Below are 115343 nucleotides of genomic sequence, written 5' to 3'. Positions count from 1 at the left end.
GCGCGCGGCGCCATTACTCATGTTCTAAATGCTCGACCATGTACCCCTTCAGGACCGGCAAAAAGCGGTCAGGCAAGCGGTGAAACATAATCAGAAGAAATTGGAAGCGCTTGAAGAGATGGGCTGAACACAAAGAAAATCAGGAGTCGGTACGTTTGGCACAGATTCCATCGGCGCGAAATCTGAGCATGGTCTGATGGGGACATCGTGACAGTCGATGCCCGTTCAGCGGAGGGAGTCCTCAGACTCCCCTTCCCTGACAGCCGGCTTTCAGCCCGGTTAACCATCACTTAACGCCGTGGTCAAAAACTCTACTGAACCGCACGCCCTCGGCCCTTTTGGCTGACGCCCAGTGCGGCAGGTTCGGCTCGCATCTTGCCGAACTCCTTTGCGCCACACGGGAGTCCTTTCATGAACATTCGCCCTTTGCTGCTAACCACCGCCCTCGCCTGCACCGCGTTTACCGGCCTGGCCCAGGCCAATGAGACCTCTGCCACGTCCGGAGCCGTGGCGTATCAGTACGGAATGCCACTGCAGGTGACCAGAGTGGTGTCATTGACGGAGCCGCCAACGCAATTGTGCCAGGTGGTTACGGCCGAGATGAAATACATAGACAACACCGGTAGACCTGGAGAAATCAGCTATCGGAAATTGTCTGACGCGTGCAACTTCCAGAACTGACAGAACCTTCTGATTTGCCTGTAGGCAGTAGGTTTCACGGGGGCGTCGGGTTATGCTCGGTGCCCTTCTTACTGCCGCAAGGATTGGCCATGCAGTTGTCGTTTCGTTCGTTGTCGGGCATCACCGCCACCCTTTGTTTTCTGCTCGCGTTGGTGTGGGGATTTTTCCCGCAGTTCCTGCTGGCGGTCTGGAGCATCGAATATTCCGAGGGTGCCGGGTTTGTCGCGCGACGTGGCGCTGTGCTGTTTGCTTCGTTGGGGATGATGTTTTATCTGGTGCGCAATGCGCCACCGTCGCTGGGGCGCAATGCGCTGAGCAACGGGTTCATTGTCGGATGTTTTGGTTTAGCGGTGCTGGGTTTTGCCGAATGGCTCAACGGACACGTCGGCCCCGGGATTTTGCTCGCGGTGCTGGTCGAGTTCGCGCTGGGCCTTGGTTTTGTGCAGGCCCGGCGCGTGACGGTCGAACTGGGTGAAACGGTGCGTTAAACAGCTCTGGATCGCGGACTGTAATGATGTTGCGCAGTCTGCTTGACCAGATCCGATCGCAGCCCTGCAATCAGTTCGTTTATCTCTCGGCAGCCATTGAGGTGGCTGGCGTCAATGCCGCTGACCAGTAAATCGACTTGATCAGTTTGATGATCGCCGAAGACCTTGACGGTCATCGACAAGTCCGGCGACAGCGTGCATTGGCAGCGTTTCGGCAGAAAACTGCTTTCAATGATGTTGCGTAGTTCCAAGGCAGACAGAAACATGGCGAACCCTCTCCTTACTGTGAGATTGCCAATCAAGTATTCACGCTGACCGTTGCAGCCCCTGCACGGGTGTGTCCCCGCTGTTTCCTTGAGTGCGACAAGCGGTGGTACTGCGAAATGCCCATTGGAGTGTAGGCGCCCAGACCCGGTGCGCCGCACTAAAAAGCCGCATAAAGCGTGCCTTTCATCCGCTGATTTTTACTCTTGTAAAATCAAGCACTTGGCGCCAGTGCCAGCATTTGGCTGCTTGCAAAATGCAAGAATCACCCTTTAGAGCACTGCAATTTGCAAGTCGACCTCCGTTTGCATTCATCTACCATGACAGTAAGAATGCCGCTCTTCCACCCTACACCCGCACGGAGGCTTCCATGGGTTCTTTACGCGTATACGCGACCGCCGGTCTGATCATCGCTAGCCTGTCCACTCTCGCCAACGCGGCCAGTCTCGAAGACGTCGCACCGTTTCCGAAAGCCGAAACCGGTTTTACTCGCCAGGTCATCCACCTGCCGAAGCAAGAGCAGGAGGAGAACTTCCAGGTCGAAATACTCGCCGGCAAAACACTCGAAGTGGATTGCAACCGCCAGCGTCTGGGCGGAATGCTTGATGAAAAAAATCTCGAGGGCTGGGGCTATCCGTTCTATCGCCTGGAAAAAGTCATCGGCCCGATGAGCACGATGATGGCCTGTCCACCTGACAGCCAGAAGAAACGCGCCTTCGTCCCCGTCGTCGGTGATGGCTTCATGCTGCGTTACAACAGCAAATTGCCGGTCGTGGTGTACGCCCCAGCTGACGTTGAAGTGCGTTATCGCATTTGGTCGGCCTGGGACAAAGTCGGCTCCGCACTTCAGCAATAACCCCATTACACCGGAGCGCCGCATGCTGCAGCGCGTTCGGCAACGTGGCGCAGGCTGTCAAAGTTGATATTGGCGCCCGAGTCGATGGCAACGAAGGTCTGACCGCGAGCGCCGGTTCGCGCCACGTATTGTTTGATTCCCGCAACCGCCAGAGCCCCCGAAGGCTCGGTGATCGAGCGGGTATCGTCGTAGATGTTCTTGATGGCCGCACAGAGGTCGTCGTTGCTCACTGTGATCACCTCGTCCACGCAGAATCGGCACACCTCAAACCCGAACGCGCCAATCTGCGCCACGGCCACACCATCAGCAAAGGTGCCGACATGGGGCAGCACCACGCGTTGATCGGCCTTAATGGCGGCCTTCAGGCAGGCCGAATGCTCGGATTCCACGCCAACGATCCGTACTTCGGGGCGCAGGTATTTCATGTACGCCGCGATGCCGGCGATCAAGCCACCACCGCCCACGGGAATGAAGACCGCATCCAGCGCGCCTTGATGCTGGCGCAAAATCTCCATGGCCACCGTGCCCTGCCCGGCAATCACATCCGGGTCATCGAACGGTGACACGAAGGTGCGTCCAGTCTGCTCAGCCAACTGCAGGGCATGTGCCAGGGCAAACGGAAAGCTTTCGCCATGCAACAGCGCTTCCGCGCCGCGACTTCGCACGCCAATGACTTTCAACTCGGGTGTGGTGGATGGCATGACAATCGTCGCACCGATGCCCAGTTCGCGTGCCGCCAATGCCACGCCTTGCGCGTGATTGCCAGCGGAAGCCGTAATGACCCCACGCGCCTTCTGCTCATCGCTCAGTTGGACAAGCTTGTTGTAAGCGCCGCGAATTTTGAAGGAGAACGTCGGTTGCAGGTCTTCGCGCTTGAGCAAGATCCGGTTACCCAGCGCCTCAGACAGTGCTGGTGCCGCCTGCAGCGGTGTACGCACCGCAATGTCGTACACCGGCGCAGCCAGAATCTTTTTTACATAATGCTCAAGCAGGGATTGCTGGTCGGCGCTGTACGGCATGGTCGTCTCCTGACGTTTTGTTCAGAACCCCGGAGACAGAAAGTAAAAACCCGCCTCTAGGGCGGGTTGGGTGCTGCAGTCGTGAGCTAGCCCGCCAAATGAGGAATGGCGGTAATAATGCTTGGCTGGCAGCGCAATACGGTGAAAGTCATGGGCTGGAAATTAGCCTGAGGGCGGCGGGCGAGTCAATGGTCAATTTCACACAACGTCTGTAGGCTGACGATTCTGTTCATCATTTCAAGGAATGAATACATGATGTCTATCGCCCTGCCTCTCACGGCGTTGCTCGCGTTTACCGGTTACACGGTTTCGGTGATGCTTCAGTCTGAACAATCGTTGATTGATTTCGGCATCAGCCTGATGTCGCGACCGGATACGGCACAGGTGGTCATCGACTTGTACCTGCTGGCGACGCTGGCCGGGGTGTGGATGGTCAAGGATGCGAGGTCTCGCGGGCAAACGGTTTGGTCGGTGCTGCCTTACTTGTTGCTGACGGCGATATTTGTGTCGATTGGGCCGTTGTTGTATCTGGTGGTGCGTGGGGTCCGGGAGCGGCGCAAAGTTGCGAATATGGCGCAGGTGATCTGACTGAAATTAAGCGGTGTTTACGAGATAGCTATCGCTGGCAAGCCAGCGATGGCAGCGAATGAAAAAACACCACTCATTTGGCCAACCGGCGCAGCGCGAACAACATCCCGCCTGCCGCCAGCAGCATCACCATGAGAAACAGCGGATACGATACCCACCAAGGCGTACCGGCCGTCATCATGCTGAACTCGGACATGCCGCCGATACTCGCAATCAGGTTCAACGGCAAAAACACCACGTTGATCAGCGTCAGTTTGCGCAGCAGATTGTTCATGCTGTTGTTCATCAGGTTGCCGCGCGCATCAATCAACCCGGAAAACACCGTGGAGTAGATCTCCGCCTGCTTGTAGCACTGGTTGTTTTCGATGATCAGGTCGTCGATAAGGCCAATCGTATCGCTGCCGAAATCTTGTTTGTCGGCATGGTTGCGCAGTCGCGTCAGCACCGCGCCGTTGCTGTGCAGGGCGTTGATGTAATAGATCAGGCTTTCGCTGAGGTTGAACATCTGCACCAGATGCTGGTTCTGCATCGAGGCGTTGAATTTCTGCTGCAACTCGCGGGCGACCAGTTTGATCACCTTCAAGTGCCCGAGGTAGTGATGGATGTTGTTGAACAGCAGATCGAGCAGCACATCCAGCGGCGTATTCAACGCTTGCCGCGTGCCGAGGCCGTGCAACGGCGTGTCGTCGGTGGCGATCACCAGCAATTGCCCCGGCGAAAACAGCAGCCCGCAGGAAGACACCTCAAAGGCCAGGCTGCCGCCGCCGGAATAGTTCTCCGGGCGTTTCCAGATCAGGAACAAGTGATCCGGGTGAAACTCGATCCGTGACACCTCGTCCGGGTCCAGCGCCGAGGCCAACGCGTGCTCATCGACCTTGAAATGTGTGTGGAGCAGATCGCGCTCGGCAGCGTCTGGGTTGCTGAACAGCATCACCTCGGCATCCATTCGCTCGACCCGCTGCAACGCGCCCCGCCTCAGCATGAAACTGTTGATCATCGACGCATTACCATGCCTGGCCGCGACGTTTAAGCTCCAGGCGTCGCACGAACTCGTTCAGCACCAGCACGTATAAATCGTCCTTCAAGTAAGCGTCCTCGATACCCGCGTCGAGGTTCGGATTGTCGTTGACTTCGATCACCACAACCTTGTCGCCGGCCTGCTTGAGATCGACGCCGTAGAGACCGTCACCGATCAGATTGGCGGTTTTCACTGCCAGATCCACCACCGCACGCGGGGCTTCGTGAATCGCCATCGTGCGGCACTCGCCGTTGATGTCCTGACCTTTGGCCTTGTGGTTGTAGATCTGCCAATGCCCCTTGGACATGAAGTATTGGCAGGCAAAAATCGGTTTGCGATTGAGCACGCCAATGCGCCAGTCGTATTCGGTGTAGAAGAACTCTTGAGCCAGCAACAGCACCGAGTGTTCGAACAGTTCGGCGGTCGCTTCGAGCAGCGCTTGCTGGCTTTCAACTTTGATCACGCCCCGCGAAAAACAGCCGTCGGGAATTTTCAACACCAAAGGAAAACCCAGGCGCTCGCCGACACGCTCGAAATCTTCGGGTCGCTCCTTGTAGAGAATTTCCGTCGCCGGCATGCCCAATTGATGGCTGTTGAGCAGATCGGTCAGGTAGACCTTGTTGGTGCAGCGCAGGATCGACGCCGGATCGTCCATCACCACCAACCCTTCGCTTTCGGCCTTTTTGGCGAAGCGATACGTGTGATTGTCGACGCTGGTGGTCTCGCGGATCAGCAAGCCATCGTACTCAGCCAGTCGTGCGTAATCCTTGCGTTCGATCAGCTCGACATCAATGCCCATGGTCTTGCCCACGCGCACGAAGTTGTCCAGTGCCTTGTGGTTCGAGGGCGGCAAAACTTCTTGTGGGTCATGCAATATCGCCAGGTCATAGCGGGCGACCTGCTTCGAGCGTGGCACGCGCCAGACTTTACGACTGAAACTGTCCAGCGCATGGGCGAACTGATCTTCCTGATCGTTGCGCAACTTATGCAGCGCACCGGACTTTACCCCTTCAATGTGCCAGCCATTAGTTCGGCGAAACTCAACTAACAGAATCGGACACGGAAATACCTCAAATAACTGGCGCGCCAAATCCTGCAAGGGCTCGATATGCGTCCGACCGAAATAAAGTGTCAGGGTAAAGCCTTCGGTATCACTGTAAAGATGATGACTGAGGGCCTTTTCGAGGGTTTTATCCAGGTCATCCAATGCCAAGCCATACAAGGATTTGCGGGTCAACTCGCTGATCGTTCGCACTGACGGAATCACCTTGTGGCCGCGGGCTTCGGCGAGCAGCGAGCAGTAATAGCCGTGGCCAAGATACTTGTAGCTGCGGCACAAATTGATCACCTGAACCCGCTTTCCCGACTCGTTTTCGCGGGTCTGCTCGAGGTATTCCTGCGCCGTGACGATGTCTTCACTGGGGAAATACGAGGCCCAGTCTTCCTGGCGCTCGACGATGATCAACACTTGACTTGAAACTCTGTTCGTTGAATTTAAAAAAGTTGCCGCCGGCAAACTTTGCTCGGATACTTCGCGCCAATGACCCTGTACCGCTGACATAGAGATTGATCCGTTGGAGAACAAGACCTTTTCTATTAAGCACGAAGTTTTTCGAAAGTCCCGTTTCGTTACGCAACTTTTACGGTGGTCATATGAAGGCTGTTTTTCGCTTGGCGGTAGTTGAAGATTTGCCGGCACTGCTGGCACTGGAAATTCGCTGTTTCACCACTGACCGGCTCACCAGTCGCAGCTTCCAGTGGATGATCACCCGGGCTAACGGACAGTTGCTGGTCACCGAGGTTGAGGGCGGGTTGTTGGGCTATGCACTGGTGTTGTTTCATCGCGGTACGTCGTTGGCGCGCCTCTACTCCATCGCCATTGCCGAGGAAGCACGCGGTACGGGCTTGAGCAAGCAACTGCTGCAACGGATTGAAGCCATTGCCCTGGAGCACGATTGCGCCTACCTGCGTCTTGAGGTGCGCACGGACAATGCTGCGGCTCTTGCCCTGTACGAGCGCAATGGTTATCGCCGCTTTGCATTGATTCACGATTACTACGAAGACCACACCGATGCGCTGCGACTGGAAAAACGCATTTTGCAGCACCGCGATTCGCACGCCCTCAAAGTGCCCTACTACCAGCAAACCACCGATTTCACCTGTGGCCCGGCGTGTTTGTTGATGGCCATGGGTGCGCTGCAGTCCGGGCGGTCGCTGGAGCGCCGTGAGGAGCTGCAGATCTGGCGCGAGGCGACCACGGTGTTCATGACGTCAGGTCATGGTGGCTGCAGTCCTCAAGGATTGGCTCTCGCCGCATGGCGTCGTGGTTTCAGGGTGCGTCTGTCGCTGAGCATGACGGGGCCGCTGTTTCTCGATGGCGTGCGCGATTCCCATAAAAAAGACGTCATGCGCCTGGTACACGATGCGTTCACAGAGCAATTGCAGGACACCGATGTCGAGTGTGTGGCCGGAGCATCATCCGATTTGCCGCGCTTACTGGAGGCGGGTGGGCAGCCGTTGGTGTTGATCAGCAGCTATCGACTGACCCGGTCGAAATCGCCGCACTGGGTGATCGTCACCGATTGCGATGAGGATTTTGTCTATCTGCATGACCCCGATGTCGATCACAGCCAGCATCGCCAACCGATGGACTGCCAGCACGTGCCGGTCAGCCATGGCGAGTTCGAGAAAATGTGCCGGTTTGGCCGAGGCAAATTGCGTGCGGCGGTGATTTTGTTTTCCCGCGAAACATAAACCTCCACCTGTGGGCGCAGCCTTCGGCAGCGCCTTCAGGAAGATTGAGCTCTGTTACTTCAGGCCGAGTTTGTACAGCGAACCATTCGACTCATCCGTCAGCACGTACAGATAACCATCCGGCCCCTGCCGCACATCGCGAATCCGCTGCTTGAGCTCGCCCAGCAAGCGCTCCTCGTGCACCACCTTGTCGCCATCGAACTGCAAACGGATCAGTTCCTGAGTCACCAGCGCGCCAATGAACACGTTGTGCTGCCATGGGGTGAAGCGGTCGCCGTCGTAGAAGGCCATGCCTGTGACGCCGGGCGACTTCTCCCATACATGATGCGGGGCGACCGTACCTTCGGCGGTTTTACCCTGCGCTTCGGGGATCGGTTGCATGGAGTAGTTGATGCCGTGAGTAGCCAGCGGCCAACCGTAGTTCTTGCCGCGCTCGACGATGTTCACTTCATCGCCGCCACGGGGCCCGTGTTCATTCTCCCAAACCGTGCCCGTCCACGGGTTGAGCGCCGCGCCCTGCGGGTTGCGATGACCGTAGGACCAGATTTCCGGACGCACACCGGACTGGCCGACAAAGGGATTGTCATCCGGCACCTTGCCGTCGGGGTAGATCCGCACGACTTTGCCTTGCAGTTTGTCGAGGTCCTGGGCGGTCGGCCGGTCGTTGTTTTCCCCCAGGGTGATAAACAGATAACCGTCGCGATCAAACACCAGCCGCGAACCGAAGTGATTGCCGACCGAGAGCTTCGGTTCCTGACGGAAGATCACCTTGAAATCCTTGAGCGTCTTCAAGTCATCCAACAATCGCCCTCGCCCCACCGCCGTGCCGGCCTTGTCGCCCGCACCACCCCCTTCGGCGTAGGACAGGTACACCATTCGATCCTGTTTAAAGTCCGGCGACAGCACGACATCGAGCAAACCACCCTGGCCCTTGGCCCAGACCTTCGGCACGCCGCTGATCGGTGCAGACAGCTTGCCATCAGTACCAACGACGCGAAGATTGCCCGGGCGCTCGGTGACCAGCATGCCCTGGCGGTCCGGCAGGAAGGCCAGGGCCCAGGGATGATCGAGTCCTTGGGTAATCGTGGTGACCTCAAGGGTGCCCTGTTCGCTTTGCAACTCTTTGACGGCGGCGGCAAACGCGGGCGCGCTGATCAGCACGCCTGCGCAAAAGGTGGCTAGAAGGGTTTTACGCAACATGCACGATTCCTTTTGTTCGTTTCAGAGGCTGGCAGGCACTCGGTCCTGCCGTTCAACGGGTGGTGCCACTGCTTCGCGAAGGTGGATTGGGGATGAATGTGGGCGGTGTACCTGGGACCGAGCGAATCGGTTGGCCGTTGCCGATGCCGCGGTTTTCCACAGTAGGCTGGCGGGGTGTCGGCACAGTGTTCGGGCTGCGTATCGGTGGCGAGCCGGGCTGAGTGCCCTGCATGCTGTTGGGATTGGCTCGGCGAATAGGACTGTTGTAGGGATTGTTGCTGTTGCCCGTCGGGCTTTGAGCGAGCAATGAGGCGGAAGCTGAAGCAGGCCGCGCGACGTCCGCCTGCGCCAGACCGCTACTGAGGGTCAGGATGGCAATGCCAAGCAGAAATCGGTTCATGTCACGGCCTCTCGGTAAGCAAGGGATAAAGCCTTCGAGTCCACGCTACGCTCCGGGTTCGCATTTGTTAACCCGCTTGGGTTAAACAACATGTAACCGCGCTTGACCAAGTCCCCGGAAGCCCCCGCAATCCCTGGAAACTTTCGCCCCGCGCGACAGGTCATCCGGTCATCACTCGGAGAACACGACTATGGCTCGGGCAATCTGGAAAGGCGCAATCAGTTTTGGCCTGGTGCACATCCCTGTCGCGCTGGTGTCGGCGACATCTTCCCAGGGGGTGGATTTTGACTGGCTGGACAGCCGCAGCATGGACCCCGTGGGCTATAAACGGGTAAACAAGGTCACTGGCAAGGAGGTCACCAAAGAGCACATCGTCAAAGGCGTGGCTTACGAAAAAGGTCGCTACGTGGTGCTCAGCGAGGAGGAAATCCGCTCGGCGCACCCGGTGTCGACGCAGACCATCGACATTTTTTCCTTCGTCGACGCCGATCAGATCCCGCTGCAGAATATCGACACGCCGTATTACCTGGCCCCGGACAAACGCGGCGGCAAGGTCTATGCCTTGCTGCGGGAAACGTTGAGCAAAACCAACAAGGTCGCCCTCGCCCGGGTCGTCCTTCACACGCGCCAGTATCTGGCGGCGCTGATGCCGCTGGAGTCGGCGCTGGTCCTGGTCAAGCTGCGCTGGCCACAGGAGGTGCGCGGCCTCGATGAGCTGGACCTGGGCAGCGAAGTGACCAAGCCACAACTGGCCAAGGGCGAACTCGATATGGCCAAGCGGCTGGTGCAGGACATGAGCGCGGACTGGAAGCCCGAGGATTACAAGGACGAGTTTGAAGACAAGATCATGGCGCTGGTCGAGAAGAAGGCCCATGAAGGCAAGATCGAGGATGTTGAAACCGTAGGTGGCGAGGAAGAACGCAAGTCGGCGGATGTGATTGATTTGACCGAGCTGCTTAAACGCAGTCTGGGTGGAAAAGCGGCGCCGAAGATCAAGGCGAAATCAGAGAAACCGGCGAAAGCGCCGCCGGCGAAGAAGGCCAAAAAGGCGTCCTGATGGTTCTTTGGTGGTTTTGAAGGCCGCTTCGCGAGCAAGCCCGCTCCCACAGGATTTGGATTGAATACTCAAATCGACTGTGGGAGCGGGCTTGCTCGCGAAGACGTCAGAAAAAGCGGCGCAAAAATCAGATCAGAATGAAGATCGCCAGCAACCCGCCAAAGATGGCCCACTTTTCCAGGTAGTACAGCTTGCGATTGCGCTTTTTCAGCTCTTTACCGCGCAATCGAATCTTGTAGATCCTGGTAAACAAACGGTTGATCCCACCGGTTTTATCACCCGCATCGTTGGGCGCGCCTGCCGCCGACATCACGGTACGACTGAACCAGCTATTGAATGCCGCTGCCCAGCGATATTTCATCGGGCGTTCAATGTCACAGAACAGGATGATGCGGTTCTTGTCGGTGGTGTTTTCCGCGTAATGAATGAACGTCTCGTCAAACATCACCGCTTCACCGTCGCGCCAGTGGTAGTTCTGGCCGTCAACATTGATGTAGCAACCGGCGTCGTTCGGCGTTTCCAGGCCGAGATGATAACGGTAGGAACCGGCATACGGGTCACGATGGCGTACCAGTTTCGATCCCGGCGGCAGTTCGGCAAACATCGCCGCTTTGATGGAGCCGATGCTTTGCACCAGTTCGGTGGTGCGCGGGCACAGTTTCATCGCGGACGGATGGCTGTCGCCGTACCATTTCAGGTAAAAGCGCTTCCAGCCGGTCTTGAAGAACGAGTTGAAGCCGACATCATCGTACTGATTCGAGCGTTTGATCTCGCCGGCACGCAGCAGATTCTGGCCTTCTTCGCGGATCTCCTGCCAATGTGCCTGCAACGGGCTCAAATCCGGGAATTCCGACGGATCGAGAAACGGCTTGTTGGGCTTCTTCGAGAACAGATACAGGAAGCAATTGATCGGCGCCAGGAACGACGAATGGTCACTCAGCTGCCGACCCAGTTTGTGGCGCACACGGCCACGAAGATGAACGTATGCAATCGAAATGACATAAATAGCAGCAATGATGAGTTTCACAGAAATCGTCACACGTCAGAAATGAACAAACTGCGCGCCGGGCAACTCGAGGGGCCCCGCGTCTTATGCAGCGGTCTGAATACAAATGGCACGTCCTTGAGCCCACGCCATTACAGGGCGCTGAGTGAATGGATGGCATTTTAGCCACACTTTGTAACCGATAGTGAACCTTCATCTGTGAAAAACTGTCTCGTGAGCGCGCCAATCGGCACTCGCGACGTCATCGCCCTATCGTTTAAAGAGCCAGACCAGTACAATCGCCGCCAAACTTTACGCGCCCCCTTGGTTGATGACGGGAACTCCCCGCTTCAGCGCACTTTGACTCGGGCCAAGCGCTCCAGCCGCACCCTCGCTATTCAGAATGCTTCGCAGGAAAAACTCTTGATTTCTACAGCTAACATCACGATGCAGTTCGGCGCCAAGCCGCTCTTCGAAAACGTTTCGGTCAAATTCGGCGCGGGCAATCGCTACGGTCTGATCGGCGCCAACGGTTGCGGCAAGTCGACCTTCATGAAAATCCTCGGCGGCGACCTCGATCCGTCCGGCGGTCAGGTCATGCTCGAGCCGAACGTGCGTCTGGGTAAGCTGCGCCAGGACCAGTTCGCCTACGAAGAATTCACCGTGATCGACACCGTGATCATGGGTCACGAAGAGCTGTGGAAGGTCAAGGCCGAGCGCGACCGCATCTACTCGCTGGCGGAAATGTCCGAAGAAGACGGCATGGCCGTGGCCGAGCTGGAAACCGAATTCGCCGAGATGGACGGTTACACCGCCGAATCCCGCGCCGGTGAACTGTTGCTGGGTCTGGGTATTGGCATCGAGCAGCACTTCGGCCCGATGAGCGAAGTGTCGCCAGGCTGGAAACTGCGCGTGTTGCTGGCGCAGGCGCTGTTCTCCGATCCGGAAGTGCTGTTGCTCGACGAACCGACCAACCACCTGGACATCAACACCATTCGCTGGCTGGAAAACGTGCTGACCCAGCGTAACAGCCTGATGATCATCATCTCCCACGACCGTCACTTCCTGAACAGCGTGTGCACGCACATGGCTGACCTGGATTACGGCGAGCTGCGCCTGTTCCCGGGCAACTACGACGAGTACATGACCGTGGCGACCCAGTCCCGCGAGCAACTGCTGTCGGACAACGCCAAGAAGAAAGCGCAGATTTCCGAGCTGCAATCGTTCGTCAGCCGCTTCTCGGCCAACGCTTCGAAAGCCAAGCAGGCCACCTCGCGCGCCAAGGCAATCGACAAAATTCAGCTGGCCGAGGTCAAGCCTTCGAGCCGCGTAAGCCCGTTCATCCGTTTCGAGCAGAACAAAAAGCTGCACCGCCAGGCGGTCATGGTCGAAAAAATGGCAAAAGGCTTCGACGGCAAGCCGCTGTTCAAAGACTTCAGCTTCCAGGTTGAAGCCGGCGAGCGCGTGGCAATCATCGGCCCGAACGGCATCGGCAAGACCACCCTGCTGCGCACCCTGGTCAACGAACTGACCCCGGACGCCGGTAGCGTCAAGTGGACCGACGCTGCGGAGCTGGGCTACTACGCTCAGGACCACGCGCACGACTTCGAAGACGACGTGACGCTGTTCGACTGGATGGGTCAGTGGACGCAGGGCGAGCAGATGATCCGTGGCACCCTGGGTCGCATGCTGTTCTCCAACGACGAGATCCTCAAGTCGGTCAAGGTCATCTCCGGTGGTGAGCAAGGTCGCATGCTGTTCGGCAAGCTGATCCTGCAAAAGCCCAACGTGCTGGTGATGGACGAACCGACCAACCACCTGGACATGGAATCCATCGAAGCGCTGAACCTGGCACTGGAAAACTACCCGGGCACGCTGATCTTCGTCAGCCACGACCGTGAGTTCGTATCGTCCCTGGCCACACGCATCATCGAGTTGACCCCGGATGGCGTGACCGACTTCAGCGGCACCTACGACGACTACCTGCGTAGTCAGGGCGTGGTGTTCTAAAAGCAGCTTCAAGTGTTGAGCTGCTAGCTTCAAACTAAAGCCCTGTCCTGTGTGACGGGGCTTTTTGCATCTGTTCGGCTAGAGATTCAGTGTTTCAGATACCTTCGCGAGCAGGCTCGCTCCTACAGGGGGATACATTTCAACGGTGGGAGTGAGCCTGCTCGCGAAGGGGACCTCAGCAGCAACATCAATCCTCTGGGAAAGTAGTTAGCCTGCTTCCTTTTGTCCCACGCCCAAGCCATGATGCTCGAACTCTCCCACCGCCGCCCGCGAACGAGTTCTCATGTCTGCGCAGCAACAGCCACCGCAAAGCTCCATGGCGATCACCTTGCAGATCGTCTCCATCGTTTTCTATACGTTTATTGCCTTCCTCTGCATCGGGTTGCCGATTGCAGTGTTGCCCGGGTATGTCCACGAACAGCTGGGTTTCAGCGCGATCATTGCCGGGCTGGTGATTGGCTCACAGTACCTCGCCACCCTGCTCAGCCGGCCGATGGCCGGGCGCATGTCGGATACGGTCGGAACCAAACGGGCGATCATTTACGGCTTGTGGGGAATTGTCCTCAGCGGCTTGCTGACGCTGCTCTCCACGCTGCTGCAGAGCTTCCCGCAGGTCAGCCTGATCATTTTGATCATCGGCCGTTTGCTGCTCGGCATCGCACAAGGGCTGATCGGCGTTGGCACGATCAGTTGGTGCATGGGCCAGGTCGGTGTCGAACACACCGCGAAATCGATTGGCTGGAATGGCATTGCTTCCTATGGCGCGATTGCCATTGGCGCACCATTGGGCGTGGTGATGGTCGCCGATTACGGTTTCACCAGCCTCGGTATAGCGCTGGCCGTATTGGCGGCAGGCGCACTGCTGCTGATCCGCAACAAGCCCTCGGTTCCGGTGATTCGTGGCGAGCGCCTGCCATTCCGGGCGGTGTTCGGACGGATCGCTCCGTATGGCGCGAGCCTGACCCTGGCTTCGATTGGCTACGGCACGCTGACCACGTTCATCACCCTTTATTACCTCAATCGCGGCTGGACCGGTGCGGCTTACTGCCTGACCGTGTTCGGTGTGTGCTTCATTCTGTCGCGGCTGCTGTTCATTTCGGCGATCAGCCGATTCGGTGGTTTCCGCTCGGCCATCGCTTGCATGACCCTCGAAACGGTTGGACTGGTGATGTTGTGGCTGGCGCCTTCCACAGCCTTCGCCCTGATCGGTGCTGGGCTGGCGGGGTTTGGCCTGTCGCTGGTGTACCCGGCACTTGGGGTCGAAGCGATCAAACAGGTGCCCGGTTCCAGTCGCGGTTCGGGATTGGGCGCGTATGCCGTGTTCTTCGACCTGGCACTGGCGATTGCCGGGCCGTTGATGGGGGCGGTGGCGTTGAATCTGGGGTATTCGTGGATTTTCTTCAGTGCTGCATTGTTGTCGGTGACTGGGTTGGGGCTGACGTTGCTGCTGATGCGTCGCGCAACAACCTGAAGCTCAATGCGATTAAAACTGTGGGAGCTATTGATCTGCGGTTTGCATGCCGGCACGCGTCGGGTTGCCCAGCGCGTGGGAGAAGAACCGTCCGGCCTCGGAGATCAGGTTGCGGTGGATGTCCTCGCGATCCACGCCATCGGCATCAGTGCACAGTGCAGGCATGGCGCGAATCTGCTCTTCGTTGCACGGCGCCATAAACACGAAGTGCCCTGCCCCGGCGAGTAATTTGAAGTCCGGCGCCGTCGGCAGTTTGCGCGCCAACGCCGCCGCGTTTTTATCGAAAGCCACCAGTTTGTCGCCATCGCCGCTGTAGAGCAGTACCGGCACATGCACATCGGCCAGGGTATGACGGCCGAATTTCAGACTCAGCGGCGCCATCAACAGCAAGGCGTGAACACGCGGGTCGGCAACGGGCTGCAGGTCATCGCGATCAACGATCAATTCGCCCTGGGTGTTGCACGCATCGCGGTCGTCCGGGCGCTCCTGGCAGTAACGGCGCAGGCGATCCAGATCCGGTTGCGCGCCGGACAGGATCAACGCCGTCTCCCCACCCGCCGAATAACCAATCACCCCGACCTGATTGGCATTGACGTATGGCGCGAGCATGCGGTCGCCAAGGGTCGCGGTAATCGCTTCGGAAATCTGGATCGGCCGCCCATAGAGATTGCTCAGCGTGCCGAGCCGGCTGTGATCCCTGGAGTTGTCGCCGGGGTGAATCACCGCGACCACCACGAACCCCTTGCGCGCCAGGGAGGTGGCGAGGTCATGCAGTGCCAGCGGAGTGCCGGTGTTGCCGTGGGACAGCATCAGCATCGGAAAACGTCCGATGGCGACTTTGGTGTCCTCACCGGCTTCGACTGAATAGCCCTCAAGCAGGCTCATGTGCTCGCGATCACTCGAGGGATAGAACGCGATGGCGCGCATCGGTTGCAGATCCAGCGGATCGAGAAACGTCATTTCGTGGTAGCCAACGCTCCACACCGGATGTCGCCCCGGCGCGGCATGCACTGAGTCAAGGCTGCCGAGCAGGCAAATCAGTAACGTTGCACAAAGACGCATCATCGGATGCCCCACCCTGTTGTTGCTCAATCGAATGTTCCGTTGCGTTGCGGGCCTGAAGCGCCGTGGACTCGGCATTTCGGTTCGACACTGCACGCAGACACTGACCCTGTGACTGCATAACCCGGGCCAGATTATGTAACAGTCAGAAACAAAAAACTCCGCATCAGGCCCTTGCAGAACCAGAATACAGAGTTTTTTGGGGATTGCCTGAACAGGCGCTGTTCCTGACGCAAGCCTTACGCGGCGGTGAACAATTGCTCGCTGATCTTCGCTTGGGCAGCCGTCATCGCGTTGTTGCGCACTTCGTCGCCGTAGGCCAGACCCTCGGCACGAACGATTTCGATGTCGGTGATGCCGAGGAAACCCAACACCAGCTTCAGATATTCCTCGTGAGCGATACCGCTCGCCTGGCCGGCGTGAATGCCACCAGCGGTGGACACGATCACCACTTTCTTGCCACCGCACAGGCCTTCAGGGCCGGCCTCGGTGTAGCGGAACGTCTGCCCGGCAACGGCAACGCGGTCGATCCACGCTTTGAGTTGGGTCGGTACGGTGAAGTTGTACATCGGTGCAGCGATGACAACGGCGTCAGCGGCGATGAACTCGGCCAGGGTCGAGGCGCTCAGTTCGGCTTCGTGCTGCTGCGCGGCGTTGCGCAGTTCAGCGGTGGTGCCGGCGGCAACCAGGGTAGTCGACGAGAAGTGGCTGATGGCGTCAGCGGCGAGGTCGCGGTAGGTCACCACGGCGCTTGGTTCAGCGGCTTGCCAGGCTTGTACGACCTGTCGGCTCAACTGACGGGAAGCCGAGTTGTCGCCCAGAATGCTCGAATCGATATGCAGCAGTTTCATGTGGAATCTCCTGGAATGAATCGCCGGTGGCGACGGAATGGAGACAATCCTACGCAAGAAACCAATGGATGATTAGCCGCCGACAATGCGATAGTTTGTCCCACTGATAGAACAGTCGGAACCTGACATGCAAGACCTCAACGATCTCTATTATTTCGCCAAAGTCGTCGAGGCTGGCGGCTTCGCGGCGGCCGGGCGTTTGCTGGGCATTCCCAAGTCGCGGCTGTCGCGGCGCATCGCCGAACTGGAAGAACGCCTCGGCGCACGCCTGCTGCAACGCACCACCCGGCAGCTCAATCTCACCGCCGTCGGCGAACGCTATTTGCGCCACTGCCAGGCGATGTTGCTGGAAGCCGAAATGGCCGATGAGGCCGTGGCGAGCATGTCCAGTGAACCGCGCGGGCGCTTGCGCGTGTCGTGCCCTACCGGCCTGGCGCGGGAGATGTTGCCGTGGGTCATCAGTGAATTCCTCGGCAAATTCCCACAGGTGCAACTGGAAGTGGTGCTGCTCAATCGGCGCGTCGATCTGGTCGCTGAAGGTTTCGATGTGGCCCTGCGCGTGCGCGAACACGGTGACGAAGATCCCTTGCTGGTGACCCGACGCTTGCGCCAGGCGCAGATGGTCGTGGTGGCCAGTCCGTCGTTCATTGAGGGCCGGTCGATCCATCATCCGCAGGATCTGAAGAATCTGCCGGTGCTGGGTGCGCTGGAGGCAGATCGCTTGGTTCATGTGCGCCTGCTCGACCAGCACGGCAAGAGCTTTGAACTGAGCATGGAGGCACGGCTGGGTATCGACGATTTCGTCGTGCGCAAGGCGTGCGTGCTGGCCGGTCAGGGATTTACCTTGCTGCCCATGATGTATTGCGAAGCAGAACTGGCGAACGGCACGCTGGTGCAGATGCTGCCGCAATGGTCGCTGCCCGGCGGCTGGCTGCAAGCGGTGTATCCGCATCGGCGCGGCGTGATGCCGGCGGTGCGTGCGTGGATCGATCATCTGGTCGAGTCGTTCAATGCCTGCGGAGAGCGTTTGTTATGAGCAAGGAAAAGATGAGCGAAGCCGACGTGGCCGCGTTCTGCCTGGCATTGCCCGGTGCCCGCGAAGACTATAAATGGGGTGGCGTGCGGGTGTTTTCGGTGGCCGGCAGCAAGATGTTTGCCTTGCAGGGACTGCGCGGCGATTCGCTGGCATTCAAGGTCGACAAGGATCTGTTTCTCGGCCATTGCGACCGCCCGGGCATTCACCCGGCGCCCTATCTGGCGCGTGCGCAGTGGATCATCATGCACCCGCCCTACCCGTTGGCTGCCGAGGAATTACGCGGATTGTTGCAGCGCTCGCATCAACTGGTGGTGAGCAAGTTGCCGAAGAAGACCCAAATCGGTTTGTTGCTGTAAGCCCGCTCCCACTTTGGTTTTGTGTGGTTTGTCAGAACAGCGCCAGCAGGTTCGAGCCGAGAAACAACTGGTCGATCCAGAACACCTGGTGCAACAACACAATCACCCAGAACAGAATCTGGAACGACACCTTGCGTGTCTTGTGGCGGAAAACCTGCTGGGCAATCAAAGCACCCGGCCAGCCGCCAGCCAGTTCCACGGCATGCAGGATATTCTCCGGGGTGCGCCAGGCATCAGTGCGCGCCTTGCGCTTGTCCGCCCAATACATGAAGAACGCCAGCACACTGACCAGCCCGTAAGCCGTCAGTGGCACCAGGGATATCCCCCGCAGCCACATCGACAGCGAGCCGGACAACGGCAGCGCACAAACGATCAGCAACACCAGCAGCTTGAGTTTCAGATGCTGGATATTGCCACTGGAAGGTCGTCCTTGCGGGCGGCGGGCGCGGGCATCATTCATGGTTTGGCAGCCGACCAGTCGACCCAACCGAACTGCCACGTCGCCAGAATCAACAGACCGAACACGATCCGATACCAGGCAAATGCCGCATAGCTGTGGCTGGCGATGAACTTCAGCAAACCGCGCACCGCGATCATGGCGAAGATGAACGCGGTCACGAAGCCGATGGCAAACACCGCAAAGTCCGCCGGCACAAACAGCTGACGATACTTGTAGCCCGAATACACCGCCGCGCCGACCATCGTAGGCATGGCGAGGAAGAACGAGAATTCGGTAGCGGTCTTGCGCGACAGGCCGAACAGCAGGCCACCAATGATCGTCGAACCGGAGCGCGAAGTACCCGGAATCATCGCCAGACACTGGGCAAAACCGACCTTCAATGCGTCCTTCCAGGTGATTTCGTCGACGGTTTCGGCATGCACTTCGTGCTGACGTTTTTCCGCCCACAACATGATGACGCCGCCGACAACCAGCGCTGCCGCGACCGTGACTGGATTGAACAGGTATTCATGGATCAGATCGGCAAAGATCACGCCCAGGACCACTGCCGGCAGAAAAGCGATCAGCAGGTTTGCGGTAAACCGCCGTGCGCCTGGCTGGGTCGGCAATCCAGTGACCACGTCGAAGATCTTGCGACGAAACTCCCAGACCACCGCGAGGATCGCACCGAGCTGAATGATGATGTTGAACGCCATGGCCCGTTCGCCGCCAAAATCGAGCATGTCGGCAACAATGATCTGGTGTCCGGTACTGGAAATGGGCAAAAACTCCGTCAGCCCCTCTACAACGCCTAGTATCAGTGCCTGCAAGGCCGTCCAAAGATCCATCAAACCCCCAAAGAGCGATGCGCGCCGGCATGCCCCGATAGTATTTTTTTACGTTCACTGCGATCAGCGTAGCTGTTTAATGCTGTACCGATTCCGCGCGCACAGCATCTACACGAAACAGTCAAAATTCCGTGAAAGATCAACTTCGATTCAGGTTTTCACGCGCGGGGCCGAAATCCTAACAGACAAGCCCAAATAGCGCTGCCGCGTTATACGACTTGGGTCGCGCAGGCTCGACCACGCAAACGTGGCTGGATGCTGGCGTTGATTTATTACAAGAACAAGAATCCGGAGTGACAGCGTTATGAACAGCTTGCGCAGTGTGTCGATCAGCCGACGCTTGTGGCTCATCTTGATTGTGGCGATGGTCATGTTATTGACCTTGGGCGTGTTGATGCTCAAGCAGATTCACGATGACCTGTATCACGCCAAGGCCCAGAAAACCGAGCACGTGGTGCAGACCGCCAGCGGCCTGCTCACCTATTATCACGACCTGGAAACCGCCGGCACCCTCAGCAAAGAGGCCGCGCAGAAACAGGCGCTGACCGCGATTCGCGGCTTGCGCTATGACCAGAGCGACTACTTCTGGATCAACGACCTGACGCCCGTGATGGTCATGCACCCGACCAATCCCAAGCTCGAAGGCCAGAACCTCTCGGCGATCCGCGACCCGGACGGTTTTGCGGTGTTCAACGAGATGGTCGCCATCGCTAGAGCCAAAGGTGCCGGCATGGTCAATTATCGCTGGCCGAAACCCGGCGCCAGCGAGCCTGTGGCCAAGACCTCCTACGTCAAACTGTTCGAGCCGTGGGGCTGGGTGATCGGTTCCGGCGTTTATATCGATGACGTTCAGACCGAATTCCAGGGCCAGATGATCAAGGCTTCGGTCATCGGCCTGGTGATCGCCGTGATCATGGCCCTGCTGGTGATCCTGATTGCCCGCAGCATCGTCCGTCCGTTGCAGGAAACCGTGAGCGCCATGGCCAACATTGCCAGCGGCGAAAGCGATCTGACGCGCAGCCTCGATGCCCACGGCAAGGATGAGGTCACCGAACTGGCGCATCACTTCAACGCCTTCACCGCCAAGTTGCGCCGAGTGATCAGCGACTTGCAGGTGTCGGCCAGCGCGCTCGGGCAATCCTCCAGCGAACTGGGCAACGACGCTTCGCAAGCGCAGCAACGCAGTCAGCAGCAGTCGCAGCAGATGGAACTGGTGGCCACCGCAATCAACGAGGTCACTTACGGCGTGCAGGATGTGGCAAAAAATGCCGAGCATGCGGCTGCCGAGATGCGCGATGCCGAGGCACAAGCGCAACAGGGCCAGATCAACATCGACGGCAGCTTGCAGCAGATCGACAAGTTGTCCGGCACGATTGATCAGGCAGTTGAAGTGATTCGCACACTCGCAGCCGAAAGCACGCAGATCGGCAGCGTACTGGAAGTGATTCGCTCGATTGCCGAACAGACCAACCTGCTCGCCCTCAATGCTGCCATCGAAGCGGCGCGGGCCGGTGAGCAAGGTCGCGGGTTTGCCGTGGTGGCGGATGAAGTGCGCTTGTTGGCGCAGCGCACGCAGAAGTCGACGGCGGAGATCCAGTCGATGATCGAGCGCCTGCAGAATCATTCCGAGGCTGCCGTGAAAGTCATCGGCGACAGCAGCAAGGCCTCGCAACTGACCATCGAACAGGCCGGGTTGGCTGGCGCTAGCCTGAGCGCCATCGGTCAGGCCTTGCGCAATCTCAATGGCCTGAATGCCTCGATTGCCAGCGCCACGCTGCAACAAGCGCATGTGGTCGAGGACATCAATCAGAACGTTACGCAAGCGGCAGGTCTGTCGCACAGCACGGCCATCGCGGCGGAGCAGTCGAGTGCGGCGAGCCTGAAGCTGGGCCAGTTGAGCGAACAACTGAATGGACTCTTGCGCCAGTTCCGCGTCTGACCCGTGTAACGCTGGTATGCCCACACATCACCCCCAAGAGGGGGCGGTCCGACGTTTCGGGGGGGTTAGGGTCTTTTGATCTACAGCGATCATCAGTACCTGGCCCAATGCAGTACAATCCGCCCCCTCCTCAATTTCCCCCAAGGAACCCACATGTCCGGGCTTGAACTGTTTGCTGCCGCTCTCGGCGTGATAGCCGTGTGGCTGACAGTCAAACAGAACCCGTGGTGCTGGCCGATCGGCCTGGTCATGGTGCTGCTGTACAGCTGGATCTTCTTTGAGGTGAAGCTGTATTCGGACATGTTGCTGCAGGTGATCTATGCCGCGCTGCAAGTCTACGGCTGGTGGCAATGGACACGGGCCGGGACGATGCATGACGGGCGTGAGGTGACGCGGCTCGACAAGCGTTCGATGCTGCTTGGCCTGAGCGTCGGCGCGGTCGGTAGCCTGCTGCTCGGTGCGGCGATGGCGCACTGGACTGACGCCGCGCAACCTTGGCTGGATGCTGCATTGACCGGTTTCAGCCTGGTGGCGCAACTGTGGATGGCGCAAAAACGTCTGCAATGCTGGGCGTTGTGGTTCGTGCTCGATGTGATATTCGTTGGCCTGTTCATCTATAAAGGGCTTTACCTCACCGCAGCATTGTACGGCCTGTTCACCCTGCTGGCCGTCCAGGGCTGGCGCGAGTGGCGCGCCGATCCGGCGTTGCAGCGATGAAGGTGGTCGTGCTGACCGGGCCCGAGTCCACCGGCAAGAGCTGGCTGGCGGCGGGCATTCAACAACGCTTCGGCGGTGTGCGTGTCGACGAATATGTACGTTGGTTCATGGAACAAAACCCGCGCGACACGTGCCTGGCGGATATCCCCGAGATCGCCCATGGCCAATTGCAGTGGGAAGACAAGGCACGGGCACAGCAAGCGCCGCTGCTGATTCTCGACACCCACCTGCTGAGTAACATGTTGTGGAGCCAGACCTTGTTCGGCGATTGTCCGGACTGGCTGGAAACCGAGTTGCTGGCGCGCCATTACGATCTGCAGCTTTTATTGTCCCCGGAACAGATCGACTGGACAGACGACGGGCAGCGCTGCCAGCCCGATCTGAAGCAGCGCTTGGCGTTCTTCCATGCCACCCGAGACTGGCTGGTACAACATCAACAGACCTTTCAGATCATTCGCGGCGACTGGGCCGAACGACAGGCTCAGGCCTTTGCAGCGGTCGAGTCACTCTTGGCGCAGTGACCCCTGTTTTCGGGCGTATATCCCCAGCGATTCCCCTGTTTCGGGGACAATGTGTCCGTTCCTGAAACACCTGTGCGGGTGCAAAGTGGCTGTTTCAGCGGGATTCATCCGATCGTCATCGTACTTGTTACGCCAATGAAACACTCCCCCGCAAACCCTTGTTCCAGAGCGTTGTTCAGCCAATAAACAGGTGAACAGGCGACGACGTGTTTCAACGATGAAACAGCCTATGTATCCGGCCCGAAGTGGTTTCCCCCTAACCTGTTGAAAATAATCAAAAATCAAAAAGCGGCACAGCTTTCGCTCTCTCCTTCACAACGCTGACTAGGGCCAGCCCACTGAAGAAGGAATTGCTGCCGTGGGGAATCTCAATAAAAGCATGACCTGCCTCCTGCTGATCGGATCAGCCGCCAGCGCTTTGATCAGCTTCAACGTGCAGGCAGAAGGCAACGGGGTGATCGTCCTCAATCGCGATGTTCAGCCAATCCCTATCGGTCGCAATGGCGGCAAAGACCCCTACCCGACCACCGTTAACGCCAACCCGTCGGCGCGCGTCAATCAAACCCTGAGCAGCACCGAACTCAATGACGGCGACTTTGCCAGTGTAGCCAGCGGTTCTTCGATTCGCGGCAACATCAGCACGCCCAATTCGAACCTGCCCGGCATGAACACTTTGACCACCCCCAACGGCATGCCAGGCATGAGTGCCGGCCATGGCGGTGGCTCGGGCGGCTCGATCTCAAACACAGTCAATCGTGCCATGAGCACCGGCCTTGCCCCTCTGACCCGCATGGCTGGAGGCCAATAAGATGAATCGCACGCTTCTTCTGCTCGCCCTGCTCGGTTGCTCCAGCGCCATGGCTGCCGACCCTGCCTCGATCAACAGCGCAAACATTCGGGATTCCGGTGCGCAGTACCGCGGCAACTTCAACGTCAACCAGGCTGCCGGTGACCAGATGCAACAGGCCAATACCAAGGCCATTGCCATCGGCACCGAGTCCCACGCTACCACCAGCGTCATCCAGAGAATCGATACGCCTGCGGATCGCTCGATGAACGCCAGCGCCAACATCGGTGGCAACTCTTTCAGTAATGGCAACGGGATTCTGGGCGTGAACCAGGGTGCCGGCGCCAATAACCAGATGGCCAACGTGACGCGCGTCAGCATCAGTGCTGCCCCGCAGAGCGTTGACGATAGCGCCCTTTCGCAACAGAACGTGGCGCTTTTACCAAGCTCAGGAGCAACTGGTACCTCACCCGGCAGTCGCCAGGTCACGACAAGTGATCAGGCCTTCACCGGCAGCCGCGGGGTAATCCAGGTGAACCAGAGTGCCGGGGTGGGGAACCGAATGGCTAACACCCTGAGCATCCGGGTCGCTGACTGACCCAAACAACAAAAGCAGTGCAATTAGAAAGTACCAACACTTAACCAACTAATAAGCACGTCGGAGAAACACCATGAAACCTACAATGGCTCTCAAACCACTGGTTTTCGCACTTGCAGCAGTGATGGCAATCGCAGCACAGGCAGGCGGTCGTGATAACGATCATGGTAACGGGCACGGCAATGGCCACAACCAGCCAAAAGGCCCAACCCTGGAACAGCTTCTGCAAATCACCGCCGGTGCCGGCGCAGCCGTTCTGGATGCACAGGACAGCAGCGGCAACGTGGTGAACAACCAAGGCACTGAAAACAATGCCAAGGCGCAGGACTCGCTGAACCAATCCAACGGCAACATGGGCGCCAACGTTGCAGCCGGTGACGGTAACCAACAAGACAACGCCGCCGCACTGGCCACCGCCGACGAAAGCTTCATCTTCGGCAATGCTGTTGCTGCCTCTAGCGCTACTCAGACGAACTCAAACAACTATGTGAAGAACTCGTCGACCCGCAACAACGCTACGTTGGATAACGCAGGTAACAACGGTTCCGGGAACATCGGCATCAACGTGACTTCCGGCAACTTCAACCAACAGAAAAACAACCTGGCAATTGCTGTGTCGGGTGGCCGTGTAGCCACTGCCGCTGCTGCCGCCAACCAGTCTTCGACTGGCCTGGTCGTAGAAAACAAAGGCGTGCAGACCTACAAAAAAGACACCCTTACTGGCACCTTCGCAGCCGCTGGCGCATTCGCTGCCAAAGGCACCGCAACCATCGAAGAAGATGACCACCACGGCGGTGGCGGTTATGGCAACCGTGGTGGCGGCCGCGACGATGACCAGAAAGCCAAATTCGAAGCCGTGGGTGTCTTCGGTCTGGCTGGCGTGACCACTAAACAAGTGTTGACCAAAGATGGCTGGAAAAACCCAACCATCAACAACGCCAACATGACTGGCTCGATGAACAACTTCTCCGGCAACGGTGGAGCCAACGTCTCGGCTGGTGTGGGTAACCAACAAAGCAACTCGCTGTCCATCGCCGCAGGTTGCAAAGCCTGCATGTAATCGCGATCGAAACGAAAGCCCCGGAAACGGGGCTTTTCCTCGGTTCCACAAGGCGTATTCGATCATGCGAACAACAGCCCTTCTCACTGTGCTTTGTCTGTCCGGCCTGACTCAGGCTGCCCAGATGCCAGTCGCTGCCCTGCCCGGTGGCGTGCTGGTCTACAAAGACGTGCAAAGCCTGCGTGAGCGCAAGTTTGCCGACATCGTCGAACAGAAAACCGACTTCAGTTGCGGTGCTGCCGCGCTGGCCACGGTGTTACGCCAGGCTTATTGGCTCGACGTCGATGAGGAGCACATCATCAAAGGCATGCTGGTCAACGCTGACCAGGACCTTGTTCGTACTCAGGGTTTCTCCATGCTCGACATGAAGCGCTACGTAGAAAGCATCGGTATGCGTGCCAGGGGTTACCGGATTCCGCGCGAAAAACTCGAAGCGGTGACCATTCCGGTGGTGGTTCTGATGGAGATTCGCGGCTACAAGCATTTCGTCGTGCTGCAGCGGTCTGACAAGGATTGGGTTTACATCGGAGATCCTGTCCTCGGACACAAGCGCTACACCCACGATGACTTTGTCAAAGGTTGGAACGGTATTGTTTTTGCCATCGTTGGCCCTGGGTACGACAAGGCAAACGCCTTGCGCAGCCCCCCTGTGCCATTGACAGCCAAGAACAAGCTGGACGGCTTCAACCCGGTCAAAGATGCTGAATTGATGGATTTCGGGTTCATACAGAGCGACTTCTTTTAATCGCCGATTATAAAGAGTGGGACTGGATGTCCCGGGAGCAGCAGATGAAAACCTCATACTGGCTGGCCGCCGCCTGCCTGGCAGCGAGTGCGTCAGGCTATGCCAATGCAGGATTCAAACCCATAGAAATAAAAGACCAGGAGCTCGCCGAGCTGCGTGGTCGCTATGTGATGCCGGGGCGCATTATCAGCTTCGGCATTGTCATGAGCAGCACCTGGCGCAACGCCAATGGCGATCTGATCGGGGCAGCGACCTCGATGCAACTTCAGGCAGCAACGCTAAAACCTGAATTCTATGTTCAGACGATCAAGGAGCATGGCAATGCCCTCGCCAATGCCAATGCAATCGCCAATGGCGCTAGCAGTAGCAGTGGTAGCAACGGCAGCGTCGTGCCAACGGGCACCGGCACGATTACCGGCGGTGCCGGACTCAACAGCAGCCAGGGCGTGACACAAAGCGTGCGCGCTGCCGGCGACAGCAATACCGCCTATAACAACGTCGCGATCAATGTTTCCGAAGCCAGACAGGCACCGGCGCTGATGCCTGCTCAAGGGCAGGCACTGATGGCCGGGCAAACCATCGGTGGCAGCAATGCTGCGGGTAGCGTGGCGGTTTCGGCCAGCGGTGGTGGCGTACAAATGGCCATTCAGGCATCCGGTAATCAGGGCACTGCCCTGCAACAAGTTGCCCAGGGCGGCTTGCTGCAGAACACCCGTTTGCTCGGCAATGCCAACGTGGTCAACAACATGACTCAACTCAACGTCGTACTGAACAATAACGGCATGAGTGCCGGCGCACTGGACTGCAACCTGACTCAACTCAGGGCACTACGCAATATCGGATATTGAACTACGCTGAGTCTCGATCATTGGGCTTAAAGGGACGGCTTATTCATGTATCGATCAGTATCACTGCGTGCCGCAGTGTGTTTGAGTACTCTACTCCCGGCCGCGATGCTGCAAGCGGCACCTGACGCGGATGTAGAGGCCCTGAAACAGGAACTTCTGGAACTGAAGCAACGATACGAAGTACAACAAAAAGCCCTGGCGGTACTCGAGCAGCGGGTTCGCCAAGTAGAAGAACAGCCTGCCGCCCCTGCGCCAAAACGACTGGCGAAGTCTCCATCGGACATGAAAGGCAATCGCGTTGCCACCGGCACCGGGGCCGCAGCAGCGTCCGGGGGCGCCGCCGGGGGCAGTGGCGCGTCGTATGGTCAATCGCTGGCTGACGACACCCAACCGGCTCAGAGTGTGTCCAACCTCTACGACGAAGCCAGCGGCTTCTTTGGCGGGGGCAAGTTCAGCGTCGAAACCGGCGTGACTTATTCGCGTTATGACACGCGTCAGTTGATCCTCAACGGCTTCCTGGCACTGGACTCGATCTTTCTCGGCAACATCAACCTTGACCGGATCAAGGCTGACACATGGACGTTTGATCTCACCGGCCGCTACAACTTCGATAATCGCTGGCAGTTCGACCTGAACGTACCGGTGGTGTATCGCGAATCGACTTATCAGTCGGGCGGCGGCAACCAGGGCGCGGCAGGTGTAACCACGGAAGAAACCGTCACCAAAGATCCAACCATTGGCGACGTCAACTTCGGTATCGCCTACAAGTTCCTCGACGAGTCGGTCAACACGCCGGACGCGGTCGTCACCCTGCGGGTCAAGGCGCCAACCGGCAAGGACCCGTTCGGGATCAAGCTGCGTCAGACCGATGCCAACACCAACCTGTTCGTACCTGACACCCTGCCTACCGGCAACGGCGTCTGGTCGATCACGCCCGGCATCTCGCTGGTCAAGACATTCGACCCGGCCGTCCTGTTCGGCAGCCTTTCCTACACCCACAACCTGGAGGAGTCATTCGACGACATCAGCTCGACCGTCAACCAGAAAACCCCGGGCAAGGTGCGCATAGGCGACAGCTTCCAGATCGGCGCGGGTATCGCTTTCGCGCTGAACGAGAAGATGAGCATGTCGTTCTCGGTGTCCGACCTGGTGCAACGCCGCAGCAAAATCAAACAGGATGGCGGCGACTGGGAATCGGTAGTGTCGAGCGACGCCAACGCCGGTTACTTCAACGTCGGTATGACCATTGCAGCCAGCGACAACCTGACCATCGTGCCCAACCTGTCCATCGGCATGACGGATGATGCCCCGGACTTTTCCTTCAGCCTGAAATTCCCGTACTACTTCTAAAGCAGAGAAAAGGATCGCAGCCTTCGCCCGCGCCTGGATTTGATATCTGCAGGCGCTGACGAAGGCTGCGATCTTTTGCTTTCAGCGAATCTGATGTTTGTGCAACAGGCGATAAAACGTTGGACGCGACACCCCGAGCACCTTCGCCGCGATGCTCAGGTTATCGCTGTGCCGGTTCAACACGTCGCACAGCGCCTGGCGTTCGGCGCGAGTCTTGTAGTCTTCCAGCGTGCCCATCGGCGTGGCAATCGAGTGCTGGCTGATCAGCCCCAGATCACGGGCCTCAATCTGCCGGCCTTCGGCCAACACCAAGCCGCGGCGAACCCGGTTGGCCAGCTCACGGACGTTGCCCGGCCAGTCATGTTTGCCCATCGCAATCAGCGCGTCTTCGCTGAAACTGCGTGGACGCCGACCGGTTTCGTGGCTGTAGAAATGGGAAAAGTGGTTGGCGAGCATCGACAGATCACCGTGACGCTCACGCAAGGGCGCTGTCACCACTTGCAGAACGTTGAGGCGGTAATACAAGTCTTCGCGAAAGCGCTTCTTCTCGATGGCTGCTTCAAGATCAACGTGGGTCGCCGCCAAGACGCGCACATCAACCGGGATTGGCTGACTGCCACCGACCCGCTCAATGTGTTTTTCCTGAAGAAAGCGCAGCAGGTTGGCTTGCAGTTCCAGCGGCAGATCGCCTATTTCGTCGAGAAACAGGGTTCCGCCGTTGGCCGCCTCGATGCGTCCGACCTTGCGCTGATGCGCGCCGGTGAAAGCGCCTTTTTCATGACCGAACAGCTCGGACTGAATCAAGTGTTCGGGAATCGCCCCGCAATTGATCGCCACGAACGGTTTGCTGTGGCGCTGGGACTGGCGATGCAGCGTGCGGGCCACCAGCTCTTTACCGGTGCCGCTTTCACCTCGGATCAGCACGGGCGATTCGGTGGGCGCCAGTTTGCTCAGCAGTTTGCGCAGTTCACGAATCGGTTTGCTGTCGCCGAGCAATTCGTGTTCCGGCTGGTCGACGTGAATCGTGCCCTGCCCGCGCAGGCGCGCCATGCCGAACGCGCGACCGAGAGTGACCTGCACCCGCGATACGTCGAACGGCAATGTATGAAAATCGAAAAACCATTCGCAAACGAAGTCGCCGACGTTTTGCAGACGCAGGACTTCCTGATTCAACACAGCGATCCACTCGGTGCCGCTGCGACTGATCAGTTCCTTGACCGCTTCGGGGCGTTCCAGGTGGAAAGGTTGCAGGCGCAGCAAGCCGACGTCACAACTTCGATCAGCGGCATTTTCCAAGGTACAACTGTCGACATCCCATCCGATGGCGCGCAAACCGGGTAATAAGCGGTGACAGTCGTCGCACGGATCGACCACCAATAATCGTCGTAACGCAGGCGCTTCGCTCATGACTGTTCCTTGGCGCCAAATTATTAGAAATGATTGTAAAAACAGTCATTTGGCAGACCCGACTGTAACACTAGCAAGAATTTGACGGCGCCTTGTACCGATTGCTTATAGGTGTATCAGCAAACAAGTTATAAGAAGCTCGGTTGTTAGTTAGCTATCGACTCTTTTCTCTCGCCAACCTTTCAGCGACCTTTCAAATGCGGTGCAAAAACCCTTGCGATGAAAGAAAGTTGAAATTTCTTTGTTTCGGGTGTGACCCACTCCCCGGTTGCGTGCATCAGTACAAGTAACCAGCCGAACGGTAAGCCCAACCGACGGCAGATCATTTGATTGGGCACTACAGAGAGAAGACCCCATGACCGCCCCGCTCCGTATCAACGAAGCTCTTTTGATTGCCAACCACGCGTTCAAACCTTTCCAGTGTGTGGCCTGGGCTCCACAAGACGGCAATGGCGAAGTGAGCCTGACCGTCATTGACCGCACCAACAACCATATCGGTCGCCAACAGATTCCAAACAGCGCCTACAGCGATCCGGCACAGCTTGAACAACTGCTGCAGCAAGCGCGCGCCGAACTGAGCCAGCACGGTTACGAACTGCAATCCTGGTCGATGCCGCACTAATAACCAAGGGACTTGCGGATAACAATCGGGTTATCCGCCCTCTTGTGACTAGTTGTATTTAATTTTCTTCCTTTCGTACTTTTGTACAACTTTCCGGCGTGCTTGACTTATCAAGTGCTTGGCAGGCTTGCGATTGGTTCAAAAAGACATTGTTCTGGCACAGTACGACCCTCCACCTGTTAGTTCTGCCAGTTGTACTTCGCTCAATACAGGGATTGAATGTTCCGCTCATGCAGTTACCGGCCTATTTGGGTCACGGTGGACTCGCAAGGAGATGCGTGCATGTCAATCCACAATGCTTTCGCCCTGCCGGAGCGAATAGACCAGGCCCGCCGGCTCGATACACGTTTCGCCAGTTCCGGCGTCGCCCAAGTGTATTTCGCCGGCAGCTTCGCCAGCATGACCCAAGGCGTGGCCGTTGATCGCCAGGGTCGACTCCTCGTCGCCGCCAAAGTCACGACCGCCAATGGCAGCTGTTTTGGCCTGGCGCGCCTGCTCGAAGACGGTTCTGCCGATTTGAGCTTTGGCCTTCAAGGCAGTGTCATTGGCCAATTCGCCTCGGGTCACGAAGGCATGGCCGGCAAAGTACTGGAGCTGCCTGACGGACGAATCCTGTTGGCGGGTCTGCATTACGAGAACACTCATCGCACCCTTCCCGCCCTCGCGCTCTTCGACGAACACGGTCGCGCCGATCCTTCGTTTGGCGACGACGGCTTTCAGGTCGTGCGCTTGCCCGGCGACCTTTCCATGGGCACGCGGGATTCCTGGCTGCCACCCGGTGTGCCCGGTGCCGAAGCCTGCGACATCGCGGTGCAGGACGACGGCCACATTCTGCTGATCGCCAATCACCACTTCGAGCTTGCCGACCACGCCGGCATGCTGATACGCCTCAAGCCCGATGGCCGCCTGGACAACACGTTCAATGGTCGCGGTTTTGTGATGGTTCGGCATCTGTTGCTCAATACGTGGCTGAGCAGCCTGACCCTGCAAAAGGACGGACGCATTTTGGTCGGCGGCTCCATCAACTTCCCGCAGGAAGGATTGCTCGCTCGTTATCTGGCCGATGGCCGGCTCGATGAAAGCTTCGCCATCGACGGCTTCATGGCGTTCAAAGCCCAAGGCCACAGTGTTCTGATCAGTCAGGTCATCGAAACCGACGAGCGCTTGCACTGTTTCGGCAGCAGCCGCGACCCGATCCGTTGCCTGGCCCTGACTCTGCACCACAATGGTCGCCCCGACCTGCACTGCAACGCTGGCTACCCGTCCCTGCTCGATATCGGCCACAGCGGCTGTCAGTGGAACGCTGCACGGCGCACAGCAAAGGGCGAACTGATTGCGGTGGGTTCCACCATCGGCGGTGTCGAAGCCGACTTCATTGTCGCGCGCTACCGGGCGGACGGCGAACTCGACAGCAGGTTCGGCCAGGGTGAAGGCTGGTTGCGCACACGTCTGGGTCGCAGCCTCGACATGGCCACCTGCATCGCCCTGCCACCTGACAGTGCGGTGGTGGTCGGCGGCTATTCTCTGGACGGTAATTACCGCGCGGTCGTGGCTCGCTATCTGACTGACTAAAGAGAAACTTCCCACACTTGATCTTCGACGACACATGCGGCAACTTGCGCGCTTCTTAATATAAGGAGCAGCCGATGTCCGGTTCAATGGCCCAAGCGTTCGCGCAAAATTTTCTCGGGCACTCGCCACGCTGGTACAAGGCGACAATCGTCGGTTTCCTGATCCTCAATGCCTTGGTGTTTTTCACCCTTGGCCCGGTTGCTACCAGCTGGCTGCTGGTGCTCGAATTCATTTTCACCCTGGCCATGGCGCTCAAGTGCTATCCGCTGATGCCCGGCGGCCTGTTGCTGATCGAAGCCTTGCTGCTGAAGATGACCACGCCGCAAGCGCTATACGATGAACTGGTGCACAACTTTCCGGTAATTCTGCTGCTGATGTTCATGGTCGCCGGCATCTACTTCATGAAGGATTTGCTGCTGTACCTGTTCTCGCGCCTGCTGCTGGGCGTGCGTTCGAAAGCGGTGCTGTCCCTGATGTTCTGTTTTCTGTCGGCGTTTCTCTCGGCCTTTCTCGATGCGCTGACGGTGACCGCGGTGATCATCAGCGCGGCGGTGGGATTCTATTCGGTCTATCACCGCGTCGCCTCCGGCAACGATCCGCGCAAGGACAGCGAGTTCGGCGATGACCGCCACCTGGCGACGCTGCATCACGACGATCTGGAGCAGTTCCGCGCCTTCCTGCGCAGCCTGTTGATGCACGGCGCGGTCGGCACAGCGCTGGGCGGCGTCTGCACGCTGGTGGGCGAGCCGCAAAACCTGCTGATCGGCCACGAAATGGGCTGGCACTTCGGCGAGTTCTTCCAGAAAGTCGCCCCCGTGTCGTTGCCGGTACTGGTGGCAGGTCTGGTGACCTGCGTGTTGCTGGAGAAACTGCGCTGGTTCGGCTACGGCACGCTGCTGCCAGATAATGTCCGCGCCATACTCGCCAACTATGCCGCCGAAGACAATGCCGAACGCACGGTACGCCAGCGCGCGGCGTTGCTGGTGCAAAGCGCGGCAGCGCTGATCCTGATTGGCTGTCTGGCCTTCCATGTCGCGGAAGTCGGTTTGATCGGCCTGATGGTGATTGTGTTGATCACCGCGTTTACCGGGATCACTGACGAGCATCGGCTGGGCAGCGCATTCAAGGAGGCGATGCCGTTTACCGCGCTGCTGGTGGTGTTCTTCGCGGTGGTGGCAATGATTCACGATCAACAACTGTTCGCGCCGCTGATTCAGTGGGTACTGGCGCTGCCGTTCGAGCAGCAACCGGGCATGTTGTTTATCGCCAATGGTCTGCTGTCGGCGATCAGCGACAACGTGTTTGTCGCCACGATCTACATCACCGAAGTGAAACAGGCGTTCCTCGCCGGCAATATGAGCCGCGAGCATTTCGAAACCCTGGCGATTGCGATCAACACCGGGACCAACCTGCCCAGCGTGGCGACCCCGAATGGACAGGCCGCGTTCCTGTTTTTGCTGACGTCGGCGATTGCGCCATTGGTGCGACTGTCTTACGGACGGATGGTGTGGATGGCGCTGCCGTACACTTTCGTGATGGGCCTGCTGGGCTGGTATGCGGTGAGCTACTGGCTCTGACAAGCACTGAATAAACCTGTGGGAGCGAGTCTGCTTGCGAAGAGGGAGTGTCAGACAACGGATTCGTTGAATGACACACCACTTTCGCGAGCAGGCTCGCTCCCACATTTGGTTCTGCGTGCTTTCAGTGAGGGAGGATGTATTTTTCGATTGCCTGGGCCACGCCGTCTTCAGTGTTCGGCGCGGTGATCACGTCGGCCTGACGCTTCACCGCCTCCTCCGCTTGCCCCATGGCAATCGACAAGCCGGCGCAATGAAACATCGCCGGGTCGTTGCCGCCGTCTCCAATCGCGGCAGTCTGCTCCAGCGGTACGCCGAGGTGTGCCGCCAGAGTCGCCAGCGCGGCGCCTTTGTTGGCTTCCAGCGCCGTCACATCCAGGTAAACCGGTTGCGAGCGCGACACCTGCGCCATGCCTTCGACCTTAGCCAGAAGGCGCGCCTCCAGTTCGATCAACAGCTCAGTGTTGTGACTGGTCGCGACAATCTTGTCGATGCGCTCCAGATACGGTTCGAAACTCTCAACCACCACCGGCGGATAGCCGAGGCCATGCTGTTCGCGCGGCACCATCGGCCCGTGTGGGTCCTTGAGCAACCAATCGCCGCCACTGAATACCCAGATTTCGACATCCGGCTGGTCGGCGAACATGGCCAGCGCAATCAGCGCGGTAGTTGCCGGTAGATAATGCGCCACCAGCAGACTGCCGTCAGGATTGACGATAGTACCGCCATTAAACGCTGCGGTTGGCAGATCGACGCCCAACGCTTCGATCTGCTGCAACATGGCTTTCGGCGGCCGGCCCGTCGCGAGACTGAACAACACGCCGGCTTCACGCAGCGAACGCACCGCTTCAATGGTGCGCTGGCTCAGGCTGTGATCGGGCAGCAACAGTGTGCCGTCCATATCACTGAGCAGAAAACGGACAGGTTGTTGCGGCAAGTCACTCATCCCAGGCCATGCCAGACGCGGCCATCGCGAGTCAGCAGTTCTTCGGCAGCCTGCGGGCCATCCTCACCAGCGGCGTAGCTCTGCACACTGGCATCTTGCTGCCAGGCATCGAGGAACGGTTGCACCGCGCGCCATCCGTTCTCGATGTTGTCGGCGCGCTGGAACAGCGTCTGATCGCCCGTCAGGCAGTCGTAGATCAGGGTTTCGTACCCCGTCGACGGCTGCATCTCGAAGAAATCCTTATAGGCAAAGCCCAGTTCGATGTTGGCCATGTTCAACGCCGGCCCCGGGCGCTTGGCCAACAGGTCGAACCACATGCCTTCGTTCGGCTGGATCTGGATACGCAGGTAAGTCGGCTGCAACTCGTCGACTTCGGTGTCACGGAACTGCGCATACGGCGCCGGTTTGAAGCAGATGACAATTTCGGTGTCACGCACGCTCATGCGTTTGCCGGTCCGCAGGTAGAACGGCACACCGACCCAACGCCAGTTGTCGATCATGACTTTCAGGGCGACGTAGGTTTCGGTGTTGCTGTCGGGTGCGACGTTGGCTTCCTGGCGATAGCCGTTCAACGCCTTGCCACCGACTTCACCGGCGCTGTACTGGCCGCGAACCGAGTTGGCCCGCGCCTCTTCAGTGGTCCAGGGGCGAATCGCCCCGACGACCTTGGCCTTCTCGCCGCGCACCGCGTCGGCGCCGAACGCCGCGGGTGGTTCCATCGCCACCATCGCCAGCAACTGAAACAGGTGATTGGGCACCATGTCGCGCAATGCGCCGGTGTGTTCGTAAAAACTGCCACGGGTTTCGACGCCGACGGTTTCGGCGGCGGTGATCTGCACGTGGTCGATGTAGTGATTATTCCAGAAGGCTTCGAACAGGCTGTTGGAGAACCGGCTGACCAGAATGTTCTGCACGGTTTCCTTGCCCAGATAGTGGTCGATCCGATAGATCTGCTTCTCGGACATCACTTTGAGCAAACAGGCGTTCAATGCTTCGGCGGTTTGCAGGTCGGAGCCAAACGGCTTCTCGATCACCACCCTTCGGAAAGCTTGCGGGGTTTCTTCGAGCAAACCGGCGCTGCCGAGGCGGCGCACCACTTCACTGAAGAAACGCGGCGCGGTGGCCAGGTAGAACACCGCATTGCCGGTGCCGCTGTCGGCGATTTTCGCCGCCAGTGCTGAATAGGTGCTGTCGTCCAGAAAGTCGCCCTGGACGTAGCTGATACCTTTGGCGAGCTTGGCCCACAAGGCCGGATCAAGCATCTGATCACCCTTGCCAACCTTCGCCGCCACTTCGGTACGGATGAAGTCTTCGAGTTTCTGCGCGAAGGCCTCATCGGTAATGGCGTTGTGGTCAACGCCAACGATCCGCAGGTTCTCGTCAAGCAAGCCGTCGCGACTGAGGTTGTACAGCGCCGGCATCAGCAAGCGCTTGACCAGGTCGCCGTGGGCACCGAACAAAAACAGCGTGGTCGGTGGTGCGGGTTCTGCCTTGGATTTCCTGCGGATCGTATGGGTCATTTCTTCGGTGTCTCCACGTGGCCGCCGAAGCCGAAGCGCTGGGCCGAAAGAATCTTGTCGCCAAAGGAGCCCTGACCGCGCGAGCGGTAGCGCGAGAACAGCGAGTTCGACAGCACCGGCACCGGCACCGCCTGTTCCATGGCCGCTTCGATGGTCCATTGACCTTCGCCGCTGTCGGCGACGGAACCAGAGAAGCCGTCCAGTTTCGGATCGCTGGCCAGCGCGTCGGCGGTCAGGTCGAGCAACCACGAGGAAACCACACTGCCACGACGCCAGACTTCAGCGATGTCGGCGACGTTCAGATCGAAACGCTGATCTTCCGGCAGACGCTCGCTGGACTTGGTCTTGAGGATGTCGAAGCCTTCGGCGAACGCGGCCATCATGCCGTACTCGATGCCGTTGTGAATCATCTTCACGAAGTGACCGGCACCGGCGGGACCGGCGTGGATGTAGCCGTGTTCGGCGCGGTGATCAGCGGACTTGCGGTCCTTGGTGCGCGGGATGTCGCCCAGGCCGGGTGCCAGTGCGGCGAACAGCGGGTCGAGGCGCTGCACGGTTTCGGCGTCACCGCCGATCATCATGCAATAGCCGCGCTCCAGGCCCCAGACGCCGCCGGAGGTGCCGACGTCGATGTAGTGCAGGCCTTTCTCGGCCAGGGCTTTGGCCCGGCGGATGTCATCCTTATAGTTGGTGTTGCCGCCGTCGATGATGGTATCGCCGGCTTCGAGCAGATCGCTCAAGCTGTTGATGGTGTCTTCGGTCGGCGCACCGGCCGGCAGCATGACCCAGACCGCGCGCGGTTTGGCCAAGCCTGCGACCAGTGCCGGCAGGTCGGCTACGCCGGTGGAGCCCTCGGCGACCAGGTTATCGATGAAAGCGGTATTGCGGTCGTAAACAACGGTGGTGTGACCGTTGAGCATCAGACGTCGCGCAATATTGCCGCCCATGCGGCCCAGTCCAATAATCCCGAGTTGCATGTGCTGATGCTCCTTACTGCAAATAAAAGTGTGTCATTGGTTATAGCCCAACGCGACTAATGGAGGGTTAGTCCAGAGCGTTGCGATGAAGTTTCCGGGCATTGTGCCCGATCCTGACTGATAACGCCCCGAAACGTGGCGAAGACACACCGACCATGAAAAATAAAAAAGTTCCAATCACGGGCAAAAGAAATCAAAATTGGCGCCGATAGTAAGTCAGCACCTCAGATCCGGGGGCGATTTACAGTTGATGCACGCCATTTGCGAGGTGAGCAATGGGCACAGTACACACAGCAATGCCGCCACAAACCCTGTACGTGACAATCCGTCGCGATGAACTGAGCAAGTTGAAAGACGAGCGCGACCAACTCAAGCAGGAGCTGGCGCAATTGCGCGCATTGACTCAGGGTGCCCAGCCCAAGCCTCTTCCGGTGGTTCAGCGCCATCCGCACGCCTGACCTGCCCGCGTCCTCCGGGAGCGATGTGTATCGCTCCCGACATGATTGATCATTGCGTGTAATACGCAACTGACAAAGTTTTCACATTCCCTTGGTGATACTCCCGCGCATTCTGGCCGGGCGTGCGCGTTCGGCCTCCGTTCGTCGGTTTCATGGATGCGTTCCGGCGGTGGTTTTCACGACTGAGCTGGAGTGCTGAATGGCATTGTTTAAACGCAGCAAAACGACTGCGACGGGTTTTGACTGGGCCGGTTTCCTCTGGCTGTTCGTCTTCTTCTGGTACTTTTCGGGTATCACCCAACTGCTGATTCAACTGACCGGCACATCCGGTTTCACCGGCTTCCGTCAGGCGTTCGTGATGAGCGCCATCTGGCTGGCGCCGATGCTGCTGTTCCCCAAGCGCACCAAAATGCTCGCCGCCGTGATCGGTATCGTGCTGTGGGCCTGTTCCATGGCCAGCCTGGGTTATTTCTTCATCTATCAACAGGAATTCTCCCAGAGCGTGATTTTCATCATGTTCGAATCGAACGTGTCCGAAGCCGGTGAGTACATGACCCAGTACTTCGCCTGGTGGATGGTTCCGGCGTTCCTCGCGCACACGCTGTTCGCCTATTTCCTCTGGACCCGCCTGCGCCCGGTGTACCTGCCGCGCGGTCGGGCCTTGGTGGCGGCAATGGCAATCGTGGTTGCTGTGGTCGGCTATCCGCTGATCAAGCAAACCCTGCGCACCGGCAGCTTCGCCGGCGGTTTCGAGAAATTCGAAACCCGCATCGAGCCAGCCGTGCCATGGCAGATGGCCGTGGCCTATCATCGCTACCTCGACACCCTGGCCGACATGCAGGGCATGCTGCACAGCGCGAGCAAGATCGCGCCGCTGCAAAACCTTCAGGACGCCTCGGCCAATCAGCCGTCGACCCTGGTGCTGGTCATCGGTGAATCGACCAACCGTCAGCGCATGAGTCTCTACGGTTATCCGCGCAAGACCACGCCGGAGCTGGACAAGCTCAAGGATCAACTGGCGGTATTCGACAACGTCATCACCCCGCGTCCTTACACCATCGAAGCGTTGCAGCAGGTGCTGACCTTCGCCGATGAGGAAAACCCGGACCTGTTCCTGTCGACGCCGTCGCTGGTGAGCATGATGAAACAGGCCGGCTACAAGACCTTCTGGATCACCAACCAGCAGACCATGACCAAGCGCAACACCATGCTCACGACCTTCTCCGAGCAGGCCGACGAGCAGGTGTACCTGAACAACAACCGCAACCAGAATGCCGCCCAGTACGACGGCGACGTCATCGAGCCGTTCAACAAGGCGCTGACCGACCCGGCGCAACGCAAGCTGATCGTCGTGCATCTGCTCGGTACGCACATGAGCTATCAGTACCGTTATCCGCCGAGCTTCGACAAGTTTCAGGATCGCAATGGTGTGCCGGTCGGTGTGCGTGACGACCAGGTGCCGACGTACAACAGCTACGACAAGGCCGTGCTGTACAACGACTTCGTGGTGTCGAGCCTGATCAAGGATTACGCCAAATCCGACCCGAACGGCTTTTTGCTGTACCTGTCCGACCACGGTGAAGACGTATTCGACTCGGTCGGTCACAAGACCCTCGGCCGCAACGAAAACAAACCGACCGCGCCGATGTACACCATCCCGTTCATGGCCTGGGCCTCGCCGAAGTGGAAGGAGAACCATGACTGGAATTTCGCCGGGGATCTGAGCCGGCCGTACAGCAGCTCCCAGTTCATCCACACCTGGGCGGATCTGGCCGGGTTGAGCGCTGATGAACTGGATCGCAGCCGCAGCCTGGTCAGTGCCAGCTTCAAGCCACGTCCGCTGATGATCGGCAATCCTTACGAACGCCAGCAGCGACCGTTGATTGACTTCAGTCTGATGAAGCCGAAAAAACCGGCGGCAACGAACGTCGAAGTGGTGCAGCAGTAAGACGACAGGGGCCGGAAACGGCCCCTGTCTTTTTTCGGAAACATGTTGCAAAACCTGCACTGAACGGGCGTTAACCCCGGGTTAATTCGCGACAAACAGACTCTCTTGCGAGATCTGCTTCATGGACGAACGGCTCCCACTTATCAGTAGGAGGCACCATGAAAATCACTACCGCAATTCTTGCCGGGCTATTCGCCCTGGGTTCTGCCAGCGTTTTTGCCGAGGGCGGCGCTGAGCGCATGCGTTACTACTACGACAACTTCCCGGTTCACCACGCCCAGAGCGAGCAGCAGAGCGACGCCAACGCGAAAGAAATTCGCGTTCCCGCCGATCAGACCGCGCAGGTGATCGAGTCGTATCGCCACTGAATTCAAAGAGCAACCGATGGACCTCCCATGGCTCCGCTCCGGCCTGGGAGAAGACAGTTGGGCGCCCACTTCGGGCGCCTTTTTTTATGCCTGCAGTTCCTTGATCCAGAACAGCATCCGCCCGTGATCGGGGTCGAACATGCCTGGCGCAAAGCCAAACTTGCTGTAGGCGTTCTGCGCCACCGCGTTGCCTTCGAGCACTTCGAGGGTGATCTTGCAGCAGCCGCGCTGGCGGGCGATGTCCTCGACCTTGCGCAGCATTTTCTGGCTGAGGCCGAGGCCACGGAATTTACCGGCTACCGCTACGTCGTGCACGTTGACCAAGGGTTTGCAGGCAAACGTGGAAAACCCCTCGAAACAATTCACCAGCCCTGCCGGTTCGCCACCGACGAAGGCAAGCACGCTGAACGCGTGCGGTCGACGGGCCAATTCTTCCGGCAAACGCCGAAGCAAATCGGGGTCCAGCGAATGACCGCCACCCATAGGGTCCTCGGCGTAAAGATTGAGCACGATGCCGATGGCCTCGGCGTGCACTGGATTGGTGTAGCTGGCCTGAAGTACCAGAATTTCTGCGGAATCCATTTCCATCCCCGATCAAACACAAGCCTCGGCGCGCAACGTGCGCGCTGATAGGCTGCTCGACCTTAGCGCGGTCGTGATCCGCCGGGCAACCCGCAACAGCAAAAGATCCTTTGCTTTTTCAATGTCCCCAAATCAACTCTTCAGTCCAGCCCAGCTCGGCGAAGTCTTGCGCACGCAGGTGGCTTTCACCGGCACAGAAAAACTCGTCCAGTTGTGGCGGCTTTATCGACGTTGCGCTGAGCATCGCGTGCACCTGGCCACGGTGATGGATCTGGTGTTCGAACAGGTGCGAGAGCATGCGCAAACGGCTGTCGTGCTGCGGTGTATCTCGGGCAATGGTGACGAGACGGAGCAGGTCCGCGTCGCGCAGTTGCTCGCAATAGGCGATCAGACGCCGGTCGACGTGCGCCTGTTCTTCACGCAACGGGGCAGCTTCGGTGAACGGCTCATCCTGATTGAAAAAGACGTAGCAGTCCGGGTGCGGCTCGACGCCGCGCAGTTCTCGTTCCAGTGCGTCGACGTAGAACCAGTCGCAGATCAGGATGTGATTGAGGGTCAGGCGAATGCCCGGAAAGAAACTCACCCGAGGCGCGGCCAGCTCGGCATCGCAGAGTTGCGACCAGGCCTTTGCCAAACGGTGATTGGCCCAGGCATTCTGGTAGGCCATGGTCAGCAAGTGATGGGATAGCGGTTGACTCATGGTGGCGCCCTCTTCACTCAAGCGTCGGCAAAGCGCTGCAACTGCATCTCCTGCAAACGGCTGAGGGTCCGGCGGAAGGGAAATTCCAGATAACCCTCGGTGTACAGCGCGTGCATGGGGGCTTGCGCCTCGATGTACAGCGGCACTTTGCGGTCGTAGCACTCGTCGACCAGCGCAATGAAGCGGCGCACGCCGTCGTCATGCACTGACAACTGTGGCAGTTCGCGATCCCCGGCGATCACCCGTTCAGCGCCATCTTCGGTGCCCCTGGCAATGCGCCCTTCGCGTTTCCGAGCGCTGAGATTGGGCACCTCGCTCATCAGGATAGCGCGGTATCCATCGCACAGCGCGATGAAGTCCATGGCGGCAAAGGGTTGTTCGCACAGATCAGCGTAGCGGCACCACAACACCGATTCACTGGCCTGCACCACGCTCAGAATCCGATGGCCGACCGGCACGGGTTCGCGGCTGGCGGCCTGCCCTTGTGTCAGTGCCTGAAACACCGCGTCGAGTGCGCTGGCCGAATCCGGCGTGGCCACAAAATACCGTTGCTCGATGGCCCCCGGGTGCAAGCGATGGTCCTCGGCGCCATTGACCGGGACAACTTGCATATGCGCCTTGATGGCTGCAATGGCCGGGGTGAAGCGGTCACGATTGAAGCCGTCGGCGTACAGATCGTCCGGGGGCAGGTTCGAGGTGCAGACCACCACCACACCTTCGTCGAACATCACCTGAAACAACCGGCCAAGAATGATCGCGTCGCCAATGTCATTGACGAACAGTTCATCGAAACACAGCACCCGCACTTCGGCAGCCAACTCCTTGGCCAGCGCCCGCAACGGATCGGCGATCCCGGTCAACTGGAACGAGCGCTGATGCACCCAGCCCATGAAGTGATGGAAATGCTGACGCCGTGCCGGCACACGCAGGCATTGATAGAACTGATCCATCAGCCAGGTCTTGCCGCGCCCGACCGGGCCCCACAGGTAGACGCCGGTGACCGAACGGACACCGGCGTGCAGGGCTTGGTGGCATTTGTGCAGCGCCCAGACCGCGTGTTCCTGGGCTTCATCCTGGATGAAACCCTTGTGTTGAACGGCGTGTTGCCAGGCACTTAAAGGGGAGTCGAACGTCATGCGCGGCAGTATGCCACGATGCTCACAGGGAGATAAACGCAGCCCGCTCCCACAGGCGTCATGCGTTGGTGTTCAGAGGTCGACTTTGTGCCGGGCGGCGTACAGACAGAGCATTTCCATGGCCAGGGTGGCGGCGGCCAGTGAGGTGACGTCGGCATGATCGTAGGCCGGGGCGACTTCGACGACATCCATTCCCACCAGATTGATCCCGCGCAGGCCGCCGAGTATTTCCAGCGCCTGCACCGTGCTCAGGCCGCCGCACACCGGGGTTCCCGTGCCAGGGGCGAAGGCCGGATCGAGGCAGTCGATGTCGAACGTCAGGTACACCGGGTTATCGCCGACCCGCGCGCGGATCGCTTCGACAATCGCTTCGCAGCCACGCCGATGCACTTGCCGTGCATCGAGGATCTGGAAGCCCATCGGGTCGTCATTGGTGGTGCGCAAGCCGATCTGCACCGAGCGCGCCGGGTCGACCAACCCTTCCCTGGCCGCGTGCCAGAACATGGTGCCGTGATCGACGCGCTTGCCCTCTTCGTCCGGCCAGGTGTCGCTGTGTGCGTCGAAGTGGATCAGCGACAGCGTGCCGTGTTTGCGCGCATGGGCCTTGAGCAGCGGGTAACTGATGAAGTGATCGCCGCCGAAGGTGAGCATGGCGCTGCCGGCATTGAGGATGTGCTCGGCGTGGGCTTCGATGCTTTGCGGGATCGAGTGCGGCGCGCCGTAATCGAAGGCGCAATCGCCATAATCGATCACCGCCAGATGATCGAACGGGTCGAACGCCCAAGGCCAGTGCCGCTCCCAGGCAATCCCGGTGGACGCGGCGCGAATCCCGCGTGGCCCGAACCGTGCGCCGGGGCGGTTGCTGGTGGCGGTGTCGAACGGCACGCCGCTGACCGCCACGTCGACGCCGCGCAGGTCACGGCTGTAACGGCGGCGCATGAAACTGGTGATGCCGGCGTAGGTGCTTTCGGCAGCCGTGCCATAAAGGCTGTCACGGGTCAGGGCCTGGTCATTTTGCATTGGCACGTCCATCGGTGTGCTCCTTCTTGTTTGTCGAGGGCTATTGGTGACTACGGAAAGTGGTCCACAGGCGCGTGCGCTGGCGCATGTCCTTGAGGCTCATGCTGCGGTCGGCGTAGAGCCGTTCGCGCACGTCGGCAGGCGGGTAGATGTCGGGATCGCTGCGCACCGCTTCATCCACCAGCGGCGTTGCTGCCTGATTGGCGGTGGCGAAATACAGCGTGTTGGTCAGTTCGGCGACCGAGTCAGGCCGCAGCATGAATTCAATGAACGCCCGCGCCGCTTCCGGGTGCGGCGCGTCTTTGGGGATCGCCAGGTTGTCCTGCCAGATCAGCGTGCCTTCCCGGGGAATGCGGTAAGCGACCTCGAACGCCTTGTTGGCCTTGCGCGCCTGATCGGCGGCCATGCTTGCGTCGCCGTTATAGGTCAGGGCGAGGCACACATTGCCACTGGCGAGGTCATTGATCTGCCGCCCGGTGGCGACGTACAGCGCTGACGGCTGGAGTTTCTGCAACAGCGCTTGCGCGGCCGCCAGATCATGCCTGTCGGTGCTGTAGGGATCTTTTCCCAGATAGTGCAGGGCCAGACCGATGACTTCCTGCGGCGAATCGAGAATCGCGATTCCGCAATCCTTGAGCTGGCTGGCATATTCAGGTTTGAACAGCAGATCAAGACTGTTCAGCGGCACATCCGGCAGACGTTGTTTGATCGCTTCGACATTCATCCCCAGCCCCAACGTGCCCCAGGTGTACGGCACGCCGTAGCGGTTGCCGGGATCGACAGCGGCGAGTTTTTCCAGCAGGTCGGGATCAAGGTTGGCGTAACCCTTGAGGCCGTCGTGGAGGATTTCTTTCAGCGCGCCGGCGGCCAATCCAAGGGCCAGCACGCTGGAAGACGGCACCACCACGTCATAACCGCTGCCGCCGGTAAGCAATTTGGTTTCCAGCACCTCGGACGTATCGAAGGTGTCGTAGCGCACGTGAATGCCGGTTTCCTTTTCGAAACGCTGCAGGGTTGCCGGCGGTACGTAATCAGCCCAGCTGTAAAGATTGAGGGTTTTGTCCTCGGCCTGAGCGTTGATGATCACAGACAGCAACAGCGCGGGGAAACACAGCTTGAATACGGGAGCCATGACGAACACCTGAGCGGAGGAAGTGGTAGCAGGATGCGCGCTCGGATACATTGGCAAAATATCAAGTTTGTTAACCTGACTTTATTGCGGAGTAATGTGATGCTCGGCCAGCTTCACGACGTCGATTTGCAGCTGTTGCGTATGTTTGTGCGTGTCGTCGAGTCCGGCGGTTTCAGCGCCGCGCAAGGTGATCTGGGCCTCAGCCAGTCGAGCATCAGCCAACAGATGGCCAAGCTTGAAACCCGTCTCGGCTACCGTTTATGCAGTCGTGGCAAAGGCGGATTCAGTGTCACCCCCAAGGGTGAGCAACTGCTGATCGCCGTGCGCTCGCTGTTTGAATCGATTGAAACCTTTCGCCATCAATCCAACGGCGTCGCCGGGCGCTTGATCGGTGAGGTGCGCCTGGGAATTTCCGAAGCGGTGGATCAATCGGTGCTGCAACGGGTCGCCGAGGCGATCCGGCGCTTTCGCGAGCGTGACGAGTCGGTGCGCATCGAACTGATCAGCGCCATGCCTGGGGAGATGGAACGCTTGCTGCTGCAACAGCGACTGGATCTGGCCATCGGCTATTTCTCCCAGGTGCAGAGCGCATTCGACTACCGTCAGTTGTTCAGTGAAACCCAGCATTTGTATTGCGCGCCGGGCCATCCGTTGTTCAGCGATCCGACGCCCGACGATGCAGCGCTGGCCGCCTGCGACCGGGTCGATCATCCCTATCGTTTTCTGCGCAGCGACGAACCGTTTCAGGGCAAGGTCTGTTCGGCGCGATCGGAGCAAGTCGAAGGCACCCTCGCCTTTATTCTGTCGGGCAAGCATGTCGGTTATCTGCCCGATCACTATGCGCGGGGCTGGCAGGAAAAAGGTTTGCTGCGCGCGGTACGCCAAGGCGAACTGAGTTTTGAGGTGGCGTTTCATCTGGCGCGGTACCGCGCGCAGGTGCCGGGGGATGCGCAAAAAGCCTTTGAAGAAGACCTGCTCGCAGCCTTCTCCTGATACATCTCCCTGTCGCTGCCGCAGGCTGCGAGCCTTTGATCCTGAAAGATCGCGGCCTCTTTTCACTCGATTGCTTCTCCAGCGCAGTTTGCTGATAGCGACCCGTAAAACCTGACCTTTCAGGCAATTATTGCTCGTTGCCCTCGCCGTCCTCTTCCGGCATCCTGCGCCTCCATTTTCTGACCCGGCCCCGCCTTGCGGCACGCAAACCACCATGACCGCCTCTGAAAAAGTCCCGCGCAACAACGATCTGCTTTACGGCCTCAACGACCGTCCGCACCTCACCGCCACCGTATTTGCCGCGCTGCAACACGTGTTGGCCAGCTTCGTCGGCATCATCACGCCGACCCTGATCATGGGCGGTGCCCTCGGTCTGCACAGCGAAATTCCGTACCTGATCAGCATGGCGTTGTTCGTCTCCGGCCTCGGCACCTTCGTGCAGGCCAAGCGTTTTGGCCCGGTCGGTTCGGGTTTGCTGTGCCTGCAAGGCACCAGTTTTTCCTTTATCAGCGTGATTCTCAGCGCCGGGTTCATGGTCAAGGCGCGCGGTGGCGGTACCGACGAAATTCTCTCGACGATCTTCGGCGTGTGCTTTTTCGCCGCGTTCATCGAAGTGGTGCTGAGCCAGTTCATCGGCAAACTGCGCATGCTGATCACCCCGGTGGTCACCGGCACCATCATTACGCTGATGGGCCTGTCGCTGATCAAAGTGGCAATGACCGACATCGCCGGCGGTTTCGGCGCCCCCGATCTCGGCGCGGCCAGCCATGTTTTCCTCGCTGCGCTGGTCATCGGCACCATCGTGGTGCTGAACCGCGTCGACGTGCCGTTCCTGCGCCTGGGCGCCATCGTCATCGGACTGACCCTCGGCTACGTCGTCGCCTGGCTGATGGGCAGCGTGGATTTCGCTTCGATGCCTGAAGTGCCGCTGGTCAGCGTGCCGGTGCCGTTCAAGTACGGCTTCAATTTCGATTGGGTGGCGTTCGTGCCGGTGGCGGTGATCTTCCTTGTCTCGCCGCTGGAAGCGGCGGGCGACCTGACCGCCAACTCGATGATCTCCCGGCAACCGGTCAAAGGCCCGCTGTACATCCGCCGGATCAAATCCGGTCTGCTGGCCGACGGTCTCAACTCGGCCATGGCCGCGGTGTTCAACAGCATGCCGATGGTGACCTTCGCGCAGAACAACGGCGTGATCCAGCTGACCGGCGTTGCCAGTCGCTACGTGGCGTTCTTCATTGCCGGTCTGCTGGTGTTGCTGGGGTTGTTCCCGATGATCGGCGCGGTGCTGCAACTGATGCCGAAACCGGTACTCGGCGGCGCCGAACTGGTGATGTTCGGCACCGTTGCCGTAGCCGGGATCAAGATACTCGCCGAAGCCGGCCTGCATCGGCGCAACATGCTGATCGTGGCGATTTCCCTCGGCATGGGCCTGGGCATCGCGGCGGTGCCGGAAGTGCTGCGCGAACTGCCGCAAGCGCTGCGCAACATCTTCGAATCGCCGATCACCGTCGGTGCGTTGTGCGCTATCGTGCTGAACATCTTCCTGCCAGAAGAATTCATCGAGCTGGAAGAAGACGATTTCGACCCGGAAGCCTCTATTCTTCAGGTCATGGAAAACCCCGACATGCCGGCCAAGGGTGAACCTGCCCAGCCCGGGGCTGTCGCACAGTTGAACCGTTAAACGCTGCGCTCCACACAAAAGGGCTGGCCGGTGACGGTTCAGCCCTTTTTTGTCGAGAGTCTGTTTATGCGCCGCCTCCACGCCGTCATTCTGTCGCTGTTGCTGCTGTCCCTCAGTGCCTGCGCGCTGTTTCCCAACCGTGATCCGGTGAACATCAACGTCGTCGGTCTCGAACCGTTGCCGAGCCAGGATCTGGAAGTGCGTTTTGCAATCAAGATCCGCGTACAGAACCCCAACGACACCGCTATCGATTACAACGGCATTGCCCTCGATCTGGAGGTCAATGGTCATTCACTGGCGTCCGGCGTCAGCGATCAGAGCGGCTCGATTGCGCGCTTTTCCGAAACCATCGTCAGCGTGCCGGTCAGCATTTCCGCGTTCTCGGTGCTGCGCCAGACCCTCGGCCTGAGCCAGACGCAAACCCTCGACAATCTGCCTTACGTGCTGCGCGGCAAACTCGCCGGCGGCTTGTTCGGCACTCTGCGGTTTGTCGACAGCGGCAAGCTCAGCCTGCCGAAAGCCAGTGCCGCGACCTGGTAGAAATGCGCTAGCCATTGCAATTGGCTGACGCCGAAGCGGTGCAGCGAGCATTCCCCTAAAACCCTGTGGGAGCGGGCTTGCCCGCGATGGCGGAGTGTCAGCACCCTCAAAGTCGACTGACACGGCCTCATCGCTGGCAAGCCAGCTCCCACAGATTTTGCGTCGTTCGGGGGTTATGTGTTGAAGCGCACTCCGGGTTTGGCGCGTTCATCCACACTCAACTCAAAGACATCCGGCCGCGCGTAGTGACCTACCACATCGTAGTCATAGCGCGCCTGCACCAATTCGGCGGTGTCGATTTCAGCGGTCAATAATCCGGCTTCGCCGCGCAACGGCCCCGCCAGTACCTCTCCCATCGGCCCGACGATCACGCTGCCGCCGGCAATCAACGGGCGGTCCGCCGGCCAGTTGGCTATCTGTACGCCAAGTTCCTCAGGTGACGCCTGCACCTGGCAGGCACTGACCACAAAGCAGCGCCCTTCGTGAGCGATATGGCGCATGCTGACCTGCCACATCTCGCGCTCGTCCACTGTCGGCGCGCACCAGACTTCAATGCCTTTGGCGTACATCGCCGTGCGCAGCAGCGGCATCATGTTTTCCCAGCACACCACCGCGCCGAGCTTGCCGACCTGGGTGTCGAACACCGGCAGCGTCGAGCCGTCGCCTTTGCCCCAGATCAATCGCTCAGTGCCGGTGGGCATCAATTTGCGGTGTTTGCCGATCAGCCCGGCCTGTGGATCGAAATACAACGCCGTGCAATACAGCGTGCTGCCGCCACGCTCGATCACGCCGATCACCAAATTGGCCCCGGTGCGCGCGGACATGGCTGCCAGCGCCTCGGTTTCAGCGCCTGGCACGTCAATCGCGTTGGCAAAATACCGCGCATACGCCTCGCGTCCTTGCGGCAATCGATAGCCGAGTTGGGTGCCAAACCCCTCACCTTTCGGATACCCGCCCAGCAGCGCTTCCGGCATCACCACCAATGCCGCGCCGGATTCGACGATGGCGCTTTCCCAGCTCAGAATCTGTTCCAGGGTTTCACCCTTGCCACCGGGCAAGGCGCCAATCTGCAGGGCGGCAACAATTGACTTGGGCATCGCGGTCACTCCATCAGGTTCAGAGGTTGCTGATTGTCCGGCGCCACGCGATCATGAATACAGCCCCATTCACTGCTGAATGATATGAACCAAATGAATATCGCGACGGTTGACCTCAATCTGCTCAAAGTCTTCGAAGCCCTGCACGAAGAGTCCAGCGCCAGCCGCGCGGCGCTGCGGCTGGGGGTTACGCAATCAGCGGTCAGTGCGGCATTGCGCCGACTGCGCGAGGTCTATGGTGATCAACTCTTCGTGCGCACCGGGCGTGGTCTGGCGCCGACGCTCAAGGCCAACCAATTGAAACCGGTGGTGAGCGATGCTTTGAACAAATGCCGGCAAAGTCTGGCAATGGTTGATCCGGCCGCTAATCAATATGAGGGCCGCTCGGTGACGGTCGGCCTCTCGGATGATTTCGAGATTGCCTACGGTCGACGCCTGATCGAGGAAATTGCCCGGCGTGCGCCGAAATTGCGCCTGATTTTCCGCCAGACCCACAGCCAGATCGTCGCGCGCGACTTGATGGAGCGCAGCATCGATCTGGCGATCACCGCCGGCGGTTTTGCCGAGCGGCTGCTCAGCCGTCAGGTGCTGGGTGAAGGGGGTTACGCGTGTCTGGTCGACCCGGCGAGCGTGGCGCCCGGCCAGCAGCACATCAGTCTGGAAGAGTTCGTCGCCCGTGATCACCTGCTGGTGTCGTCCGGCGGTTTTATCGGCATCACCGATGAGGGGCTGGCGGCGCTGGGCCTGAGCCGCCGGGTCTGCGCCTCGACCACACATTTTGCGGCGCTGCCCTATCTGCTCAAAGGCAGTCAGGCGGTGGCGACGATTCCGGCGCATGCCGCCGAGCGCATCGCCGCCCTGACTGGCCTGACCCTGCTGCCCTGCCCGCTCGCCTTGCCGCGTTATCCCGTCGAACTGGGTTGGCGCACCAGCACGCAGGTCGATCCGGTGGTGCTGAAGGTGCGCGAGGCAATTGCCGCCACGTTTGCCTGATGGCGTTACTTGTTGGCGGCCATCAGTCGATTGACTTCACTGCGCACCATGTTGGCGAATTCCGGCGGCGACATGCCATCCAGCTCCGCGCGTACCCATTCGGCCCATTTGCCCTTGCGCTTGGCGCGCTCGCCGAACAACCGCGCGGCCTCGCCTTTGGCTTTGCCCAGATTGTTCTGCCAGAGTTCGAACAGACGGGATTTCTCGTCTTCCAGCGCCGCGCGCTCTGCGAGGGGTTTGTCGGCCAGATTGAAACTCATGGGTAATTTTCCTGCTGTGTAAAATGACGCCATCTTACACGCTCGACGGAAATCTCCGGCGCAGGTTTTTCCTCAGGACCTAAAATCAGTGCAACTTTTTGGTAACCGTCACACTCCATTGATCACTGTCCATTCACCTGCAAGGAGTCACCCAATGGCCCGTAAATCCACCGTTCAAGCAGCCGAAGAGCAAATCAAGGATCAGGCCTTCAGCGAACTTCAGGCTCTGATCGAAGAGTCGGACAAACTGCTCAAGAGCAGCGCCTCTCTGGTCGGTGAAGAAGCGGAAACCCTGCGCGGGCAAATCGCCCTGAAGCTGCAGCAGGCACTGGACTCGGTTTCCAGCGTGCGCGACCGCACCAAACCTGCCGTCGATGCCACCGAAAGCTACATTGGCGGTCATCCATGGCAAACCGTGGCAATTTCGGCGGGCTTCGGTCTGGTGGTCGGGTTGCTGCTGGGTCGCCGCTAAGGCACCACGAACAAAGAAGGCGAGCCCTCGGGCTCGCCTTTTTCATGTCCGTCAGAAACTCATTCGCCGGCCAGCTCGCGAAGACTGGTCAGGGTTTGCGGATCGAGCGCAATGCCTTCGGCCAACGAGCGGGCGCGCTGACCCTGCCGGCGATCGCCCGGCAGGCGCTTGAGGCCGACACCGTGCATCTGCCGCACCAGTTCCTGGCTGCGCTCGGCGAAACTCTGGCCAGCGGCTTTGCCCGGATCAATGACAATCAACAGCTGACCGGTCCACGGCGTCTTCGCGCCCGGATGGTTGGACCAATCGAACTCGAAGGAAAAGTTGCCCCCGGTCAGCGCGGCCGCCAGTAATTCCACCATCATCGACAGCGCCGAGCCCTTGTGCCCGCCGAACGGCAGCAACGCGCCGCCCTCAAGAATGGCTTTCGGGTCGCAGGTCGGCTGGCCGAGGCTGTCGACGCCGATGCCCGGCGGCAGCCGCTCGCCCTTGCGCGCGGCAATCTGCACGTCACCGTGGGCGATGGCGCTGGTGGCGAGGTCGAACACAATCGGCGCGCCATCGGCCCGTGGAGCGGCGAAAGCAATGGGATTGGTGCCGAACAATGGCCGGTCGGCGCCGTGGGGTACCACGCACGTCATGCTATTGACCACGCTGAGGGCCACCAGCCCCTCGTCGGCAAAGGGTTCGACATCCGGCCACAACGCTGCAAAATGATGCGAATTACGTATCGCCAGCACGGCGATCCCGGCATGGCGGGCCTTCTCCACCAACAGTGGCCGCGCCGCCGCGAGCGCTGGCTGGGCGAAACCGTTGCCGGCGTCGACCCGCACGAAACCTGGCGCCACGTCCTCGACCTGTGGCACGGCCTGACCGTTGACCCAACCGCTGTTGAGTGTCGAAACGTAACCGGGAATGCGAAAAACCCCGTGACTGTGAGCGCCGTCGCGCTCGGCAGCGGCGCAGTTGGCGGCCAGCGTTTGGGCAACCAGCGCCGATGTCCCGTGGCGCAGGAATACCCTTTCCAGCAACTGCGTCAGCGCTTCAAGCGACAGCGCAGGTGGCACAGCAGAAGACACATGATCGTGTGGCGCAGACATCTGAAGCTCCAGACTGATGATTGGAGGGAACAACAGCGTACAAACGACTTGCCCAGCGATTAATCACGCGCGGCGCGGATACTGTCAACCGTTCAAATGAATGCATCAGGCAACACATGCCTATCCGAGCGGCCAATGTGCGGTAACTATGTACCACCTTCAACATGCAACTGACTTTTAGTCTGGCGTCTCAATCCCCTGCGCAGCCGACTGCGCCCTGATCGAGAGGCCAAGATGCCCACTGCTATTGCTCCCCTGTTGTTCTCCAGTTTCCTCGACTTGCCCGTGCTATGGGGCGAACTCGGCACTGCTCACGCCTTGTCCGACCGGGATTTCCAGTGGTTGCAGCACGTGCAATTGGCGACCCACACACTGCGCAGCGAACAAACGCCGCCCATGCTCGCCCACCGTGTATTACTCCACACCGAAGCGTCAACGACACTGACCCTGGCAGGCAGTTTCATCCTCAGCGCGACACCTGAAGAGCGCGCGGTCATGCTCTACACACCCTTTGAGGGCCTGAAGAAATTCGACTCTTTGAAAGCACTGAGCGACCACCTCGAACAGCATCTCAACCGTGCCGACGAAGATGACCGGCTACTGGCCTTCATGGCCCTCGCACAACGCAAGCACCTGGTGGAGAAGCGCGGGATCAGCGTCACCTATCAGTTCATCGAAGGCGACCTATTCGATGATCAGCGTGCCGGTTTGGAGCAGGCTCAGAACCTTAACGCCCAGGCCCTGCTCAATGAGCTGTTGCATTTGCCGGCACTCGACTCGCTGCTGGAAAACATTTTCACCGAACTGCTCGCGCCGAACATGCCGGGGCTGAATCAGACCCAGACCCGGGTCAGTTTTCACGCCAGCGCGGAATCTGCGGACACTCCCGGGCCGGGCCCTTGGCTTCACACCCTGACACTCGGTGAAGCCTTGCTGCTGTACTACCGTCACGGCGGCTGGCCGGTCGATCAGACTCGCACGTTTTCCAACCCGCAGCGCGCCGCCCGCAGCGACGACCAGCAACATTGGGAGGCCGCCGTCAAGACCGCCGCAGTCAGTCTGCCGGTACGGGTCTACAAGCAGATGGACCACTTCTGGAACAACGCCAGCGCCGATCACAATTCACGCCGCGAATTCTTCATTCAAGCCATCCGCCAGCGAGCCCTGGTCGACATCATGCTCAAGCGCGAGAGCGGAATTCTCGATGCACAAAAATCTACCGACCTGCTCGCGAGAATCGAGCCGCACGGCAAGCCTCGTCGTTATGCCGCGCTGGAAACCGTGCGGTTGTGGGAGTACCAGGCCAACTATGTCGAACTGGCCGGCTCGCTGATGATCAGCCACGCCGACGCCTGCCTGTACACCCCGTCCCATGGGCTGCAGGTGCTCAAGGATTACAAGGATCTGAAAGACACCCTGCTGAGCAAATTCAAGGCGGTCGGCCATGAAGAGGAGCTGTATGGCCTGTTGAGTCTTGAAGAGCGCCGGCTGTTTCTCGGCTTCGATAAACCGCATGTTTCCGGAGAAAGTATCGCCGGCGACGTGTTCGCGGTGCTGTTTGCCGGCATCGAAACCAAACAGCGGCAGAATATTGAATATGCGTTGCAAGTGTTCCGTTTCAGCGACGGTGCGGTGGATCTGCCTGCCCTGTTCGACAAGGCCCTCGATATCCGCTCAATGATCCATGAGCGGCTGCTGACCCTCGACACCCGTGAACGCTGGAGCACCCGTCCGGCGCTCAATGGCAGCCTGCCGTCGCGGGTACTGGCAGATACCGCGACGGCGCAAATCAAGAAGTTCGCCAGCGTACTGGATCTGATCAGCACCGAGTTCGCCAACCAGCCACTCGCGGCGCTCGACCAGCAACGCACTCATCTGGAAAAAATGCAGCCCAGACTGATGCATGCGCTGTTTGTCGGGGTGACCGGTGAAGCCTGTCTGCGCGTGCTCGCCGGCACGCTGCGGCAGGATGAGCAAGCCATCGTCGACACGGCTTTCAACCCCGACTTGCCTGATCGCGCACGGCGCAAAGGCCTCAACGGTTTCCGGCCGGACGCCTATTCAATCAGTGTACAGGTCAGCGATCAGGCCGAAGCCCTGCCCTTGGCCAGCTGCCTGTTGCTGACCGAGCGCGGTGGCCTCGATACCCGGCATTCGGGGCGTGCGGTGCTATGGACGCCCGCGTTGGGGCTGGAAGTATTTGCCTCGGTCGATATCGCCCGGCAGCGCTTGAATCAGCGGCTGCGCGACCCGCAACGACGATTGATGCTGCTTGAAAATCTGCCTGCGCTGAGCACTGACTTTCACGCCAGCTACACGCTGGGAAGCTTTGACCTGATCAATGAGAACCTGCTCCAGAACCGCACGCATTCAGCCATCAACCGGTTTCTTGAGCGCTGCCAACAGGTGCGCGACCTCAACGTGGAAAAGGCCGCCATCAATCGCGCACTCAAAGCCCTGAGCCGCGAAGTGATCGACACCAACCTGCACCGCGCCAGCGCCTTGGCCAGAGCCCTTGCCAGGCAACAATCACTGCCCGCATGGCTTGGCATGGCTACGCCCGATGACCAGCAGTTGCACCTCGAACTGCTGGAGCAATGGCGTAACAACGTCGAGGACGAGCAGGACTATCTGCACGCCCTGCCGACCTTGCGCGACTACCTCCGGCAAACCTTGCAGACCCGGTTGCACAGTCGTTTCCAATCGCAAGACCTTGACCCGGATCAGATCACCATCACGCCGGCACTCGCTCTGGCCGGCCCGCCTGTAAGCCTGACTGACTTTGCCTTGAATCTGGCGCACACCGCCCAGCATTCCGACTTCAACGTCACTTCCGGTTCGACCCAGGCCCTGCCGGCAGGACTCGACCGGAAAGCGATCAGAAGCCTGTTGCTGTCACTGGATGTCGCCTCGACGTTTGCCGACAAAATCACCACTGCACTCTCAGCCAAAGACGCCGATGCGCAACAGCGTGAGCAGCGCTACGTGCGTCAGTTGCCCTGGCAACTGCTGCAACATGCTCATCAGCTCAAGCTGCAGCACCGTCTGGGCGCGACAGCATTCGATCTGATCACCCAAGTGCTCGATGTGCCGGATGGCACCGCACGCAAGTTGCTCAACGGCGCCAATGCGATCATTCGCCCGCTGGAACTGATCAAAACCACAGGCGCGACGGCCATCAAAGCCTTGGGCATGTACCTGATTGGCCCGGCGTCCGGCACGCCCGGGCCGCAGGTGCTGTATGCGCCTTATCACGGTGAGCAGGCATTCAGCGAATTCGAGCACGAGGCCGCCGTCATCGCCGCATTCAACGTGCCCGGGGCCCTGCAGGATTTGTTGCTGCGGCGCCTGCCGGAGGCCGAACAATCGATCTTCAGGGCGCTGTTCAACAGCACTGTCGGGCAAACGAGCGAGATCACCCTCGCATCGAACCCGATCGAAGGCAACGCCTTGATGCAACTGTTCAAGGACAATCTGGCACTGCTGCCGCGCTTGCTCGGCCATCACTTGTCGGCGTCGCTGCAGGCGGATTGGGAGGTGGCGAAAAACCTCTTCAGTTCCGGCATCCAGCTGGTTCGCGGGCTTCTGCCGGGCAAACTCGCCTGCGTGCAGTTTCTCTGGAACGCGTTCAAGGATTTCCAGTCCTCCGCCGAAGCCTTGCAGGAACACCAATGGACGCGCGCCCTGGAAACCTTCATCGCCGGCGTCGCGGAGATGGTCAGCGTCGGGCGGGTGTCGCTGGGCTCGACGCTGGTGACCGAGCAAGCCGGAATTGCCCAGGAGCCCCAGGCGATAACACCTGCGACACAAGACTGGAAGCAGATCCAGCCGACGGCGAGTTCCCGCACGGCCCTGCAAACGTTCGAGGCGCCGTCGATCTCGCTGAAAGACCTGACGCCTGTTTCGCGCACCGGCACCTATGAAGATCCCGTGACGAAAATCGCCTACGCGCCCATCGCCGGCAAAATCTACCCGGTGGAGCGACCCGGCGCCGTATGGCAAATCAAGGGCACAGACCGGCAAGGCCCGGTCCTGCAACACACCGCCAACCAGCAGCTGATACTCGACCCGGATCGGCATACGGTGCATTTCGGCAAGACCTTGTCAAAAATGTACAACCGCTACGCCAACGAGCGCGAGTCGCGGATCTGGCTGAACATCGAGGCGCAGGGCATGACTGAAATCCGCGCCAGACACCCGGAGAAAGCCCGCATGCTGACGCAGGCCATTGACCTGGCGCGGTTCTACGCCTTCAACAGCCTGCACAATCTGGCCCAGCTCAGGAACCTTGCGCCCGGAACGCGACTGGACACGTTTCTCAAAGGGTTCTTCGGCGTGTCACAGGTCGATGCCGACATTCTCGCCAAGATCAAGAAAGCCGTGGTGCCGATCTGCAACGCCTTGGTTGACCCTGCCGACGACCTGATGAACACCGACCGTTTTGTCGTGGGTTCAAACAAAAATCGCGAGACCGGGCTGATTGCCTTCGTGCTGGACAACGATTTGCGCCAGACCGTGCACTTCACCGAAAGGTTCTTCAACCAGGAACTGGACTGGTACAAGGTCGGCCTCACCCAACCGTTCAATGTCGACGGTCATGCCCAGGCGGCGACATTGATTCATGAGTTTGCCCACCAGACCACCAAGGCCGTGGATATTGCCTCTCTCGAAGCGCGGCGGCCCTTCGCTGATCTGATTGCCACGGTGACACGTTATGGCGCCGACCTGAAGAAAGATCAGATGCGCTATCAGCGTGAAGCACTGTCAATCGACACCCCCTGGGAAGAACTGTTTGCCCGTTGGAGCCATGAAGAACAGGACTGGATCGATCTCGATGAATTGACCGAGACAGAACATATCGCCAAGGAAGTTCTGAAAATAACCCTTAGCCCGACACTCGAAGACGCCAAAAACCTGTTTTTGAGCAAGACCAATCCGCACCCGCGCATCGACACGATTCTGCACAATGCCGATTCGATTGCCTTCCTGATCTGTGAGATGGGCCGTCAACTCGACGCGGTCGCCAGCCCCGCTGGCGCGCTCAACTGACCGGCAAAAAAAATGCGCAGGCCCATCGGCCTGCGCATATCCGTTCAGACGGTGGCGTCAGTCTTTCTGATCACGCAATACATTGCCTGATGCGCCATCGATGCGGAACTCATAGACCGCACCATCGGCCTTGCGTCCTTCACCTTTCCAATAGCCGTCGTTGTCGGCTTCGATTTCATACACTTCGACGTAACCGGCCTTGGTTTTGACAATCTCGATGGCCTTCTCGATGGTGACCCATCCTGCGCCCGGGCGGTCGGCCATGGCCGCACCGGCACTGAGCAAGGCGGCGGTGGCAATAAGGGCTGCGAAGGTTCTTTTGATCATTTTTTCACTCCATTTGTGGATGATGTTCGTCAGACGTCCTGTTTTTGGGTGTCAACGAGGAAAATAAGTTCCAATTTGATGGGTAATTGCCATGACGGATGTTCTCGGTCTGTTGCCCGGAAGGTTAGAATGCAGCAAACCAGGATGAGTCAATGACCCAAGACACCCTCTCGGAAGCCGAATACGATGCGATCACCGACGCCGCTGCGCATTGGTGCATGCGGCTGCACGCCGTCGACTGTACGCCCGAAGAGCGCGCGGCGTTCGAGCAATGGCGCGATGCCCATCCGCTTCACGCCTTCGAATACGACGCCATGCTGGAAATCTGGGATGTCGCAGAACATTTGCCACGCCCCGAACCTGTCATTGCCCCGCCGGCGAGCAAACCGGCATCGACCTGGCGCCACTACGCCATAGCCGCCAGCGTGATTGCCCTGGCCCTGCCATTGGCGGCCTACACGGGTTGGAACATGGGTTGGCTGCCCAATAGCTATCAACACTTCGAGGCCAGCGACAATGTTCGCCAGGTGACGTTGAAGGATGGCAGCCAGGTCGAACTGAACCTGAACACCGAGTTGACCTATAGCAACTACAAGGACGAACGTCGGGTCACGTTGAAAAAGGGCGAAGCGTTTTTCACGGTCAGCCATGACCTGACGCACCCGTTCGTGGTCAAGGCCGGTGAAGGCCGGATTCGGGTGACCGGCACGCGCTTCAACGTCTGGATGTATGAAGACCAGGTTCGGGTCAATCTGGTCGAAGGCTCGGTACTGGTCGCCAGTAATGCGGCATTGCCGGGTGATGGCGTGCGCCTCGGCCCTTCAATGCAGGCCCAGTTCCGGCATGGTGATTACAGGCCGCAGATCAGTCAGACCTACGCCAACGACAACTCGCTGGCGTGGCGCAGTGGCAAACTGGTACTCGACAATCTGGCGCTGAATGAAGCGCTGCCGCTGATCAATCGTTATCTGAGCAATCCGTTGATGCTTGCCGACGCCAGCACCGGCGCGATTCGCGTGGGTGGCGTGTACAACATCAAAGAGATCGGCAGCCTCGTCAATTCATTGCCCAAAGTGTTGCCGGTCTACCTGACCCGCAACGCAGAAGGCAATCCGGTGATCAATTCGATGCCCAAACATCTGCCGAAGACGTGAGATGACATTCGCGCAGGCATGAAAAAGCCGCTGCCCTCACAGGAGGACAGCGGCTTTTTCGTTCAGGCGATACGCGTTTACTGCGTAGCGACCTTCGCAGCTTGATCCGCTTCTTCGCGGATGCTCTGCACTTGATACTGCGGATCAGCCTTGATCTGCTGTTCAGTGAAAGGCAACACGCTCCATTGCTTCTTCGAGAACGCTTCGGTCTGGTCGCGGGAGTATTTCGACTGCGGATCGCTGGACAATGAAAACGCGAGCAAACCCTGGGCCTGCGGGCCCTTGTCGTCAAATGTCACCACCTGCAGATAGCTGGTACCGCTGACCACCTCAAGTTTGCCGTCTTCACGGGGCACGCTCTGGATCGCGTTATAGATGCCCAGTGTGCCCGGCCCGCCGTGAATCGCCGTCTGCTGACCGCCGCTGCTCACGACTTGAATGTCACCCCAACGGGTGTCGGCCTTGAGGCCCATTTTCGTGGTCAATGCCAGTGAGGCAAGCATCGCCTCGCGCACAGCTTTGGCCACTGGCGGCTGTTCGATGGCGAGGCCACGCGGGGTGGTTTGCGCAGCGTGCGGATCGAACGCCACTCGCCAGACCTGCGGCGACGCTTCCAGCGCTTGCATGATGTTCTGGAAATGCACCAGGCCGGTGCCCGAATCAAGATTGGCGCGACCGTCCCACGCCTTGAGACTGGCGCAAACCGGTTGCAGTTTGCTGGCGTCCGCCCCCAGGTCGTTGGTACAGAACTTCAGCAGGTCCGGCAGCACCTGCGTGGCCAGATAGACGTTGTCTTCCATCACCATCTGTTGCAGGTCCTTCACCGCCAAGGGGCCTTTCTTGCCCAATGTGGCCAGTCGGTCCAGCGCAAAACGCGAGCGCATGCCCAGAGGCTGGCTGTCCTGACTGATCAGCGGGGAAAACCCGGTCAGCGGTTGCGCCGGGTTCGCCAGCCACGCGGAGTCGTTGGAGTGCTGGACGAAGTCCCTGCGCAGCAATTGCGGCAACTGGCTGGACGCAAAAATGCCCTTCTGCGCCGCTTGCGGATCGATGTCCCAGGCGCAAGCACTGTTGGAACCGTCCAGTACGATCATGCGCAAACCGGCACGCGGGTCGCTGCATTTGGCCAGTTTCGCCGCGCTGACGTTCGGCACCACCGAGAGGTTCATGTACAGCGTCTGGCCCTTGTCATCCACCGCCAGGGTGTTGACCCACGGGATGCCCTGAATCTTGTGTACCGCGTCTTGCAGATCCTGCAGCGTGGCCGCCTGGTTCATTGCATACCACTGTTGCAGCACGCGGTCATTGTCGAGGTTGGCATCGCGCAGACTGAACGCGTACTGATGGTCCCAATCGAGTTTGCCCGGCCACTGCACGATGGGGCCGAACTGCGAGCTATAAAGGTCACGCGAAACCGCCACGACCTGACCGTCCGGCTGTTTCACTTGCACGGTCACGGTCTGTTTGCTCAAGGGCAGCGACTGGCCGTCGAGCAGGTAGCGGGTCGGGTCTTTCGGGTCCAGTTGCAGGCGATAGAGGGTGAAATGCTTCGACGAATCGACCGTGTGTGTCCAGGCCAGATGCTGGTTGAAACCGATGTTGATCATCGGCAAGCCCGGCAGCGCGGCGCCCATGACGTCGAGCTTGCCCGGGATAGTCAGATGCATCTGATAGAAACGCATGCCGCCGACCCAAGGGAAATGCGGGTTTGCCAGCAACATGCCCCGGCCATTGAACGAACGCTCACTGCCCACTGCCACGGCGTTGCTGCCGCGATCCAAGGCGAAGCGTTGCTGGCGCGCGTCGGCCAGTTGATAGGCGTGCGCGTCGCTGCCGATCTGCGCGGCGGTGGCTTGCGGCGGCGTGGCACCGGCCAGTGCTTCGGCGAATTGCCCGACACCGCCCTCGACCAGCAGACGCCGGGTCAGTTTCACCAGGTCTTCGGTGGCGATATCGCGCACCCATTCGCCCTGGCACTGTTGCGGCAAGCCGTGCTGGCGGCGCTCGGCGAGGTTCTGGTTGTAGCCGGCGACGTAACCTTGCATCAGGTCGCGGACTTCGGATGATTGCCCCTGCCAGAACGCCTGCACCGCCTCGGGCGTATTGAGCCAGGTGAAGAACAGGTCGCTGACGCGGTTCTCGCGCTCCTCGACCGTCATCTGCTCCGGGCCGAAATAACGCGAGCGCTGGCCGTTGACCGTGACGATCTCATTGGCCAGCAGGCACAGATTGTCCTGGGCATAGGCGTAACCGATGCCGAAACCCAGGCCCCGCTCGTTCTCGGCGCGAATATGCGGGACGCCAAAACCGGTGCGACGAATATCGGCACTGGCCTGCGTGGCGGGACTGAGCGCATGGGCGGAAAAGCTCAGCCCGAGAAACATACCGGCGAGGGCCAACCCGGTTAACTGCCTGGAAATAATCACGCTCGCTCCTGATCGATAAGGCAAGGAACGGCCCGGGCATGGCACAGCAAGCAGGCGCGCGCACCGGGTCCGATCTGAATTCACACATGCGCCTGGACGCAATGCGGCTGTTCAGGAAACGAATCCGGAGAAAAAAATTTAGCTTGGCCGGCAGCAATGTTGACCAATGATTACGGGGAAAGAACGAAACCGTGACGAATTTTCTACATTTTTCCGTTCATGATTTGTCGTGCTGAAACGTCTTGTTTAGAGAGAGCAGTTCAAACCCTTTCCTGATCAGACCCTGAAAAGGAGTCATCGCATGTACAACTCGCAACTACCAACGGAAGGTAGCCCTGCGCCGCAAGGAGTTTCCATGACCTCCCACGCCAGCGATTTCGGACAAAGGATCGAGCGCCACGGCAACGACCGCATTCGTCTGCTGCTCAAGCGTTTCGGCCTGCGCACCAGCCTGATTCGCCTGAAGGTCCTCGATGCGCTGCTGAACGCTGCCCAGAGCAACCGCCGGCTAGGGGTACGTGGCGTACACAGCCAACTGCTGGACCTTGATATTCCGCTGTCATTTCTCAGCGTGCGCGAAGTGTTGAAACGCTTGTGCGCCGAGGGCGTCATCACCATCAATGCCGACAAGAGCTACAGCCTGCATCCGCAGGCTGCTGCGATTCTCGCCACCGAGTGATGCCGGCAACGACCGCCGTCAGGGCTTGACCTTGCGGCGCATCACGCCGTTGATGATCACCACGATCACCGCCACGGCAATGGCGATGTACTGGAACATCTTTTCCGTAATCGCCCCGGCGTTTTGCAGCCAGGACAGTCCAAGCATGATCGCCAGCACCGAGACGGCGATCAGAATCGAGTATTTCAAGCGTTGCGACTGGGTCATTGCAGGTTCCTGAAGCGTTGGAATGTATCCGGTTTGTATCGGCCTTCATGCCAGGCACATACCGTGTTGCGGGGATGCGCGGCGATTGCCGGAGTCTCATGTTACAGCCGCTGAAGAGTTTTGGCTTCATGGCGGCGTAACCATGAGGATTGTTCAAATGTTCCGTCGAATCGCCTGGCTGATTCCCCTGCTTGCCGTCCTGACCCTGAGCGGCTGCATCATATTCCCCCACGGCGGCTGGCACGAAGGCCACCACCGTTATTATCAGGAAGGTCCAGGGAACCCTTGGCACCGCTAGGGTTTAACCTGACACAAGTGCATCAATTTGTTTTTCAGCGACAAGCCTGAACCGGATGAAAACCGCCTGTTTCTCTGGTTTTCAAACCTTCTCCCCGCCGAAATCCGCTCATAGCGTTGCAGGACATCGCCGATTGGCAATGCCCTGCAACGTACTGATAGATATGGAAATACCTGGCTTTTATACCGTCAATGACACCGCCTGTACGCTTTGGCTTCCCAGACTCACCAGGCGCTTACAACAGACATGTCAAGTACACATCCTTCCATCAGACCGGCCCGGATCGTGGGTTTCTGTCTGGCAATCACTCTCTTCGAACTACTGACCTACATGGCCAGCGACATGATCATGCCCGCCATGTTGACGGTCGTTCATGACTTCAACGCCGACGCCCGTCATGTCCCGAACGCATTCAATCTGTACCTGATCGGCGGGGTCTGCCTGCAATGGCTGATCGGCCCGTTGTCGGATCGACTCGGCCGTCGCCCGATGCTGTTGTTCGGCTGCCTGCTGTTCGGCACGGCGTGTGCCGCAGCCTTCCTGTCCCAAACCATCGAAGCTTTCAATGCCCTGCGCCTGATCCAGGGCATGGGCCTCGGTTTCGTGATTGCCGTGAGCTACCCCGCCTTGCAGGAGGTGTTTTGCGAGGCTGACGCCGTGCGGTTGATGGCCTTGCTCGGCAATGTCGCGCTGCTGTCACCGTTGCTCGCGCCACTGATCGGCAGCCTGCTGCTGGAGTGGTTCAACTGGCGCCAGCTGTTTCTCGGCCTCGGCTTGAGCGCTGCGGTAGCCTGGCTGGGCCTGTTCTTCTGCATGCCGGAAACTCTCGCAACGAGGCGACTGGACGGCACGCGACTGGCGCTGGTGCCCTTCGCCTTCACGCACACCCTGCAGCGCTATCTCGCGCTGCTGCGCAATGGCAAGTTTGTCTGCGCAAGCCTCGCACTGGGTTTGATGAGCCTGCCGTTGATGGCGTGGATCGGCCTCGCGCCGCTATTGCTGATCGAACGCCAGGGCCTGTCGACCGTGGAATACGGTCTGTGGCAGATCCCGGTGTTTTCGGCAGTGATTGTCGGCAACCTGATGCTGGATCGGCTGTTGTCGTTGCTCACCCTGCCGCGTTTGATTCGTCTGGCGCTCTGGCCATATTGCCTGGGATTGCTCGCGGTGCTGGCGATGGCCTTCACCACTGATTCGCTGGTCGTACTGGTCGCGGCGCTGGCGCTGTATGCGGTCGGGCTTGGCATGAGCAACGCGGCGCTGTACCGCATCGCGCTGTTTTCCAGCGACGACAGCAAAGGCCTGGTGTCGGCCATGGTCGGCATGTTGTCGATTGCGGTCATGGGCGCCGGTGGCTGGCTGGTCGCAACCCTCGGCGCCGGCGCAAACCTTCAGTCTTTTGCCCTGTGGATCGCCATAAGCGGCCTTCTTTGCCTGCCGATCCTGCCTCGCGCATTGCGCGGCAACGCGAGTCCAACCTCCTCTTCGTATCACCATTAAGGACAATGGAAGATGAACCACTTCCCCCACAGCGATGCGCTTTGCGCGTTGCCCGCGCCCTATTGCGCGGACGCTATGCCGCCGGGTCTGTTCGACCTTGCCATGCTGGAAATCAGCGAATTCCACAGCGAATACACCCCTGGCTATCGCCACTGGCTGAACGCCAACGGGCTTGACGTTCAGGACCTCGCCCGCGTGAGCGACTGGTCGCTGCTGCCGCCGATCTTCGCCAGTTTCTTCAAACACCAGCTGTTACTCAGCCCCACCGGAGCCAATGCGCTGGAACTGACATCGTCAGGAACCAGCGGTCAGCAAAGCCGTATGCGCTACGACGAACGCAGCCTCAACGGCGCGCAGTCAATGGTCGAGCGAATTTTCCGGCACTATGGCTGGTTTACCCCGCAGACGCCCTGCAATTACCTGCTGTTGAGCTATGAGCCGAAAGGCCGGATCAGTCTTGGCACCGCGTTCACCGATCAGTTCCTGTGCCGTTTTGCCCCGGTCAATCGCATCGCCTATGCCTTGCGCAACAGCGCCGACGGCCATCAGTTCGATCTCTTCGGAGTGGTCGCCGCGTTGCAGTCATTTGCCGAAGAAGGCCTGCCGGTACGGATCTTTGGTTTCCCCGCGTTTCTCTGGCAAACCTTGCAGCACATGCACGCCACTGGCGTCGCCGATGTGCAATTGCCGGCCGACTCATTGGCTTTTTTCGGCGGAGGCTGGAAAACCCGAGCGTCCGAGGAAATTCCAAAAGCGAAGCTGTACGCACGCATCGAGCAGCAACTGGGCATCGACACGACCCGTTGCCGCGACGGCTACGGCGCGGTCGAGCACGCGGTGCCGTACATCGAATGCAGCCACCACCATTTCCATGTGCCGGTGTATGCCAAAGCCATCGTGCGCGACCCTGGCGATTTCAGCGTATTGCCCTATGGCCGGCGCGGACTGCTGGGTTTCGTCTCGCCGTATATCTCCTCAAGCCCGGCCCATGCGGTGGTCATGAGCGACCTCGCCACCCTGTATCCCGGTTCACGTTGTGGCTGCGGCCTGAGCGGTGACTGGTTCGAACTGCATGGCCGTGCTGGCACCAGCGCCGGTCGCAGTTGTGCAATGGCCGCCGCCGAACTGCTGGGGAGCCACTGACATGTACTTGATCAATGGACAACTGCACCCTGAGTACGACCTCGACCGCGCGCTGGAACAGCTTCACCGGCAATTGCCACAACAACTGCGCTCGCCGCTGAACAGCGCCACCGTCATCGACGCCGCCGCACGCTTCGCTGATCAACTGCGCAGCAACCACGTATCGCCCGGGGTGGATGACGAGCAACGCCAGGCGTTGATCGAGTTCTGCAACCCGCAGGCATTACGCGACAAGATTGAACGCGAACTCGGTCCCCAGCCCCACTCGCTGCGGCGTCCCGACTACCGCCATTCGCGCTTCGAAAGCTGGAGCCCGCTGGGGCTGGTGGTGCACGTCACCCCGGCCAACGCCGCACTCCTGGGCTTCTGCTCGATCCTCGAAAGTCTGCTGGCCGGCAACATCAACTGGTTGCGCCCCAGCAGCAGTGATCACGGGCTGAGCGCACGTTTGCTGCATGCCTTGGTGCAATGCGATCCGAGCGATCAACTTCGGCATCATGTGGCGGTGTTAGCCGTGGCAACCACGCAGATCGACCGGTTGTGCAAACCGGCCAACGGCGTGGTCGCCTGGGGCAGTAACGCGGCGCTGCACGCGATTCGTCAACACCTGCCTGCGGGCTGTCGCTGGATCGATTGGGGACACCGCATCAGTTTTGTCTACCTGACGCCGAGCGCGATCACCCCGGCGGCGCTGGACGCCGTCGTCGATGAAGTCTGTCGCTTCGACCAACAAGCCTGTTCGAGCCCGCAGTGGTTGCTGATCGACAGTGACGACCCCGTGCAGCTGAAGGAAACCGGCGCGGCCCTTGCCGACGCGTTCGCCCGGCGCGCAGGACGATGGCCGGCACTGACGCCCACATTGCAGGAAGCCTCGGAAATCACCACCCACGTAGCGATGACACGGCTGGGCCAGAGTTTTTCCGGGCAGACCGCCGAGGTCTGGAGCGGCGCAGGCTGGCGGGTGATCGGGTGCCATGACCAACGCCTCGCGCCCTCGCCGTTGTTTCGGACACTGCTGCTGAAGCCGATGCCTCGGGCGCAGCTCAGTGAAGCCTTGCTGAGCTGGCGCAACGTGCTGCAAAGCTGCGCGCTGATCTGTGTCGAAGAGCAATTCGCCGAGCTGTCGCGCACGCTGATCGCCGCCGGCGTGACCCGCATTGCGCCCATCGAGGCGATCCATGACGGCTACGCGGGCGAACCCCACGACGGCGTGTACGCGTTGCAACGCCTGAGCCGGCGAGTCTCACTGAGCCTGCCCGCCAGCCTGCTGCCGACACGCGCGACCCTCGATCCGCAACCTGGCGTGTTGCCCCTGAGCGGCTTGCCGATCATGGACAAACAGACCTTTATCGCCCGCTCGCCGACAGCGGCTGCGCAGCTGTATTTCCGCTCCGGCGGCAGCAGTGGCACGCCGACGTTGTCCGGGTTCAGCCACCGGGACTTCCAGCAGCAAATGCGCGCCACAGCTGACGGTCTGTTTGCCGCAGGCCTCGATCCGCGTCGCGACAAAGTCATGAATCTGTTTTTCAGCGGCGGCTTGTACGGCGGATTCTTCAGCTTCGCCAAAGCCCTGGAACTGCTCGGCGCCGTGCACCTGCCGATGGGTGCGCCTGCCGATGATGACTACAGCGAAATAGCCCGGCTGATCGTCGATCAACGCGTTACCGTGCTGATCGGCATGCCGAGCGTCCTGCATCGCTTGTTTCTCAACGAACGGCAACGCCTGCACCGCTATGGCGGCATCGACAAAGTGTTTCTCGGCGGTGAACATCTGAGCCAGACCTGCCGTGAACTCCTGCAAAGCTGCGGCGTTTCGACCATCCGTTCGGCGCTGTATGGCAGCGTGGATGCCGGCCCGCTCGGCCATGCCTGCACTGCCAGCGCCGATGGTGTGTTTCATCTGTTGAGCGACATCCAGCAATTGGAAATTGTCGCCTTCGAAGAGGACGTTGCGGTGCGCGGCAACGAGGTCGGGCGGCTGTTGTTCACCTCGAAGGCACGCGAAGGGCAACTGGTCCAGCGTTATGACGTTGGCGACAGCGGCCGCTGGCTACACGGTGCCTGTCCCTGCGGACTCGCTTCACCGCGCTTCGAACTGCTGCAGCGCCATGGCCGACGGCTGCGCATCGGTACTGATTTCGTTTGTTTGCAGACGCTGGCCGAACACCTGCAAACCGAATTCCAGGTCATTCTCGATCAGGCCCCTGACGGCATGGAACGCATGCGGGTGTGCAGCGCCCGTGAGCCAGCCGATGTGCAGCATCGACTGCGCGGCTATTCAACGCTTTCGAACCTGGTTCGCACAGGGCTGCTCACCGTGGCAGCCGAAGTCTGCGCGCCGCAGGACTTTCGCACCCACAAACACAGCGGCAAGACGCCGCAAGTGATCGATGCCCGGCGTTGCGCACCGGCTCGGGTGCGCCTAATGGATGAGACCCAAAATGACTACAGCCTTTGAACTGGAACGGTTGGTGGGCTTCGCCCGGCAGCACTCCGATTATTACGCCCGACTGTTCAGCCAGATCGGGCCAGGCGTAACCACCCTGAGCGAGCTGCCGGTGGTTGACCCGCAAGAATACTGGGCGTCGAGCCACGACCTGGATCGCTGGCCGGTGCTCACCGCCACGCTCGCCGGTGCCCGGGTGTTCAAGACCGGGGGGACCACCGGCAGCGGCAAACTGTCCGTCTTTACCCGCGAGGAATGGCAAACCCTGGTGACCGACTTTGGTCAGCAGCTCACCGCACAACTGTGTCACGGCGACCGGGTCGCCAACCTGTTTTTCGTCGGCGACCTGTACGCGAGTTTCCTCTTTATCCACGACGCCCTGGCCCATGTCGGTGTGGGCGTCAGCGAGTTCCCGTTTACCGGTAACGTCGGCCACGCAGCGCTGGCGGACTCGATCTTGCAATACCGCATCAATGTGCTGGCCGGCGTGCCGGCGCATTTATTGGCGTTTGCCGCTTGGCTGGAGGGGCAATCGCGCACCGCCGCAGGTGTCGACACCTTGCTCTACGGCGGCGAAAGCCTGTTCGCCGGGCAGGTGTCGGCATTGCGCAGGGTCTTTCCCAATGCGCGCATCGCCTCCATCGGTTATGCCAGCGTCGATGCCGGTTTTATCGGCGCCAGCAGCCGTGATTGCGCGCCCGATGAGCATCGCATGCTGGAGCAGCACAGCGTGCTGGAGATCCTTGATGAGCAAACCGGCGAAGTGATCGAAGCCTGCGGGCGCACGGGGCGACTGGTGCTCACCAACCTCACCCGCCAGCTCATGCCCGTGATTCGTTATCCCGTGGGCGACCTCGCTTGTTGGCGGGAACCCCGTGGCACAGCGAGGCGCAAATTCGCCCTGATGGGGCGCAGTGCGAGCAGCCAGCGCGTGCGGGTCGGCTCGTTGACGCTAATGATGGGCGACGTCAGCGAGATCGTGCAGCGCATTGCCGAGGCTGACGATTGGCAACTGGTCATTGCGCAGGTGGCAAACCGCGATGTCTTGAGCCTGAAATGGCAACCTGCGGCCTCGGCAGATGACCCGCAACAAACCAGTGCGGTGCTGCACCAGACACTGCTCGCCCACTATCCCTTGATCGCACAACTCGGCCAGGACGATTTGCTTGAGCTGCAAGTGATCTGTTGCGCGCCGGGCAGTTTCGCCAACCATCCGCGCTCGGGCAAGCGCCAGCGAGTACTGGATCTGCGCGTCTACTCCTGCCATCAGCCGGAACAGTGCCCATGAACGCTCCGACATTGCGCACTTGTCGCAACACCGATGGCGCTGCCATCAGTCGTTTGTTTCGTGAAGTCTACGGCGACCAATACGCACACGCTCAAGTGTACTTGCCCGGCATGATCCGCCAAAACCACAGCGATGGGCGCTGGCATTCGCTGGTGGCCGCCTGCGGAGAAGACATCGTCGGGCATGCGGCGTTGTTCAGAAACCCGCAATCGCGCACCGCTGAATTGGCCCTGGTTGTGGTGCATCCCTCGACCCGCGGCCAGAACGTCGCGACGCAATTGGGGCAAAAGCTGCTCATCCACGCACAAGCACTGGGCTGTCGTGGCGTGACGATCAAACAGGTGACCTACCACCCTTACACCCAACGGATGGCCGAAAGGCTTGGCTTTCATAGCACCGGAATATTGCCCGACCATGTCCCCTCACCGTTCGGCCAACCGTGGCCGGAATCGATCGTGACGGGTTTCATGAGCATAGATGGATACCAGCGCCCGCTGCCGGCACTGGATTGGCCTGCGAGTTGCGCTGAGTTCATGACGCATCTGTGCGCAGTGTTTGGCACGCGGAAAAAGCCGACGCCCTGGGTGGGGCCACCGCTTCAACTGGAACAACATTCGGGACGTTACGACGTGGTGCTCAAGCAACTGAACCACAGGCTGATCAGACAATTACAGGAACTGCCCGGGCACTGGCTGATTTCCATCAGGCTGAGGCTGGCCGAAGGATTTGCCTGTGCGCAGCAGCGTTTATCAAGGGCGGGGTTCGTTTTCAGCGGGATTGTTCCCGATGATCGCAGCGAGGGATGGCTGGCGTTGTTTCACCGGGGCCACATACCGCGTCTGCTGCAATTGCACTGCTCGCACATGCAGGCGTTGCAGGCTCAGGCTCAGGCTCAGGCTCAGGCTCAGGCTCAGCATCGGGAGCGCCGGGCCCGTGATGCAGAACAAGCCGGCTGAACCCCAGCCGGCAGTGTCGAAGCTGTCAGGCCTTGGCCTTGACGCCCTTGTCCGACGGTGGCAGCGGTGCGTTGCCGTCGCCGTAGGTCTTCAGGTTCTGCAGCACGTAGATCGCCTTTTTGTACTCGGGGATCAGGCTCTTGCCGTAGAAATTGCCATTCAGGCCGTTGGTCTGGATGGCGTCGAGCTGGGTTGCGAAATACTCCAGCGCGTTGAACTTGGCCTCGGGGTCGCTTGGCACGCCGAAACGGTCGAACTTGTCACCGGCATTGAGCAAGGTAAACGAGGTCACCTCGGAAATCAGTCCACGGGTACGCAGCATCGCCGTCAGATTGCCGAGCTGCTTGACCGACACATTCGAAGGGTCAAAGCCCTTGATGTTCTTGCGCAGGCCCTGCTTGTCCATTTCCGCGACGTTGATCGCGTTAGGGTCAGTGCCGACCTTGGTGAGCATTTGCTGCACCTTGACGCTCTGGGACACCTGTTTTTTCGCACCGCTGTTGCGAACCAGAACGCCAGCCTTGCTCTCCCAGGCACCGGTAATGCCGATTGTCATGAGAAGACTCCCTGTGAAGTGACCACAAAATATCCTTGTTGAACAACGTGAATGGCCGCGAGTATCGGTCGGCAAAGTGATGGCACCAAACTATTTCCGCACTTTTTTACAATTCTTGTACATTCTCGATACAAATCCACTTGAGCCCATAAACGTTGAGGCAGACCGGTTATGACAACAAGATGAAAACCGATTGCTTACTCTAAATAGCCAGCCCGTCAGTGCATTTGTAACCGTGCCGATACTGACCGGTCATCGACCTTCCATTTATTAGCACGCAAGTACCTAAAGCTTCTCACCGGCCCGACGATACGCTGGCGTTGCCCGCACTGTTTTGCCTCTGCCCCCTAATAAGAAGCACTGCTCAAGGACCGGTTTCCATGCCCGCATTTCGCACCATTCAGGCCCGCTACACATTGTTTCTGGTGCTGTTCATCCTCCTGTTGTCGGTACTGACCGTGGTTGGCATCAGCCAACTCGTCGCGCCCAAGTTGCGCCATACCGAAGAGCAAGTCGTGCTCAACCGCATTGCCGAAGTCGCCGAGCAGATTCAGGGCGAACTGAACAAGGTTCAGGCTCAGCAACGCAGCATCACCCAGACCATTGCGTTACTCGACAGCGCGGCCATCGACACGGTGTTGCCGGGTCTGGTCGATCAGTACGGCGAGTTGAAAGTGTTCGGTGGCGGGATTTGGCCGTTGCCTGGGCAACGTGAAGCCGGCCGCAACAAATTCAGTACGTTCTGGCACCGTGATGCCTCGGGCAAGCTGGCGGTCAACACGTTCTGGAACAGTGACGCGGCGCCCAACTACTACGATCAGAGCTGGTACAAGGGCGGCATGCAAACCCCGCGCGGGCAATGCGCCTGGGCTGCGGCCTATAAGGACGACGCCAGTGCCGAGCCGCGCACCAACTGCGCAATGGCTATCCAGAAGAACGGCAATGCCTGGGGCGTATCGACCATCGACGTCACCCTCGGCTTCTTCAACGACCTGGTGGCACGCAAGGAAAAAGAACTCAATGCGCAAATGCTGATCGTCGAAGCCGACGGCAAGATCATCAGCAACAGTTCGCGCACCAGCGGGCCGATCGTGCTGAAAAATATCAGCGATCTGGCCGCCAGCTCGACCTTCGCCAGTCAGGTCAAAGCGGGTCTGCAAAACCGCGAACAGGCGCAACGTGTCGAGTTCGACAACAACGGTGAAGACAGCACGTTCTTCATGCGCCCGATTGAAGGCACGCCATGGTTCCTCGCCACGGCCCTGCCGACCAAAATGCTCACCGCCCAGCGCGACGACGTACTCAGCACGTTGAGCCTGTTGCAGATTCCACTGGTGATCCTGCTGGTGCTGTTGCAGGTCTACGCGATCCGTCAATTGGTGCAACGCCTGAAAGCCCTCAAGGCCAACATCGACTCGCTGTCCAGTGGCGAAGCCGACCTCACCCGACGCATCACCATTCGTGCCGAAGACGAACTGGGCGCCATCGGCCATTCGGTCAACGCGTTCATCGCCTACCTGCAAAACATGATCGGCGAAGTCACCCAAGCGACCGGCGCCATGGCTTCGAGCCTCGATAACCTGCAACGCACCTCGGCGCACACCAGTCAGATCCTGCTGCGCCACGCTTCGGAAACCGACCAGACTGTCACCGCCATTACCGAAATGAGCTCGACGGCTGAAAGCGTCGCGCAGAACGCTGCCGAGACGGCGGCCTTCACCCAGCGCGCCAACGAAAACGCCGACCGTTCGCGAGTGGTCGTGGGCGAAGCCACCCACAGCGTGGTCGCCCTTATTGACGAAGTCGCCAGCGCCACCCAGAAAGTGGAAAACATGCAACAAGACGCCCAGCGCATCACCGAGATTCTCGGGGTCATCGGCGCGATTGCCGGCCAAACCAACCTGCTGGCCCTCAACGCGGCGATTGAAGCGGCCCGCGCCGGTGAGCAGGGCCGCGGTTTTGCCGTGGTGGCTGACGAAGTGCGTGCCCTCGCCGCGCGCACCCAGGCCAGTACCTCGGAAATCAACGAGATGCTGACGCGCCTGACCCAAGGCGTGAGTTCCTCGGTCAGCGCCATGGAAAACACCCAGGCCAGTTGCCAGTCTGCGGCCGACGCCACGGCGCGCGTCAACACCGGGCTGGACGAAATGGCCGGTTCGGTCAGCCACATCAACAGCCTCAGTACCCAGATTGCCACCGCCGCCGAGCAGCAAAGCGCGGTGACCGAAGAGATCAACCGCAGCATGGTGCAGATCCGCCACATGGTCGACGAACTGGTACAGAGCGGCCAGGCCAGCGAACTCAACACCCGACAATTGCTCGAAGCCAACAGCCGCGTGAGCGCCATCATGGGGCGTTTCAAAGTCCGCTGATCCATACGGGGTTTCTGTAAATCAGAAATCCCCTGTGGGAGCGAGGCTACTCGCGGAAACAATCTGTCGGTCGCTGCTTCAGGGCCTGAACGACTGACTTCGCGAGCAGTCTCGCTTCCACAGACTTCACACCTGCCTGACATATTTGTCATCTCGCCCTCAGCTGACTGTCAGCGTTGATCTACGATCATCCTGCCAGTCTGTCTTGTAGCAACTGGAAACACTCCGTTGATGCCGGGCAGAAAAAACCGGTCAAAATGCGTTCTTTCTGGCCGCCAACCAAGTCGAGAACCTTCCATGCGAACCCAACTGCGTCTGCTCACCCTGAGCGCTCTTTTCATCTCTTCCCTGGCCCAGGCCGCCGATCTGATCCCGATTGAAGTCCACCGCGACGCCAATTGTGGCTGCTGCAAGAAGTGGATCAGCCATCTGGAAGCCAATGGCTTCAAGGTCGAGGATCATGTCGAAAGCGACATGGCCAGCTTCAAGCAACAACACGGCGTGCCGCCGCGTCTGGCCTCGTGCCACACCGCGATCATCGACGGCAAGTTCGTCGAAGGCCATGTGCCGGCGGAACAGGTTCTGGACCTGAGCAAACGTGACGATCTGCTCGGTGTTGCCGCGCCCGGTATGCCCTTGGGTTCGCCCGGCATGGAAGTGGATGGCAAGAGCGATGCCTGGCAGGTGATCGGCCTGAAGAAGGACGGCGCTGACGTGGTGGTGGCGGACTACCCGGCCCATTGATGGCGGCCGCTTATACCGGGTTGTTTTTCGCGGCGTTCGGCGCGGCGACATTACTGCCGCTGCAGTCCGAGGCGCTGCTGGTCGGGCTGATCGTCAGCGACCATTACTGGCTGTGGGGCTTGCTGGCCGTGGCAACACTGGGGAATGTGCTCGGCTCGCTGGTCAACTGGTGGCTGGGCCGGGGGCTCGAGCGCTTTCAGGATCGACGCTGGTTTCCGCTCAACCCCAGACAAATGGCCAAGGCACGCAAGCACTATGAGCGTTACGGTCACTGGTCATTGCTGCTCAGTTGGCTGCCGATTATTGGCGACCCACTGACATTGGTGGCCGGTGTCCTGCGCGAACCAATCGGACGTTTTCTGTTGATTGTCACGTTCGCCAAGGGCGCCCGTTATGCCGTGGTCGCCATGCTGACCCTGGGCTGGCTCGGTTGAACGAAACGCCTGAGCGATTGCCTGTGTTTAACGTCGCCCTAATCCAGCCGTTCCAGGATCGGCCGATTTCAATGGAGGTTGCCCTTATGCCCGTTTCGCTCTCCCGCTGGTTGCCCGGTCTGGTGCTCAGCGCCGCCCTGCCGCTGCTCGCGCATGCCGCCACACCAGCGGCACCCGCTGAGGGCCCCGCATACGGGCCGCAACTGCAAGGTTTTGAATACCCCTACACGCTTAAACACTTTGCCTTCCAGTCCCAGGGCAAATCCCTGCAAATGGGTTACATGGATGTCGCCGCCCACGGAAAGGCCAACGGTCGCACCGTGGTGCTGATGCACGGCAAAAACTTCTGTGCAGCGACCTGGGACAGTTCGATCAAAGCCTTGAGCGAAGCCGGTTACCGGGTGATCGCGCCGGATCAGATCGGCTTTTGCACCTCTAGCAAACCCGACAGCTATCAATACAGCTTCCAGCAACTGGCCACCAACACCCAGCAGTTGCTCAAGGCGCTGGGCATCCAGAAAGCCACGCTGCTCGGCCACTCCACCGGCGGCATGCTCGCCACCCGTTATGCGCTGCTGTTCCCGGAACAGGTGGATCAACTCGCGCTGGTCAACCCGATTGGTCTGGAGGACTGGAAGGCCCTCGGGGTGCCATATCGCACCGTCGATCAGTGGTATCAGCGCGAACTCAAGGTCAGCGCCCAAGGCATCCGCGAGTACGAACGCACAACCTATTACGATGGCCGCTGGAAACCCGAATTCGACCGTTGGGTAGACATGCTCGCCGGCCTCAGCAAAGGCCCGGGCAAGACGCAAGTGGCCTGGAACTCGGCACTGATCTACGACATGATTTTCACCCAGCCGGTGTATTACGAGTTCAAGGACCTGAAGATGCCGACGCTGCTGTTGATCGGCACCGCTGACACCACCGCCATCGGCAAGGATCTGGCGTCGCCGGAAGTAAAAGCGAAAATCGGCCACTATGACGTGCTCGGCAAACAGGTCGCGAAACTGATCCCGCACTCCACGCTGGTGGAATTCCCCGGCATGGGCCACGCGCCGCAGATGGAAGAACCTGCGCAGTTCCACAAGGCACTGCTGGGCTGGCTGGACACAACCAATCCCGTTCGTTGATGAGGTAAGGCCGATGGCGTTGCAGATTGCAGTGATCGATGACTGGCAGGACGTGGCCCGCGACGTAGTCGACTGGTCCGTGCTCGCGGGTATCGGCGAAGTGACGTTCGAGCATGACTACCCGGCGGACAATGCGACGCTGGCCGAGCGCCTGGGCAAGTACCAGGTGATTTGCGTCATGCGCGAGCGCACGCGGTTCGACGAAGACCTGCTCAAACGTATGCCCAATCTCAAGCTGCTGGTCACCGGAGGCATGCGCAATGCGGCGCTGGACATGCGGGCGGCGGCGGCGCTGGGGATCAAGGTCTGCGGCACCGACAGCTACAAACATGCAGCACCGGAGCTGACCTGGGCGCTGATCATGGCCGCCACGCGCAATCTGCAGAACGAGGCCAACGCCTTGCGCGCCGGCCAGTGGCAGCAAGGCCTGGGCGGCGATCTGCACGGCAAGACCCTGGGCATTCTCGGTCTGGGCAGCATTGGCCAGCGCGTGGCGCAATTCGGCCAGGTGTTCGGGATGAACGTGATCGCCTGGAGCGAGAACCTCACCGCGCAGCGTGCGGAACAGGCCGGCGTCAGTCATGTCAGCAAACAGCAACTGTTCGAACAGGCCGATGTGCTCTCGGTGCATCTGGTGCTCAGCGAGCGCAGTCGCGGTCTGGTCGATGCCCAGGCCCTGAGCTGGATGAAACCGACCGCCCTGCTGGTCAATACCGCTCGCGGGCCGATTGTCGATGAAGCCGAACTGATCAAAGCATTGCAGAAACGGCGCATCGCCGGCGCCGCGCTGGATGTGTTCGAACAGGAACCGCTGCCGGCCCTGCACCCGTTTCGCACACTGGACAATGTGCTCGCCACCCCGCACGTGGGGTATGTCAGCCGGCAGAACTATGGGCAATTCTTTTCGCAGATGATCGAGGATATTCAGGCCTGGTCTGCGGGCAATCCGATTCGCCTGTTGAATTGAGTCTTGCCCAAATGGCGATGGTGATTGGGCCATCCCCCACAATCTGCCCGCACCACAACAGTGCAAGCGCCCGCCTCGCTAGCACAAAAACGTGACCGATCAGTCACCACTTTAGCCCTTTCTCGCCAGAAAACCTGCACTTCGTCGGTGCGTTTGCCTCTCCACCGCACGGTCCGCACTGGCTGCCAACCGATTGTCGAACAATTTACCCATTTGCTCTGGCCCGCTCTAGGATCTGGCCTAGACTGACTTTCGCGGGGTAAAACCGACCGGTCACATCGCCAAAAAAAACTCGAAACTTTTGCGCGCGCCGGCGGGTCATCTGAAAGACAGGGCCAAAGCGACTGGTGCAATCCTTGCAACGGCCCGTTCACCCATTCTGCTTGCGCGTGTTGGGTAGCGTTTGCTCACCGATGCGTGGCGCGTTTGCGCCCGGCCACAGGATTTGGCCATCGCTTGTTACAGACAAGAAACAGATCGACAACACGGGAGATTCATATGATCAGTGCGGCATTGGATATTCAGGGAGAGTGTGCTCAACAGTCAGTTGGCGAATCGAGCACCGTCAGCGTTCCCGGCAGCCGACAGATCAACGTCCCCGGCACCAAGACGCTGACTCCAGTAGCGAGTCAGAATCCCAACAAGAAGAAAGTGTTGTTCGTCACCTCCGAAATCGCCGACCTGGTCAAAACCGGCGGCCTCGGTGACGTGTCGGCTGCCCTGCCCCGCGCCATGGCGCATCTGCACGACGTGCGCGTGCTGATTCCCGGTTACCCGCAAGTGATGCACAGCGAGAACCCGATCCACATCATCGGCGAACTCGGCGGCCATGCCGCGCTGCCACCGTGCAAGATCGGTCGCATGGACATGCCCGACGGTCTGGTGATCTACGTACTGATCTGCCCCGAACTCTACGAGCGAGAAGGCTCGCCTTACGGCGCCAACAACGGTCGCGACTGGCCGGACAACCATATTCGCTTCGCCCGGCTCGGTCTGGCCGCTGCCGACATCGCCGCCAATCTCGCGCAAATTCATTGGTGCCCGGATCTGGTGCACGCCCACGATTGGCCAGCCGGTCTGGCGCCGGCTTATATGCACTGGCGCGGGCAGCGCACCCCGACCCTGTTCACCATTCACAACCTCGCCTATCAGGGCGTGACCAGCCTGGGCTCGTGCCCGGAGCTGGGCATCCCCAATCATGCCCTGCAACAAGAAGGCATGGAGTTCTACGGCAAGATGTCGTTCCTCAAGGCCGGCATGGCCTATTCGAGCCACATCACTACGGTCAGCGCAACCTACGCGCAGGAAATCACCACCCCGGATTTCGGTTGCGGTCTCGACGGTTTTCTCGCCGCCAAAACCCAGCAAGGTTTGCTCAGCGGTATCCCCAACGGCATCGATGAGAGCTGGGATGCCGCCACTGACCCGCATCTCTTCGCACCGTTTGCCATCGGTGACTGGGAAGGCAAGGCCGTCAACGCCGCGCACGTGCGCGAACTGTTTGAATTGCATGACTCCGAAGGCCCGCTGTTCGCCGTGGTGTCGCGACTGGTCTATCAAAAAGGTCTCGACCTGACGATTGCGGTAGCCGAATACATCGTTGAAAACGGTGGCCAGATAGCCATCATCGGTCGCGGCGAACCGGAAGAAGAGCAAGCCATGCGCGAACTGGCCCTGCGCTTTCCCGGGCAGATCGGCGTGCGCATCGGCTTCAACGAAACCGACGCCCGACGCATGTTCGCCGGCAGCGATTTCCTGCTGATGCCGTCGCGTTATGAACCGTGCGGGCTGAGCCAGATGTATGCCCAGCGTTTCGGCTCACTGCCGGTCGCACGCAATACCGGCGGTCTGGCCGACACCATTGAAAATGGTGTCACCGGGTTCCTGTTCGACGAATCCACCGCCGACAGCTACCGCGAAGCCCTGAGCCGTGCGTTCAAGGTGTTCGCGTTCCCCGAACTGCTCAATGCCATGCGTTGCCGGGCGATGGCGGCACCGTTCAACTGGTGCAAAGCGGTTGAACCCTACGCCGAACTCTACGAAAAACTGGTCGCCAAGGCGTTGGGTAAAGCGCACCACAAATAACCAGGGAGGTTCACCACAATGCCGTTACGGTCTACTGAAACCTGGCCCCACGGCGCGATCATGCTGGACGCCGAGCACACGCAATTTGCGCTATGGGCGCCGGATGCTTTTTACGTCAGTGTCGAACTGGAAGACGGCCAGTCGCTGCCCATGCTGCCGCAAGGTGATGGCTGGTTCGTGATCAAGAGCAAGTGCCCGGCGGGTACGCGCTACCGCTACAACATCGATGGAGAACTGGAGGTGCCGGACCCGGCCTCCAGAGCGCAGGACGGCGACCTCGACCGCCGCAGCGTGGTGGTCGATCCGCTGGCCTATCAATGGCGACACAGCACTTGGCATGGGCGGCCATGGAGCGAAGCGGTGATCTACGAAGTACACGTCGGTGCGCTCGGTGGCTTTGCCGAGGTCGAGCAACATCTGGCGCGCCTTGTCGCACTGGGCATCACCGCCATTGAACTGATGCCGCTGGCGCAGTTTCCCGGTGAGCGAAACTGGGGCTATGACGGCGTGCTGCCCTACGCACCGCAAGCCTCCTATGGCACCCCCGAACAACTCAAGCACCTGATCGACAGCGCCCACGGCCATGGCTTGGCGGTGATTCTCGATGTGGTCTACAACCACTTCGGCCCCGACGGCAATTATCTGGGCCGCTACGCCAAAGGCTTTTTCCGCGAAGACAAGCACACGCCATGGGGCGCGGCCATTGATTTCCGCCGCACCGAGGTACGCGAGTTCTTCATCGAAAACGCGCTGATGTGGTTGCTGGAATACCGCTTCGACGGCTTGCGCCTGGACGCTGTGCATGCCATCGAAGACCCGGACTTCCTCTCGGAAATGGCCCGACGCATCCGTCAACAGGTCGATCCGAGCCGGCATGTCTGGCTGACTGTCGAAAACGAACTCAACCAGTCCAGCCTGCTGGAATACGACTACGACGCGCAGTGGAACGACGACGGCCATAACGCTCTGCACGTGCTGCTGACCGGCGAAACCGATGCCTATTACGCTGACTACGCCCTGCAACCCACCGAACAATTGGTGCGCTGCCTGAGCCAGGGTTTCGTGTTTCAGGGCCATATCACCCGCCACGGCGAACCTCGCGGCGAGCCCAGCGAACACTTGCCATCGACCGCGTTCGTACTGTTCCTGCAAAACCACGATCAGATCGGCAACCGCGCGTTCGGCGAACGCCTGCATCAACTGGCTGACCCGCGCGCGGTTCAGGCGGCCACGGTGCTGTTGCTGCTGTCGCCGATGATTCCGCTGATGTTCATGGGCGATGAGTTTGCCGCCGAGCAACCGTTCCTGTTCTTCACCAGCCACCACGGTGAACTGGCGGAGCTGGTGCGCGAAGGCCGGCGCAACGAGTTCGCCGCATTCAGCGCCTTCGCTGATCCGCATAAACGCGAGCAGATTCCCGATCCGAACGCCGAGCAGACCTTTCACGCCTCGCAACCACGGCTGATCGGCAGCGGCACGTTGTTGCAGCAGGAAACCCTCGCGCTGTACCGGCAACTGCTGCAGTTGCGCCATCAATACATCATTCCCCATCTGTCCGGCACGCAGGCGCTCGGCGCGCACATGCTCGGTCATGGCGCTGTCAGTGCACGCTGGCGGCTGGGCGATGGCAGGGAGCTGCGAATTGACCTGAACCTCAGCGATACGCCAGTGGTCAACCCTCCACAGGCCGATACCGTGTGGCTGTTTCAACAGCCGCCCGCCGTCTCCCTGTCGGAACCGGGCACGTTGCCCGCGTATTGCGCGCTTGTCAGCCTCACGGCCGCAACCCCTTTGCAACCTCTGGATGGAGAGCGCCTATGAGCGATGCGCAACTGGAAATTCTTGCCAGCCGAGCCGGCCTTGCTGTCGACTGGATCGACGCCAACGGCCGCCCGCAAAAAGTCGCCCCCGCCGTGCTGCGCAATGTCCTGATCGGACTCGGCCACCCTGCCAGCACCGCACAGGAAATCGATGCCAGCCTGCTCGAACTGCAAGCCGTGCAACAAGACCGCCACCTGCCGCCGCTGCTGACCGCCGATGAAGGCGTCGGTGTGGATCTGGCGCGTTATTTCGCCCCGCTAACCCCGTGTGAAATTCACCTCGAAGACGGCTCGCGACTGAACCTCAATCTTGACACCGAGGCCGTGCTGCCCGGGCTGATCCCGGTGGGTTATCAGCAAGTGCACATCGCCGACCAGTTTTTCACCTTGGCCGTGGCGCCACAGCGCTGCTTCAGCGTCGCCGATGCCGTCGATAATCCAATCCCCCGCGCTTGGGGCCTCAGCGTGCAACTGTATTCATTGCGCCGCCCCGGCGACGGTGGGTTCGGTGACACCCAGGCTCTCGAAGAGCTGGCTCGCGTGGCAGGCGAACGTGGCGCCGAAGCGCTGGCGATCAGCCCGCTGCACGCAATGTTCAGCGCCGACACTGGACGCTACAGCCCCTATTCGCCCTCCAGCCGTTTGTTTCTCAATTCACTTTATGCCGCCCCCGGCGCGATCCTCGGCGAACGGGCCTTGCGCGATGCCATCGACGCAACCGGTCTGGCCGAACAGTTCGCGCAACTGGAAGACCTGAAACTGATCGACTGGCCGACCGCCGCCGACGCCAAGCAAGAACTCCTGCAAGCCTTGTATGAAGGCTTCGTAGCCGGCGATCACCCGTTGCACCCGGACTTCGCCAGTTTCCGTCACGCTGGCGGTGAAGCCCTGGAAAACCACTGCCGCTTCGAAGCCATTCAGGAGATGCGCGCCGCCCGTGGCGAGAGTCTCGATTGGCGGCAATGGCCGGAGCAATGGCACGATCCGCGCGGCGCGGCACTCGAAGCCTTCGCCGAGGAATATTCCGAGCGCATCGGCTACTTCGCGTTCTGCCAATGGTTGATCCATCGCTGCCTGGAGCGTGCGCAAACCGCCGCGCGCAGTGCGGGGATGGGCATCGGCCTGATCGCCGACCTCGCGGTGGGCGCCGACGGTGCCGGCAGTCAGGCCTGGAGCTTTCAGGATGAATTGCTCGCCTCGCTCACCGTCGGTGCACCACCGGACATTCTCAATCGCTCCGGGCAAGGCTGGGGGATTTCCGCGTTCTCTCCGGAAGGCCTGATCCGCAACGGTTTTCGCGCGTTCATCGACATGCTGCGGGCCAATTTCGCCCATGCCGGCGGCTTGCGCATCGATCACGTCATGGGCCTGCAACGCCTGTGGGTGATTCCCAATGGCGCGGCCCCCGCCGACGGCGCTTACCTGTATTACCCGGTCGACGACCTGCTGCGTTTGCTGACCCTCGAATCCCATCGTCATCAGGCCATCGTTCTTGGTGAAGACCTCGGCACCGTGCCCGATGGCTTGCGGGAAAAGCTTATTGCCCGCTCCATACTCGGCATGCGCGTGCTGCTGTTCGAACAGAACAACTGCCATTTCAGGCCGATTCTCGACTGGCCGGACAACGCACTGGCGACCACCAGCACCCACGATCTGCCGACGCTCAACGGCTGGTGGCATGGACGTGACATCGACTGGAACGCACGGCTGGGTCTCGTCGACGCCAACGGTGAAATCGAATGGCGCCACCACCGGCAACGTGAGCGCGAAGGTTTGCGCAGCGCCTTGAGTCAGGACCCGCAGAACTTCCGCGAGGAGTCCCACGAAGCCGATCAAGTGGTCGATGCCGCCGTGCGTTTCCTCGGACACACCCGCGCGCCGCTGGTGCTGCTGCCGATCGAAGACGCGTTGGGCATCAACGAACAAGCCAATTTTCCAGGCACCATCGACGCCCATCCCAACTGGTCGCGACGCTTGCCCGGCACCAGTGAAGCGTTGCTCGACAATGCCGATGCGGCACGCCGTCTGGAACTACTCGCCTGTGCAAGACTTCAGGCTGCCGAGCGTGACCAATGAACCAAACGCTTATTCAACCGCTACGCGCGACGTTACGTCTGCAATTTCACAAAGGCTTCACGCTGGAACAAGCGGTGCCACTGGTGCCCTATTTTGCCCGCCTAGGGATTAGCCATCTCTACGCCTCGCCACTGCTCGCGGCTCGGGCCGGTTCAATGCACGGCTACGACGTGGTCGACCCGACCCAGGTCAACCCGGAGCTTGGCGGCGAGCCCGCATTGCGCCGCCTGGTCAGCGCTCTGCGCGAGCACAATATGGGGCTGATCCTCGACATCGTCTCCAACCATATGGCGGTCGGCGGCAGTGACAATCCATGGTGGCTGGACTTGCTGGAATGGGGACGACTGAGCCCCTACGGCGAATTTTTCGACATTCAATGGCACTCGCCCGACCCGCTGATGGAAGGCCAATTGCTCTTGCCGTTTCTCGGCAGCGATTACGGCGTGGCCTTGCAGGAAGGCACGCTGAAACTGCACTTCAATGCGCAGGCGGGCAGCTTTCATGTCGAGCATTACGACCACCATTTCCCGATCTGCCCCAGCGACTACGGCGAACTGCTCAAGGCCGATGAGACGCTCAAACCCCTGGCGGATCGTTTCAGCACGCTCAGCTACCAGACCAATGCGCACTCCCTCGCCATTGCGTTGAAGGAGCAACTGCGGCAACTGGCGAGCAATCCGCAGGTTCTCCAGGCGATTGAACACAACCTCAAGCATTACGACTCGACCACTGAAGAAGGCTTCGACGCGCTGCACCAACTGCTCGAACGCCAAAGTTATCGCCTCGCCAGTTGGCGCACGGCGGCGGACGACATCAACTGGCGGCGTTTTTTCGACATCAATGAACTCGGTGGTCTGCGCGTCGAGCGCCCGGCGGTATTCGAGGCCACCCACGGCAAGATCTTTCAGTTGATAGAGGAAGGCCTGGTCGACGGCCTGCGCATCGACCATATCGATGGTCTCGCCGACCCGCGCGGCTATTGCCGCAAGCTGCGGCGACGGGTTGATCTGCTGGCGCCCGGCAGGCACTTGCCGATCTACGTCGAGAAGATCCTCGGCGCCGGTGAAACCCTGCATCGCGACTGGGCGGTGGATGGCACCACCGGTTACGAATTCATGAATCAGTTGTCGCTGCTGCAACACGATCCCGATGGCGAATACGTCCTCGGCGACCTGTGGCAACGGCGCACCGAACGCCCCGCCGCGTTTATCGAAGAAGCGCAACTGGCGCGGCAACAGATTCTCAACGGCTCGCTGGCCAGTGATTGTGAAAGCGTTGCCCAGGCGCTGTTGCAAGTGGCCCGCGATGACCTGATGACTCGCGACCTGACCCTCGGCGCCATTCGCCGGGTGTTGCAGGCGTTGATCGTGCATTTCCCGGTGTACCGCACTTATATCAGCGCGATGGGCCGTTCGGCGCAGGACGAGGTGTTTTTCCAGCAGGCCATGGACGGCGCACGGCAGGCCCTCAGCGAAGGCGACTGGCCGGTGCTCGACTGTGTCGCCACGTGGCTCGGGGGGTCGCCGTGGCGACGCAAGCCGCGCGGACGCTCGCGCAAGATCCTCAAGCACGCCTGCGTGCGCTTCCAGCAATTGACGTCGCCGGCAGCGGCCAAAGCCGTCGAAGACACCGCGCTGTATCGCTCGGCCGTGCTGCTGTCGCGCAATGACGTGGGTTACAACACCGAGCAGTTCAGTGCCCCGCTAAGTGATTTTCACGACGTCAACCAGCGGCGCATGGCCGAGTTCCCCGACAACCTGCTGGCCACCGCCACCCACGATCACAAGCGCGGCGAAGACACCCGTGCGCGCCTCGCGGTTCTCAGCGAGCGTAGCCACTGGTACGCCGAGCAGATCGAACTGTGGCGCGCCCTCGCCCGCCCGGTGCGCAATGACGATCAACTGCCATCGAGCGCTGATGAACTGATCCTCTATCAAGCGTTGATCGGCAGTTGGCCGCTGGCGTTGCAGGATGACGATCACGCCGGTTTTGCCGACTACGCCAAGCGCATCTGGCAGTGGCAACAGAAAGCCTTGCGCGAGGCCAAGCTGCAGAGCAGCTGGAGCGCGCCGAACGAAACCTATGAAAACGCCGCGCAGGCGTTCACCGAAAAGCTGCTGACCCATGCAGACGGCGAACTGCTGCGCGCCGCGCTGGCGAAGACCGTCAACAGCATCGCCGCTGCCGGAGCCCTCAACGGTTTGGCGCAAACCTTGCTGCGCATGACCGTGCCGGGGGTGCCGGATCTCTATCAAGGCAACGAATTCTGGGACTTCAGCCTGGTTGATCCGGACAACCGTCGCCCCGTGGATTACGCCGCGCGCGAGCACGCCTTGCAGGCCCCCGTGGCCTTCGAAGACTTGCTCGCCCAGTGGCGTGACGGGCGCATCAAGCAAGCGTTGATTGCCCAGGCACTGGCCCTGCGCGCCGAATACGCCGAGCTGTTCCGGCGTGGCTCTTACCAGCCCCTGCAAGTGCTGGGCGAGCAGGCGCATCACGTGCTCGCATTCGCGCGTGAACACGAAGGTCGACAGGCCATTGTGATCGTGCCGGTTCGCTGCGCAACCCTGCTGGATAACAGTGCTGTACCTCAGGTCGATGCGCTGCGCTGGGGCGATACACGGGTGGTTTTACCGTTCGCCGCCTCTGACACAAACCTGAAGGGACTTTTTTCAAGCGCAGCAGTCACAAAAAACAGGGAGCTGAATATCAGCGAAGCGCTGGGGGATGTCCCGGTCAATCTCTTTATCCAACACTTAACGTAAGCACGAGTTCAGTTCAGGAGCATTGCGATGAGCACCGACGATAAACGCATCCGCGAGTTCGCCTATCAAATCTGGGAATCGGAAGGCCAGCCTGATGGCCAGGAGGCTCGCCACTGGGAGATGGCTCGCAAGCTGGCTGAAGCCGAAGCACTGGCACCAAAGAAGCCACCCAAAGCCGCCGGCAGCAAAGCCGCTGGCAAGACCGCCGTTGACAGCAAAGGCGCCGCCGCCAAGCCTAAAGCGGCGGCCAAGGCCAAGCCTGCGACCGCCGCCAAAGTTATTCCCCCGGGTGAAAAAGCCGTCGAGAAAAAGCCTCGAGCGCCGCGCAAGCCTTCGCCGATCTGACGCTAACCGGATTATTGAACTGAATGAATGTGTGGCGGGTTCGCTCGCCACCGGGGACGCCTTCGTCCTCAAGAAACCCACCAATCCCCTGTGGGAGCGAGCCTGCTCGCGAAAGCGCCGGATCAGCCAGCAGCGATGCCGGATGTACCGACGCCTTCGCGAGCAGGCTCGCTCCCACAGAGGTGCAGTGTTAACCGAACTACCCGATTTTTTGCAGGAGCAATCATGACCCGTCCAAAGCAAGCCGAGCCCACCGCGCACGCCGAGCCATCGCGAATTCGCGAAGGCCTACCCTTCCCGCTCGGAGCGACCTGGGATGGTCTGGGGGTGAACTTTGCGCTGTTTTCCGCCAACGCCACCAAAGTCGAACTGTGCATATTCGATGACGCTGGCGAAGTCGAACTCGAACGCATCGAGTTGCCGGAATACACCGACGAGATTTATCACGGCTACCTGCCCGACGCCCATCCAGGGCTGATCTACGGTTACCGCGTGTATGGCCCTTATGACCCGGCCAACGGTCATCGCTTCAACCACCACAAATTGCTCATCGACCCCTACGCCAAGCAACTGGTCGGCGAGCTGAAATGGTCGGAAGCGCTGTTCGGCTACACCATCGGTCATCCCGATGCTGATCTCAGTTTCGATGAACGCGACAGCGCGCCGTTCGTGCCCAAGTGCAAAGTCATCGACCCGGCGCATACCTGGGGCAACGACCACCGCGTCAGCGTGCCGTGGGACAAGACCATCATTTATGAAACCCACGTGCGCGGCATCAGCATGCGGCACCCCTCGGTGCCGGAAAACGTGCGCGGCACCTTTGCCGGGTTGATGGTCGATGACGTGCTCGAACACATTCGCAAGCTCGGCGTATCGACGGTGGAATTGCTGCCGATCCACGCCTTCGTCAACGACCAGCATCTGCTGCACAAAGGCATGACCAACTACTGGGGCTACAACAGCATCGCCTTCTTCGCCCCGGACCCGCGCTACCTGGCGAGCGGCAAGATCGCCGAGTTCAAGGAGATGGTCGCGCACCTGCACGAAGCCAATCTGGAAGTGATCCTCGACGTGGTCTACAACCACACTGCCGAGGGCAACGAGCAGGGCCCGACCCTGTCGATGCGCGGCATCGACAACGCCTCGTACTACCGTTTGATGCCGGACGACAAGCGCTACTACATCAACGATTCCGGCACCGGCAACACATTGGATCTGAGCCATCCGTGCGTACTGCAGATGGTCACCGACTCGCTGCGGTACTGGGCCACGGAAATGCATGTCGATGGTTTCCGCTTCGACCTGGCGACGATTCTCGGCCGTTATCACGATGGCTTCGACGAACGTCACAGCTTCCTCGTGGCCTGCCGCCAGGACCCGGTGCTGCGTCAGGTGAAAATGATCGCCGAGCCTTGGGACTGCGGCCCCGGTGGTTATCAGGTCGGCAACTTCCCGCCGGGCTGGGTCGAGTGGAACGACAAGTTCCGCGACACCGTGCGCGCCTTCTGGAAAGGTGATGACGGCCAGGTCGCCGACTTCGCCAGCCGCATGACCGCCTCCGGCGAGATGTTCAATCAGCGCGGACGCCGGCCGTATTCGTCGGTGAACTTCATCACCGCCCACGACGGTTTCACCCTCAACGATCTGGTGTCGTACAACGACAAGCACAACGAAGCCAACGACGAAAACAACCAGGACGGCAGCAACAACAACCTGTCGTGGAACCACGGCGTCGAAGGCCCGACCGACGACCCGGAAATCAACGCGCTGCGCCACCGGCAGATGCGCAACTTCTTCGCCACCCTGCTACTGGCCCAAGGCACGCCAATGATCGTCGCCGGCGATGAATTCGCCCGCACCCAGGACGGCAACAACAACGCCTATTGCCAGGACAGCGAGATCGGTTGGGTCAATTGGGATTTGAGCGAAGACGGCAAGGCGCTGCTGAAGTTCGTCAAACGCCTGATCAAGCTGCGTCTGGCCTACCCGATCCTGCGACGCGGACGCTTTCTGGTCGGCGAATACAACGAGGACATCGGCGTCAAGGACGTCACCTGGCTGGCCCCTGACGCCACCGAGATGACCACCGAGCATTGGCACGATGCGCACAACCGCTGCCTGGGCATGCTGCTCGACGGTCGCGCGCAAGAGACCGGCATCCGCCGCAAGGGCGGCGATGCGACGTTGTTGCTGGTGGTCAACGCGCACCACGACATCGTCAATTTCACACTGCCGGAAGTGCCGGATGGCGGCTTCTGGACATGCATGATCGACACCAATCAGCCATCCATACGTGGCCAGGAACGCTTCGAGTTCGGCCATGAATATTCCGTCACCGGCCGTTCGCTGTTGCTGTTTGAACTGCAACGTGATGAAGAAGACTGATATGGATCTGCACTGTTATCTCGGCCGACGCCCGCCTGAGTATCCCGACACCCACGCCCTCGGCCATTGCCTGCGGGCGCTGGTCGAGGCCGGACTTGACCGTTTGCCCCTGCCTGCCAGCGGTCTGACGCTGGAGCGCTTTCAGCGCCTGGCCGAGGTCGGCGGGCATGACCTCGGCCTGTGCAAACTTTACGAAGGCCACACCGATGCATTGGCGATCATCGAGCAGTTGGGCGGTACGCCGACGCCAGGCAGCACGTGGGGCATGTGGGCGGCGGAGCCCCCGCAGGCGCGGGTCAGGGTCAACCCGTCCGGGCACATGGTCGCGCTGAACGGACGCAAGGCCTGGTGCTCCGGTGCCGCTGTGCTCAGCCATGCCCTGCTGACCGCGTGGGACGCCGATGACCAGCAACAACTGGTGGCGGTGGCGCTCGACCAACCCGGCGTGCGCGTCACCGATCAAGGCTGGCAAGCCGTGGGCATGGGCGCCACCGGCAGCGTCGAAGTGGTGTTCGATAACGCCGAAGGCCAGGCCATCGGCAAACCCGGCGACTACCTGCAACGCCCCGGTTTCTGGCAAGGCGGCATCGGTATTGCCGCGTGCTGGTATGGCGCCGCGCGGCAGATTGCCGAGCCGCTGCGCCAACACTGCGCACAACGTGAAGAAGCCCACGCCCTCGCCCATCTCGGTGCCGTCGACAGCGCCTTGCAGGCGGCGGCGGATGTCTTGCGTTATAGCGCGTTGCACATTGATGCGCATCCCGAAGACAACGCTGAACTGCTCGCCCGCCGCGCCCGCGCCGTGGTCGAACAATCCGCCGAACAAGTGATTCGCGAGGTCGGACGGGCGCTCGGTGCAGGGCCTTATTGCAAGGACCGGCACTTCGCGCGGTTGATCGCCGATCTGCCGGTGTTCCTGCGGCAAAGCCACGCCGAGCGCGACCTCGCCGGCCTGGGTCAATTGCTTGCCAGCCAATCCGCTGAGGTTTGGGCATTATGAAAACCGCTGAGAAAGCCAATCCCATCGTCGGTCAGGGCACCACCCTGCACCAGTGGCAAAACTCCCGACACCTGGCCGGGCTCGAGGTGGTGGACGTCCTTGCGCTGGTGCCACCCGGCGCCCGTGCGGTGATCATCGCGCCCCACCCCGACGATGAAGTGCTGGGCTGTGGCGGTTTGCTGCAAGTGCTCGCCGGTGCCGGACGTGCGCTGCAACTGATCTCGGTCACCGACGGCAGCGCCAGCCATCCGGGCTCCGCGCGATGGCCGGTGGAGCGTCTCAGCGTGATCCGCCCGCAGGAGTCCGCCGAAGCCCTGCGGCGGCTCGGCGTGCCGATGCACCGCATGAAATGGTTGCGCGGTGGATTCACCGACACCCAGGTCGCCGCAGAGGAATCGCGTCTGTGCGCATTCATCGAACAACATTTGCGCCCCGACGATGTGGTGTTCAGCACCTGGCGCGAAGACGGCCACTGTGACCATGAAGCCGTGGGCCGCGCCAGTGCGCAGGCCGCCCGGCGTGTCGGCGCGACCTGTCACGAACTGCCGGTATGGACCTGGCATTGGGCAACCCCCGAAGATGCATTGGTGCCTTGGCAACGGGCGCGCAAGGTGCTGCTGACGCCCGAGCAGGTCGCCCGCAAGCGGCACGCCGTGCACGCCTTTGCCAGTCAACTGGAAGACGACCCCGCCGCCGGCCTCGGGCCGGTGCTCGCGCCTTACGTGCTCGACCGCCTGCTGCAACCGTTCGAAGTCGTGTTTCTATGAGTGTCGAGGACCGCTATTTCGACGGCTTGTTCGCCGGCAATGATGACCCGTGGGCGTTCCGCCAGCGCTGGTACGAACAGCGCAAACGCGCGATCACCCTCGCTGCCCTGCCGCGCCCGCACTATCGTGCGATCTTCGAACCGGGCTGTGCCAATGGCGAACTGAGCGCCGAACTGGCAACCCGCTGTGATCGCTTGCTGTGCTGCGATACCGCCAGTGCGGCGGTGAACCTGGCGCGCACTCGCCTCGGCCTGTTTGACCACGCCGAAGTCCGGCAAAACCGCCTCCCGGAAGGCTGGCCGGAAGAAAAATTCGACCTGATTGTATTTAGCGAAATCGGCTACTACCTCGACCACCAGGATCTGACAGACGTGATCCGCCGGATCAGTAATTCCCTGACTGCCGACGGTCAACTGCTGGCCTGCCACTGGCGTCCGCCCATCGACGGCTGCCCGCTGAATGCCCGCGAGGTTCACGACCTGATTCACGATCACCTGCACCTGCCGCGCCTGGTTTTGCACCAGGAGGCGGATTTTCTTCTCGAAGTGTGGAGCCGCGAACCGCGTTCGGTGGCGGCGCTGGAGGGTCTGCGATGATCGGCATTCTGATTCCGGCGCACAACGAAGAAGCCTTGCTCGACGAATGCCTGAGCGCCGCGCTGCGGGCCGCCCGGCATGGTTTGCTCGCCGGTGAGCGGGTCGAAGTGCTGGTGGTGCTCGACAGTTGCACTGATCGCTCGACACAGATTGTCAGCGGCTATCCGGTGCAGAGTTTGAGCATCAATGCGCGCAACGTCGGTCAGGCCCGCGCTGCCGGCGCGCGGATTCTGCTCGAACGCGGCGCCCGCTGGATCTCCTGTACCGACGCCGACAGTCGTGTCGCCGATGACTGGCTGGTGGCGCAGCTTGGCTTGGGCGCGGACGCGGTGTGTGGCACAGTCACCGTCGAGCACTGGCATGAGTCATTCGATGAGGCGGCGCAAATAAGCTATCACCGGCACTATCAGGCCCGCGACGGCCATCGGCATATTCACGGCGCCAATCTCGGCATCAGCGCCGATGCCTATCGCTGGGCCGGAGGCTTTAAACCGCTGGCCTGCGACGAAGATGTGCAACTGGTGCGCGAACTTGAGCTGTCCGGCGCCAATATCGCCTGGAGCCATCGCCCGCAGGTCCACACCAGCGCTCGCTTCGACAGTCGCGCCCGTGGCGGTTTTGGTGACTTTCTGCGAAATCTGGCACAGCGCTGCAAAAAAAAACCGGATCAGATCGAACGCTGAGGCGACGAATTTCGTGACATGAGCAATACTCTGCAGCGCGGCAATCCAGGGTTCGGAGCGTCGCACGGCAATTACCCCGCCCTCACGGGTCGTTCGCGCCAGCCTGCAAGGCAGCGCCGCGACTGAGGGCCAGACTCAACAAGGACGTCTTCCCGATGAAGCCGCTATTTCACAACGACAGCAGCCAGACCGAACAGATCTGGAACCGCGCAGCGCAACTCGACAACATCCCTGTCATCGCCAGCCAGACACTGGTGCCACCCGGTGCCCGCGCCGTGGTCATCGCCCCGCATCCGGGCGATGAAGTAGTGACCTGCGGCGGCCTGCTGCAATTGCTCGCCAGCCTCGGCCATCCACTGCAATTGCTCTCGATCACCGACGGTAGCGCCAGTCATCCGGGCTCGCGGCAGTGGTCGGAAAAACGCCTCAGCGTGTTTCGCCCCCAGGAAAGCGTCGAAGCCCTGCGCCGCCTCGGTTTACCGATGCACAGCCTGAAATGGGTGCGCGGCGGTTTCACTGACAACGCGCTGTTCGATCAGGAGCGGCAACTTATCGAGTTCATCAGCCGTTATCTGCGCCCCGGTGACGTGGTGTTCAGCACCTGGTCCGAGGATGGCAACGATGACCATGAAGTGGTCGGACGGGCCAGCGCCAAAGCGGCCGAACTGGCGGGCGCGATCTATCACGACGTGCCCATGTGGGCCTGGCACTGGCCGGAGCGCGAGCAGAAGCTGATCCCTTGGCAGCGGGCGCGAAAACTGCGCCTCGACACCTGGACTGTGGCGCGCAAGAGCCACGCCACCCACGCCTACGCCAGCCAGCTCAAGGGCGAACCGGCCATCGGCCTCGCACCGATGCTGCCACCGGTGATTCTGGAGCGTATGCGGTTGCCTTATGAAATCGTCTTTCTCTGAAGCACTCCCTCCCCCCTGTGGGGGGGATTGGACGGAACTGGCGCCCCACCGCATCAGTCGCATGAAATAGGCAGTCAGGAATCAGAGGAGTGAACGTGCCCAGCGATCCAAAGCGTCATGTTGTCGACGCGCCAGTGATTCATCGTCTGCAGGTGCTGACGGTCAACACCCACAAGGGCTTCACCGCGCTCAATCGGCGCTTCATCCTTCCGGAGCTGCGCGAAGCGGTACGCAGCACCTCGGCCGATCTGGTGTTCTTGCAGGAAGTGGTCGGCGAACACGAACGTCATTCGAACCGCTACAACGAATGGCCGCAAACCTCGCAATACGAATTTCTCGCCGACAGCATGTGGAGCGATTTCGCCTACGGGCGCAACGCCGTCTACCCCGACGGTCACCACGGCAATGCGTTGCTGTCGAAATACCCGATCCGCGAATACCGCAACCTCGACGTGTCGATCACCGGCCCCGAGCGCCGAGGCCTGTTGCACTGTGTGCTGGAGGTTCCAGGCCACGCCGAAGTGCATGCGATTTGCGTGCACCTGAGCCTGCTCGAAAGCCATCGCCAATTGCAATTGCAGTTGCTCTGCCAGTTGCTCGAGTCGTTACCCGAAGATGCGCCGGTGATCATTGCTGGCGACTTCAACGATTGGCAACTGCAGGGCAACGTCGCCCTCGCCCGTCGTGACTACCTGCACGAAGCATTCGAGCGTCACCACGGTCGTCCGGCGAAGACCTATCCGGCGCGCTTTCCGCTGCTGCGGCTGGATCGCATCTACCTGCGCAATGCCAGTAGCCACGACCCGCGAATCCTCGGCAACAAGCCATGGACGCACCTGTCGGATCACCTGCCATTGGCGGTGGAAGTGCATTTGTAGCGGCGGTGATTCCGCACAACCATCCGACATGCCAAGCAGCAATATTGACAGTATTCACTTGCGTAGCCTGGTCCGAATTTCAGGCACCCGCGCCGGCAACAAGACCTTCTGTCGGCAATCGAGCCTCTCTAACACGGGGCTTGCGCAGCGTTTACCCCTACAAACAACCACTTAGTTATGTTCAGAAAAACAAACAGTTGCAAATCCTGTTTTACCACTACCGCTCATCGTTCAATTTCTTGACGGACGCCCGTCGCTCTTCTTATCTCTACCTTACTACCCCGGAATCACTGCCCGGGGCGAGCCTCCGGACACTCGCGAAATCGAGCGGCCAGGGTTCGCCCCGCTCCATTCGGTCGCCCCTCGCTCGGGGTAGGAGAGGCGCCACGTCGAGATGCCGCATGCGCCTGCAAGGTAGACCTCCATGAAAACTCCATTCACTCCATACGAGATCAAAGTCACATTCTGCACAGTATCGAGCTACCTCCTGCTGTGCTCATCCATGGAGACACAGGCCGGGCCTGCGGCGGATGAAGCCACCCCGTGGTACCGCGATGACGTCCCCGTCATGACCCTGCCCACCACCGTGATCACCCCCGCCCCACAGCGTTTCAGTCCACGTCCCGACCTGCAGGGCACACGTTTGATTACCCAAGACCTCGCGCCGTCAGCGTGGGATGAGTTGTACGGCAGAAGCTCGCGCCAGGCGCAGTCCGATGTGTTGTCCTCAGGCTTCGCCATCCCGGGCAGCGGCGACTTCAAGGGCCCCGCAGTGCTGACTCTGCAAAGCGGCAGCGGCCATACCCAGACCATCGGCCTGATCGGCGGGCTCAACCAGATTCAGGCCAATGGCAACGGCCTGCTCACCAGCCGCGCACAAGCCGACCCGACCACCGACACTCTCAATCTGCAAGGCCAGAGCGTCGGCGCCTATTACAGCCTGACGGGCGCCCAGGGCTGGCACGTCGATTTGTCGGCGAGCGGTGGCCGGGTCAGTGGCTTCAGCCGCAACGAGCGAGGCGCGCGCCAGGCCACCGAAGGCAGTGCGATGACCTTCTCGGTCGAGGGGGGTTACCCGATTGGCTTGAGCGAAAACTGGGTGGTGGAACCGCAAGCACAACTGATCAACCAACGCATCACCCTCGACACGCCGTACACCGGCTCCCGCAGTGCCTCATCGACCGAGCTCACGACCTGGAGCGGCCGCGTCGGTGCCCGCTTGAAAGGCAGTTATGACTTGAACGGCCTGCCGGTCGAACCCTACGTGCGCACCAACCTGTGGCACACGGTGTACACCGGCAACACGGTAACGCTGGATGAAGTCGACAAGATCAGCAGCAGTCGCAAATCATCGACGGTGGAGGTGGGATTGGGCCTGGTGGCGCGAGTGACGCCGGCGGTGAGCCTGTATGTGAGCGCCGATTACAGCAGTGATGTGGATGACAATGACCTGAATGGTCTGATCGGCAGCCTTGGGGTGCGGATGCGCTGGTGAGGGCTGCAGCGAAAATTGATGATGCCTGGACTGACGCCTTCGCGAGCAAGCCCGCTCCCACAGGGAAACTCATTCCCGATGTGGGAGCGGGCTTGCTCGCGAAGGCAGCGACGCGGTCCCGGATCAGCCCTCAGGCTTGAGAATCAGCACCGCCAGCGGCGGCAGATTCAGTTCCAGTGACAGCGACTGGCCATGGCTCGGCACCTCCTCGGTAAACGCCCCGCCGCCATTGCCATAGTTGGAGCCGGCATAGGTGTCGGCATCGCTGTTGAGCAACTCGGTCCAGCGCCCCGCAAACGGTACGCCGATCCGGTACGACTGGCGCGGCACCGGGGTGAAGTTGGCCACCACCAGCACTGGCTTACCGTCCTTGCTCCAACGCAGCCAGGCATAAACGCTGTTGATCGCGTCGTCGCCGATCAGCCACTGGAAGCCCTGCGGCGCGTCGTCCTGATCGTGCAGCGCCGGTTCTTCGCGATAGAGCCGGTTGAGATCGCCGACCAGTTTCTGCACGCCTTTGTGTTCCGAATATTGCAGCAGATACCAATCCAGTTGCTGGTCGTGATTCCACTCGCGCCACTGACCAAACTCGCAGCCCATGAACAACAATTTCTTGCCCGGATGGGTCCACATGAAGCTCAGGTAGGCACGCAGGTTGGCGAATTTCTGCCAGCGATCACCGGGCATCTTGTCGATCAGCGAATGCTTGCCGTGCACCACCTCGTCGTGGGAGATCGGCAGGATAAAGCGCTCCGACCAGGCGTAGACCAGACCAAAACTCAATTCGTTGTGATGGTGCGCGCGATACACCGGGTCCTGCTGGATGTAATGCAGCGAATCGTGCATCCAGCCCATGTTCCATTTATAGGCGAAGCCGAGGCCGCCCTGCTGGGTGCTCTGACTGACCCCCGGCCATGCGGTGGATTCCTCGGCGATGACCAAGGCGCCAGGCGCTTCCAGTTCGACCACGTCATTCAAGTGACGCAGGAAATCGATGGCCTCCAGGTTCTCGCGCCCGCCGTGACGGTTCGGCACCCATTCGCCGGCCTTGCGCGAATAGTCGCGATAGAGCATCGACGCCACCGCATCGACGCGCAGGCCATCGACGTGAAAATGCTTCAACCAGTGCAGCCCGGACGCCAGCATGTAGCCGTGCACTTCGGTGCGTCCGAGGTTGTAGATCAGCGTGTCCCAATCCTGATGAAAGCCTTCCAGCGGGTTGCCGTACTCGTACAGTGCGGTGCCGTCGAACTGCGCCATGCCGTGAGCATCGGTGGGAAAATGCGCGGGCACCCAGTCCAGGATCACGCCAATTTCGGCCCGGTGGCAGGCATCGACGAATTCGGCGAACTGCGCCGGCGAGCCGTACCGTGCGCTCGGCGCGAATTGCGAGAGCAACTGATAACCCCAGGAACCGCCGAACGGGTGTTCCATGATCGGCATCAGTTCGATGTGGGTAAAACCCAGTTCCTTGACGTAAGGAATCAACCGCTCGGCCAGTTCCGGCCAGGTGTACTGGCGGGACACTTCGCCCAGATCATCCAGCTCGCATTGCCACGAGCCGGCATGCAACTCATAGATCGACAGTGGTGCCGAATGCTTCTGACGCTCACGACGGCTGCTCATCCAGTCCTGATCCTGCCAGTCGATCTGCAGCGGCTCGGCGACTTTTGACGCGGTGTCCGGCGGCAGGCTCGTGGCCAGCGCCATCGGGTCCGCCTTGAGCGGCAGAATGCCGTGGGCGCCGAGGATTTCATACTTGTACAACTCGCCCGCCTGCAGGCGCGGAATGAACAATTCCCACACCCCGGAAGGATGGCGCAAACGCATCGGATGGCGACGCCCGTCCCAGACGTTGAAATCGCCGACCACCGACACCCGTCGGGCATTCGGCGCCCACACCGCGAAGCGCACACCGTCGACGCCGTCGATGGTTTTCAGTTGCGCGCCGAGGCAGGCACTGAGGTCGCGGTGATTGCCCTCGGCGAACAGATACAAATCCATTTCACCGAGCAACTGGCCAAAGCTGTAGGGATCCTCGGCGACCTGCTCGCCACCGGCCCAGCGGGTGCGCAACAGGTACGGTCGGGCGTGATCGAAATGGCCGACAAACAGCCCCGGGGTTTCAGTTTGCTCCAGCGGTCCGCGCTCTTCGCCGCTGTCTTTATCCAGCACCACCACACTCAACGCGCCAGGCAGATAGGCGCGGATAAACTGGCCGCCGGCGCCATCGCCGTGCGGGCCCAAAATGGAAAAAGGGTCCTGATGTTCAGCACGCACCAGGGCATCGATATCTGTCGCCGAGGGCAGCAATGCTTCTTTGACCTGACCCTGTTCCTTGTTCGAGAAACTCATGACTACTCTCCACCAAGATCGGAAAAGGGTTTAAGCCCCGTCAATAACCCATACAAACCGTGCAACGGCACGGGCAGCCACGTGGGGCGATTTTCGGCTTCATAGGCCACTTCATAGGCCGCCTTCTCCAGACCGAACAATGCCAGCGCAGCGTCGGCCCCTTCAGGATCTTGCCAGGCATGATCAAGACTAGCTGCCGCATGGCGATATGCCTGAACAAATGCCTCGCGGGCTTCACGCAGATACCGTTGGGCAACACGATGACGCGCCGCTTCGGACTCGGCGCTGTGATCGACGTTGTGCACGTTGATAGTCATCGCCGCCGCGTAGTCGAACGAGCGGAGCACCCCGCTGACGTCCTTGTACGGGCTGTGTTTGCCACGGCGTTCGCTCAGTGGCCGCGCCGGTTCACCCTCGAAGTCGATCAGATAGGCATCGCCCTTGATCACCAATACCTGGCCCAAATGCAGATCGCCGTGGACGCGAATACGTAAACCGCCGACGGCTTTTTTCGCCTGATCCTGCACGTGGGCGAGAATGGTTTTCTTCTCGTCGACCAGCCTCTTCACCAGTTTCTGATCCGCCGCACTGAGTTCGCCTTGATGCTGCTTGAGCAACTTCAACGCGTGTTCGACCTGGGCTGCGACATCCTTGCCCGTCGCTTGCATGTCCTTGGCCGTCGACACCTGCGGGGCGAAGTCGACATTCTCCGTGGGCGCGGCGAGCACCTTGTGCATCTCGCCCAGACGCTGACCCAGCATGCCGGCAAAATCCTTCAGCTCGCCCAGTGCGTTGTAATGCTGTTCCTGCTCGGACATGGCATCGGCCAGTTCATCGCGCAGCGCCCGTTCGAGGTTGTTCTGCGTCCACTCCCAGGCGTCGCCCTGATTGCTCAGATAACCTTGGGCGATCATCAGCAGATTGTCTTCGCCCTGGGCATCGCGGCGAATCACCGAACCGAGCAGCGGAGAGATATTGGCAAATCCGGCCTCGGTCAGGTAAGCGCTCATCTCCAGTTCCGGGTGTACGCCAGAAGCGACTTTGCGTATCAGCTTGAGCACCAGGCTGTTGCCGATCACCACCGAACTGTTCGATTGCTCGGCGGACAGGTAACGCACTTCCGACTCGGCGCCAAGACCGAGTTGTTGCAGATGCGGCGTCGGTGCAAAACGGATTTCACCCTCGCTCGACTCCAGCACAGTGTTGTTCTGCATGCCTTGCAGCACCGCACGAACAAATGTTTCAAGGCTGAACGCGTCCGTGATCAAGCCAACCTGTCGCACTCGGCGTACACGGGACAAGGCCAATTGCTGCGGCAGCGCCGGGCCGACCTGGTCTTCGGAAATAAAGCCGAACGGCAGTTGATAGCGACTGGTCTGCCCAGCGCTGGTGACTTCGATTTCGCTGAGCAACACCGGATGCTGGGCGTCGCCAAAGCGCACGCCATACGCCAGGTGCACCTTGTCGATGGCCGCGTCCTTGCCGGCAAACCAGCGCCGGTTCTGCAGCCAGCTCGGCAGGATGCTTTGCTCCAGCGTCGGGCGCGACGGTGCTTCGAGCAGTTCTTCCATGCGTTTTTTCAGTACCAGCGTGGTGAAGTCCGGCAGGCTTTGCGCCGGCTCCACGTGCCAGCTCGGCATCTGGTTCTCTGCGGCCAGGGCGAACCAGTAGAAGCCGTAAGGCGCCAGGGTCAGGAGGAAATTCAACTGGCCAATCGGCGGGAAGGCATTCCCGCCGAGCATCTCCACCGGCACCATGCCGACGTAAGCTGAGAGGTCCAGTTCGACCGCCTGCGCACTGCGCGAAACGTTGGCCACGCAGAGAATGATTTCGTGTTTGCCGTCGGCATCGGTGTATTCGCGGGTGTAGGCCAGCACGCGACGGTTGTTCGGCGACAGCATTTTCAACGTGCCACGCCCGAACGCCTTGGACTGTTTGCGCACCGCGAGCAGGCGCCGGGTCCAATTGAGCAGCGAATGCGGGTCGCCGGACTGGGTTTCCACATTGACCGACAAATAGCCGTACTGCGGGTCCATGATCGGCGGCAGCACCAAGCTGGCCGGATCGGCGCGGGAGAAACCACCGTTGCGGTCAATCGACCACTGCATCGGCGTGCGCACGCCATCGCGGTCGCCCAGATAGATGTTGTCGCCCATGCCGATTTCATCGCCGTAATACAGGGTCGGCGTGCCAGGCATCGACAGCAGCAGGCTGTTGAGCAACTCCACCCGCCGACGGTCGCGCTCCATCAGCGGAGCCAGACGTCGACGAATGCCAAGGTTGATCCGCGCACGACGGTCAGCGGCGTAGTAATTCCACAGGTAGTCGCGCTCCTTGTCGGTGACCATTTCCAGCGTCAGTTCATCGTGGTTGCGCAGGAAGATCGCCCATTGGCAATTGGCAGGAATTTCCGGGGTCTGACGCAGAATGTCGGTGATCGGGAAACGATCTTCCTGGGCCAGCGCCATGTACATGCGCGGCATCAACGGGAAGTGGAACGCCATGTGACATTCGTCGCCATTGAGGCCTTCGGCATCGGTGTCGCCAAAATACAACTGCGTGTCTTCCGGCCATTGATTGGCCTCGGCGAGCAGCATGCGGTCGGGGTAATTGGCATCGATTTCGGCGCGGATCTGCTTGAGGACGTCGTGGGTCTCGGGCAGGTTTTCGTTGTTGGTGCCGTCGCGCTCGATCAGGTACGGAATCGCGTCGAGGCGCAGACCGTCTATGCCCATGTCGAGCCAGTAGCGCATCACCGACAGCACGGCTTTCATCACTTGCGGGTTGTCGAAATTGAGGTCGGGCTGGTGCGAATAGAAACGGTGCCAGAAGTACTGGCCCGCCACCGGGTCCCAGGTCCAGTTGGACTTTTCCGTGTCGAGAAAAATGATCCGCGTGCCGTCGTATTTCTGGTCGTCATCCGACCACACATAGAAGTCCCGCGCCGCCGAGCCGGGCTTGGCCTTGCGCGCACGCTGGAACCACGGGTGCTGGTCGGAGGTGTGGTTGATGACCAGCTCGGTAATCACCCGCAAGCCACGCTTGTGCGCCTCGGCGATGAAGCGCTTGGCGTCGGCCATGGTCCCGTAATCGCTGTGCACGCCACGGTATTCGGCAATGTCGTAGCCATCGTCGCGCCGTGGCGACGGGTAGAACGGCAACAGCCAGATGGTGTTGACGCCGAGGTCGGCGATGTAATCAAGCTTGGCGATCAGGCCGGGAAAGTCGCCGATCCCGTCATTGTTGGAGTCGAAAAACGATTTGACGTGAACCTGGTAAATCACCGCATCCTTGTACCAGAGCGGGTCTTTGATAAAGGTGGCTGCCTTGGGTTTCTTCGCCATGTGAAACTCCTGTCCGATTCTAGAAAAGCCGCGAGCCGATCACCTGACTCCAACTCAATAAAGCAACCTGTGGGAGCGAGCCCGCTCGCGAATGCGGGTCAACCGTCAGTAAAAATGTCGTCTGCGAAATTGCTCTCGCGAGCAAACTCGCTCCCCCCAGGGAATGTGTGTTCAGGCAGTGATTCGCCAGATGCCGAACGGCTGGTACGCCGGGTCAATGCGCATGTACTGGTATTTGCCATGCCAGTCCCAGCGATGCCCGTTCATCAAGTCCTCGCCGTGGGTGGTGGCGTCGTCGGGCAGGCCCATTTCCCACAGCGGCAGCTCGAAATTCGCTTCCTGCACGTTGTGCGGATCAAGGTTGACCGCCACCAGAATGAAATTGCTGCCATCCGCGCTGCGTTTGCCGAAATACAGAATGTTGTCATTCCAGGCGTTGTAGACCTTCAGGCCCAAATGCGTGTGCAGCGCCGGGTTTTGCCGGCGGATACGGTTGAGCTGGGCGATTTCGGCAATGATGTTGCCCGGCGCGGTGAAATCGCGAACGCGGATCTCGTACTTCTCCGAATCAAGGTATTCCTCCTTGCCTGGCACCGGCGCCGATTCGCACAGTTCGAACCCGGAATACATGCCCCAAAGACCCGACCCCATCGTCGCCAGCGCGGCGCGAATGAGAAAACCCGGACGTCCGGATTCATGCAGAAACGCCGGGTTGATGTCCGGCGTATTGACGAAGAAATTCGGCCGGTAGCACTCGCGCCACGGCGACTGATTCAGTTCAGTGAAGTAGGCGGCCAGTTCGGCCTTGGTGTTGCGCCAGGTGAAATAGGTGTAACTCTGGGTGTAACCGACCTTGCCCAGACGCGCCATCATTGCCGGCGTGGTGAAGGCTTCGGCGAGGAAGATCACTTCAGGATGCAGCGTGCGCACGTCGGCGATCAGCCACTGCCAGAACGGCAGCGGTTTGGTGTGCGGATTGTCGACGCGAAAGATCTTCACGCCTTCATTGACCCAGCCGACGACGATGTCGCGCAACTCGACCCACAGGCTCGGAATCGCATCCGGGGCATAAAAATCGACGTTGACGATGTCCTGGTATTTCTTCGGCGGGTTTTCCGCGTATTTGATGGTGCCGTCCGGCCGCCAGTTGAACCAGCCCGGATGCTGCTTGAGCCACGGGTGATCCTGAGAGCACTGGATGGCGAAATCGAGAGCGATTTCCAGGCCATGATCGGCGGCAGCGGCCACCAGCCGGCGGAAGTCCTCGCGGGTGCCGAGCTGCGAGTGGATCGCCTCATGCCCGCCCTCCTCGCTGCCGATGGCATAAGGGCTGCCGGGGTCGTCCGGCCCCGCCGTCAGCGAATTGTTGCGACCCTTGCGATGAGCCCGACCAATCGGATGGATTGGCGTGAAATACAGCACGTCGAAGCCCATGTCCTGAATCATCGGCAACCGCGAATGCACGTCATTGAAGGTGCCGTGACGGTGGGGATCATCGGTGATCGAGCGCGGAAACAGCTCGTACCAACTGGCGAATTCCGCCAGTTCGCGCTCGACGTCCACGGGGAAATCCGCGCTTACGCTCAGATAGGCACGGTGATCGGCCTGGGCCATCAGTTCTGCACTGCGCGAGTGCAGGAACAACGCAACCTGCTCGGTTTCGAGCAGACCGGACAATTCATGATGCAACGCGGCGAGCTGCTCGCTCAGTTCGCCTTCACTGCGCTCGGCGGCTTGCTGCACCATCGTGCGGCCTTCCTGCAATTCCAGCGATACCGGCACCGCCGCGTTGTGCTTTTTCTCCAGCTCATACTGAAAACTGGCGAAGTGGTCGATCCACGCTTCGATGCAATACAGGTAACGGCCCTGTTCCTGCGGGCGGAACCCGCCTTTCCAGCCGTTATTGCCCTGGTCGGTCATCACCTCGCTTTGCCAGCTTTCATCACCTTCTGCGCGCCAGCGAATGTGCACGGCGAGCTTGTCGTGACCGTCGGCAAACACTTTGCTGGTGACAATGACTTCGCGCCCGACAATCGACTTCACGGCAAACTGGCCGCCGTCGAGGCTCGGCATGGTGTTTTCAATGACGATGCGCGGCAACAGCAAGGCCTGCGACAGTGGCATGTGCGGGTTGTAACTCTGCTCGGAAGGTTTTTCAGCAGTCATTGAGCATCTCTCCTTAACGCCCCAAGGACGCTCTAGTGCCGGATCAGTGTTCGCAGCGAAGCACCTGCTCCGGAATGAACTCACTTAGGTTCCGAGCGACCTGCCCGGGGAAAAGTTCAGATGAAATTGCCGTGTCAGAAAAGCGGATCGAATTCGCCATGAGGTGGTCAATCCACTTAAGCACTTCTCACGCCATGTGCCACACGGAGGTCCTCAGATGAATATCCCGATCCCGGCCGAAACGCCTGATCCGAACATCGACAAGCCCACGCTGCCCGAGACTGAGCCGCAACCGGTTCCCGAGCAGGAACCGCCGGGCACCACGCCGCCGCCCAAGGAAGAACCGCCGTCGACGATGCCACCCGTCATTGTCTGACTGGCGATGACTGATCGTTACCACGCTTGTGTGGGAACGATCAGTCAGTGGTCATCAGTCTTCTGCTCATCTTGTTCGAAAAGCTTCACGATCCGAGGCATCACGCTGAAAATGCCCAGCGCCAGCACGGTACTGAGCAGCGCCGTCGCTTCCCTGCCCAACCCGACCGCAACACCAATGGCCGCCGTCATCCACAGCCCGGCAGCCGTGGTCAGGCCTTTGACATCGCCTTCATCGCCTTCCTTGTTTTTCAGGATGGTCCCGGCACCGAGAAAGCCGATCCCGGCAATCACCCCTTGCAACACGCGACTCATCGCATCCGATTCCGCTCCCGACGTCTGCGGCACCAGCACAAACATCGCCGCGCCGAGCGCAACGAGCATGTGCGTGCGCACTCCGGCAGCCTTGCCTTTGTGCTCGCGCTCGAAGCCGAGAATCCCGCCGAGTACCGCCGCCATCAGCAGGCGCACGGTAATGCGCGTCATTTGCGAGGCATCGCCAATGTCGGCAAATTCCGCCTGCAGGGTTGCCCACACTTCATTCCACCACGCGTTCATCGTGCAGTCCCTGTTATTGGCTCGATAGACGATGGACAGCGGCGACCATTAATCAGTTGCGCAGAACGTTCAGCGCGGCACGCGCCCTAACCTTGCAGACTCCCCTGAAAAAAGGACTGCTCCGATGCCTCTTCGAATCGATGAATCCAACCCCGAACAAAAAGTGTGTTTTTTCACCGTCGAAAATGGCGAGGAAATCCGCATCTGCGACACCCTCGAAGTCAGGACCGATAGCGAAAAATCCATGTCGTTCGTTGAAATAGAAGGCCGCCGCGTTTACATCACCGAATCCGAAGCTGACGCATTGACCGTCGCGGGTGCCCGGGACGGTCGCAGGCACCTGAAGGCTGACGAGAGTGATTCGGTGATTTGACTGACCCTGATCAACACTGCGCGCAAACGTCTGCGATAGGCGTTTGCGCCGTTGCCTGCGGGCTGCTTCAAGTTGTCGCAGACGTTGCGTAAAACCGTATCTGATCCGCTTTTTATTGAAATACCTGAGTCTGTTATGCAAACAGTTCGGCGCTCATAGTGCTCTGGCCTGATGGAGGCTGATGAGCGACTGACCATGAGCGAACAAATCCCCGTCCGAACCGTAGAAGCATCTCCCATTATTAAAAGTGTGCCCGCACGCCCAATGAAGGCGACGGCCAGGTCCAGCGACCAGCAGATCCACACCCGCAGTTTCACCGGCCTGTTCCGCACCTTGCGCATGAGCGGCGCGGGGTTTCTGTTTTTGCTGTTCTTCGGCACGGTATGGCTGAACTGGGGCGGTCGTCAGGCCGTGCTCTGGGATCTTTCCGAAAGCAAATTCCACATCTTTGGCGCGACGTTCTGGCCACAGGATTTCATCCTGCTGTCCGCTTTGCTGATCATCGCCGCGTTCGGTCTTTTCGCGATCACCGTGTTCGCCGGCCGGGTCTGGTGTGGCTACACCTGTCCGCAGAGTTCATGGACGTGGATTTTCATGTGGTGCGAGAAAGTCACCGAAGGCGAGCGCAACCAGCGCATCAAACTGCAAGCCGCTCCGTGGAGCCTGAACAAACTGGCCCGCCGCGCCGCCAAACACACGCTGTGGCTGGCGATCAGCGTGCTGACAGGCCTGACCTTCGTCGGCTACTTCACACCGATCCGCCCCCTCGCTGAAGAACTGCTGACCCTGCAAATCGGCGGCGTCAGCCTGTTTTGGGTGCTGTTTTTCACCGCTGCCACCTACATCAACGCCGGCTGGCTGCGCGAAGCAGTGTGCATGCACATGTGCCCGTATGCGCGGTTCCAGAGTGTGATGTTCGACAAAGACACCCTGACGATTTCCTACGATGTCGCCCGTGGTGAACATCGTGGCCCGCGCAAACGCGAGGTCAAACCGGTCGAGGCTGGCCTGGGCGATTGCATCGACTGCCAGTTGTGCGTGCAGGTGTGCCCGACCGGGATCGACATCCGCGACGGCTTGCAGATGGAGTGCATCGGCTGCGCCGCCTGCATCGACGCCTGTGATTCGATCATGGACAAAATGAACTACCCGCGCGGTTTGATCCGTTACAGCTCCGAACGGGAGTTGCAGGGCGGCAAGACCCACCTGCTGCGGCCTCGGTTGATCGGCTACACGGTGGTGCTGCTGGTGATGATCGGCGCACTCGCGCTGGCACTGGTCGAGCGGCCGATGGTGTCGCTGGACGTGACCAAGGATCGCGGGCTGTTCCGGGAAAACGCTCAGGGCCAGATCGAGAACATCTACACCCTCAAGATCATCAACAAGACCCAGCAACGTCAGGACTACAACCTGAGCCTGGTGGACGGCGACGGCTTCCAGTTGCAAGGCAAGACCGGACTGAGCCTGGCGCCGGGTGAAATCGTCGATGTGCCGGTGTCGGTGGCGATGACCACGGAACGCCCGGCCAGCAGTTCGCAGACCCTGAGTTTCAAGATTGCCGACAGCGATGAGCCTGAGGTTTATAGCGTGGCGAAGAGCAGGTTTGTGGCGCCGATCAATCGCTGATCCCTTAGACTGCTCGCGAATGACGGCGACGCGGTCTTCCAGAATGAAATCAATCCGGACGAAAGATGAAACGCTACGAAAAATTCGCCGACGACATCGCTGAACTGATCCGCTCGGGCGTCCTCGGGCCCGGCCAGCGCGTGCCCTCGGTGCGCTACGCCAGCCAGACCTACGGTGTCAGCCCGTCCACGGTGTTCCAGGCCTATTACCTGCTCGAACGCCGCGGCCTGATCCGCGCCCGACCGCGCTCCGGCTACTTCGTCAACGCCCATGCGCCGAGCCCGTTCTGCGAGCCGGTAATCAGCCATCAGGTCAACGAATCCACCGAAGTCGATGTCAGCGAACTGGTGTTTTCGGTACTGGAATCGATCAAGGACCCGAGCACCGTGCCGTTCGGCTCGGCGTTCCCCAGCCCGACCCTGTTCCCGCTGCAACGGCTGTCGCGTTCGCTCGCCAGCGCGGCGCGCGAAATGGACCCGCGCATGGTCGTCACCGACATGTCGCCGGGCAATCCGCAACTGCGCCGGCAGATCGCCCTGCGTTACATGGTCGGTGGCTTGATGTTGCCGATGGAAGAGCTGCTGATCACCAACGGCGCTCTCGAAGCGCTGAACCTGTGTCTGCAAGCCGTCACCGAGCCCGGCGATCTTGTCGCCATCGAAGCCCCGGCGTTCTATGCCAGCCTGCAAGTGCTTGAGCGCCTGAAACTCAAGGCCGTGGAAATTCCCGTGCACCCGCGTGACGGCATCGATCTCGGCGTCCTCGCGCAGACGCTGGAGCGGCATCCGATCAAGGCCTGCTGGTGCATGACCAGTTTTCAGAACCCGATGGGCGCGACCATGCCTGAAGCGAAGAAACAGGAACTGGTCGAGCTGCTGCGCCACCACCAGGTGCCGTTGATCGAAGACGATGTCTATGCCGAACTCTATTACGGCCAACAGGCGCCGAAGCCGGCCAAGGCCTTCGACACCGAAGGCCTGGTGATGCATTGCGGCTCGTTCGCCAAGAGCCTGGCCCCCGGCTATCGCATTGGCTGGGTGGCCGCCGGGCGTTACGCGCAAAAAATCGAGCGACTGAAACTGATGACCTCGCTGTGCGCCTCGATGCCGGCACAAGCGGCGATTGCCGATTACCTGCAACACGGCGGCTACGACCGTCACTTGCGCAAACTGCGCTACGCCCTGGAAGAACAGCAGAGCGCGATGCTCGCCGCCATCGCCCGCTACTTCCCGGCACAGACACGGGTCAGCCAACCGGCCGGCGGCTACTTTCTGTGGCTGGAACTGCCCGCGCAGATGGATTCGCTGAAGTTGTTCCAGATGGCGCTGGCGCAAGGCATCAGCATTGCGCCGGGACCGATATTTTCACCGACGCAACGGTTCAGGAATTGTATTCGCCTGAACTATGGCAGCCCGTGGACTGAAGACTCGGAAAAAGCCATGGAGACGTTGGGGCGAATTGTGCGGTCGTTCTGACGATCTGCAGTTGTCGCGGCTACCGTATTCGCGAGCAAGCCCGCTCCCACATTGGATTCGTGTACGACACAGAACCCATGTGGGAGCGGGCTTGCTCGCGAAGGGGCCAGAACCTTCAATAAATACTTGCAGGATTAACGCCCGCCCCCCAGATCAACAAACGTCCCCGTCGCATACGAAGCCTTGTCCGACAACAACCAGACAATCGCTTCCGCCACTTCATCCGGGCGCCCCCCACGAGCCATCGGAATCGCCGACTCAAGCTTGCTGACCCGATCCGGATCGCCGCTCAGTGCGTGAAAATCGGTGTAGATATAGCCCGGACGCACCGCATTGACGCGAATCCCCTCGCCCGCCACTTCCTTGGACAGACCGATGGTGAACGAGTCGAGCGCGCCTTTTGAGGCCGCGTAATCCACGTATTCATTAGGCGAGCCGAGGCGCGATGCCACCGACGACACGTTGACGATACTGCCACCCTGCCCGCCATGCTTGGGCGACATGTGCAGGATCGCGTGTTTGGCGCAGAGGATCGGCGCAAGGACATTGGTTTTCATGATTTTCAGAATACGAAATTCGGACATTTCGTCGACTCGCGACTTTTGTCCTACGGTGCCTGCGTTGTTCACCAGGGCGGTGACGCGGCCCAGCTCGCTGTCGACCCGCTGGAACAGCGCGATCACTTCGTCTTCGATACTGACATCGGCGCGTACCGCAATGGCCTGTGCCCCCAAGGCACGGACTTGTTCCAGCACGCTTTGCGCGGCCTGTTCATCCGACTGATAGTTGATGCAGATCCGGTAGCCTTGTCCGGCAGCCAACAACGCCGTGGCAGCGCCAATCCCGCGCCCGCCTCCGGTGATCACAATGACTTTATCCATGCTGGCCTTTCTCCCCAATGCACACGTAACAGTCGGGGGAAGAATAACTGCCATTGGCCGGTTTTGCATGAGGTCTGTTGTGTCTGGCCGGACGCCTTCGCCAGCAGGCTCGCTCCTACCCTGGATTTGTGCACCAGGCAGCCCCTGTGGGAGCGAGACTGCTCGCGAAGAACGATAACGCGCTTGATCAGACCGCCGCTAACGGCTGAGTTCGAGCAATATCCTGCATGAATCTGTCAGCCGGCATCGGATGCCCCAGCAGATAACCCTGCAACGAATCACACCCCAGCTCAGTCAGAAACGCCTGTTGCACACCGGTCTCGACACCTTCAGCGACAATCCGCAATCCAAGCGCCTGCCCTAAGGCGACAATCGCCGAGACGATGGCCGCGTCGTCGCTGTCGTGTTCCAGATCGCGGACAAATCCACGATCAATCTTCAGCTCATTGGCCGGCAAACGCTTGAGGTACATCAGGCTGGAATAGCCGGTGCCGAAGTCGTCAATCGACAGGTCGACGCCCATGTCCGACAACTCCTGCAACACCGTCATGCTGGCATCGGCATCGCTCATGGCCGTGGTTTCAGTGATTTCCAGGGTCAGGCTGTTGGCGGGTAAATGATGAGTCGCCAAGGCCTTGGCGACGCTGCGCACCAACCCTCCGTGACAGAACTGCAACGCCGACAGGTTCACCGCGATACGCCAATCGGTGTAACCCAGCACATACCATTCACGCATCTGCCGGCAGGCTTCGTTGAGCACCCATTCACCGATGGGAATGATCAGCCCGGTTTTCTCGGCGAGTTCGATGAACGTGTCCGGCATCATCATGCCGTGGACCGGATGTTGCCAACGCAACAGTGCTTCTGCGCCGACCGGACGGCCATTGGCGGCATCGAACTTGGGTTGGTAATGCAAACTGAACTGGCTGTGCTCCAGCGCCGCACGCAGGTCCTGCAACAACTGCAACTGCTTGCGCGCGTTGTTGTTCATCGAGGCATCGAAAAAACTGTAACCGTTTTTACCGCCGCCCTTGGCGTGGTACATCGCCGCGTCAGCGTTCATCAACAATTCCTGCGCGCTCTCACCGTTGCCCGGATACAGGGCGATGCCGACACTGGCGGAAATCTGCAGGTCATGCTCGGCGATACGGAACGATTGCGCGATCAGGCCAACCTGACGTGCCGCCAGCCCCAGCGCGTCGTTGGGCTCGGCCAGGCGCACCAGCAGCGCGAACTCGTCGCCGCCGATCCGTGCCAATGTGTCGAGGCTGCGCAAGTCTTCACGCAGACGCACGCCTACCTCACGCAACAACTGATCGCCCATGTGATGACCGAAGGCATCGTTGACCGGTTTGAAGCCGTCCAGATCGATGAACATCAGCGCAAAACAGCCACCCTGCTCGTGGACTTTCTTCATCGCCTGATTGATGCGGTCATCCAGCAACATGCGGTTCGGCAGGCCGGTCAGGGTGTCGTGCAGGGCCAGTTGCGTGAGTTCTCGGTTAGCTAAGGTCAACGAGTGTGCGAGATCGGCCGTGCGCGCTTCCAGACGGGCGTCGAGAATCGAGGTCAGCAAGGCAATCGACAACACTGCCAGCGTGGTGATCAACACCAGACTGTCGAGGCCGTTGCCCTTCAAGCCATTGACGGTGGCGCCACAGAAACTGCCTTCGGGGAACTGGGCGGCCGCCATGCCGGTGTAATGCATGCCGACAATCGCGATGCCCATAATGATCGCTGCGCCGCCACGAATCAGGCGCACATAGGGCGAATGCTGACGCAAACGGAAGGCGATCCACAACGCCGCCGCCGAGGCACCCACTGCAATCAAGAGCGAGGCGCCAAACAGTGTCGGGTCGTAGTCGATGCCCGGCGTCATGCGCATCGCCGCCATGCCGGTGTAATGCATGGCGCTGATCCCGCCGCCCATGATCAGCGCACCGAATGCCAGTTGCAGCATTGGCAGTTTCGGCTGGCTGACCAGCCACAGGGCAAACCCGCAGGACAACACGGCGATCAGCAGCGAGAGTGCGGTCAAGGCGATGTCATAGCCAAGATCGATCGGCAGTTTGAAGGCGAGCATGCCAATGAAGTGCATCGACCAGACACCGACGCCCATGGCAAAGGCTCCCCCGGCCGTCCAGAAATGCACGGCCCGGCCCTTGGCCGTGGCGATGCGCCCGGTGAGGTCAAGCGCGGTGTACGAAGCGAGAATCGCCACACACAGCGAAATGAAAACCAGAGTGGAGGAATAACTACCGAGGAGCATGGGATTTCTCGTGACGACCCAAACCGTACTGCGTCCGTTCTCGGTCGGGAAAATGCGCGATTGTACTGATTGCACAGAAGAACGCACTGACAAAGTAATCAAATTGCCATCAACCCGATGGAACGCTTGTTTGATCGCCCGACAGGGCTCTGGAGTGGGTTTTGCGCAGCTGACGCAACTCACTGTGGGAGCGAGCCTGCTCGCGAACAGGCTCTCTGATTCAAATACTCAGTAACTGCATTGACGCCTTCGCGAGCAGGCTCGCTCCCACAGGATTTTGGCCATAGCGTGATTTATTGGGTGTCAGTTACATCCAGTTGCCCATCCCAGCCACCGCCCAGCGCCGCAATCAGTTGCACGCTGGCAATCAAACGGCTTTGCAGCACATTCAGCACGCTGCGCTCGTTGCTCAGCGCCGTGGCTTGCACCGTAACCACGTCGAGATAGGCAATCAGGCCAGCCTTGTACTGGTTTTCGGTCAGACGCAAAGACTCGCGCGCCGCATCGAGGGCCTCCTGACGCACCGCCGCTTCGTCCTCGTAGACCTTGAGCTGGACCAGATAGTTTTCCACCTCGCGGAAACCGTCGAGGACGGTCTGGCGGTATTTGGCCACGGTCTGGTCATACACCGCTTCGGTGCGATCAACTTCCGCCGAACGAATCCCGCCGTCGAACAGCGGCAGTGTCAGCTTCGGCCCTACCGACCAGAAGCGGTTCGGCAGGCTGATCAGGTTCTGCGAGGTACTGCTGCTATAGCCGCCGCTCAGGCTCAGACTCAGATCCGGGTAATACGCCGCTTTGGCCACGCCGATATTGGCGTTGGCGGCAATCACTGCGCGCTCGGCCGAAGCGATGTCCGGACGTCGTTCCAGCAACTGCGACGGCAGGCTCAACGGCACTGGCGGCAAGTTCGGGATGGTTTGCACTTCGGCAATGTTGAAATCCGCCGGCGCCTGCCCGGTAAGCACGGCAATTGCGTTCTCGAACTGCGCCCGCTGCCAGATCAGATCGACCAGATCAGCCTGGGTGCTTTTCAGCTGGGTCTGCGCCTGAGCCACCGCATCACGCCCGGAAACACCGGCGCGATACTGATTCTGGGTCATCGTCAAGGACCGCTGATACGCCGCGACGGTCGCTTCGAGCAAGCGTTTCTGCTGATCGATCACGCGCAATTGCAGGTAATTCTGCACAAGCTCCGACTGCTGGCTCAAACGCATCGCCGCCAGGTCGGCAAAACTCGCCTGAGCGCTGGCCTCATCGGCCTCCAGCCCACGACGCAACTTGCCCCAGACATCTGCCTCCCAACTTACGCCCAATTGCGCGTTGTAGGTGTCGCGGATACCGCTGGAAGAACTGCTCAGGCTCGAACTGCTGCTGCCGGTGCCCTGGCTGGAGCGGGTCTTGCCCACGCTCAGGTCGACACTCGGGTAAAACGCCCCGCGCGCACTGCGTACCAGCGCCTGGGCCTGACGGAACTGCGCTTCCGACTGCGCGACGGTCTGGTTGGCGCTGTTGAGTTTTTCGATCAGCCCGTTGAGTTGCTGATCGCCGTACAACTCCCACCAGGCCCCACGGGCCAGCGAGTCGCTGGGATTGGCCTGACGCCAGCCTTCGGCTTCCTTGTACTGCGCGATTTGCGCGGTTTGCGGTCGCTGATAGTCCGGGCCGACAGCGCAGGCACTGAGCAACGCCACGCACAGCGACAGACTCAACAGACGCGAACCGCGCACAGTGGCCAGATTGATAAGCGAACGGTCAGTCATAACGGAGTTTCCAGAGCGGCATCAGTACGCACGCCACGCCATTTGTTGAAGCGATGGCGCAGCTTGTCGAGATAGAGATAAACCACAGGTGTGGTGTAAAGCGTCAGCACCTGGCTGAAAATCAGCCCGCCGATGATGGTCAGGCCCAACGGCTGGCGCATTTCCGCGCCTTCGGCACGGCTGAGCAGCAACGGCAAGGCACCGAGAATTGCCGCCAGCGTGGTCATCAGGATCGGTCGCAGACGTTGCAGGCAGGCACTGCGGATCGATTCCTGTGGGGTCATGCCCTGATGCCGCTCCAGTTGCAGCGCAAGGTCGATCATCAGAATGGCGTTTTTCTTCACCACGCCGATCAGCAGAAACAGGCCGAGCAGTGAAATCAGGCTGAATTCGCCGCCCAGCGCATAGATCGACAGCAACGCGCCGACCCCGGCCGAGGGCAAGGTCGAGAGAATCGTCAGCGGGTGAATGTAGCTTTCGTACAGCACGCCGAGCACCAGATACACCGCCAGCAGCGCGCCGAGAATCATGAACGGCTGGCTTTTCTGGGTGGCCGCGAAGGCGTCGGCAGTGCCGGCCATTTTCGCAATCACGTCTTCCGGCATACCCAGCCTGGCGATGGCCCGCTCAATGGCGGCACTGCCCTGCTCCACCGTCACGCCCTCGGCCATGTCAAAAGAGATGTCCTCGGAGGCGAACTGGCCTTCGTGGCTGACGCGGTCATTTTCCAGGCTGTTTTCGTAATGGGCAAAGGTCGACAGCGGAACCCGCGCGCCATCGGCCGTGATCACCTGCACCTGCTTGAGCGTTATCGGGTCCTGGGCATATTTCGGATTGACCTCCATCACCACCTGATACTGGTTGAGGCTGTCGTAGATCGTCGAAATCTGCCGCTGACTGTAGGCGTTGTTGAGCACCGCCGTGACCATGTCCATGTCCACGCCCAGACGCTTGGCCTGATCACGGTCGACAATCAAGGTCACCTGCTGCGCTCCCGCCCCCTCCCGGGCGTCGATGGCGGTCAGTTCGGGCAAGGCGCGCAGCGCGGCAACGACTTTCGGATACCACTTGCGCAACTCGCCCAGATCACCGCTTTGCAGGATGTAGCTGTATTGCGACGTGGTCTGTTCGCGGCCACCGCCGAATTGCAGGTCCTGATCCGCCATCAGCATCAATTGCGCACCTGCCACCTTGGGCATTTCCTTGCGCAAGCGCTCAATGACTTTCTGCGCGGACAACTGGCGATCCTTGATCGGTTTCAGGCGCACCAGCATGAATGCGTTATTGGTGCCGTTGGTACCGCCGATGAAGCCGGCGACGCTTTCCACCGCGTCATCCTTGAGCACTGCGCGGCGGAAGGTTTCCATTTTCGGCTGCATGACACTGAACGACAGACCATCGTCGCCTCGCACAAAACCGATCAACTGCCCGGTGTCCTGCTGGGGCATGAAGGTTTTCGGCACCACCACGTACAGCGCAACGTTGACGCCGACAGTGATGATCAGGCTGAGCAAGGTCAGGCGCCGATGACGCAGCACCCAGTCGAGGCTGGTGGCGTACTTGCCCACCATCCAGTCGTTGGTGCGGCGGCTCCAGCGTTGCAGGCGGTTTTCCTGGCCCGGCGTATGTGGCCTCAGCCAGCGCGCGCAGAGCATCGGTGTCAGGGTCAGCGAGACCACCAGCGACACCACGATGGCCGCCGCCAGGGTGATGGAGAACTCGCGGAACAGACTCTGGACAATCCCGCCCATGAACAGGATCGACAGGAACACAGCGACCAGCGAGACGTTCATCGACAGCAAGGTGAAACCGACTTCCTTGGCGCCGAGGTACGCGGCCTTCATCGGTTTGACGCCCTCGTCGATATGCCGGGAGATGTTTTCCAGCACCACGATGGCGTCGTCCACCACCAGCCCGGTGGCGAGAATCAGCGCCATCAGCGACAGGTTGTTCAACGAGAAACCGTAGAGGTACATCACCGCAAAGGTGCCCACCAGCGACACCGGAACCGCCAGGGTCGGAATCAGCGAGGCGCGGAAGTTACCGAGGAACAGGAATACCACCAGAATCACCAGTGCCACGGCAATCAGCAGGGTCATTTCGGCTTCGTGCAAGGTCGCCTTGATCACAGGCGAGCGGTCCATTGCCAGATTCAGTTGCACACTGGCGGGCAACACCGCTTGCAGCGCCGGCAACTGCGCCTTGATTTCGTTGACCGTCTCAATGATGTTGGCGCCGGCCTGACGGTTGATCACCAGCAGTACCGCCGCGTCGTCGTTGAAGAAGCCGCTGTTGTAGCGGTCTTCGACGCCGTCGCTGACCTTGGCGACATCCTTGAGGCGCAATGCGGCACCGTCGGCGTAGTGGATGATCAGCGACTCGTAATCCTTGGCCTTCTCCAACTGGTCGTTGGCCTGGATCTGCCACAAGCGCTGGCCGTCCTCGACCGAGCCCTTGGGCCGGCGCACGTTGGCGTCGGCGATGGTTTTGCGCACATCGTCGAGCGCCACGCCGTACTGGTTCAGCGCCTGCGGTTCGAGTTCGATGCGCACCGCCGGCAGCGAGCTGCCGCCGATCTGCACTTCGCCGACACCCTGAACCTGGGACAGGCTCTGCGACAGGATGGTCGAGGCCAGATCGTACAGCTGGCCCTTTTCCAGCACGTCCGAGGTCAGCGACAGCACCATGATCGGTGCCTGCGACGGATTGACCTTCTTGTAGGTCGGCATGCTGCGCATGCCGCTGGGCAACAGATTGCGCGAAGCATTGATTGCCGCCTGCACTTCCCGCGCCGCGCCGTTGATGTCGCGGTCGAGGTCGAACTGCAGAATGACCCGGGTCGAGCCCTGACTGGAACGGCTGCTCATGGTATTGACGCCAGCGATGGCGCCGAATGAACGCTCCAGCGGCGTCGCCACGGTGGACGCCATGACTTCGGGACTGGCACCGGGCAGGCTCGCCTGGACGACGATCACCGGGAAATCCATTTGCGGCAGTGGCGCCACCGGCAGCAGACCGAAACTCACACCGCCCAGCAACATGATTGCCAGGCTCAGCAGCATCGTCGCCACCGGGCGCTTGATGAAAGGGCCGGAGAGGTTCATCGAACGCGATCCCCTGTTTCACCGCCCACCCTTGTGGGAGCGAGCTTGCTCGCGAAGAAGCCGGCACATTCAACATTGTCAGTGACTGACTTGCCGCTTTCGCGAGCAAGCCCGCTCCCACAATGGGAATGTGTACGGACAGTCATACCGCCACCTCTTCACTGTCGGCGTCTTTCTTGCCAAAGCGCCGACCGAGGCGGTCGAAGTACAGGTAGATCACCGGTGTGGTGAACAACGTCAGTACCTGGCTGACCAGCAGACCGCCGACCATCACCAGACCCAGCGGCTGGCGCAGTTCAGCGCCGGAACCGGTGGCGAGCATCAACGGCACCGCACCAAACAGCGCCGCCAGCGTGGTCATCAGAATAGGCCGGAAACGCAGGAGCGCCGCCTGATAGATCGCCTGCTCCGGGGCCATGCCCTGGGTGCGTTCGGCGTCGAGGGCGAAGTCGATCATCATGATCGCGTTCTTCTTGACGATACCGATCAGCAGGATGATGCCGATGATCGCGATCATCCCCAGATCATTGCCGCTGAGCAGCAGTGCGAGCAAGGCGCCGACTGCCGCCGACGGCAGGGTCGAGAGAATGGTGATCGGGTGGATGTAGCTCTCGTAGAGCACGCCGAGCACGATGTACATGGTCACCACCGCCGCCAGAATCAGCAGCAAGGTGCTCGACAGTGACGCCTGGAACGCTTCGGCCGCGCCCTGGAACTGGGTCTGCACGCCAACCGGCATGCCGATGTCTTTCTGTACCTGTTCGATGATGTCCACCGCATGCCCCAGCGCCACACCCGGCGCGAGGTTGAACGACATCATCACCGCCGGGAACTGGTCGATATGGGTGATCGCCAGTTGCGCCTGACGTTCCTCGACATGGGCCAGGCTCGACAGCCGCACCTGCGCGCCGTCCGTGGTTTTGACGTGGATCTGGTCCAGCGCCTGCGGACCGATCTTTTCTCCCGACTGCGCCTGCAACACCACGCGGTACTGGCTGGCCTGGGTGTAAATGGTCGAAATCTGCCGCTGGCCGAACGCGTCATACAGGGCATCGGTGATGTTCGCCACCGACACACCCAGGCGCGAAGCCGCATCGCGGTCGATCACCAGATAGACCTGCAAACCCTTGTCCTGCAAGTCGCTGGCGACATCGGTCAGTTCGGGGCGCTGGGCCAGCGCTTCGACCAGACGGCCGCTCCACTGGCTGAGCAACTCGGAGTCCGGCGAAGACATGCTGAATTGATACTGGGTACGGCTGACGCGGTCCTCGATGGTCAAGTCTTGCACCGGCTGCATGAACAACCGGATACCGACCAGTTTGTCCACCTTCGGCTGCAGACGGGCGATCACCTCGGCGGCAGTCAGGTCACGTTGACCGTGGGGCTTGAGGTTGATCAGCAAGCGGCCGCTGTTGAGTGTGGCGTTGTCGCCGTCTACACCGATGTAGGACGACAGGCTCTGCACCGCCGGATCTTCAAGAATGATGCTCGCCAGTTCCTGCTGACGGTCACCCATCGCAGCAAAGGAAATCGATTGCGGTGCCTCGGAAATACCCTGGATCACCCCGGTGTCCTGTACCGGGAAGAAACCCTTTGGCACCACCATGTAGAGGAACACCGTCAGTGCCAGGGTGCCAATCGCCACCAGCAGGGTCAGTGGCTGATGCTTGAGCACCCACTGCAACTTGCGTCCATACGCGGCGATCATCCAGTCGATGACCGCGCCACTGGCGCGATAGAAACGGCCCTGTTCGTGTGCTTGCGGTTCACGCTTGAGCAACCGCGCGCACATCATCGGCGTCAGGGTCAGCGAGACCACCAGAGAAATCAGGATCGCCACCGCCAGGGTAATCGCGAATTCGCGGAACAGGCGCCCGACCACGTCCGCCATGAACAGCAACGGGATCAGTACTGCAATCAGCGACAGGGTCAGGGAAATCAGGGTGAACCCGATCTGCCTGGCGCCCTTCAGCGCCGCCTGCATCGGGCTGTCGCCCTCTTCAATGAAGCGCGCGATGTTTTCCAGCATGACGATGGCGTCATCGACGACAAAACCGGTGGCGATGGTCAGTGCCATGAGGGTCAGGTTGTTGACCGAGAATCCGGCCAGATACATCACGCCAAACGTGCCGATCAGCGACAGTGGCACGGCCACCGACGGGATGATCGTGGCACTGAAGCGACGCAGGAACAGGAACGTCACCATGACCACCAGCGCGATGGCGATCAGCAATTCGTGCTGCACGTCAGTGACCGAGGCACGGATGGTCTGGGTACGATCAGTGAGCACGGTGACATCAAGGCCTGCCGGCAGGTTGTCGGTGATGCTTGGCAGGAGGGCCTTGATCCGGTCCACCACCTCGATCACGTTGGCGCCGGGCTGACGCTGAATGTTCAACAGCACGGCCTGATTCTGATTGGCCCACGCGGCCAGACGCTCGTTCTCGGCACCGTCGACGATCTCCGCGACATCCTTGAGCCGCAACGGGGCGCCGTTTTTATAGGCGAGGATCAGAT

The 115343-nt window shown here is 60.2% G+C and carries 94 protein-coding genes and 3 pseudogenes (1 of these 97 running past the window's edge); 61 read left to right on the top strand and 36 right to left on the bottom strand.

Annotation, left to right across the window (positions count from 1 at the left end; all coding sequences use genetic code 11):
• Window positions 1-411: 411 nt before the first annotated feature.
• The gene (locus AACY19_RS18540) at window positions 412-681 is read left to right on the top strand and encodes a DUF2790 domain-containing protein (RefSeq protein WP_339452678.1); all 270 of its coding nucleotides are present in this window, start codon (window positions 412-414) and stop codon (window positions 679-681) included.
• A gap of 89 nt (window positions 682-770) precedes the next feature.
• Window positions 771-1169, top strand: coding sequence for a hypothetical protein (locus AACY19_RS18535; RefSeq protein ID WP_339452676.1), 399 nt, complete (start codon window positions 771-773; stop codon window positions 1167-1169).
• On the opposite strand, the gene AACY19_RS18530 is transcribed toward AACY19_RS18535, so the two are convergent.
• Window positions 1166-1435, bottom strand: coding sequence for a DUF1652 domain-containing protein (locus AACY19_RS18530; RefSeq protein WP_339452674.1), 270 nt, complete (start codon window positions 1433-1435; stop codon window positions 1166-1168). The genes AACY19_RS18535 and AACY19_RS18530 overlap by 4 nt on opposite strands.
• Window positions 1436-1803: 368 nt before the next feature.
• Here AACY19_RS18530 and eco point away from each other — a divergent pair, with 368 nt between their 5' ends.
• On the top strand, window positions 1804-2289 hold the full coding sequence (gene eco, locus AACY19_RS18525; RefSeq protein WP_339452672.1) for a serine protease inhibitor ecotin: 486 nt from the start codon (window positions 1804-1806) through the stop codon (window positions 2287-2289).
• Window positions 2290-2318: 29 nt separating this feature from the next.
• On the opposite strand, the pseudogene ilvA reads toward eco, so the two are convergent.
• Window positions 2319-3308: pseudogene (ilvA, locus tag AACY19_RS18520) on the bottom strand (threonine ammonia-lyase, biosynthetic); the annotation flags it as partial.
• A gap of 252 nt (window positions 3309-3560) precedes the next feature.
• Here ilvA and AACY19_RS18515 point away from each other — a divergent pair.
• Window positions 3561-3896, top strand: coding sequence for a DUF2834 domain-containing protein (locus tag AACY19_RS18515; protein WP_339452670.1), 336 nt, complete (start codon window positions 3561-3563; stop codon window positions 3894-3896).
• A gap of 73 nt (window positions 3897-3969) precedes the next feature.
• On the opposite strand, the gene AACY19_RS18510 is transcribed toward AACY19_RS18515, so the two are convergent.
• Both AACY19_RS18510 and AACY19_RS18505 read right to left on the bottom strand, forming a co-directional pair.
• Window positions 3970-4893: a magnesium transporter CorA family protein gene (locus AACY19_RS18510; protein WP_339452668.1), complete on the bottom strand. Its 924-nt coding sequence runs from the start codon at window positions 4891-4893 to the stop codon at window positions 3970-3972.
• A gap of 7 nt (window positions 4894-4900) precedes the next feature.
• Window positions 4901-6475, bottom strand: a complete 1575-nt coding sequence (locus tag AACY19_RS18505) for a RimK family protein (protein ID WP_339452666.1) — start codon at window positions 6473-6475, stop codon at window positions 4901-4903.
• A 92-nt stretch (window positions 6476-6567) separates the two neighbouring features.
• Between AACY19_RS18505 and AACY19_RS18500 the strand changes: the two genes are divergently transcribed.
• Window positions 6568-7668, top strand: a complete 1101-nt coding sequence (locus tag AACY19_RS18500) for a GNAT family N-acetyltransferase/peptidase C39 family protein (protein ID WP_339452664.1) — start codon at window positions 6568-6570, stop codon at window positions 7666-7668.
• A gap of 54 nt (window positions 7669-7722) precedes the next feature.
• On the opposite strand, the gene AACY19_RS18495 is transcribed toward AACY19_RS18500, so the two are convergent.
• Together AACY19_RS18495 and AACY19_RS18490 are read right to left on the bottom strand one after the other, a co-directional pair.
• The gene (locus AACY19_RS18495; RefSeq protein ID WP_339452662.1) at window positions 7723-8868 is read right to left on the bottom strand and encodes a PQQ-dependent sugar dehydrogenase; all 1146 of its coding nucleotides are present in this window, start codon (window positions 8866-8868) and stop codon (window positions 7723-7725) included.
• Between the two features lie 52 nt (window positions 8869-8920).
• A complete protein-coding gene (locus AACY19_RS18490) occupies window positions 8921-9268 on the bottom strand; it encodes a hypothetical protein (protein ID WP_339452661.1) in 348 nt (115 codons plus the stop codon).
• A gap of 190 nt (window positions 9269-9458) precedes the next feature.
• Between AACY19_RS18490 and ku the strand changes: the two genes are divergently transcribed.
• On the top strand, window positions 9459-10325 hold the full coding sequence (gene ku / locus AACY19_RS18485; RefSeq protein WP_339452660.1) for a non-homologous end joining protein Ku: 867 nt from the start codon (window positions 9459-9461) through the stop codon (window positions 10323-10325).
• Window positions 10326-10452: 127 nt separating this feature from the next.
• Here ku and lpxO read toward each other — a convergent pair whose 3' ends face one another.
• On the bottom strand, window positions 10453-11352 hold the full coding sequence (gene lpxO, locus AACY19_RS18480; RefSeq protein ID WP_339452658.1) for a lipid A hydroxylase LpxO: 900 nt from the start codon (window positions 11350-11352) through the stop codon (window positions 10453-10455).
• Between the two features lie 381 nt (window positions 11353-11733).
• Between lpxO and AACY19_RS18475 the strand changes: the two genes are divergently transcribed.
• Window positions 11734-13320 (top strand): ABC-F family ATPase, encoded by a 1587-nt coding sequence (locus tag AACY19_RS18475; protein WP_339452656.1) that lies wholly within the window; start codon window positions 11734-11736, stop codon window positions 13318-13320.
• Window positions 13321-13603: 283 nt separating this feature from the next.
• Window positions 13604-14791 carry an MFS transporter gene (locus AACY19_RS18470; protein WP_339452654.1) on the top strand — a complete coding sequence of 396 codons (1188 nt, stop codon included), beginning with the start codon at window positions 13604-13606 and terminating at the stop codon, window positions 14789-14791.
• A gap of 27 nt (window positions 14792-14818) precedes the next feature.
• On the opposite strand, the gene AACY19_RS18465 is transcribed toward AACY19_RS18470, so the two are convergent.
• Window positions 14819-15856, bottom strand: a complete 1038-nt coding sequence (locus AACY19_RS18465) for an alpha/beta hydrolase family protein (protein ID WP_339452816.1) — start codon at window positions 15854-15856, stop codon at window positions 14819-14821.
• 236 nt (window positions 15857-16092) lie between these two features.
• Window positions 16093-16704: an FMN-dependent NADH-azoreductase gene (locus tag AACY19_RS18460; RefSeq protein WP_339452652.1), complete on the bottom strand. Its 612-nt coding sequence runs from the start codon at window positions 16702-16704 to the stop codon at window positions 16093-16095.
• A gap of 127 nt (window positions 16705-16831) precedes the next feature.
• Here AACY19_RS18460 and AACY19_RS18455 point away from each other — a divergent pair, with 127 nt between their 5' ends.
• Complete coding sequence (locus AACY19_RS18455; protein WP_339452650.1) at window positions 16832-17740, top strand: LysR substrate-binding domain-containing protein; 909 nt, start codon at window positions 16832-16834, stop codon at window positions 17738-17740.
• On the top strand, window positions 17737-18096 hold the full coding sequence (locus AACY19_RS18450; protein ID WP_339452648.1) for an MmcQ/YjbR family DNA-binding protein: 360 nt from the start codon (window positions 17737-17739) through the stop codon (window positions 18094-18096). Before AACY19_RS18455 ends, AACY19_RS18450 begins: the two co-directional genes overlap by 4 nt.
• Before the next feature lie 31 nt (window positions 18097-18127).
• On the opposite strand, the gene AACY19_RS18445 is transcribed toward AACY19_RS18450, so the two are convergent.
• Both AACY19_RS18445 and AACY19_RS18440 read right to left on the bottom strand, forming a co-directional pair.
• Window positions 18128-18556 carry a DUF1294 domain-containing protein gene (locus AACY19_RS18445; RefSeq protein WP_339452646.1) on the bottom strand — a complete coding sequence of 143 codons (429 nt, stop codon included), beginning with the start codon at window positions 18554-18556 and terminating at the stop codon, window positions 18128-18130.
• Window positions 18553-19383: an undecaprenyl-diphosphate phosphatase gene (locus tag AACY19_RS18440; protein WP_339452644.1), complete on the bottom strand. Its 831-nt coding sequence runs from the start codon at window positions 19381-19383 to the stop codon at window positions 18553-18555. The genes AACY19_RS18445 and AACY19_RS18440 overlap by 4 nt, the downstream gene beginning before the upstream one ends.
• Window positions 19384-19687: 304 nt before the next feature.
• Here AACY19_RS18440 and AACY19_RS18435 point away from each other — a divergent pair, with 304 nt between their 5' ends.
• From AACY19_RS18435 to AACY19_RS18395, 9 genes are all read left to right on the top strand, one after another.
• Window positions 19688-21322: a methyl-accepting chemotaxis protein gene (locus AACY19_RS18435; RefSeq protein WP_339452642.1), complete on the top strand. Its 1635-nt coding sequence runs from the start codon at window positions 19688-19690 to the stop codon at window positions 21320-21322.
• Between the two features lie 153 nt (window positions 21323-21475).
• Window positions 21476-22039 carry a nicotinamide riboside transporter PnuC gene (gene pnuC / locus AACY19_RS18430; RefSeq protein WP_339452640.1) on the top strand — a complete coding sequence of 188 codons (564 nt, stop codon included), beginning with the start codon at window positions 21476-21478 and terminating at the stop codon, window positions 22037-22039.
• On the top strand, window positions 22036-22560 hold the full coding sequence (locus tag AACY19_RS18425; protein ID WP_339452638.1) for an AAA family ATPase: 525 nt from the start codon (window positions 22036-22038) through the stop codon (window positions 22558-22560). The genes pnuC and AACY19_RS18425 overlap by 4 nt, the downstream gene beginning before the upstream one ends.
• Window positions 22561-22918: 358 nt before the next feature.
• Window positions 22919-23368 (top strand): hypothetical protein, encoded by a 450-nt coding sequence (locus AACY19_RS18420; RefSeq protein WP_339452635.1) that lies wholly within the window; start codon window positions 22919-22921, stop codon window positions 23366-23368.
• Between the two features lies 1 nt (window position 23369).
• Entirely contained in the window at window positions 23370-23945 is a 576-nt protein-coding gene (locus AACY19_RS18415) for an adhesin (protein WP_339452633.1), read from the top strand.
• A gap of 73 nt (window positions 23946-24018) precedes the next feature.
• Entirely contained in the window at window positions 24019-25005 is a 987-nt protein-coding gene (locus AACY19_RS18410; RefSeq protein ID WP_339452631.1) for a heme utilization protein, read from the top strand.
• A gap of 64 nt (window positions 25006-25069) precedes the next feature.
• The gene (locus tag AACY19_RS18405; protein WP_339452629.1) at window positions 25070-25750 is read left to right on the top strand and encodes a C39 family peptidase; all 681 of its coding nucleotides are present in this window, start codon (window positions 25070-25072) and stop codon (window positions 25748-25750) included.
• Window positions 25751-25794: 44 nt separating this feature from the next.
• Entirely contained in the window at window positions 25795-26598 is an 804-nt protein-coding gene (locus AACY19_RS18400) for a hypothetical protein (protein ID WP_339452628.1), read from the top strand.
• 45 nt (window positions 26599-26643) lie between these two features.
• Window positions 26644-27948, top strand: a complete 1305-nt coding sequence (locus AACY19_RS18395; protein ID WP_339452626.1) for a hypothetical protein — start codon at window positions 26644-26646, stop codon at window positions 27946-27948.
• 81 nt (window positions 27949-28029) lie between these two features.
• Here the strand turns inward: AACY19_RS18395 and AACY19_RS18390 are convergent, their stop codons facing one another.
• Window positions 28030-29355, bottom strand: a complete 1326-nt coding sequence (locus tag AACY19_RS18390; RefSeq protein WP_339452624.1) for a sigma-54 dependent transcriptional regulator — start codon at window positions 29353-29355, stop codon at window positions 28030-28032.
• Between the two features lie 355 nt (window positions 29356-29710).
• Between AACY19_RS18390 and AACY19_RS18385 the strand changes: the two genes are divergently transcribed.
• The 3 genes from AACY19_RS18385 (at window position 29711) to nhaB (ending at window position 33126) form a co-directional block, all read left to right on the top strand.
• A complete protein-coding gene (locus AACY19_RS18385) occupies window positions 29711-29977 on the top strand; it encodes a hypothetical protein (RefSeq protein WP_339452622.1) in 267 nt (88 codons plus the stop codon).
• 282 nt (window positions 29978-30259) lie between these two features.
• Window positions 30260-31549, top strand: coding sequence for a hypothetical protein (locus AACY19_RS18380; RefSeq protein WP_339452620.1), 1290 nt, complete (start codon window positions 30260-30262; stop codon window positions 31547-31549).
• A gap of 74 nt (window positions 31550-31623) precedes the next feature.
• Window positions 31624-33126 carry a sodium/proton antiporter NhaB gene (nhaB, locus tag AACY19_RS18375; RefSeq protein ID WP_339452618.1) on the top strand — a complete coding sequence of 501 codons (1503 nt, stop codon included), beginning with the start codon at window positions 31624-31626 and terminating at the stop codon, window positions 33124-33126.
• Between the two features lie 124 nt (window positions 33127-33250).
• Here the strand turns inward: nhaB and AACY19_RS18370 are convergent, their stop codons facing one another.
• From AACY19_RS18370 to gnd, 3 genes are read right to left on the bottom strand one after another with little or no spacing between them, the layout of a single operon-like run.
• Entirely contained in the window at window positions 33251-34072 is an 822-nt protein-coding gene (locus AACY19_RS18370) for an HAD family hydrolase (RefSeq protein ID WP_339452616.1), read from the bottom strand.
• On the bottom strand, window positions 34069-35592 hold the full coding sequence (zwf, locus tag AACY19_RS18365; protein ID WP_339452614.1) for a glucose-6-phosphate dehydrogenase: 1524 nt from the start codon (window positions 35590-35592) through the stop codon (window positions 34069-34071). Before zwf ends, AACY19_RS18370 begins: the two co-directional genes overlap by 4 nt.
• Window positions 35589-36569, bottom strand: a complete 981-nt coding sequence (gnd, locus tag AACY19_RS18360; protein WP_339452612.1) for a phosphogluconate dehydrogenase (NAD(+)-dependent, decarboxylating) — start codon at window positions 36567-36569, stop codon at window positions 35589-35591. The genes zwf and gnd overlap by 4 nt, the downstream gene beginning before the upstream one ends.
• A 275-nt stretch (window positions 36570-36844) precedes the next feature.
• Here gnd and AACY19_RS18355 point away from each other — a divergent pair, with 275 nt between their 5' ends.
• From AACY19_RS18355 to AACY19_RS18345, 3 genes are all read left to right on the top strand, one after another.
• Window positions 36845-37027, top strand: a complete 183-nt coding sequence (locus AACY19_RS18355) for a DUF6026 family protein (protein ID WP_339452610.1) — start codon at window positions 36845-36847, stop codon at window positions 37025-37027.
• A gap of 199 nt (window positions 37028-37226) precedes the next feature.
• Window positions 37227-38975 (top strand): phosphoethanolamine transferase CptA, encoded by a 1749-nt coding sequence (locus tag AACY19_RS18350; RefSeq protein ID WP_339452608.1) that lies wholly within the window; start codon window positions 37227-37229, stop codon window positions 38973-38975.
• Window positions 38976-39133: 158 nt separating this feature from the next.
• The gene (locus AACY19_RS18345) at window positions 39134-39343 is read left to right on the top strand and encodes a hypothetical protein (protein ID WP_339452606.1); all 210 of its coding nucleotides are present in this window, start codon (window positions 39134-39136) and stop codon (window positions 39341-39343) included.
• An 84-nt stretch (window positions 39344-39427) separates the two neighbouring features.
• Here the strand turns inward: AACY19_RS18345 and AACY19_RS18340 are convergent, their stop codons facing one another.
• From AACY19_RS18340 to AACY19_RS18320, 5 genes are all read right to left on the bottom strand, one after another.
• Window positions 39428-39925: a GNAT family N-acetyltransferase gene (locus tag AACY19_RS18340; RefSeq protein ID WP_339452604.1), complete on the bottom strand. Its 498-nt coding sequence runs from the start codon at window positions 39923-39925 to the stop codon at window positions 39428-39430.
• Window positions 39926-40043: 118 nt separating this feature from the next.
• The gene (locus tag AACY19_RS18335) at window positions 40044-40625 is read right to left on the bottom strand and encodes a DinB family protein (RefSeq protein ID WP_339452602.1); all 582 of its coding nucleotides are present in this window, start codon (window positions 40623-40625) and stop codon (window positions 40044-40046) included.
• Between the two features lie 17 nt (window positions 40626-40642).
• Window positions 40643-41761, bottom strand: coding sequence for a cell division protein ZapE (zapE, locus tag AACY19_RS18330; protein ID WP_339452600.1), 1119 nt, complete (start codon window positions 41759-41761; stop codon window positions 40643-40645).
• A 72-nt stretch (window positions 41762-41833) separates the two neighbouring features.
• On the bottom strand, window positions 41834-42793 hold the full coding sequence (gene speB / locus AACY19_RS18325; RefSeq protein WP_339452598.1) for an agmatinase: 960 nt from the start codon (window positions 42791-42793) through the stop codon (window positions 41834-41836).
• A 28-nt stretch (window positions 42794-42821) separates the two neighbouring features.
• Window positions 42822-43913, bottom strand: coding sequence for an extracellular solute-binding protein (locus tag AACY19_RS18320; protein ID WP_339452596.1), 1092 nt, complete (start codon window positions 43911-43913; stop codon window positions 42822-42824).
• Window positions 43914-44012: 99 nt separating this feature from the next.
• Between AACY19_RS18320 and AACY19_RS18315 the strand changes: the two genes are divergently transcribed.
• The 3 genes from AACY19_RS18315 to AACY19_RS18305 all read left to right on the top strand — a co-directional run bounded on the left by AACY19_RS18315 (window position 44013) and on the right by AACY19_RS18305 (window position 47127).
• Complete coding sequence (locus tag AACY19_RS18315; protein WP_339452594.1) at window positions 44013-44906, top strand: LysR family transcriptional regulator; 894 nt, start codon at window positions 44013-44015, stop codon at window positions 44904-44906.
• Window positions 44907-45120: 214 nt separating this feature from the next.
• Window positions 45121-46587, top strand: coding sequence for a nucleobase:cation symporter-2 family protein (locus tag AACY19_RS18310; RefSeq protein ID WP_339452592.1), 1467 nt, complete (start codon window positions 45121-45123; stop codon window positions 46585-46587).
• 66 nt (window positions 46588-46653) lie between these two features.
• Window positions 46654-47127, top strand: a complete 474-nt coding sequence (locus AACY19_RS18305; RefSeq protein WP_339452590.1) for an LEA type 2 family protein — start codon at window positions 46654-46656, stop codon at window positions 47125-47127.
• Between the two features lie 173 nt (window positions 47128-47300).
• On the opposite strand, the gene AACY19_RS18300 is transcribed toward AACY19_RS18305, so the two are convergent.
• Window positions 47301-48224 carry a carbon-nitrogen hydrolase family protein gene (locus AACY19_RS18300; protein WP_339452588.1) on the bottom strand — a complete coding sequence of 308 codons (924 nt, stop codon included), beginning with the start codon at window positions 48222-48224 and terminating at the stop codon, window positions 47301-47303.
• Window positions 48225-48308: 84 nt separating this feature from the next.
• On the opposite strand from AACY19_RS18300, the gene AACY19_RS18295 reads away from it, so the two are divergent.
• Window positions 48309-49217, top strand: a complete 909-nt coding sequence (locus AACY19_RS18295) for a LysR family transcriptional regulator (RefSeq protein ID WP_339452586.1) — start codon at window positions 48309-48311, stop codon at window positions 49215-49217.
• Window positions 49218-49222: 5 nt separating this feature from the next.
• Here AACY19_RS18295 and AACY19_RS18290 read toward each other — a convergent pair whose 3' ends face one another.
• Window positions 49223-49477: a hypothetical protein gene (locus tag AACY19_RS18290; protein WP_057400121.1), complete on the bottom strand. Its 255-nt coding sequence runs from the start codon at window positions 49475-49477 to the stop codon at window positions 49223-49225.
• A gap of 154 nt (window positions 49478-49631) precedes the next feature.
• Here AACY19_RS18290 and AACY19_RS18285 point away from each other — a divergent pair, with 154 nt between their 5' ends.
• Window positions 49632-49949, top strand: coding sequence for a DUF883 family protein (locus AACY19_RS18285; RefSeq protein ID WP_339452584.1), 318 nt, complete (start codon window positions 49632-49634; stop codon window positions 49947-49949).
• A gap of 59 nt (window positions 49950-50008) precedes the next feature.
• Here AACY19_RS18285 and AACY19_RS18280 read toward each other — a convergent pair whose 3' ends face one another.
• Complete coding sequence (locus tag AACY19_RS18280) at window positions 50009-51049, bottom strand: Ldh family oxidoreductase (RefSeq protein WP_339452582.1); 1041 nt, start codon at window positions 51047-51049, stop codon at window positions 50009-50011.
• Window positions 51050-51283: 234 nt separating this feature from the next.
• Between AACY19_RS18280 and AACY19_RS18275 the strand changes: the two genes are divergently transcribed.
• Entirely contained in the window at window positions 51284-56098 is a 4815-nt protein-coding gene (locus AACY19_RS18275) for a dermonecrotic toxin domain-containing protein (protein WP_339452580.1), read from the top strand.
• A gap of 57 nt (window positions 56099-56155) precedes the next feature.
• On the opposite strand, the gene AACY19_RS18270 is transcribed toward AACY19_RS18275, so the two are convergent.
• Window positions 56156-56425, bottom strand: coding sequence for a PepSY domain-containing protein (locus AACY19_RS18270; protein ID WP_339452578.1), 270 nt, complete (start codon window positions 56423-56425; stop codon window positions 56156-56158).
• Between the two features lie 152 nt (window positions 56426-56577).
• On the opposite strand from AACY19_RS18270, the gene AACY19_RS18265 reads away from it, so the two are divergent.
• Entirely contained in the window at window positions 56578-57579 is a 1002-nt protein-coding gene (locus AACY19_RS18265; RefSeq protein ID WP_339452576.1) for a FecR family protein, read from the top strand.
• Window positions 57580-57656: 77 nt separating this feature from the next.
• Here the strand turns inward: AACY19_RS18265 and pvdQ are convergent, their stop codons facing one another.
• The gene (gene pvdQ, locus AACY19_RS18260; protein ID WP_339452574.1) at window positions 57657-60005 is read right to left on the bottom strand and encodes a bifunctional acylase PvdQ; all 2349 of its coding nucleotides are present in this window, start codon (window positions 60003-60005) and stop codon (window positions 57657-57659) included.
• Between the two features lie 301 nt (window positions 60006-60306).
• Here pvdQ and AACY19_RS18255 point away from each other — a divergent pair, with 301 nt between their 5' ends.
• Entirely contained in the window at window positions 60307-60684 is a 378-nt protein-coding gene (locus AACY19_RS18255; protein WP_339452572.1) for a fe2+ zn2+ uptake regulation protein, read from the top strand.
• 18 nt (window positions 60685-60702) lie between these two features.
• Here the strand turns inward: AACY19_RS18255 and AACY19_RS18250 are convergent, their stop codons facing one another.
• Window positions 60703-60891: a hypothetical protein gene (locus AACY19_RS18250; protein ID WP_339452570.1), complete on the bottom strand. Its 189-nt coding sequence runs from the start codon at window positions 60889-60891 to the stop codon at window positions 60703-60705.
• 544 nt (window positions 60892-61435) lie between these two features.
• Here AACY19_RS18250 and AACY19_RS18245 point away from each other — a divergent pair.
• The 5 genes from AACY19_RS18245 to AACY19_RS18225 are packed head-to-tail and all read left to right on the top strand — an operon-like array spanning window position 61436 to window position 68522.
• Window positions 61436-62689, top strand: a complete 1254-nt coding sequence (locus AACY19_RS18245) for an MFS transporter (protein ID WP_339452568.1) — start codon at window positions 61436-61438, stop codon at window positions 62687-62689.
• A gap of 12 nt (window positions 62690-62701) precedes the next feature.
• Window positions 62702-63832 (top strand): LuxE/PaaK family acyltransferase, encoded by a 1131-nt coding sequence (locus tag AACY19_RS18240; RefSeq protein WP_339452566.1) that lies wholly within the window; start codon window positions 62702-62704, stop codon window positions 63830-63832.
• 1 nt (window position 63833) lies between these two features.
• A complete protein-coding gene (locus tag AACY19_RS18235) occupies window positions 63834-66290 on the top strand; it encodes an acyl-CoA reductase (RefSeq protein ID WP_339452564.1) in 2457 nt (818 codons plus the stop codon).
• Window positions 66274-67566, top strand: coding sequence for a phenylacetate--CoA ligase family protein (locus tag AACY19_RS18230; RefSeq protein ID WP_339452562.1), 1293 nt, complete (start codon window positions 66274-66276; stop codon window positions 67564-67566). The genes AACY19_RS18235 and AACY19_RS18230 overlap by 17 nt, the downstream gene beginning before the upstream one ends.
• A complete protein-coding gene (locus AACY19_RS18225; RefSeq protein ID WP_339452560.1) occupies window positions 67563-68522 on the top strand; it encodes a GNAT family N-acetyltransferase in 960 nt (319 codons plus the stop codon). Before AACY19_RS18230 ends, AACY19_RS18225 begins: the two co-directional genes overlap by 4 nt.
• Window positions 68523-68547: 25 nt before the next feature.
• Here AACY19_RS18225 and AACY19_RS18220 read toward each other — a convergent pair whose 3' ends face one another.
• Window positions 68548-69078 (bottom strand): hypothetical protein, encoded by a 531-nt coding sequence (locus tag AACY19_RS18220; RefSeq protein WP_339452558.1) that lies wholly within the window; start codon window positions 69076-69078, stop codon window positions 68548-68550.
• Between the two features lie 380 nt (window positions 69079-69458).
• Here AACY19_RS18220 and AACY19_RS27955 point away from each other — a divergent pair.
• From AACY19_RS27955 to AACY19_RS18130, 19 genes and pseudogenes are all read left to right on the top strand, one after another.
• A pseudogene (locus tag AACY19_RS27955) lies at window positions 69459-70589 on the top strand (HAMP domain-containing protein); the annotation flags it as partial.
• Window positions 70590-70922: 333 nt separating this feature from the next.
• Window positions 70923-71450, top strand: a pseudogene (locus tag AACY19_RS27950) (methyl-accepting chemotaxis protein); the annotation flags it as partial.
• Between the two features lie 297 nt (window positions 71451-71747).
• Window positions 71748-72194, top strand: a complete 447-nt coding sequence (locus tag AACY19_RS18210; RefSeq protein WP_339452554.1) for a DUF411 domain-containing protein — start codon at window positions 71748-71750, stop codon at window positions 72192-72194.
• The gene (locus tag AACY19_RS18205; RefSeq protein WP_339452552.1) at window positions 72194-72628 is read left to right on the top strand and encodes a YqaA family protein; all 435 of its coding nucleotides are present in this window, start codon (window positions 72194-72196) and stop codon (window positions 72626-72628) included. The genes AACY19_RS18210 and AACY19_RS18205 overlap by 1 nt, the downstream gene beginning before the upstream one ends.
• A gap of 86 nt (window positions 72629-72714) precedes the next feature.
• Window positions 72715-73761 (top strand): alpha/beta fold hydrolase, encoded by a 1047-nt coding sequence (locus tag AACY19_RS18200; RefSeq protein ID WP_339452550.1) that lies wholly within the window; start codon window positions 72715-72717, stop codon window positions 73759-73761.
• 13 nt (window positions 73762-73774) lie between these two features.
• Window positions 73775-74728 carry a D-2-hydroxyacid dehydrogenase family protein gene (locus tag AACY19_RS18195; protein ID WP_339452548.1) on the top strand — a complete coding sequence of 318 codons (954 nt, stop codon included), beginning with the start codon at window positions 73775-73777 and terminating at the stop codon, window positions 74726-74728.
• A gap of 498 nt (window positions 74729-75226) precedes the next feature.
• The gene (gene glgA / locus AACY19_RS18190; RefSeq protein ID WP_339452546.1) at window positions 75227-76813 is read left to right on the top strand and encodes a glycogen synthase GlgA; all 1587 of its coding nucleotides are present in this window, start codon (window positions 75227-75229) and stop codon (window positions 76811-76813) included.
• Between the two features lie 18 nt (window positions 76814-76831).
• Window positions 76832-78634: a malto-oligosyltrehalose trehalohydrolase gene (gene treZ, locus AACY19_RS18185; RefSeq protein WP_339452544.1), complete on the top strand. Its 1803-nt coding sequence runs from the start codon at window positions 76832-76834 to the stop codon at window positions 78632-78634.
• Window positions 78631-80709, top strand: coding sequence for a 4-alpha-glucanotransferase (malQ, locus tag AACY19_RS18180; protein ID WP_339452542.1), 2079 nt, complete (start codon window positions 78631-78633; stop codon window positions 80707-80709). Before treZ ends, malQ begins: the two co-directional genes overlap by 4 nt.
• Window positions 80706-83474, top strand: coding sequence for a malto-oligosyltrehalose synthase (locus tag AACY19_RS18175; protein ID WP_339452540.1), 2769 nt, complete (start codon window positions 80706-80708; stop codon window positions 83472-83474). The genes malQ and AACY19_RS18175 overlap by 4 nt, the downstream gene beginning before the upstream one ends.
• Window positions 83475-83501: 27 nt before the next feature.
• Window positions 83502-83819 carry a DUF2934 domain-containing protein gene (locus AACY19_RS18170; protein ID WP_339452539.1) on the top strand — a complete coding sequence of 106 codons (318 nt, stop codon included), beginning with the start codon at window positions 83502-83504 and terminating at the stop codon, window positions 83817-83819.
• A gap of 225 nt (window positions 83820-84044) precedes the next feature.
• Entirely contained in the window at window positions 84045-86204 is a 2160-nt protein-coding gene (gene glgX / locus AACY19_RS18165; protein ID WP_339452537.1) for a glycogen debranching protein GlgX, read from the top strand.
• 1 nt (window position 86205) lies between these two features.
• Complete coding sequence (locus AACY19_RS18160) at window positions 86206-87204, top strand: acyl-CoA dehydrogenase family protein (protein WP_339452535.1); 999 nt, start codon at window positions 86206-86208, stop codon at window positions 87202-87204.
• Window positions 87201-87971, top strand: a complete 771-nt coding sequence (locus AACY19_RS18155) for a PIG-L deacetylase family protein (protein ID WP_339452533.1) — start codon at window positions 87201-87203, stop codon at window positions 87969-87971. The genes AACY19_RS18160 and AACY19_RS18155 overlap by 4 nt, the downstream gene beginning before the upstream one ends.
• Window positions 87968-88567 carry an SAM-dependent methyltransferase gene (locus AACY19_RS18150; RefSeq protein WP_339452531.1) on the top strand — a complete coding sequence of 200 codons (600 nt, stop codon included), beginning with the start codon at window positions 87968-87970 and terminating at the stop codon, window positions 88565-88567. Before AACY19_RS18155 ends, AACY19_RS18150 begins: the two co-directional genes overlap by 4 nt.
• On the top strand, window positions 88564-89250 hold the full coding sequence (locus AACY19_RS18145; protein WP_339452529.1) for a glycosyltransferase: 687 nt from the start codon (window positions 88564-88566) through the stop codon (window positions 89248-89250). Before AACY19_RS18150 ends, AACY19_RS18145 begins: the two co-directional genes overlap by 4 nt.
• A 155-nt stretch (window positions 89251-89405) precedes the next feature.
• Window positions 89406-90164, top strand: a complete 759-nt coding sequence (locus tag AACY19_RS18140; RefSeq protein WP_339452527.1) for a PIG-L deacetylase family protein — start codon at window positions 89406-89408, stop codon at window positions 90162-90164.
• Between the two features lie 95 nt (window positions 90165-90259).
• Window positions 90260-91042: an endonuclease/exonuclease/phosphatase family protein gene (locus tag AACY19_RS18135; RefSeq protein WP_339452525.1), complete on the top strand. Its 783-nt coding sequence runs from the start codon at window positions 90260-90262 to the stop codon at window positions 91040-91042.
• Window positions 91043-91466: 424 nt separating this feature from the next.
• The gene (locus AACY19_RS18130; RefSeq protein ID WP_339452523.1) at window positions 91467-92537 is read left to right on the top strand and encodes an autotransporter outer membrane beta-barrel domain-containing protein; all 1071 of its coding nucleotides are present in this window, start codon (window positions 91467-91469) and stop codon (window positions 92535-92537) included.
• 123 nt (window positions 92538-92660) lie between these two features.
• On the opposite strand, the gene glgB is transcribed toward AACY19_RS18130, so the two are convergent.
• The 3 genes from glgB to AACY19_RS18115 all read right to left on the bottom strand — a co-directional run bounded on the left by glgB (window position 92661) and on the right by AACY19_RS18115 (window position 100402).
• Complete coding sequence (glgB, locus tag AACY19_RS18125) at window positions 92661-94892, bottom strand: 1,4-alpha-glucan branching protein GlgB (protein WP_339452521.1); 2232 nt, start codon at window positions 94890-94892, stop codon at window positions 92661-92663.
• Between the two features lie 2 nt (window positions 94893-94894).
• A complete protein-coding gene (gene treS / locus AACY19_RS18120; protein ID WP_339452519.1) occupies window positions 94895-98236 on the bottom strand; it encodes a maltose alpha-D-glucosyltransferase in 3342 nt (1113 codons plus the stop codon).
• A 171-nt stretch (window positions 98237-98407) separates the two neighbouring features.
• Window positions 98408-100402: an alpha-1,4-glucan--maltose-1-phosphate maltosyltransferase gene (locus AACY19_RS18115; RefSeq protein ID WP_339452517.1), complete on the bottom strand. Its 1995-nt coding sequence runs from the start codon at window positions 100400-100402 to the stop codon at window positions 98408-98410.
• A 217-nt stretch (window positions 100403-100619) separates the two neighbouring features.
• Here AACY19_RS18115 and AACY19_RS18110 point away from each other — a divergent pair, with 217 nt between their 5' ends.
• Window positions 100620-100778, top strand: a complete 159-nt coding sequence (locus AACY19_RS18110; RefSeq protein ID WP_164979430.1) for a hypothetical protein — start codon at window positions 100620-100622, stop codon at window positions 100776-100778.
• 44 nt (window positions 100779-100822) lie between these two features.
• Here the strand turns inward: AACY19_RS18110 and AACY19_RS18105 are convergent, their stop codons facing one another.
• Complete coding sequence (locus AACY19_RS18105; protein WP_339452513.1) at window positions 100823-101335, bottom strand: MgtC/SapB family protein; 513 nt, start codon at window positions 101333-101335, stop codon at window positions 100823-100825.
• A 124-nt stretch (window positions 101336-101459) separates the two neighbouring features.
• Here AACY19_RS18105 and AACY19_RS18100 point away from each other — a divergent pair, with 124 nt between their 5' ends.
• The 3 genes from AACY19_RS18100 (at window position 101460) to mapR (ending at window position 104809) form a co-directional block, all read left to right on the top strand.
• Window positions 101460-101708, top strand: a complete 249-nt coding sequence (locus tag AACY19_RS18100) for a DUF3203 family protein (RefSeq protein ID WP_339452511.1) — start codon at window positions 101460-101462, stop codon at window positions 101706-101708.
• Window positions 101709-101903: 195 nt separating this feature from the next.
• Window positions 101904-103334, top strand: coding sequence for a cytochrome c oxidase accessory protein CcoG (ccoG, locus tag AACY19_RS18095; protein WP_339452509.1), 1431 nt, complete (start codon window positions 101904-101906; stop codon window positions 103332-103334).
• A 65-nt stretch (window positions 103335-103399) separates the two neighbouring features.
• Complete coding sequence (gene mapR, locus AACY19_RS18090; protein WP_339452507.1) at window positions 103400-104809, top strand: GntR family transcriptional regulator MpaR; 1410 nt, start codon at window positions 103400-103402, stop codon at window positions 104807-104809.
• Between the two features lie 134 nt (window positions 104810-104943).
• Here mapR and AACY19_RS18085 read toward each other — a convergent pair whose 3' ends face one another.
• From AACY19_RS18085 to AACY19_RS18065, 5 genes are all read right to left on the bottom strand, one after another.
• On the bottom strand, window positions 104944-105690 hold the full coding sequence (locus tag AACY19_RS18085) for an SDR family oxidoreductase (RefSeq protein ID WP_339452505.1): 747 nt from the start codon (window positions 105688-105690) through the stop codon (window positions 104944-104946).
• Between the two features lie 187 nt (window positions 105691-105877).
• The gene (locus tag AACY19_RS18080) at window positions 105878-107959 is read right to left on the bottom strand and encodes a putative bifunctional diguanylate cyclase/phosphodiesterase (RefSeq protein WP_339452503.1); all 2082 of its coding nucleotides are present in this window, start codon (window positions 107957-107959) and stop codon (window positions 105878-105880) included.
• Window positions 107960-108252: 293 nt separating this feature from the next.
• A complete protein-coding gene (locus tag AACY19_RS18075; protein WP_339452501.1) occupies window positions 108253-109722 on the bottom strand; it encodes an efflux transporter outer membrane subunit in 1470 nt (489 codons plus the stop codon).
• Entirely contained in the window at window positions 109719-112826 is a 3108-nt protein-coding gene (locus AACY19_RS18070) for an efflux RND transporter permease subunit (RefSeq protein WP_339452499.1), read from the bottom strand. Before AACY19_RS18070 ends, AACY19_RS18075 begins: the two co-directional genes overlap by 4 nt.
• A 142-nt stretch (window positions 112827-112968) precedes the next feature.
• Window positions 112969-115343, bottom strand: partial view of an MdtB/MuxB family multidrug efflux RND transporter permease subunit gene (locus AACY19_RS18065; protein WP_339452497.1) — the 3' portion only. Its footprint extends 727 nt past the window's final position; 2375 of the gene's 3102 nt are visible here — the last part of the coding sequence; its start codon lies off the right edge, out of view; the stop codon is at window positions 112969-112971.

Source organism: Pseudomonas sp. EA_5y_Pfl2_R50 (assembly GCF_963970475.1).
Lineage (GTDB): Bacteria > Pseudomonadota > Gammaproteobacteria > Pseudomonadales > Pseudomonadaceae > Aquipseudomonas.
This window is presented reverse-complemented; position numbering and strand designations above follow the sequence as displayed.

What these genes read in the sequence shown, in the direction of transcription:
- AACY19_RS18540 (WP_339452678.1), top strand. Translation starts at nt 412, where the DNA reads ATGAACATTCGCCCTTTGCTGCTAACCACCGCCCTCGCCTGCACCGCG.
- AACY19_RS18535 (WP_339452676.1), top strand. Translation starts at nt 771, where the DNA reads ATGCAGTTGTCGTTTCGTTCGTTGTCGGGCATCACCGCCACCCTTTGT.
- AACY19_RS18530 (WP_339452674.1), bottom strand. Translation starts at nt 1,435, where the DNA reads ATGTTTCTGTCTGCCTTGGAACTACGCAACATCATTGAAAGCAGTTTT.
- eco (WP_339452672.1), top strand. Translation starts at nt 1,804, where the DNA reads ATGGGTTCTTTACGCGTATACGCGACCGCCGGTCTGATCATCGCTAGC.
- AACY19_RS18515 (WP_339452670.1), top strand. Translation starts at nt 3,561, where the DNA reads ATGATGTCTATCGCCCTGCCTCTCACGGCGTTGCTCGCGTTTACCGGT.
- AACY19_RS18510 (WP_339452668.1), bottom strand. Translation starts at nt 4,893, where the DNA reads ATGATCAACAGTTTCATGCTGAGGCGGGGCGCGTTGCAGCGGGTCGAG.
- AACY19_RS18505 (WP_339452666.1), bottom strand. Translation starts at nt 6,475, where the DNA reads ATGTCAGCGGTACAGGGTCATTGGCGCGAAGTATCCGAGCAAAGTTTG.
- AACY19_RS18500 (WP_339452664.1), top strand. Translation starts at nt 6,568, where the DNA reads ATGAAGGCTGTTTTTCGCTTGGCGGTAGTTGAAGATTTGCCGGCACTG.
- AACY19_RS18495 (WP_339452662.1), bottom strand. Translation starts at nt 8,868, where the DNA reads ATGTTGCGTAAAACCCTTCTAGCCACCTTTTGCGCAGGCGTGCTGATC.
- AACY19_RS18490 (WP_339452661.1), bottom strand. Translation starts at nt 9,268, where the DNA reads ATGAACCGATTTCTGCTTGGCATTGCCATCCTGACCCTCAGTAGCGGT.
- ku (WP_339452660.1), top strand. Translation starts at nt 9,459, where the DNA reads ATGGCTCGGGCAATCTGGAAAGGCGCAATCAGTTTTGGCCTGGTGCAC.
- AACY19_RS18470 (WP_339452654.1), top strand. Translation starts at nt 13,604, where the DNA reads ATGTCTGCGCAGCAACAGCCACCGCAAAGCTCCATGGCGATCACCTTG.
- AACY19_RS18465 (WP_339452816.1), bottom strand. Translation starts at nt 15,856, where the DNA reads ATGATGCGTCTTTGTGCAACGTTACTGATTTGCCTGCTCGGCAGCCTT.
- AACY19_RS18460 (WP_339452652.1), bottom strand. Translation starts at nt 16,704, where the DNA reads ATGAAACTGCTGCATATCGATTCGAGCATTCTGGGCGACAACTCGGCT.
- AACY19_RS18455 (WP_339452650.1), top strand. Translation starts at nt 16,832, where the DNA reads ATGCAAGACCTCAACGATCTCTATTATTTCGCCAAAGTCGTCGAGGCT.
- AACY19_RS18450 (WP_339452648.1), top strand. Translation starts at nt 17,737, where the DNA reads ATGAGCAAGGAAAAGATGAGCGAAGCCGACGTGGCCGCGTTCTGCCTG.
- AACY19_RS18445 (WP_339452646.1), bottom strand. Translation starts at nt 18,556, where the DNA reads ATGAATGATGCCCGCGCCCGCCGCCCGCAAGGACGACCTTCCAGTGGC.
- AACY19_RS18440 (WP_339452644.1), bottom strand. Translation starts at nt 19,383, where the DNA reads ATGGATCTTTGGACGGCCTTGCAGGCACTGATACTAGGCGTTGTAGAG.
- AACY19_RS18435 (WP_339452642.1), top strand. Translation starts at nt 19,688, where the DNA reads ATGAACAGCTTGCGCAGTGTGTCGATCAGCCGACGCTTGTGGCTCATC.
- pnuC (WP_339452640.1), top strand. Translation starts at nt 21,476, where the DNA reads ATGTCCGGGCTTGAACTGTTTGCTGCCGCTCTCGGCGTGATAGCCGTG.
- AACY19_RS18425 (WP_339452638.1), top strand. Translation starts at nt 22,036, where the DNA reads ATGAAGGTGGTCGTGCTGACCGGGCCCGAGTCCACCGGCAAGAGCTGG.
- AACY19_RS18415 (WP_339452633.1), top strand. Translation starts at nt 23,370, where the DNA reads ATGAATCGCACGCTTCTTCTGCTCGCCCTGCTCGGTTGCTCCAGCGCC.
- AACY19_RS18410 (WP_339452631.1), top strand. Translation starts at nt 24,019, where the DNA reads ATGAAACCTACAATGGCTCTCAAACCACTGGTTTTCGCACTTGCAGCA.
- AACY19_RS18405 (WP_339452629.1), top strand. Translation starts at nt 25,070, where the DNA reads ATGCGAACAACAGCCCTTCTCACTGTGCTTTGTCTGTCCGGCCTGACT.
- AACY19_RS18400 (WP_339452628.1), top strand. Translation starts at nt 25,795, where the DNA reads ATGAAAACCTCATACTGGCTGGCCGCCGCCTGCCTGGCAGCGAGTGCG.
- AACY19_RS18395 (WP_339452626.1), top strand. Translation starts at nt 26,644, where the DNA reads ATGTATCGATCAGTATCACTGCGTGCCGCAGTGTGTTTGAGTACTCTA.
- AACY19_RS18390 (WP_339452624.1), bottom strand. Translation starts at nt 29,355, where the DNA reads ATGAGCGAAGCGCCTGCGTTACGACGATTATTGGTGGTCGATCCGTGC.
- AACY19_RS18385 (WP_339452622.1), top strand. Translation starts at nt 29,711, where the DNA reads ATGACCGCCCCGCTCCGTATCAACGAAGCTCTTTTGATTGCCAACCAC.
- AACY19_RS18380 (WP_339452620.1), top strand. Translation starts at nt 30,260, where the DNA reads ATGTCAATCCACAATGCTTTCGCCCTGCCGGAGCGAATAGACCAGGCC.
- nhaB (WP_339452618.1), top strand. Translation starts at nt 31,624, where the DNA reads ATGTCCGGTTCAATGGCCCAAGCGTTCGCGCAAAATTTTCTCGGGCAC.
- AACY19_RS18370 (WP_339452616.1), bottom strand. Translation starts at nt 34,072, where the DNA reads ATGAGTGACTTGCCGCAACAACCTGTCCGTTTTCTGCTCAGTGATATG.
- zwf (WP_339452614.1), bottom strand. Translation starts at nt 35,592, where the DNA reads ATGACCCATACGATCCGCAGGAAATCCAAGGCAGAACCCGCACCACCG.
- gnd (WP_339452612.1), bottom strand. Translation starts at nt 36,569, where the DNA reads ATGCAACTCGGGATTATTGGACTGGGCCGCATGGGCGGCAATATTGCG.
- AACY19_RS18355 (WP_339452610.1), top strand. Translation starts at nt 36,845, where the DNA reads ATGGGCACAGTACACACAGCAATGCCGCCACAAACCCTGTACGTGACA.
- AACY19_RS18350 (WP_339452608.1), top strand. Translation starts at nt 37,227, where the DNA reads ATGGCATTGTTTAAACGCAGCAAAACGACTGCGACGGGTTTTGACTGG.
- AACY19_RS18345 (WP_339452606.1), top strand. Translation starts at nt 39,134, where the DNA reads ATGAAAATCACTACCGCAATTCTTGCCGGGCTATTCGCCCTGGGTTCT.
- AACY19_RS18340 (WP_339452604.1), bottom strand. Translation starts at nt 39,925, where the DNA reads ATGGATTCCGCAGAAATTCTGGTACTTCAGGCCAGCTACACCAATCCA.
- AACY19_RS18335 (WP_339452602.1), bottom strand. Translation starts at nt 40,625, where the DNA reads ATGAGTCAACCGCTATCCCATCACTTGCTGACCATGGCCTACCAGAAT.
- zapE (WP_339452600.1), bottom strand. Translation starts at nt 41,761, where the DNA reads ATGACGTTCGACTCCCCTTTAAGTGCCTGGCAACACGCCGTTCAACAC.
- speB (WP_339452598.1), bottom strand. Translation starts at nt 42,793, where the DNA reads ATGGACGTGCCAATGCAAAATGACCAGGCCCTGACCCGTGACAGCCTT.
- AACY19_RS18320 (WP_339452596.1), bottom strand. Translation starts at nt 43,913, where the DNA reads ATGGCTCCCGTATTCAAGCTGTGTTTCCCCGCGCTGTTGCTGTCTGTG.
- AACY19_RS18315 (WP_339452594.1), top strand. Translation starts at nt 44,013, where the DNA reads ATGCTCGGCCAGCTTCACGACGTCGATTTGCAGCTGTTGCGTATGTTT.
- AACY19_RS18310 (WP_339452592.1), top strand. Translation starts at nt 45,121, where the DNA reads ATGACCGCCTCTGAAAAAGTCCCGCGCAACAACGATCTGCTTTACGGC.
- AACY19_RS18305 (WP_339452590.1), top strand. Translation starts at nt 46,654, where the DNA reads ATGCGCCGCCTCCACGCCGTCATTCTGTCGCTGTTGCTGCTGTCCCTC.
- AACY19_RS18300 (WP_339452588.1), bottom strand. Translation starts at nt 48,224, where the DNA reads ATGCCCAAGTCAATTGTTGCCGCCCTGCAGATTGGCGCCTTGCCCGGT.
- AACY19_RS18295 (WP_339452586.1), top strand. Translation starts at nt 48,309, where the DNA reads ATGAACCAAATGAATATCGCGACGGTTGACCTCAATCTGCTCAAAGTC.
- AACY19_RS18290 (WP_057400121.1), bottom strand. Translation starts at nt 49,477, where the DNA reads ATGAGTTTCAATCTGGCCGACAAACCCCTCGCAGAGCGCGCGGCGCTG.
- AACY19_RS18285 (WP_339452584.1), top strand. Translation starts at nt 49,632, where the DNA reads ATGGCCCGTAAATCCACCGTTCAAGCAGCCGAAGAGCAAATCAAGGAT.
- AACY19_RS18280 (WP_339452582.1), bottom strand. Translation starts at nt 51,049, where the DNA reads ATGTCTGCGCCACACGATCATGTGTCTTCTGCTGTGCCACCTGCGCTG.
- AACY19_RS18275 (WP_339452580.1), top strand. Translation starts at nt 51,284, where the DNA reads ATGCCCACTGCTATTGCTCCCCTGTTGTTCTCCAGTTTCCTCGACTTG.
- AACY19_RS18270 (WP_339452578.1), bottom strand. Translation starts at nt 56,425, where the DNA reads ATGATCAAAAGAACCTTCGCAGCCCTTATTGCCACCGCCGCCTTGCTC.
- AACY19_RS18265 (WP_339452576.1), top strand. Translation starts at nt 56,578, where the DNA reads ATGACCCAAGACACCCTCTCGGAAGCCGAATACGATGCGATCACCGAC.
- AACY19_RS18255 (WP_339452572.1), top strand. Translation starts at nt 60,307, where the DNA reads ATGTACAACTCGCAACTACCAACGGAAGGTAGCCCTGCGCCGCAAGGA.
- AACY19_RS18250 (WP_339452570.1), bottom strand. Translation starts at nt 60,891, where the DNA reads ATGACCCAGTCGCAACGCTTGAAATACTCGATTCTGATCGCCGTCTCG.
- AACY19_RS18245 (WP_339452568.1), top strand. Translation starts at nt 61,436, where the DNA reads ATGTCAAGTACACATCCTTCCATCAGACCGGCCCGGATCGTGGGTTTC.
- AACY19_RS18240 (WP_339452566.1), top strand. Translation starts at nt 62,702, where the DNA reads ATGAACCACTTCCCCCACAGCGATGCGCTTTGCGCGTTGCCCGCGCCC.
- AACY19_RS18235 (WP_339452564.1), top strand. Translation starts at nt 63,834, where the DNA reads ATGTACTTGATCAATGGACAACTGCACCCTGAGTACGACCTCGACCGC.
- AACY19_RS18230 (WP_339452562.1), top strand. Translation starts at nt 66,274, where the DNA reads ATGACTACAGCCTTTGAACTGGAACGGTTGGTGGGCTTCGCCCGGCAG.
- AACY19_RS18225 (WP_339452560.1), top strand. Translation starts at nt 67,563, where the DNA reads ATGAACGCTCCGACATTGCGCACTTGTCGCAACACCGATGGCGCTGCC.
- AACY19_RS18220 (WP_339452558.1), bottom strand. Translation starts at nt 69,078, where the DNA reads ATGACAATCGGCATTACCGGTGCCTGGGAGAGCAAGGCTGGCGTTCTG.
- AACY19_RS18210 (WP_339452554.1), top strand. Translation starts at nt 71,748, where the DNA reads ATGCGAACCCAACTGCGTCTGCTCACCCTGAGCGCTCTTTTCATCTCT.
- AACY19_RS18205 (WP_339452552.1), top strand. Translation starts at nt 72,194, where the DNA reads ATGGCGGCCGCTTATACCGGGTTGTTTTTCGCGGCGTTCGGCGCGGCG.
- AACY19_RS18200 (WP_339452550.1), top strand. Translation starts at nt 72,715, where the DNA reads ATGCCCGTTTCGCTCTCCCGCTGGTTGCCCGGTCTGGTGCTCAGCGCC.
- AACY19_RS18195 (WP_339452548.1), top strand. Translation starts at nt 73,775, where the DNA reads ATGGCGTTGCAGATTGCAGTGATCGATGACTGGCAGGACGTGGCCCGC.
- glgA (WP_339452546.1), top strand. Translation starts at nt 75,227, where the DNA reads ATGATCAGTGCGGCATTGGATATTCAGGGAGAGTGTGCTCAACAGTCA.
- treZ (WP_339452544.1), top strand. Translation starts at nt 76,832, where the DNA reads ATGCCGTTACGGTCTACTGAAACCTGGCCCCACGGCGCGATCATGCTG.
- malQ (WP_339452542.1), top strand. Translation starts at nt 78,631, where the DNA reads ATGAGCGATGCGCAACTGGAAATTCTTGCCAGCCGAGCCGGCCTTGCT.
- AACY19_RS18175 (WP_339452540.1), top strand. Translation starts at nt 80,706, where the DNA reads ATGAACCAAACGCTTATTCAACCGCTACGCGCGACGTTACGTCTGCAA.
- AACY19_RS18170 (WP_339452539.1), top strand. Translation starts at nt 83,502, where the DNA reads ATGAGCACCGACGATAAACGCATCCGCGAGTTCGCCTATCAAATCTGG.
- glgX (WP_339452537.1), top strand. Translation starts at nt 84,045, where the DNA reads ATGACCCGTCCAAAGCAAGCCGAGCCCACCGCGCACGCCGAGCCATCG.
- AACY19_RS18160 (WP_339452535.1), top strand. Translation starts at nt 86,206, where the DNA reads ATGGATCTGCACTGTTATCTCGGCCGACGCCCGCCTGAGTATCCCGAC.
- AACY19_RS18155 (WP_339452533.1), top strand. Translation starts at nt 87,201, where the DNA reads ATGAAAACCGCTGAGAAAGCCAATCCCATCGTCGGTCAGGGCACCACC.
- AACY19_RS18150 (WP_339452531.1), top strand. Translation starts at nt 87,968, where the DNA reads ATGAGTGTCGAGGACCGCTATTTCGACGGCTTGTTCGCCGGCAATGAT.
- AACY19_RS18145 (WP_339452529.1), top strand. Translation starts at nt 88,564, where the DNA reads ATGATCGGCATTCTGATTCCGGCGCACAACGAAGAAGCCTTGCTCGAC.
- AACY19_RS18140 (WP_339452527.1), top strand. Translation starts at nt 89,406, where the DNA reads ATGAAGCCGCTATTTCACAACGACAGCAGCCAGACCGAACAGATCTGG.
- AACY19_RS18130 (WP_339452523.1), top strand. Translation starts at nt 91,467, where the DNA reads ATGAAAACTCCATTCACTCCATACGAGATCAAAGTCACATTCTGCACA.
- glgB (WP_339452521.1), bottom strand. Translation starts at nt 94,892, where the DNA reads ATGAGTTTCTCGAACAAGGAACAGGGTCAGGTCAAAGAAGCATTGCTG.
- treS (WP_339452519.1), bottom strand. Translation starts at nt 98,236, where the DNA reads ATGGCGAAGAAACCCAAGGCAGCCACCTTTATCAAAGACCCGCTCTGG.
- AACY19_RS18115 (WP_339452517.1), bottom strand. Translation starts at nt 100,402, where the DNA reads ATGACTGCTGAAAAACCTTCCGAGCAGAGTTACAACCCGCACATGCCA.
- AACY19_RS18110 (WP_164979430.1), top strand. Translation starts at nt 100,620, where the DNA reads ATGAATATCCCGATCCCGGCCGAAACGCCTGATCCGAACATCGACAAG.
- AACY19_RS18105 (WP_339452513.1), bottom strand. Translation starts at nt 101,335, where the DNA reads ATGAACGCGTGGTGGAATGAAGTGTGGGCAACCCTGCAGGCGGAATTT.
- AACY19_RS18100 (WP_339452511.1), top strand. Translation starts at nt 101,460, where the DNA reads ATGCCTCTTCGAATCGATGAATCCAACCCCGAACAAAAAGTGTGTTTT.
- ccoG (WP_339452509.1), top strand. Translation starts at nt 101,904, where the DNA reads ATGAGCGAACAAATCCCCGTCCGAACCGTAGAAGCATCTCCCATTATT.
- mapR (WP_339452507.1), top strand. Translation starts at nt 103,400, where the DNA reads ATGAAACGCTACGAAAAATTCGCCGACGACATCGCTGAACTGATCCGC.
- AACY19_RS18085 (WP_339452505.1), bottom strand. Translation starts at nt 105,690, where the DNA reads ATGGATAAAGTCATTGTGATCACCGGAGGCGGGCGCGGGATTGGCGCT.
- AACY19_RS18080 (WP_339452503.1), bottom strand. Translation starts at nt 107,959, where the DNA reads ATGCTCCTCGGTAGTTATTCCTCCACTCTGGTTTTCATTTCGCTGTGT.
- AACY19_RS18075 (WP_339452501.1), bottom strand. Translation starts at nt 109,722, where the DNA reads ATGACTGACCGTTCGCTTATCAATCTGGCCACTGTGCGCGGTTCGCGT.
- AACY19_RS18070 (WP_339452499.1), bottom strand. Translation starts at nt 112,826, where the DNA reads ATGAACCTCTCCGGCCCTTTCATCAAGCGCCCGGTGGCGACGATGCTG.